Source organism: Pseudomonas sp. P5_B3 (genome assembly GCF_056400405.1).
The window spans coordinates 1-113,738 of the sequence record NZ_JBFULI010000004.1 but is presented as its reverse complement, the minus strand read 5'-3'; the positions used below and the strand labels follow the sequence as shown (position 1 = coordinate 113,738).

The window sequence follows — 113,738 nt, the reverse complement described above, 5'->3', positions numbered from 1 at the left end:
ATCAAGCGGACCGCTGAAAAGTCAAAAGCCCAATCCGGTGATTGGGCTTTTTTTCAGGGCGGCCATGGGGCTTAGCTCGCGGCGCTGTTGCGTTCGATCACACGGTCACCACCGCCTTCGGCGAGGGTTTGGCCTTGTGGGGTGCGATCCGAGCCGCCTTCAGCGAGGGTTTGACCTTGTGGCGTGCGATCGGAACCGTCGGCAGCCAGGGTTTGACCTTGTGGAGTACGATCCGAACCGTCTGCAGCCAAGGTCTGGCCTTGTGGGGTGCGTTCGGAACCATCGGCAGCCAGGGTCTGGCCTTGTGGGGTGCGTTCGGAACCATCGGCAGCCAGGGTCTGGCCTTGTGGAGTACGGTCCGAGCCATCCTGAGTGATCAGGCCTTTTTCTTTCAGGCGATCATTACCGCCTTCGGCGACGGTCTGGCTGAACACCGAGTGGTTCTGTTTCACTTGTGGCGTGGCCTGGTCAGCGGCTGGCAGGGCAAAAGCAGTGCTGGCCAGCATCGAGAGGGTAAGGCTAAGCAGTAGTTGGCGTTTCATGATTGTTTTGCTCCTCGGGAGGGCGAATAAGTGGGTACGAGAGCAATGCTACTCTCGATAAGTCGATATGAAAGTTCATAAACGCAATGGTAATAATCAACGGAATTGATTGTTTGCTGCAGAGGCTCTAGGCCGGGCGTCTCCGGCAAGTTGTTTTGCACCGATGTGGGTATTTTCGACCCACCTTTGGCATGCAAAAGTGCAGGGCCGGTAACGCCGAATGACTGATGGGTCAGTATTGGACTGGGCGAAATCGGCGAAATCGGTCTATCGATTAAACCTGCCGGTTTTTTTTCAGTCGTAGACTTCATGGCGTGCCGCTTGCGGCTCACCGTTTTACATGTGCGTCGCAGTCGGGACGCTCAGTCGTATCAGGAGCCCTGTGCAATGACGCGCACTCAAAAAACGTTTGTCTGGACCCTTTCCACTTTCCTTGCCTTGTTGATGGTGCTGGTGTTGGTCATCGTGTTCTTCGACTGGAACCGGATCAAACCGCCGCTCAACGCCAAAGTTTCCGAAGAGCTGCACCGCGCTTTTGCCATCAATGGCAATCTTTCGGTGGTATGGCGGCCCGAACCCGATGAAAGCGGCTGGCGCGCCTGGGTGCCGTGGCCCCATGTAGTGGCCGAGGACCTCAGCCTGGGCAACCCGGACTGGTCGAAGCAACCGCAGATGGTCACCCTCAAGCGGGTAGAACTGCGTATTTCGCCCCTGGCGTTGCTGGYGCAGCGGGTGGTGATCCCGCGTATCGACCTCACCGAGCCGAATGCCGAGCTGCAACGCCTGGCTGACGGGCGCGCCAACTGGATCTTCAAATTCGACCCCAAAGACCCGAACGCCGAGCCTTCCAGCTGGGTGGTGGATATCGGCGCGATCGGCTTCGACAAGGGCCACGTGACCCTCGACGACCAGAACCTGAAGACTCAACTCGATGTGATGATCGATCCTTTGGGCAAGCCGGTTCCGTTCAGCGATATCGTCGGCGACAAAGCGGCGAAAGCGGCGCAGGAAAAGGGCTCGTCACCCCAGGATTATGCGTTTGCCCTCAAGGTCAACGGCCAGTACCACGGCCAGATACTCGCGGGCCAGGGCAAGATTGGCGGGCTGTTGGCGCTGCAGGACGCGGCACGGCCGTTTCCGCTTCAGGCACAGGTGAAGATCGCCGACTCCAGCGTCGAATTGGCCGGCACCCTGACCGACCCACTCAATCTCGGCGCCCTGGACCTGCGCCTGAAACTGGCCGGCACCAGCTTGGGCAACCTCTACCCGCTGACCGGCGTGACCCTGCCGGACACGCCACCCTATGCCACCGACGGCCACCTGATTGCCAGGTTGCACGAGGCCGGTGGCGCGGTGTTCCGCTACGAAGAATTCAACGGCAAGATCGGCGAAAGCGACATCCATGGCAATCTGACTTATGTGGCCAGCCAGCCACGGCCAAAACTCAGCGGTTCGTTGTTGTCCAATCAATTGCTGTTCGCTGACCTGGCGCCGCTGATTGGTGCAGACTCCAATGCCAAACAGAAGGCCCGTGGCGGTGACAGCAAACAACCGGCGGACAAAGTGCTGCCAGTCGAAGAGTTCAAGACTGATCGCTGGCGCGACATGGACGCCGATGTCGAGTTCACCGGCAAGCGCATCGTGCACAGCGAAAAACTGCCGTTCAACGACCTCTATACCCATTTGCTACTCACCGATGGCGTGCTCAGCCTCGAGCCGCTGCGCTTCGGCGTGGCCGGCGGCAAGCTGGATGCGCAGATCCGCCTGAACGGCCACACCGATCCACTGGAGGGCCAGGCCAGGCTCACGGCGCGGGGGTTCAAGCTCAAGCAGTTGTTCCCTGGCTTTGAGCCGATGAAAACCAGTTTTGGCGAACTCAACGGCGATGCTGATATCAGCGGGCGCGGCAATTCGGTGGCCAAGCTGCTGGGCAGTGCCAATGGCAGCCTGAAAATGCTGATCAACGATGGCGCCATCAGTCGCGAATTGATGGAGCTGGCGGGCCTGAATGTCGGCAACTATGTGGTCGGCAAGATCTTTGGCGACAAGGAAGTGAAGATCAACTGCGCAGCCGCCGACTTCGGCATCCAGTCCGGCCTGGCGAGTACCCGCTTGTTTGTATTCGACACCGAGAACGCCATCGTCTACATCGACGGTACCGCGAACATGGCGACCGAACAACTGGACCTGACCATCACCCCGGAATCCAAGGGTTGGCGCCTGATTTCATTGCGTTCGCCGCTGTATGTGCGCGGCAAATTCATCAAGCCCGATGCCGGGGTCAAGGCCGTGCCGTTGATGCTGCGCGGGGCCGGGATGGTGGCGCTGGGCGTGATCGCCGCACCGGCGGCAGGTTTACTGGCGCTGGTGGCGCCGAGCGGCGGTGAAGCGAACCAGTGCGCGCCGTTGCTGGAGCAGATGAAGGCGGGCAAGGCGCCGAAGACGGTAAAAGGGACAAACTAGTGTTCGCTTCGGCAATTTATATGGATTGTTATTAGTGTTGTAGGAGTTGCACTATTGGAAGGTGTTTGTTCAGGTTTTCGGGTCTTGTTTGTGTTTGCGAAAATGAACTAGGAGAACTTGGTAATAAAGTGTCATGCTCCGGTTGTAGATGTTATAGAGGGGATTGGGTAGCTTGGCGTTGTCAGTCAAGTGGCTGATTTCGAACTTGATAGCTAATTTACAATATGGAAGTTGATATGAGTATTCTATTGCCAAGTGTTGAAGAGAGTCAGTTGTTTTTTGAAAAATCGCAGATAGCACCTCTTGCCCAAACACCGCGTATTCGCGGTTTTTCCGCAATGAAAAAAGAAGGTGTCGATCAGCAGGATCTGCTGTTGGGTAACGAAACGCCTGCTGTGATCGGGTTTTCCGATAACCTTGATGAAGATAAAAAGCAGGCGGCGGCGGACAGTATTCATTTCGCCGAGCGTTATGCCACTACCTACTCGGACATCAAGGCGGCGCCCGTCGAATGGCACGCGAAATATAGTGAGGCCATGCGGCATTGTGGTTGGACACTGACCAGTAGCAAGTACAAGGACCATGTCAACAAACAGGTCAATGTCACAATGGACTCCATTGTCCTGGATATTATTACAGCGGTTGCCGGCAGGAATGCGCCTGCCATGTTGAAGTTGTTGCAAGGCGCTTTCGATAAAATCCAGTCGGAAGAATCGCTGGTAACTTTGTTTGATAACAATAGCAATAAAGGAAAAAATGCAGAGTTTCGGATTGTTCCGTGCCTGCAATCGGCAAAGGGCACCGCGATAACGGCGTACTTGGCTGTTGACTGTGAACTTGACACGCAGGAAGGTGGTGCCTGGTTCTGGAAGTGGAAACTGTCCAACTTGAAAATGAAAAAAGTGGCGACCATGGCGGAACTCGATATGCGTACGCACGAACGCAACCGAGAGCTCATCTATGAGGTACTTGATATGAGCTCTGAAGAATTCTTCCGTGGTGTCAAGCTTAAGTAAGGCTGTTGAGCCGGGTTGCTCAGGAAGCAACCCGCTTTGGCTATTGACTTGCGGAGTGATTGAAATGATCAAGGATGATGTTTGTCTGGTGGCGGGTAATTTGCTTTTGGTTGCCGATGGATTTTCGCAACAGTTACGCGAAGATCTGGTTAACTCCGTGCTTTTCTCTCAGTTGTATGCAAATTCGAAAGCTGGGAAGTTGGCGGGTGCTGAAAGCTGGTATGCGGAATGTGCCACTGCGATGGAAAAAGCTAAATGGCAACGTAGTGTCTATCAAAGCAAAGGTATTGAACCAAAAAATAATGAAAAGTTCGTAATGAAGGACTCTGTTGTAAGCCAGATGCTTTCTATTTTTGGCACGAATCAGGCCGAGAAGTTTAAGCAATTGATAAACTGTGTTGAGCATTTTTTCGTTGGTGATAAAATTAGCCTGGCGTTGCGAGAATATACCGTGGCCACTGTAAAGACACCGGATGACTCCGATTTTTCGACTGTTGCCCTGCAGATGGGGATTTTAGGGGTAGGCCCTGTTCTTTATTCAGTATTTGTCTGCTTCAGCACCACCGAAGATGTTGAAGTCGATTTTTTGAATCAGTGTTTTTCCGGCGAGCATATCGTGGGTGAAATCAGTTTCGATTTTGCGAAGCAACTGCTGGATCAGGCGAGTTTTGAAAGAAGTCGAATGCGAGAAAAAATAATCGACCAACTCCCTGACTCAAGAGACAAACTGGTTCTTGAACTCTGCCCAGGACGCATTGGTTGATCGAATTGGATCTATACGACGGTTCAAGGGGGCGTGGGCTTTACCCGGTTTTGTAGCCAATACCCAAGACGCGGACTCAGCGCAAGGCATGGCCCGAAATCCGCGCCTCCTCCTCTAGCCATGCAAAAAACGCCCGGACCGGTGGATGACGTTCGCGTCCTGGCACGCACAGCGCGCTGTAGCCGGCGCCATCGACCTGGATTTCCCCCCGGTACGGCAACAACAGACCACTGGCCACGCTTTCCGACACCAGAATATTGCTTGCCAACACCAGACCTTGCCCGGCAATCGCTGCTTGCAGGGCGTAGTGCTCTTCGTCGTATTCGCGCACCGCTGGCCGGCCGCTCAGCCAGGTTTCGCCTGAGCGAGCGCACCAGGCTTCCCAGCCGTGGGCATAAAGCTTTGAGTTGTGCCAGCGCACGCTGATCAGCGTCGGGGCACGACTCAACGCCAGGGCCACTTGTTCGGGCGAGCCGTAGACACCGAAGGACTCATCGAACAGGCACTGGCCGTACAGGTTGGGGTAATCATCAAGGCTATAGCGCAGCACCAGATCGACACTGGCGTCCTGATGCAGATCGATGACTTCGCAGTGGGTATCGAGGCGCACATTGATGTTCGGGTGCCGAGCGTAGAAGCGTCCCAACCGCGGCACCAGCCACAGGGCAGCGAAGGCGGCGGTGGTGGAGACCGTCAGGCTGGCGCCACTGCGTTGCGGGCGCAGGGTATCGACACTTTGCGCCACTTCCAGAAAAGCCCCGTGCAGACTCTGGAACAGCCGTTTACCGCATTCGGTCAGGCGCACCTGGCGTGGCAGGCGCTCGAACAGCGGCACACCAAGCCAGGTCTCCAGAGAGCGGATCTGATGGGACACCGCCGTCGGGGTGACTGACAGTTCTTCGGCGGCAGCCTTGAAGCTCAACAGGCGTGAGGCGGATTCGAAGGCGCGCAGGGCGGTCAAGGGCAGCGAGGCAAACATTGAAATCTCCACAGATGAAATAAACTCATCCTGACTGATTTTTGCTCATTTGAAGATGGACAGCTGCGAGCTTCAAGCTGCAAGCAACAAGCCGTTTGATTCTAGTCCGGAGGAAGTACAGATGAGTAAAATTCTTGCGATACACGCCAGTCCACGGGGTGACCGTTCCCATTCGCGTCGCCTGGCTGAAAGTTTTCTCAGCGCCTGGCAAGTTCGCCACCCGCTGGCTCAGGTCACTCGTCGCGAAGTCGGCCGGGCGATGATCCCGGCGGTCAACGAAGCGTTCGTTGCGGCGGCGTTTTACCCGGAACCCGAAACGCGGCCGCTGTCGATGCAGGCGGATCTGGCGCTCAGCGATCAACTGGTCAACGAGTTGTTCGATCACGACCTGCTGCTGATCTCTACGCCGATGTACAACTTCAACGTGCCCAGCGGCCTCAAGGCCTGGGTCGATCAGATTGTGCGGCTGGGCCTGACATTCGATCACACGCTGGACAATGGCATCGCCCAATACACGCCGCTGTTGCAGGGCAAGAAAGCGCTGATCGTCACCAGTCGCGGCGGTTTCGGTTTCGGCCCGGGTGGCGAGCTTGAAGCGCTTAACCACGCTGATCCATGGCTGCGCACGGCGTTGGGTTTCATCGGCATCAACGACGTCACGGTGGTGGCGGCCGAGGGCGAGGAATCCGCCGAACGCACCTTCGCGGTGTCAGTGGCCGAGGCCGAGCAGCGCTTGCTGGCGCTGGCCGGGGAGTTCTAGATGGCCTGGCTGTTTCTGCTGGTCGCCGCCGGGTTCGAAGTCACCTTCGCCATGGGCATGAAGTACGCCGAGGGCTTCACCCGGCCCTGGCCTTCGCTGATCACGGTGGTGGCGGCTGTGGGCGGGATCTACTTCCTGACCCTGGCCATGCGCGAGTTGCCGGTGAGCATCGCGTACCCGATCTGGACGGCCATAGGTTCGCTGGGCACGGTGTTTCTCGGTTTCGCGCTGCTGGGCGAAAGCCTGACCGTGATCAAGCTGGTCTCGGTCGGGCTGATCGTGGCGGGCGTGGTGGGGTTGAAGTAGGGCGGATGACATAGACTTGTCATCTTCGCTGGCGATGCTTGGTGGATGTCTTTCATCCCGCCTTGCGTCACCGCCCGACCACCAGGATGTCCGCCCATGTCGCAAGGTTCTGCCCCGCGCTACCCGTTGGTGTTGGTCCCGGGAATGCTCGGGTTCATCCGCCTGGTGCTTTATCCCTACTGGTACGGGATCGTCGAGGCGTTGCGCCGGGGTGGTGCGGTGGTGTTCGCGGTGCAGGTCTCGCCGCTTAATTCGAACGAAGTGCGCGGCGAGCAATTGCTGGTACGGATCGAGGACATTTTGCGGGAAACCGGGGCCGACAAGGTCAACCTGATCGGTCATAGCCAGGGTTCGCTGACTGCCCGTTATGCGGCGGCCAAGCGTCCGGACCTGATCGCCTCGGTCACTTCGGTGGCGGGGCCGAATCACGGTTCGGAGCTCGCCGATTACCTGCACAAGCATTATCCCCATGACAGCGTCCGTGGTCGTCTGCTGTGCTTTTTACTGAGGATGGTCGGCGCGCTGATGGCTGTGCTGGATACCGGTTACCGCGGGCCGAAGCTGCCGGTGGACATCCATGCGTCCCATCACTCCCTCACCAGTGCTGGCGTCACGCTGTTCAACCAGCATTATCCACAGGGCTTGCCCGAAACCTGGGGCGGTCACGGGCCGGAAGAGGTCAACGGCGTGCGCTATTACTCCTGGTCCGGCACCTTGCAGCCGGGTATTACCGATCGCGGGCGCAATCTGCTGGATGGCACCAACCGCAGTTGCCGGTTGTTCGCCAAAACCTTCATCCGCGAAGCCGGGCATTGCGACGGCATGGTCGGGCGCTACAGCTCGCACCTGGGGACGGTGATTGGCGATGAGTATCCGCTGGATCACTTCGATATCGTCAACCAGTCGCTGGGGCTGGTGGGCAAGGGGGCCGAACCGATCCGGTTGTTTGTCGAGCATGCGGCGCGGCTGAATGCGGCAGGGCTTTAGTCCGCGTTATCGTTCATCGCGGGCAAGCCACGCTCCCACAGTGATTTGTGTTGCTCACAAAAACTGTGTGCAAGCTTGCTCGCGAAGACGCCGGATCAGGCAACGCCGACCTTACGACCCAACACCGTCGTCCAACGCTCGGAAACAATCACCCCACCCAAGGTCAGCACCCCGCCCACCAGGTGATACATCGCCAGTTGCTCATGCAGCACCACCGCCGCAATCAAGGCGGTAATCAGCGGCAGCAAATTGAAAAACTGCGTGGTCCGGCTCGGCCCCAGACGCACCACGGCCTGCATCCATGCCAGCGGCGCGACCATCGAAGCCAGCAGACAGGCGTACAGCACCAGCGGAATGTTCTGCAGGGTCGGGCCGACTTTCGATGAGGCGAGGAACAGCGGAAACAGCACCAACACGGCCACCAGCACCTGCAAATACAGGAGCACCAGTGGCGGCAGCTTCAGCTGCCATTTTTTCAGCAGGGTGCTGTAGACCGCGTAGGCCAGGGTGGCGATCAGCATCATCGCGTCGCCCAGGTTGACCCCGTGTTCCAGCAACGCGCCAAGGCTGCCGGACGACACCACCACCAGGACACCGGCGAATGACAGTACCGCACCGGCCAGGGCACCCATGGTCAGGCGCTGGCCGAGGCTGATGATCGCCATGGCGAGCGACATCAGCGGCATCAGCGACAGGATGATGCCCATGTTGGTGGCCGAGGTCAGGCTCGCGGCGAAGTACGCCAGGCTTTGATAAACGGCCATGCCCAGTACACCGAGGACAAAGATCTTGCCCAGTTTCGGACGGATGAGTGGCCAATGGGCGAGCACCGGTTTGAGCATGAAGGGCGTGAACAGCAACCCGGCCAGCAGCCAGCGGTAGAAACCGATCTCGGCGGGGTAGATCGCCCCGGCAGACATTTTGGTGATCACGGTGTTGCCGGCCCAGATAAAAATGGCCAGCAGGGGATAAGCGTATTGCATCGGGAAAAACCAGAACGTTAATGAGGGGCAATTATCCACTTGTCTGGATGCAAGCCTATACTTCGATCCAGACAACCGGCCCCTGATGACGGACAGCATGAGCAGTAAACACATCGACCTGCTGGATTTCAGCGAACTGCCGTCGGCGGTGTACTTCCGCTACGCCGATTTCGACGCCCACGAATACGCCGCGCCCCACCGACATCCCTGGGGGACACTGGAATACGCCGCCCACGGCGTGCTGCACATGGACGTCGAGGGCAGCCGCTTCATGTCTCCTCCGCAATACGCGGTGTGGGTGCCGCCGCAGATCGAGCACAGTTTCTACAGCCACCAACCGGTCAACTACCGCGCGGTGTGCCTGGCACCCAAGGTCTGCGTCGACCTGCCGTCGCGAGCCTGCACCCTGGCCATCAGTGACATCCTCAAGTCGATCCTCAAGGACTTCGCCGCCCGCGACGTGAAAATCCCCGAGCAGGCCGCCGATCAGCGTCTGGCCCAGGTATTGGTGGACCAACTGCAACAGGCCCCGGTGCACGAGTGCTACCTGCCCTATGCCAGCAGTCCCGGGTTACTCGGAATTCTCGAAGCGTTGCAGGCCGAGCCTGGGGATAACCGGCMCCTGTCGGAATGGGCCGCACGCATCCATGTCAGCGAGCGCACCCTGGCGCGGCAGTTCGTGCGGGAACTGGGCATGAGTTTCGGCGAGTGGCGCCAGCGCCTGCGTTTTCTGGCGGCGATCGAAGCGCTGGATAGCCCGCGCAGCATTCAGGAGATCGCCTTCGACATGGGCTACAGCACCGGCTCGGCGTTTATCGCGATGTTCCAGCGTCAGGCCGGGTGCACGCCGGAGCAGTATCGACGCAGCCACCTGGAGAACAGGAAGGTGTAACAGGGGTTGTCTACACTCCAGTACAAGGCCGCGCCCCTCGGCGTGGCGACCAGGAGAAAACTCCATGAAGATGATGCGTGTCCCTTTGTTGATGATCGGTTTGCTGCTCTGTTCCCAAGGCTTCGCCGCCACAGCCCAACAGGAAAAGATGACTACCTGCAACGCCGACGCCACGGCCAAAAGCCTCAAGGGCGACGAGCGCAAAGCCTTCATGAGCACCTGCCTGAAGGCGACTCCGGCGGCAAACGATGCCGGTAAGGCCTTGACCCCACAACAAGAGAAGATGAAGACCTGCAACGCCGACGCCGCCACCAAAGCCCTCAAGGGTGACGAGCGCAAGGCGTTCATGAGTGATTGCCTGAAGAAAAAATAAACCTGGAAGCTTGTGGTGAATGTGCCGACCCCATCGCGAGCAAGCTCGCTCCCACATTTGTCCGGTGTACTCAGTTCCACTGTGGGAGCGAGCTTGCTCCGGGCGGCGCTCCGACGATGGGGCCGCAGAAGACGCTGCAAAAAATCCTGAACCACCACTAAGGTCGATCTACACAATCCTAGTGCTCGCACCGGATCGCTGGCAGACTGCCAATCCTTTTTACGCCGTTCGTTTTTGAGGCTGTATGCCAACGTTTTCTCAGCGTCAAGTTTTGCTGGTCATCAGCTGGGTCATCATTTTTGGCGGACTGCTGCTGGTCATCCCGCTGCGATTGCTGCCCAGCCTGCTCGCCGGGTTGCTGGTGTTCGAGCTGGTCAACATGCTCACCCCGCAACTGCAACGGTTGATCGAAGGCCGGCGCGCGCGCTGGCTGGCGGTGGCGTTGCTGGGGACTCTGATTGTCAGCGTGCTGACGCTGATCTTCGCCGGTGCCATCAGCTTCCTGCTGCACGAAGCAGAGAACCCTGGCGCTTCCCTCGACAAGTTCATGGGTGTAGTCGACCGCGCACGCGGGCAACTGCCGCCGTTCATCGACGCTTACCTGCCAGCCAGTGCCGCGGAGTTTCGTGTGGCGATTGGCGAGTGGGTGAGCAAGCACCTCAGTGATTTGCAACTGGTGGGCAAGGATGCAGCGCACATGTTCGTGACGCTGCTGATCGGCATGGTGCTCGGCGCGATCATCGCCTTGCAGCGCGTTCCGGACCTGACCAAGCGCAAACCATTGGCCGCCGCACTGTTCGAACGTCTGCACCTGTTGGTCCAGGCGTTTCGCAACATCGTGTTCGCCCAGATCAAGATCTCCTTGCTCAACACCGTCTTCACCGGGATTTTCCTGGCGGTGATCCTGCCGCTGTTCGGCATCAAGCTGCCGCTGACCAAAACCCTGATCGTGCTGACGTTCCTGCTCGGCCTGCTGCCGGTGATCGGCAACCTGATGTCGAACACCCTGATCACCATCGTCGGCCTGTCGCTGTCGATCTGGGTTGCCGTGGCGGCGCTGGGTTATCTGATTTTTATCCACAAGCTCGAATACTTCCTCAACGCACGCATTGTCGGCGGGCAGATCAGTGCCAAGTCGTGGGAGTTGCTGCTGGCGATGCTGGTGTTCGAGGCCGCGTTCGGCCTGCCGGGGGTGGTGGCGGGGCCGATTTACTACGCGTATCTGAAGAGTGAGTTGAAGCAGGTGGGGATGGTTTGATCCGAAAGATGTATTGCCTGATCTGACGCTATCGCTGGCAAGCCAGCTCCCACAAGGACAGCGCATGACCTGTGGGAGCGTGGCTTGCCCGCGATGCAGGCGCCGCGGTCTTCCTGATCAGTCCATCGAGCCGTAACGCTTGGCCGCCTCGATCGCCAGACCGCTACCGATACTGCCAAAAATGTTGCCTTCCACATGCCGCGCATTCGGCAACATCGCCGAAACACTGTTGCGCAGCGCCGGAATCCCGCTCGAACCACCGGTGAAGAACACCGTATCGACCTGATCGACCCGCACATCTGCGTCTGCCAGCAGTTGGGTGACGCTGGCTCGCACCCGCTCCAGCAGGCTGTCGATGGCCGACTCGAACAGTGCACGGCTCAAGTCCACGCTCAGGCCCGCTTCAATGCGATCCAGTGGCACGTGACGGTTGTCGGAGTGGGTCAGCTGGATCTTGGTTTCTTCCACTTCCATGGCCAGCCAGTGTCCGGCGCGTTGCTCGATCAGCTTGAACAGGCGGTCGATACCGCCGGTGTCCTCGATGTCGTAGCGCATGCTGCCCAGGGCCAGTTGCGACTTCTGCGAGTACACCGAGTTGATGGTGTGCCAGGTCGCCAGGTTCATGTGGTGGCTGGTGGGCATGTAGGCGCCGCTCTTCATGCGGCTGCCGTAGCCGAACAGCGGCATCAGGCCTTGCAGGCTGAGCTGTTTGTCGAAGTCGGTTCCGCCGATGTGCACACCGCCGGTGGCGAGGATGTCCTCGTGACGGTTGTCCACACCCCGACGCTCCGGCGACAGGCGCACCAGGGAGAAGTCGGAGGTACCACCGCCGATGTCGACGATCAGCACCAGCTCTTCTTTCTCGATGGTCGACTCGTAGTCGAACGCTGCGGCAATCGGCTCGTACTGGAACGAGACTTCCTTGAAGCCGATCTTGCGCGCCACGTCTACCAGGGTGTCTTCGGCTTCTTTGTCGGCCATCGGGTCATCGTCGACAAAAAACACCGGCCGCCCCAGTACCACTTCTTCGAATTCCCGACCGGCGGCCGCTTCGGCGCGGCTCTTGAGCTGGCCGATGAACAGCCCGAGCAGGTCCTTGAACGGCATCGCCGTGCCCAGGACGCTGGTGTCGTGCTTGATCAGCTTGGAACCCAGCAGGCTCTTGAGCGAGCGCATCAGGCGGCCTTCGTAGCCTTCCAGGTACTCGTGCAGCGCCAGCCGGCCGTACACCGGGCGACGTTCCTCGATATTGAAGAAGACCACCGACGGCAGGGTGATCTTGTCGTCCTCCAGCGCGATCAGCGTTTCCACGCCGGGGCGTAGCCAGCCGACAGTGGAGTTGGACGTGCCGAAGTCGATACCCAAGGCACGGGCTGGAGATGCGTTGTTCATGTCTTTCAGGTTCCGGTTAAAAAACGGCCGCGCAGTGTATGTCAGAGCGCGCCAGATTCGAAGGCCGGTTATCTGCTAATTCTTCGCAGACAATGCCTTGAAAGATGGGGCATCCCCCCCAAACTACCCTGCATCAACCGGACAGCCGCGGGAATGCTCGCAAGAAGCCCCGCCTGCTGCCGATAAACTTCTGCTGCGCCGCCCGGTCACAAATTTGAGATCGGTCAAACCAATGGCTGCAAACAAGCGCATGCTGTGGCCTGTGGCGCGATTCTGATAACGGATGGTGATTCCTTCGATGGACTTCAAAGACTATTACAAGATTCTCGGTGTGGAGCCGACCGCAGACGACAAGGCGATCAAGGCCGCCTATCGCAAGCTGGCGCGCAAATACCACCCCGACGTCAGCAAGGAAAAGGACGCCGAGGCCAAGTTCAAGGACGCCTCGGAAGCCTATGAAGCGCTGAAAAGCGCCGATAAACGCGCCGAATACGATGAATTGCGCCGCTATGGCCAGCACGGCCAGCCATTCCAGGGGCCACCGGGCTGGCAGAGCCGTGGCGGTTTCGGTGGTGGCGGCCAGGACACGGGCGACTTTTCGGACTTTTTCAGTTCGATATTCGGCAATCGTGGGCCAGGCTTTGGTGGTGGACAGTCGCGTCGCAGCACCGGACGCCGAGGGCAAGACGTGGAAATGGAGCTTGGAGTTTTTCTCGAAGAAACACTGTCGACCGAGTCGAAGAAGGTCACCTTCCAGGTACCGCAGTACAACGCGGCCGGGCAGCATGTGAGCAACACCAGCAAAAGCCTGAACGTGAAGATCCCCGCCGGCGTGACCGACGGCGAGCGCATTCGCCTCAAGGGGCAGGGCGCTCCGGGCGTGGGTGGCGGGGCCAATGGCGACCTGTACCTGACGATCCGTTTTGCCCCGCACCCGAAATTCGACGTCGAAGGCGAGAACCTGATCATCACCTTGCCATTGGCTCCGTGGGAGCTGGCGCTGGGGGCTGAAGTCGCCGTGCCGACCCTGACCGGCAAGATCAACCTCAAGGTCCCGGCGGGCAGCCAGAACGGCCAGCGCATGCGCGCCAAGGGCCATGGCCTGATGAACAAGGCCGGTGAGCGCGGTTACCTGTTCGTACAACTGAAGGCTGTCATGCCGAAGAAGTCCGACGATGACATCAAGGCCCTGTGGCAGGAACTGGCGAAAAAAGCCGCGTTCGATCCGAGAGAACACTTCTGAACCCAGACATGGAGTAGCCCGTCATGAGCAGCCCCCTGATCGTTCAACTGGACCTGGCAGAATTCTGTGAGGCGGCCGATCTGTCGGACGTCCATGTGATCGAAATCGTCGAACACGGCATCCTCGAACCTCAGGGCAAGCAGCCCAAGGACTGGCGTTTCAATGATTATGAGTTGGCACTGGCCAAGCGCGCCGCCAAGTTGCGGCGCGACCTGGAGCTGGAGTGGGAGGGGGTTGCCCTGGCGCTGGATTTGCTTGAAGAGGTCCAGCAGCTAAGGGCGGAGAATCGGATGTTGAAGCAAAGGTTGGGGCGGTTGGTGGTGGAGTAACTCCATTGGGGAGTTCCGGTCTGAACTATTTTCTCACCTTTCTATTCTCTTCCAGTGGGGAGTTCAAACGGAGTCTGATTAGACCATTATTTGGATCCGTTGCAGGGCTTGTATTACTGCCCTGATCAGCAGCAGCTCCTGGGCGATTCAAGCTGATTCGCACGTTACCGTCTTTAGCATGCACAAGGGTCGTGCTATTTGATGGGCGTATTTCCGAACGGTTGCTTTGGAGCCCTGAGGCGTAATGTTGTTGAGAGAATTCATCATAAGACATCAACCCCTCAGGCACGGGCGGCTGAGGAGAGCGAGTCCGTAGTCGCGACTCGAAAGGCAAAATTCCGAAGATGGGCTCACCAGTGCCCGAGTCCCGTAGAGGTGTCACAGCTTCAGCGCTTTGCCTATTCATCCATTCATCGACCGTTAAGGGGCGTAAGGTCTGATCGGATGGTGCAGACGCAGTGGCTGAGACCTCTGAATGCGCTCGAGCCCTTGTGGTTACTGGGGTTTTGGGAGGTACTAGCTGAGCAACGCTCGACGTACTGGGGGCTTTGCTTACAGCCTTGCTCTTTTTTAAAAAGCTAAAAAGATTCTTAGGCATATGCCCCGTCGGATCCGAAAAATTTACCGGATCCCCCACGCAATACATATACGCATTCAACCCACCCTTCCCAAACGGACTCCAACTGTCCGGACTATGAAAACGCATCAATATCGGGTTGTAAGCACGGTAGCCGTTACCCAGTAAATACCAGCCCAAGTGCGCCTCGCGCAATGCACCGTTAAACCCCAGGTTCGTCTCTACATCTTGCTGCGCGGACTGCTGGCCGTAGGCGGAATAAGCGATGGAATTAGGCTTACCCCCCGCGACTTCGGCGAGTATCGAGTTTTTGTTGTCGGTAGCCAGCAGGACAGTGCACGACTGTTGTAAGGGCGCGGGATTATCAGCAGGTAACTGAGGCATGGCGGAGCCTTCCTTGGTGAGAGCGTTGATAGTGATCAGCGCCCCCAGTCTGATCCTGCTGCAGAGTGTTGGGAACTAGCAGAACTGATAGTCAGGTGCCTCCCTGGCGCTGGATCTGCCGGGAGAGGCCCGGCAACTGCTGGCCGAGAACCGAGCGTTCGAGCAACCACGGTTAGTAGAATAATCCTGCCTGCATTGATCCCTTGTAGGAGCTGCCGCAGGTGCTGATGAAGCGGTATTACTGCGAATAAGGTGTTATTTAATTATTTCTTCATACCGTTAATTGAATGGTTATGGCCGCTTGTTCAGGTATTGTCCGGTGGATTTTCGATTTGTTATTCCAGATCGACAATGAGTACATTGAAAGTTCAATCGATTGCATACGGATGTGCGATATGTCTGATTCTCTGATGGAAAAAACCACGCTTGATGTACCCGCTGATTTTGAAAAGGGTCGTCACTTCGACTTCAWAAAAAGCACTATTCCCGAGTGCCTTGTTCAGGCCTCGCCGCTACGGCGCAAGGTGCTCAAAGACACCAAGCCCACTGTTCCACTCTGGTATGAAAATAGTTCGACGGATCAGCGCAGTGCCCTGAAAGCGTTGATGGAAATTGACTGTCATGCGCAGAACAACTGGGACAAGACACTTGCCGCCGTGGACAGTGTCACCACCTTTGCCAAGCCTTTATTGACCACTGCTTTGGCCGAAGCGGATATTGACCTGGATGTCGAGAAAACCTGGGTGCGACTCTATTACCCGGTAGATTATGAATTTTTTGGTATTGCGACGGGTGTGAGCACCGGCGATGTACGCAGTAGAACCTTTTCATTGCTGCAGGCGGCGTTGCACAATTTCGAAACGTTCGAGGCTGAGGAAGGCTACTTCGACAAAGACTCTTCGTTCATTACCGGGCCCGATACGCAGGGACGCTTCGACGTTATTGATTCCACACTGAAAATTCAGCAGTTTGTAGCGATATGTCGCGAGCTCGATATCGGCGGTCAGTACCAAAAATTCATAAACAAGTTTCTTTACGAGGGTGGAGCTGCGCATGAGCAGGCGTTGAGCCTGGCTTTCATTGACAGCAAAAAATCAGCCATGAAGGCCGCCGCCTATGCAGCCCTGCTCAAAGGTGATATCGAACTTGCGCATCACGAGTTGATAGTCGCACTGATCAATGAACAGGATGTCGTAAAGGATAAAGACAGCCGACGCCCCATCAGCTACAGCCCGCTTAGTCTGATGGGTTACGAAATAGCCGAATGCGCAGTGTTCTTTCCCACCCACGCCAACCGTTACGATGGCAGCTATGTCATTGCCTACATTCCGGACGATCCAGAGCACTCGATAAAAAAATACGCCTCATTCGCTGACTTCGAAGAGCAACTGACCCATCAACTGATGTACCGGCCTCCGGGAAGTCGAATCGATAGTGCGAAGGACGCGCTCACCGACTATCAACGCTTCTTCAGCCGGTTCATCAGCGAAAAGGACCGGGGCCATTTTTTTCTTCGTTTTACCGAGAAAGTGTTGGACGCGCCGTCCGGCACGTACTGGAAAGACCAGGTACGTGGTTATCTGAAGTATGTAAGCCCTGCTTCAAGACTGGTCGGCCCCGTAGCGGATCGGCACTGGCGACGAGACCCGGTGGAGAATATCGATTTGCATGCCAAGCTATCTCTGAATTTTCAGTGGGTCGGCATGGCTGGCATCTGGACCGAGATGTTTCGTCAGAAACGTCGGCATCTGCGAGAGGATGCGCAGGTCCTCGCCGTTTCCACCGCCACCGAGGATGCCATCACCCGTGAACGTCGGCTCGCCAATTACTTGAATATCGGCCTGTCTATCGTCGGTATCGCCGCGTTCTTTGTGCCGCCGGTAGGCGCAGCCATGCTGTTGATCACTGCGGATCAGTTGTTGTTCGAGACGATCGAGGGCGCGCGCGAGTTGAGCCAGGGCGACAAGGAGGCGGGCTGGGCACATATCACCGATGTGCTGGAAAACCTGGCGACGATGGCGGCACTGGCGCCGGTTTTTCACTACACGGTTTCGCCTTTCATCGAAGGCTTGAAGTCGGTCACCTTGCCCAGTGGCAAGACGCGGTTGTGGAAGCCAGATCTCAAACCCTACGAGCGAAATGTGAAGTTGCCAGCAAACGCCAGGCTCGACGAGTCGGGGCTGCATCGGCATGCCGGTGAGGATATTTTGCCGCTGGAGGGCAAACATTACGCATTGAAAAAGCAAGCTGGCACCGTGGAATACCGGATCCAGCATCCGACACGTACGGATGCCTACCAACCGGAACTGAACCATAATGGCAACGGGGCGTGGAATCATGAGGTGGAGGCACCGCTGGAGTGGTCGAAACAAACTTTGTTACGGCGTCTGGGACACTCGGTTGACTCCTTCACCGAAAACGAGCGCGAAAACCTGCTCAAGGTCAGCGGCACACAAGAAGAGATGCTGCGCAGGATGCATGTCGAGTCTGAGCCGCCGCCGCCGCTGCTGGCCGACACCATCACGCGGTTTCAAGCCTATTCCGATGCCGGCGAAGTGGGGGCCCAGATTCGTAGCGGGCAGCTCCAGAGTGACCTTTGCGGTTATGCTGCTTCCTTGATGGTCGAGCTGCCAGGGTGGCCTCGTACCAAAGCGATAGAGGCGTTCGAAAGCGCTGATTTGAGCGGTAAGTCCGTTCAGTATGGTGATAGCGCCGCACCGGCTTCGGACGTGATCACGGTCAGCCGAGCCGAGCTGATGGCGGGCCAATTGCCGGAGCGTGTGCTGTCCCTCCTCAGCGAGGAGCAAACCAGGCATCTGGTCGGCCAGCATGTCGCGCCGGATCAGCAGGCCCAGACGTTGAAAGCGCTTCTGGCCGACCATGCGGATAAGGCCAGAGCGCGGATATTCCAGAGTTTGTCCAAGGAACGCGAGGAACTGGGAAATCCGCGGACTCAGTTGGTCCAGCGCAGCTTTTCCTCGTTATCGACCAGGCTCGCAAAGGACCTGTTGAAGGATGCAACGCCCGACGAGCTGCGTCAGATGAAAACCGCCCGGCGTCTGCCGTTGCGATTGGCGCAAAAAGCTCGTCTGGCGCAGCAAGAGGTGCGCTTGTCACGCGCTTATGAGGGGCTTTTCCTGGGGACGCTGGCTGCACCGGACACTGAAAGCCTGGTCCTGCATACACTCAAAAAACTACTGGCCGAGTCAGGCAATTTACGCATCGAAGTGCGGGAGGGCTCTTTCACCGGAGCGATACGAGCCAGCATCGGCCCCGAAGATGCCCTTGAGCGCAAAGTGCTCGTTCGTACCGGGGATGGGCAGTACGAAGCACGCGACGCCAGCGATAATCATTTACACGGAAGGGATGACCTGTATGCCGCCCTTCAGCATGCCTTGCCGGATGCTCAACGCAGATCCCTGAGTTTGCCTCACGTGAATCAGGGCGCGGATCTCGAGGCACTGATCCAGCAACATGCACTGGCGCGTGATGAACTGCGCTCGGTCCTGAACATGCAGGCGCAACGTCAACCGTTCTTGAAGCCGCTGACGCTGTTGCCCGACGGTCGGCGCGGCTACCCGTTGAGCGGTCGCGGGGGTTATCACGGAATCGCCGACGAGCCGTTGTTGCGGCAGCGGGTCAGATCCCTTTATCCAGGATTTTCCGACGAACAGGTTGGCGGAGTACTGGGGCCAGTGGCCGAAGCGGCCGAGGCGCGTGTCAGCGCCCTGGAAGCCGAGTTCAATCAACTCAACAGCACGCTGCAACGCTGGATGAATTCTCCCACATTGCACAACCGCTTCGGCCCGCTGGGGGTGGCGGAATGGCAATCGCGTAACGCGCTCTACAAGGCGATCAGGCAATGCTGGCAAAGGACGGGGCCGGCAGGCATCGACGCCCCGGGCATCATCGGTGCGCAGTCTCTTGATCTGAATGGCATCTCGATGGGCCGGCACCTGGCGAGCTTTCCGGAACTGACCGCCAATTTTGATCACGTCACCAGCTTGAGCATGTGCAGTACCAATATGCTCAGTAGCCAGGGAGCATTTCTCGAGAAATTCCCTGGGCTGCGCTCACTCAACCTGAGCGATAACCTGTTAAACCGGTTACCGCCGGCCATTGGTGATCTGCGTCATTTGACCCAACTGGGGCTGGAGAACAATCAAATCGTGCTGACCGAACAGGCGGTTGCGCGATTGAGAGGATTGACTCAATTGGAGGTTCTGCAGTTGGCAAACAATCCATTGGGTCGCGTGCCTGACATCAGCCTGATGTCAAGACTGGCGGTCCTCAATCTTGAGCGGACCGGCATTGATCAATGGCCCATTGGACTGTTCGGCAAATCCCGTCCACGTCAAATCTATCTGAATCTGAGGTACAACCGATTGACCCATATTCCAGACATTGCACCAGGGTCGTTCCGTGCGGAGTTGCTGGGCCGAACCATCGTCAGTCGTGAACCTGAGTGGGTGTCTCCGAGCGTTCTGGAGAAGCTGAAACACTATCTGGAATCTGTCGGCATGGACCCGCAACGTCCTTATCCACCTCGAGGGTTGCTGGACAGCCTTAAGTGGGCGCAGGGCATGCCCGATTCATTGTTCAGGGAAAGGTTGATCATCTGGGATGAACTCGAAGATGAGATGGGCTCCGAAAAGTTCTTTGATGTCATACGACGGCTGACGCAATCGGCTGACTTCAATACGGCGGAGACGTCCTATCGCAGCGAACTGACAGCCAAGGTCTGGCGAATGCTGGAGGCGATGCACAATGATCCGGAACTGCGCGAGACGGCATTCTCCGAGTCGGTGGTAGTCACCGAATGTTCTGATGGGGCAACCCAATTGTTCAATGCACTGGGGGTCAAGGTGCTGGTCAAGGAGGCTTACGCGCTGGAAAACCCGGCCCTTATCGAGGCGGAACTGGTGGAGTTGGCCAGGGGCAAGTCTCGACTGGATGAACTGGGCGCTATTGCGCGCCGGCGAATTGCCGCACGTTACGAGAGCGGAGAGCGATTCAGACGTGTCGATGCCAATGGCGACGTTACCGGTACGATCGACGAAGTGGAGGTGCAGCTCGCCTATATGACGGAGCTGGCGGAAAAACTGGATCTGCCATGGCAATCGCGTGGCATGTTATTCCGGGCCATTAGCGGGGTGACGTCCGAGATGATAGAGGCCGCTCGTCTGCACGTACTGGGGCTTGAACAGGGTGACCTGCTCGAGGAAACCATTCTCCAACAGACTTTCTGGGACGACTATCTGGAAAACACTTATCGTGATGATATCGCCAGAAAAAAGCTCGAACTGCGCAACGAAGATGAGATGGTCCAGTTCACCGCGATCAAGGAACTGAAGAAAACCTGGACGAGTCAAGCTATCGAGCGTGCCAAGCTGCGAAGGACGGAGATACCGTTCACCGTGCAGGCTGATAGTTGATCGATGGTTTGACCAGCCCCGAATGCGATGTCGCCTTCGGGGCTTCTTTTTGAGCGACCGTCAGAACAGGAAATAACGCTGTGCCATGGGCAAGGTGTCGGCCGGTTCGCACCACAACAATACGCCGTCGGCTTTCACCTGATAGGTCTGCGGGTCGACGTCGATAGTCGGCAGGTAGTCGTTATGAATCAGGTCGGTTTTCTGCACGTCCCGACAACCTTTGACCACGGCGATTTTCTTCTTCAGGCCCAAGGCTTCCGGCAAGCCTGCCTCCTGCGCCGCCTGGCTGATAAAGGTCAGGCTGGTAGCATGCAAGGAGCCGCCGTAGCTGGCGAACATCGGACGGTAATGCACCGGTTGTGGCGTGGGAATTGACGCGTTTGCATCGCCCATCAGGCTGGCCGCAATGGCACCGCCCTTGAGAATCAGCGTCGGCTTCACACCGAAAAATGCCGGGCGCCACAGTACCAGGTCCGCCCATTTACCGACTTCCACCGAACCCACTTCATGGCTGATGCCATGGGTGATCGCCGGGTTGATGGTGTATTTGGCGATGTAGCGTTTGGCGCGGAAGTTGTCGTTGCCTGCACCGTCGCCCGGCAGCGCGCCGCGCTGTTTTTTCATCTTGTCGGCGGTCTGCCAGGTGCGGGTGATGACTTCGCCGACGCGGCCCATGGCCTGGCTGTCGGAGCTGATCATCGAGAACGCGCCGAGGTCGTGGAGGATGTCTTCGGCGGCAATTGTCTCGCGGCGGATGCGGCTTTCGGCGAAGGCCACGTCTTCGGCAATGCTGGGGTCGAGGTGATGACAGACCATCAGCATGTCGAGGTGTTCGTCGATGGTGTTGCGGGTGAACGGCCGGGTCGGGTTGGTGGAACTCGGCAGTACATTGGCAAAACCGCAGGCCTTGATGATGTCCGGCGCATGACCGCCACCGGCACCTTCGGTGTGGTAGGTGTGGATGGTACGGCCCTTGAAAGCGGCGAGGGTGGTTTCGACGAAACCGGATTCGTTCAGGGTGTCGGTGTGAATGGCGACCTGCACGTCGTACTGGTCGGCCACGTTCAGGCAATTGTCGATGCTCGCCGGCGTGGTGCCCCAGTCTTCGTGGAGCTTGAGGCCGATGGCGCCGGCCTTGACCTGTTCGATCAAGGGTTCGGGCAGGCTGGCGTTGCCTTTGCCGGTGAGACCAATGTTCATTGGAAAGGCGTCGGCGGCCTGGAGCATGCGCGCCAGATGCCACGGCCCGGAAGTGCAAGTGGTGGCATTGGTGCCGGTGGCGGGACCGGTGCCGCCACCGATCATGGTGGTCACGCCGCTCATCAGCGCTTCTTCGATCTGCTGCGGGCAGATGAAGTGGATGTGCGTGTCGATGCCGCCGGCGGTGAGGATCATGCCTTCGCCGGCGATCACTTCGGTGCTGGCACCGATGGCGATGGTCACGTTCGGCTGCACATCCGGATTGCCCGCCTTGCCGATACCAGCGATGCGTCCGTCCTTGAGGCCGACGTCGGCCTTGACGATGCCCCAGTGATCGATGATCAGCGCGTTGGTGATCAGGGTATCGACGACCTCGGCGGCCAGCAACTGGCTCTGACCCTGGCCGTCGCGGATGACTTTGCCGCCACCGAACTTCACTTCTTCGCCGTAGGTGGTGAAGTCCTGTTCCACTTCGATCCACAGCTCGGTATCGGCCAGACGGACCTTGTCACCGACGGTGGGGCCGAACATGTCGGCGTAGGCTTGACGGGAAATCTTCATTCGTTCGCCTTGGAATTCAATTGATTTTGAGATCGCTCGCATTACTCGCTATCGCGAGCAGGCTCGCTCCTACATTTGATCGCGGTCTCATGTAGGAGCGAGCCTGCTCGCGAAGGGGGCTGAGCGGACACCGAATTACTTACAGGTCACCCATGATCCTGCCGGCAAAGCCGAACACCCGGCGATGCCCGGCCAGGTCGACCAGCTCGACCTCGCGGCTCTGCCCCGGTTCGAAGCGCACCGCGGTGCCTGCAGGAATATTCAGGCGCATGCCGCGACTGGCGGCGCGGTCGAAGGTCAGGGCGTCGTTGGTTTCGAGAAAATGGTAATGCGAGCCGACCTGGATCGGCCGATCACCACTGTTGGCCACTTTCAGACTGATCGTGCGCCGGCMGGCGTTGAGTTCGATGTCGCCGGGCTGGATCTGGTATTCACCGGGAATCATCAATGGGCTCCTTGGAGAATCTTGTAGTAGAGGGCGGTCGGCTTGTAGCGGCCGCTCGGGTCGCAGGCGTAGTCGGGAATTTCGCCGGCGCGGGTGTAGCCGAGCGATTTGTAGAAGTCTTCAGCGGGTGAACCGGCCTCGGTGTCGAGGTAAAGCATGCCGCGCTTATGCTGCAGGGCGGCGGCCTCCAGAGCGCTCATCAGTTGCTGGCCCAGACCGCGACGCCGGGCGTGTTCGCGCACCAACAACTTCTGCACTTCGGCACGGTTCAGGCCGTTGGCCTTCTGGCACAGACCCAGCTGCACACTGGCCTGCACCTGCTCGTCCTTGACCACCACCCACAGCAACACACTGCCCTTGTTCAGGTTGTCCTGGACCTCATCGAAATACGCGTGGGCCTGGGTAGCATTGAGGTCAGCCATGAAGCCGACACTGGCGCCATAGCCGACGGCATCGAGCAGCAGGTCGATCAGGCCCTGGCGGTAATGCGCAAAGCTTTCAACGTTGACGCGTCGCAGTTGGGCGGGGTTCATGGGCGATCACTCCTTGTTGGCTGCGGGTGGTTGCGCGCCGGGATTGAGGGTCAATTGCATGAAAGTCAGGTCCAGCCAGCGACCGAACTTGGTGCCGACCTGCGGCATTTGCCCGGTGGTGATAAAACCGATGCGCTCATGCAGGCGGATGGAGGCGGCGTTACCGCTTTCGATGGCGGCGACCATCACGTGCTTGCCGCAGCCTTTGGCGCGCTCGATCAGCGCTTGCATCAGTTGTGGGCCGAGGCCGTTGCCGCGCTGGTCGCTGCGTACATAGACCGAGTGCTCGACGGTGTGGCGGAAACCGTCGAAGGGTCGCCAGTCGCCGAACGAGGCGTAGCCGAGCACCGAGTTGTCGGCATCGACAATCACCAGAATCGGATAAGCCTGGGATTGCCGGGCGCTGAACCAGGCCTGGCGATTGCCGAGGTCGACCGCCTGCTCGTTCCAGATCGCCGTAGTGTTGAGCACCGCGTCGTTGTAGATGTCGCGGAGGGCTGGCAGGTCGGCATGCACGGCATCGCGGATGTGGTAAGTCATGGCGCGGCCTCAGGCGATGGGTTGGTGGACGGTGACCAGTTTGGTGCCGTCGGGGAAGGTGGCCTCGACCTGGATTTCCGGGATCATTTCCGGGATGCCTTCCATCACTTGTTCGCGGGTCAGCAGGGTGGTGCCCAAGTGCATCAGATCGGCCACGGTCTGCCCGTCGCGGGCGCCTTCGAGCAATGCGGCGGAAATGTAGGCCATGGCTTCCGGGTAATTGAGTTTCACGCCGCGAGCCAAACGCCGCTCGGCCACCAGGCCGGCGGTGAAGATCAGCAGCTTGTCTTTTTCGCGTGGGGTCAGGTCCATCGTTGAGAGTCCATATTCGGCAGTTGAAAAGGTCTTGAATTTGTCAGGCCGACCCCCTCTAGGAGCTGGCTTGTCGGGTCGCCGCATCGCAGCGAAGGCGTACTTGCCGACGCCAAAAGCTTCGCTGGCAAGCCAGCTCCTACAGGAATCGGTGTCAGGTGTTCCATATTCGGGGTGGCACGGCCTCGCGACCGAGCAACGCCGGCCTGAGCAATCGCCACAATTCAATCAACCACCCCCGCGCCAACAGCGCCTCACTGGCCAGGCATCGGGCAACCAGCAACCCCGGCAATTGGGTCAAATCCCCGCGCACATCGTTGGGCAGCGAACGGCAGGTCTCCAGCAGTTCGCTGTCGATCTCACCCGTCACCAACAAGGTCGCAAATACCGGTCGCCCATCCAGCCCGATGGGCGAATCCAGCAAACCGTCCGCCCCGACAATGCGCTGGCGTTCATGCCAGAGCAACTGGCCGTCGCGGCGGATATCCAGATGTGCCTGGAAGTGCCCAAGGTCGAAGCGCTCGCCGCTGGCCGGCCGGCCCAGCGCCACGACGTCCCAATAGAACAGCCGTGCATCGTCTTCAAGGTCGATGCAGGTGCTGAGTTCAGCCTGGGCCGCGCTGAAAATGATCGTCTCCTGGGGCAGCCATTCCAGTGTCGCACCGGCTGCCACCTTCAACTTCAGCTGCTGATAGGCGGGGCCGGCGGCGCGATACCACTTGGCCGCGCCGGGGCTGGTGATCTGTGCCCAGGCATCGCGCTCGACGCGGGCTGAAATATCCAGCCGGTCACCGCCGGCAATCCCGCCTGGCGGATGGACGATGATGTGTTGGCAGACTTCAGGCCCTTCGGCATACAGATGTTTCTGTACCCGCAGCGGACCCAAGTGGCGGCGCTGGACCGGACGTGTGCTATCGCCGAAGCGGGCGTAACCCAGCTCCAGCTCGGCGTACCAGCTCGGGGTGAACAGCGTTGTTTGGGCAGGTAAATTCATGATTTTTAATTATCGTCAGGACGCTACAGATTAGATCGTAACCAGACCGCGCACACCTTCGGCTTCCATATTTCCCCCGCGACCTTGCTGCACGATTTCGCCTCGGGACATCACCAGGTACTGGTCAGCCAGTTCGGCGGCGAAATCGTAGAACTGCTCCACCAGCAGAATCGCCATGTCGCCCCTGGCTGCGAGTTTTTTGATCACGGCAGCGATCTCCTTGATTACCGACGGCTGGATGCCTTCGGTAGGCTCGTCGAGGATCAGCAGACGAGGGCGGCTGGCCAGCGCCCGGCCAATGGCCAGTTGCTGTTGCTGGCCACCGGACAGGTCGCCGCCGCGCCGTTGCTTCATTTGCAGCAGCACCGGGAACAGTTCGTAGATGAAGGCAGGGACTTCCCTGGCTTCGCTGCCGGGAAAGCGCGACAGCCCCATCAGCAGGTTTTCTTCCACGGTCAGGCGGCCGAAGATTTCCCGGCCCTGTGGTACGTAAGCGATGCCGGCATGCACACGCTGGTGCGGCTTGAACGCAGTGATCGGTTTACCTTCCCAGTTCACCGCGCCTTCCTTGGCCGGCAGCAAACCCATCAGGCATTTGAGCAGGGTGGTCTTGCCTACGCCGTTACGCCCGAGCAGGCAGGTGACTTCGCCGACCTTCACGTCAAATGTCAGGCCGCGCAGGATGTGGCTTCCGCCGTAGTACTGGTGCAGCTTGTCGACTTGCAGCATGTTCGAATTCCTTCTGTTTTACACAGAACCCTGTGGGAGCRGGCTTGCCCGCGATGAGGGCGGCACATCCAATATTTTTGTTGTCTGACACACTGTCATCGCGGGCAAGCCYGCTCCCACAGGTTATGTATTTGCAGGTCTAACGACCGAGATACACCTCGATCACCCGCTCGTTGTCCTGCACCTGCTCCAGCGATCCCTCTGCCAACACGCTGCCTTGGTGCAACACGGTGACGTGGTCGGCAATCGAACCGACGAAGCCCATATCGTGTTCGACTACCATCAGCGAGTGCTTGCCGGCCAGGCTCTTGAACAGCTCGGCGGTGAACTCGGTTTCAGCGTCGGTCATGCCCGCCACCGGTTCGTCGAGCAACAGCAATTGCGGGTCCTGCATCAACAACATGCCGATCTCCAGGAATTGCTTCTGGCCGTGGGACAACAGGCCCGCCGGGCGATTGACCGAGGAGGTCAGGCGAATGGTCTCCAGCACTTCGGCGATGCGGTCTTTCTGCTCGCCGTTCAAGCGCGCCCCCAGGCTGGCCCAAACGGATTTGTCGGTTTTCTGCGCCAGTTCCAGGTTCTCGAACACCGTCAGGGCTTCGAACACCGTCGGCTTCTGGAACTTGCGGCCGATACCAGCCTGGGCGATCTGCACTTCGCTCATTTGCGTCAGGTCCAGGGTTTCGCCGTACCAGGCCTTGCCCTGGCTGGGGCGGGTCTTGCCGGTGATCACGTCCATCAGCGTGGTCTTGCCCGCGCCGTTGGGGCCGATGATGCAGCGCAGTTCGCCGACCCCGATGTACAGGTTCAGATTGTTCAGCGCGCGGAAGCCGTCGAAACTGACGCTGATGTCTTCCAGGGTCAGGATGGTGCCGTGACGGGTGTTGAGGCCGGGGCCGACACGCTGGCCGAGGCCGATGGCATCGCGGCTGCTGCCGGCGTCCTTGTTGGGCTCCACAGGAAAAAACGCCGGTTCGAGCATGAATTCAGCGGTTGCAGTGATTCTCATTGCTCACCTCTTTTCTTCAACAGACCGATCACGCCCTTGGGCAGGTACAGGGTCACGACGATGAACAACGCGCCAAGGAAGAACAGCCAGTACTCGGGGAACGCCACGGTGAACCAGCTCTTCATGCCGTTGACTACACCGGCGCCGAGCAACGGACCGATCAACGTGCCGCGCCCGCCGAGGGCTACCCAGACTGCCGCTTCGATGGAGTTGGTCGGCGACATCTCACTCGGGTTGATGATCCCCACTTGCGGCACGTACAACGCACCGGCCAGACCACACAACACCGCGCTCAACACCCACACGAACAACTTGAATCCGCGTGGGTCGTAGCCGCAGAACATCAGGCGGTTTTCCGCATCGCGCAGCGCGGTCAGCACCCGTCCGAACTTGCTTTGCGCCAGGCGCCAGCCGATGTACAGGCTCGCCACCAGCAACAGCACCGTGGCGAAAAACAGTACGGCGCGGGTACCTGGTTCGGTGATGCCAAAGCCAAGAATGGTGCGGAAGTTGGTGAAGCCGTTGTTACCGCCGAAGCCGGTTTCGTTGCGGAAAAACAGCAGCATCCCGGCGAAGGTCAGGGCCTGGGTCATGATCGAGAAATACACGCCCTTGATCCGTGAGCGGAAGGCGAAGAAACCGAACACCAACGCCAGAAACCCCGGCGCCAATACCACCAGGCACAGGGTCCAGAGGAAACTGCTGGTGCCGGTCCAGAACCACGGCATTTCGGTCCACGACAGGAACGTCATGAACGCCGGCAAGCCATCACCCGAGGCCTGGCGCATCAGGTACATGCCCATGGCATAACCACCGAGGGCGAAGAACAGGCCGTGGCCGAGGGACAGCAGGCCGGCGTAGCCCCAGACCAGATCGAGCGCCAGTGCGACGATGGCGTAGCAAAGAATCTTGCCCACCAGCGTCAGCGTATAGGCTGAAACATGCAGTGTGCTGTCGACCGGTAACAACGACAGTAGCGGTAGCGCCAACAGCAGAACGAGGATCACTGCACCGACGGCAATCGAGACTTTAGGGCCGGCTTTTTTGGTCGCGGTAACGAGCAGGGGCTGGTTCATCAGTCGATCACCCGTCCTTTGAGTGCGAAGAGACCTTGCGGACGTTTCTGGATGAACAGAATGATCAACGCGAGGATGAGAATCTTGCCGAGCACGGCACCGATCTGCGGTTCGAGAATCTTGTTGGCGATCCCCAGGCCGAACGCCGCCAGCACGCTACCGGCCAACTGACCGACACCGCCGAGCACCACCACCAGGAACGAGTCGATGATGTAGCTCTGGCCGAGGTCCGGGCCGACGTTGCCGATCTGGCTCAGGGCCACGCCACCGAGGCCGGCGATGCCCGAGCCGAGGCCGAAGGCGAGCATGTCCACGCGCCCGGTGGGTACGCCGCAGCAGGCGGCCATGTTGCGGTTCTGGGTGACTGCCCGCACGTTGAGACCCAGGCGCGTCTTGTTCAGCAGCAACCACGTCAGCACCACCACAAACAGCGCAAAGGCAATGATGACAATGCGGTTGTACGGCAGCACCAGGTTCGGCAGCACTTGAATGCCGCCCGACAGCCAGGCCGGGTTGGCCACTTCGACGTTCTGCGCACCGAACACCAGGCGAACCAGTTGAATCAGCATGAGGCTGATGCCCCAGGTGGCGAGGAGGGTTTCCAGCGGACGGCCGTAGAGGTGGCGAATCACCGTGCGCTCCAGTGCCATGCCGATGGCCGCGGTGACGAAAAACGCCACGGGCAGCGCGATCAGCGGATAGAACTCGATGGCCTGCGGGGCGAAGCGCTGGAACATCAGTTGCACCACATAGGTCGAGTAGGCGCCGAGCATCAGCATCTCGCCGTGGGCCATGTTGATCACGCCGAGCAGGCCGAAAGTGATCGCAAGTCCCAGGGCGGCGAGCAGCAGAATCGAGCCAAGCGACATACCGCTGAATGCCTGGCCGAGCATCTCGCCGACCAGCAGTTTGCGTTTGACTTGAGCGAGGCTGGTTTCAGCGGCGGTATGCACATTCGCGTCGGTTTCAACGCCCGGCTCCAGCAGGTTTTCGAGGCGTGTGCGGGCCAGCGGGTCGCCGGTTTCGCCGAGCAGACGCACAGCGGCGAGGCGCACGGCCGGGTCGGCATCCACCAGTTGCAGGTTGGCCAGGGCGAGGCCCAATGCTGCGTAAACGCCTTCGTCTTGTTCGCCAGCGAGTTGCTGATCAAGGAATTTCAACTGCGCCGGTTTGGCGCTTTTCTGCAATTGCTGCGCGGCGGCCAGACGGAGTTTGGCGTCGGCGGCGAGCAACTGGTGACTGGCCAGGGCCGTATCGATCAGACCCCGCAGGCGGTTGTTCAGGCGCAGGGTTTTCGGTTGGCCGTCGAGGGTCAACTCGCCTTGTTGCAGGGCGTTGATCAACTCGATACGGGCAGGATCGGGCTGCGCGGCCCAGGTTTCCAGCAACTTGGCCTGCTGCACGGGATTGGCGGCGACGAAGTCTTCGGCGTCACCGGCGTGGGTGGCCATCGGCAACAGCATTGCAATGGTCAAGATGAAGCGATAAAGGGCGGTGGGCATAAATAGTCGCCTTGACGCGGACATTGTGGGAGCGAGCTTGCTCGCGATAGTGGTCGTACAGTCACAGTGATGTTGAATGTACCGCCGTCATCGCGAGCAAGCTCGCTCCCACAGGGATTTGTGTCGGCCTCAGGCTTCGTGCCTGGCGCCGACACCCAGTGGCTCAGTTGCTCTTCACCGCATACTCCGGCTTCTTGTCGTTGCCCGGGATGAATGGGCTCCACGGCTGGGCGCGGATCGGCCCTTCGGTCTGCCACACCACGTTGAACTGACCGTCAGACTGGATCTCGCCGATCATCACCGGCTTGTGCAGGTGGTGGTTGGTCTTGTCCATGGTCAGGGTGTAACCGGACGGCGCGGCAAAGGTCTGGCCGGCCAAGGCTTCGCGGACTTTGTCGACGTCGGTGGACTTGGCTTTTTCCGCCGCTTGCGCCCACATGTGGATGCCGACATAAGTGGCCTCCATCGGGTCGTTGGTCACCGCCTTGTCGGCGCCCGGCAGGTTGTGTTTCTTCGCGTAGGCTTTCCAGTCATCGACGAACTTCTTGTTCACCGGGTTCTCGACCGATTCGAAGTAGTTCCACGCCGCCAGGTTACCCACCAGTGGCTTGGTGTCGATGCCGCGCAGTTCTTCTTCGCCGACCGAAAACGCCACGACCGGAACGTCGGTGGCTTTCAGGCCCTGGTTGGCCAGTTCTTTATAGAACGGCACGTTGGAGTCGCCGTTGACGGTGGAGATAACCGCTGTCTTGCCGCCCGCCGAGAATTTTTTGATGTTGGCGACGATGGTCTGGTAATCGCTATGACCGAACGGGGTGTAGACCTCTTCGATGTCTTTGTCGGCCACGCCCTTGGAGTGCAGGAACGAACGCAGGATCTTGTTGGTGGTGCGCGGGTAGACGTAGTCGGTGCCGAGCAGGAAGTAGCGCTTGGCGCTGCCGCCTTCCTCGCTCATCAGGTATTCAACGGCAGGGATCGCTTGCTGGTTCGGCGCGGCGCCGGTGTAGAACACGTTCGGCGACATTTCTTCGCCTTCATATTGCACCGGGTAGAACAGCAAGCCGTTGAGTTCTTCGAACACTGGCAGTACCGATTTGCGCGACACGGAAGTCCAGCAACCGAACACCACCGCTACCTTGTCCTGAGTCAGCAACTGCCGGCCCTTTTCGGCAAATAGCGGCCAGTTCGATGCTGGGTCGACGACTACCGGTTCCAGCATCTTGCCGTTCACGCCGCCCTTGGCGTTGATTTCATCGATGGTCATCAACGCCATGTCTTTAAGCGAGGTTTCGGAGATCGCCATGGTGCCGGACAACGAATGCAGAATACCGACCTTGATGGTCTCGGCGGCCTGGACAGTCCAGGTCATGCCCATCGCGGCGATGCTTGCCGAGAGTGTGAAAGCCTTGATCAAACTGCGACGCTTCATTGTGCGATCTCCATGAACTTATGAGTTTTCTTGGTTGGCAGATGCGGACTACTGAAGGTGTGTTTTGCAAGGGCTGTGCCCGGTCGGCAAAAGGCAGGGAAATGTCGTTTTAGAGCGATTGAAGGGTTTGGTGGCGCACCATGAAGGATCGTGTCTGGCGCGTTGGTGCGAAGAGGTGCGCCAGATTGGGGCGGGTAGCATCGATCAATTGTGGGAGCGAGCCTGCTCGCGATGGCGGTATTTCAGTTAATGCCGATGTTGTCTGACCCAGCGCTATCGCGAGCAGGCTCGCTCCCACAGGATTCAACAATGGGTATCAGCTTTGTGAACGACGAATGTCAGCTTTTAATGCAGGTTTCAAAACCATGTCCGCCACCTTCGTACTCCGGGCCGTAGTAGTACTTGGTGAATGAAGTTTTCCCGTCAGGGGTTGTAGCAATTTTCGCAATCCCGACGCCGTAATCCTTGAGTGACGGATCCGTATGGGCAAAGTAAATCGCCAGAGAACTCAAATTGGCGGCAGCAAATCCGTCATACCGGGAGTTGTCGAGCAACGTTAGCGTAAAGCCGTAGGCACCGTGTTCGCCGGTACTTTGTTCGATATTGAGCTTCATGTCGACAACACCTTCAAATGCACCGATATGGCTGTCCATTCCGGTACATTGATACCGGCCACTGTAGTCAACGCCAGTAAAGGGGGGCTGCACTGCCCATGCGGGGGCTGAAACAAGTGCGATGGATGCGATGAGCTTCTTGAACATGTTTACCTCTTTTCGCTCTTGTAGGAGTTGTGGCGATTGATTTGTAGGAATAATCGTCGTTGAAGTACGCGAGCGTTTTACAGTTGAACTCGCGAGAGCGGAGTATGAACATGATGGTGAACTTGTTAAGCGTTAACTCAATACGAGGTTTTTCCAGGCGTAAATGCAATTTTGAAACTTTTTAATTAAAGATGACGTTAACGACGTCGCATCAAGCCGATGAAGAACAACCCGCCAATCGCCGCAGTGGCAACGCCGATGGGCAAGTCTTCGGGGGCGATCAGTGTCCGGGCGGCGACGTCGACCCAGACCAGAAACACGCTGCCGAGCAATACGCACACCGGCAGCAATCTTCGGTGTTCAGCGCCGACCAGACGCCGCGCAATGTGCGGCACCATCAGCCCGACAAAACCGATCGAGCCGCTGATCGACACCAGCACCCCGGTCATCAATGAGGCAATCAAAAACACCCGCAGGCGCACGGTGCGAGCATTCAGGCCCAGGGTCACCGCCGTCTGTTCGCCGGCCATCAGCGCATTCAGCGGTCGCGCCATGCCCAGCAGCAAAATCAGCCCGAGCAACACACAGGCTGTCGGCACCGCCAGCAGCTCCCAGCGTGCCAACCCGAGCCCGCCGAGCATCCAGAACATCACCGCCGAACTGGCACGATGGTCGCCCAGGAACAGCAGCAAATTGGCAATCGCCATCATCACGAACGACACCGCCACACCGCATAACAACAAACGATCACTGTCGAGGCGACCGTGGCGGCTGGCGATCATCAGCACCACCAGCATGCTCAGCAATGCACCAATGAACGCGGCGATGGGCAAGGTCAACAGGCCAACGATCTCACCGACATGCAGCACCACGATCACCGCGCCCAAGGTCGCGCCGGACGTGACGCCGAGTAAATGCGGGTCAGCCAACGGGTTGCGCGTGACCGCTTGCAGCACCGCGCCGATCAATGCCAGCCCGGCGCCCACTAGCGCGCCGAGCAGCATGCGCGGGACGCGGATCAGCCAGACGATATGTTCCTGTCCGGGGCTCCAGTCCGGCACACCGAAACCGAACAGCTTGTGCAACAGGATGCGCCACACCACATCCTGCGGCACCCGCGCCGGGCCGAAACCCAGGGACACCACGCACGACACCAGCAACAGCGCACCAAGGGCGATCAGCAACAGAGCGTAGCGACGGTTGATCATTCGCCGTGGAAACCCTTGGCCAGGGTGGCGACCGCCAGCACGTTATCGATCCCCGGCGTGGCCTGCACGTAAGGGATGACGATGAAGCGCTGGTGCTTGATCGCATCCACCGATTGCAGGGCCTTGTTGCCCAGCAGGAATTGAATCTTCTGTTCGGCGGTGATTTCGCTGTAGTCGACGATCACGATCACCTGTGGATTGTGATCGACCACGCTCTCCCAGTTGACCCGGGTCCAGCTCGCGTCGACATCTTCCAGAATATTGCGTCCGCCAGCGGCGTCGATCAGCGCTTGCGGCATGCCCAGTCGCCCTGAGGTCATGGCCCGGTCTTCGCCGCTGTCGTACAGGAAAACCCGCGGTTTCTCTGCGGGCAGGTCTTTGCGTATATCCACCACTTGCGCCTGCATGCTGGCGATCAGGGCATTGGCGCGGTCCTGCACGTCGAAGATTCTGCCGAGGTTGCGCAGGTCGTTGTAGGTGTCTTCGAGGCTGGCCGGTGGGCGCTTCATTACGAAGGCGCAGGATTCGCTCAGCTCATACACATTGATGCCCAGCGGTTGCAGGGTTTGTGGCGTGAGGTCGCCGCCGATACGCATGCCGTAGTCCCAGCCGGCGAAGAAGAAATCGACGTTGGCATTGAGCAGGGTTTCCACCGACGGGTACTTGGCCGCCAGCTCCGGCAGGCCTTCGAGAGTGCCCTGCATCTCCGGCGTCACGGCCTTCCAGCCACTGATACCGCTGTAACCGGCCATCCGTGGCTTGAGGCCGAGGGCGAGCATCATCTGGGTCATGTTGATGTCGTGGCTGAGGGCGTGTTGCGGCGCCTGCCTGAAGGTCACCTCGCGGTTGCAGCTTTTGATTGTCAGCGGGTAACGGGTGGCTTCGGCCAACGCCTGGACGCTGCCCAGCAGCATCACGAGAGAGAGGCCGCAGCGCAGCAGGGAACGCAAAGTCATGGTTGGGTTATCCAGGTGATTCGTGGGTAGCCGTGCAGTGGATGCTCATCGATCAGGGCTTCGACGCCGAACACATTGCGCAGCAGCGCAGCCGTCAGGACTTCTTTCGGTGTGCCGCTGGCGACGATACGACCATGGTTGATCACGTACAGCCGATCACAAAAAGCCGCCGCCAGATTGAGGTCGTGGATGCTCGCCAGGGTGCCGATGTTCAAGCGCTTGACCAACCTTAAAAGCTCAAGCTGATAATGCGGGTCGAGGTGGTTGGTCGGCTCGTCGAGGATCAGCAACTGTGGTTGCTGGGCCAGGGCGCGGGCGAGGATGACCCGCTGTTTTTCACCACCGGAGAGGGTGGCGAAGCCGTGGTTTTCGAAGCCATTGAGACCGACGGACTCCAGGGCCTTATTGATGAGGTTCGAGTCTTCAAGCGTGTCGCCATCGAACAAACCTTTGTGTGGCGTGCGACCCATGGCGACCACTTCCTCGACGGTCAGTCCGAAGGCGTCAGGGAACTCCTGCAACACCACGGCGATGCGTTGTGCGCACCAGCGCGAGGATTGCTTCCAGACATTCTGATGATCGAGCCTGACCTCGCCGTGCTCCGGTTTGCTGAAGCGCCAGGCACACCGCAACAGGCTGGTCTTGCCACTGCCGTTGGGGCCGATCAGCCCGACGAACTCACCGGCGGCCACGTGTAGCGAGGCGTCACGCAGCTGGAACTGGTGGTGGCAATGGCCGTGACCCAGTGGGGACCAGGTGAGGTTTGTGAGGTTCAGCGAGGTCATGCAGTGGCTCTTGAGGTGATGCCAAGGGCCCCATCGCGAGCAAGCYCGCTCCCACAGGTTTTACGCAATCCCTGTGGGAGCGRGCTTGCTCGCGATGGGGCTGAGATGATTCGCGGGGAGTTTACAGTGCCTTTCGCCCCGCGCATCTCGCCTGTTTCAAGATGAAGATGAGGCCGATTCAGTTTGCCGGGTGAAACGCGACAGCAGCACACGATCCAGCACCCACACCACCACCAGCGACGCGCCCACCAACGGGAAGGCCACCGCCAGGGCGAACATGATCACCGTCGCAGTTTTCCATTTCGGCAGGTCGTGACGAAGTGGCGGCACGCCGAGTTTTCCTTGGGGGCGACGCTTCCACCAGATCACCACGCCACTGACCGCGCTGAGCAAAATCATCAGGCAGATCAGCAACACGATGATCTGGTTGAACGTGCCGAACATCTTGCCTTCGTGCAGCATCACGCCGATTTCCGTGGCGCGGGCGACGGTACCGTACTGCTCGAAACGTACATCGGCCAGGACCTTGCCGGTGTACTGATCGATGTGCAGGGTGGCGTCATTGCGTGGGTCGTCGGCGAACACGGCGATGGTGAACACGCCAGTCGCGGTGGTCGGCAGGGTGATGCTGTAACCCGCTTCGACCTTGCGCTCTCTGGCGATGTTTTGTACGTCCTGCAGGCGTATGGTCGGCGATGCCGGACCGGCCGCTGCGCCGTCGTGGGCCATGTGCTCGGCATGATCGCCGGACATTGGCATCGGCGTATTTTCCATGGCCCACGGCACGGTCTGGCGGGTGGCGGTGTTGAGGCTGCGCGCCTCGACATCGGACTTCGGTACGTCATCCCACATGGCCGCCGGGAACACGTTCCACACTTCAGCGTACTGCTTGCCCCAGAAGCCGGTCCAGGTCATGCCGCTGAGCAGCATCACCAGCAGCAGGGACGCGCCCCAGAACCCGGTGACCGCGTGCAGGTCACGCCACAAGATTCGACCGCGACTGTTCAGGCGCGGCCACAAGATGCCTGCTGCCTGACCGCGCGGCCACCACAGGAAAATCCCGGACACCACCAGCACCACGCCCCAACCGGCGGCCAGTTCGATCAGCCGATCGCCAACGGTGCCGATCATCAGCTCGCCGTGAATCGACCGGGCAATGGCTTGCAGGTTCTTCTTGGCGTCTTGCTCGCCGAGGATGTCGCCGTGGTATGGATCGACAAAAACGTTCAGTTCGTTGCCGCCATTGAGGACGACAAACTGGGCGCTGCGCTCGGCATTGACCGGTGGCAGGTATTGCTTGACGGTCCCTTGCGGGTACGCCGCTTTCACCCGGTTGAGCAGGTCGTCGGCCGGGACGGTGTGATGACCGGCCGGGACATTGAGCAGGCTGCTGTACATCAGTGAATCGAGTTGCGGTTTGAACAGGTAAATAGTACCGGTCAAGGCCAGCATCACCATGAACGGCGCAACGAACAATCCGGCATAGAAATGCCAGCGCCACGCCAGGTTGTAGAAATTCACTTTGGGCTGTTTCATCACGTGTGCTCCGCTTGGCTGGATCTTTTAGTTGTTTGTTTTTGCGGTTGCTGCGCAACCGATCGCGAGCAGGCTCGCTCCCACAAAAGAGCGGCCTGCCTGGGCTGTTCTCAGAAGCTCATGTCCACCTTGGTCCAGAGCGTGCGCCCCGGTTCCTTGATGGCTTGCGGGTCATTGGCCGGGTAGCCGAAACCGGCATTACCGGCCAGGTTCAAGTGCTCGGCGTAAGCCTTGCCGAACAGGTTGTCGACGCCGCTGCTGACCTTCCAGTTGCTGTTGATCCGATAGGCACCGTTGAGAGAGAACACGCCGAACCCCGGCGTCTTGCCGAAGTCCTTGCCGACCACGTTGCCCTTGTTCTGGTCGATACGGTTTTGCGCGGCGACCACTCTCCACAGTGCGCCGGCGCTCCAGTTATCTTCGCTGTAGGTCAGGCCGAAACGGGCATCCAGCGGCGGCATCTGCGGCAATGCACTGCCATTGCTGCTGTTCTTGCCCCAGGCATAGGCCAGGGTCGCGTCGGCGTTCCAGTTCTCGGTGAAGTTGTAGGCGGCGCCCAGTTCACCGCCCATGATTCGCGCGTCGATGTTTTCGGCTTGCGAGGTCGTACCCATCATTGTCGGGGTGTAGTTGAACAGGATGTAATCGCGCACCTGCCCGACGTAAGCCGAGGCCCATGCTTCGAGGTCTTCGGTCTTGTATTGCAGGCCGAAATCGAGCTGGGTGGTTTTTTCCGGTTTGATCGAATCGAAAGCATTGACCGAACCGGCGGGGCCGGACTTGGGTGAAAACAGCTCCCAGTAATCCGGGAATCGCTGGGTGTGACCGAGGCCGGCATACAAGGTGGTCGGGCTGTCGGCCAGGTCGTGCTCGTAGCGGATGAAACCGCTGGGCAGGGTGTCGGCGCGGGTATCGTCGGCGGTCGGATTCGGGCGGGTCATCGTGCCCGAGCCGATGGTCTTCCGATAATCCTTGGCCGAGGCGCGGTCCAGGCGTGCGCCGCTGATCAGGCGGTCACGGTCGGCGGCGTACCAGGTCATTTCACCGAACACACCGTAGTTATGGAAGTCGGCATCCTTGGTGTACGGCAGGTCCTTGTAGGCGTCGACACCCATGGCGCTGCGCTGGCGATGTTCGTTGGTCTGCGCGTCGATGCCGCTGATCAGTTGCACATCGGCCCAGCGCCAGGTGGCCTTGACCCGGGCGCCGAGGGTGCGGCGGTCGACGTTGGAGGCCATGGGCCCGGCCATCATCCCGCTGCCGGACGGCGTGCGCAGGGTGTAGTTGTCCATCACGTGGTCGGCGTAGTTGTAGTAGACCTGCGCCTCGATATTATCCAGTACGTCGCCGATGTTGGACTGCTCGAAGCGCAGGCCGAGGCTCTCGCGCAGGAACTGCGAACCGTCCATGCCGCGCCCGGCGTACCGGGCTTCACCATCGCCACGGCCGGCGGTCAGCTCCAGCAAGGTGTCGGCATTCGGCGTCCAGCCGACGGCCACGTCGCCGTTCCATTTTTCATAGCGCGACGGCACGGTGTCGTTGTTGCCATCCTGGTAGTCGTCGGAGTGCGCGGTGTTGCCGATGACCCGCACGTAACCCGACTGGCCACCGGCGGCAGCGTCCACCAGTTTGTCGAAGCGACCGTAGGAGCCAGCCAGTACGCTGGCGTTGACCCGTGTGCCGAGTTCGCCGAAGTGCTCCGGCTCGCGGTCGAACAGGATGGTCCCGGCCGAAGAACCCGGTCCCCACAGCACGGTTTGCGGGCCTTTGATCACGGTGAGCTTGTCGTAGGTTTCCGGCGAAATGTAGGAAGTTGGAGCGTCCATCCGGCCAGGGCAGGCGCCGAGCATCATGCCGCCGTTGGTGAGAATGTTCAGCCGCGAGCCGAACATGCCGCGCAGCACCGGATCACCATTGGTGCCGCCATTGCGCACCATGGCGAAGCCGGGGATGGTTTTCAGGTAATCGGCACCGTCGCTGGCCGGCACCGGTTGGCGCGGGTCCTTGGGGTTGGTGACGATGGTCAAAGGTGAACTGGGGGCAACGGCGGTAATCACTGTCGGGCTCAGTTCTTCACTGTGACCGGCATGCTCATCGGCAAGCGCAGAAGGCGCCAGCAAGGCACCGCACAGGATCGCGGTGGCGTGCCTGAAACGAACGGCGGATTCGTTCAGGGCATAAGAGGTTTGGGCAGGACTCAAGCACGGGACAGCAGAAAACCTGGACATGACAATTTCCATCGAACAGTCGTAAACGACACGGCCGGCAGCCTGCACAATCCCTGTGGGAATGAGCGTGGCTGTCTTGCGGACCGTGTGAAATCAGAAGTGAGTGATTACGCGACGACGGGCGGGGCGCGGGGGCGGGCGCCGGGGAAGAAGGTTTGCCGGGCATGGCCCAGACGTGGGGAGGGGGGGGTGAAGGTGTTGACGGGCGGGATGACGAAGTTGGCGAAAGACACGCCACCGGTCAGCGCCGGGCAATTGAACAGCAGGCTGCAATAGCCGCACTTTTCCCACAGCACATGGTGCCCCGGGGCAGGCGGGCAATGCTCGGCGGTGGCTTGCGTGGCATGGTCGGCATGCTCCATCGCCGACATGTCCATGCTCATACCTACAGGCATGGTCATCGACATGGCGCGCGAATCCATCGGCATCGACTGAGAGATCAGCGGGCCGATAAAGATCATCAGCATGGCGAACAGGCTGATCCAGCTGCCGCGTGTCAGGCTCAATGCCTGATCGCGTGACCTGGATGACCTGGCGCTAAGCGGGCGCATGGGCGTTTTCAGTTCAGGTGATTACGGCTTGTGCACGTGCGCTTGCATGGCGTCCGGCGCCTGCTTCTGCACCGCAACTTCGACCGTCACGTCACCGGACTTCTCGAAGTGCAACGTCATGGGGAAACGCTTGCCGTCAACCAGCAGGCTGCGGTCCTTGAGGTCCAGCAACATCACGTGATAGGCCATCGGCGCGAAAGTAACCTCGCCTCCGGCGGGCACTTCCACGCTCGGTACGTGCTGCATTTTCATCATGTCGCCTTGCATCACGTGCTCATGCAATTGCGCTTCGCCGGCAATGGGGGTGTCGACGCTGAGCAGGCGGTCGGCGGTCTTGCCTTCGTTGTTGATCACGAAATACGCCGCAACGGTCGGCGCATTGGGTGGCAACTCCTGGGACCACGGATGCGCGATTTCCAGTTCGCCGACTTTGTATTCGTGGGCATTGGCAAAGCAGGCAGGCAGCAGCAACGCGGCCAGAACGATGAGTTTGTTCAACATGACAGTTCTCCGGAACGATTTAAAACGCAGTCAATTGCGAGAAAAAATCACACCAGAGGGGACGCGCGGGGGTTGAGGCTCGGCCATTGCTGGCGCGGTGACGGGCTTTCGAGGGAGGTGGCAGGCACGCTTCGGTTGGACTCGAAGCGGGCGAAATACAGCTGTGGCGAATGCCCCGGCAACGCCACCAATGGCGCAGAACCGGAGCAGCACCAGCAATGCTGCATGTTGGAATGATCGTCGCTTTGCGGGGCTTTCTGTTCAAGGTCCCCGATGGAAATCGCCACCATCCTGGTGCCGCTGGAACTGCAGAAACTGCCCCACAACAACTGTTCGGCAGGTGACTTCGTCGTTTGCGCCATCGCTCCGGACATCGGCATGGCGAGCATGTTGAACAGCACTGCGAAGCAGGCTATCCAGGCAATTGCGAGCCGTTGTCGGGACATGGGACAAATCCGTTTGGGTAGGTGATCAGGCGCGGGCTATTTAGCCTGATCAGGGCCGATAAGTAAAAAGGCGGCGTGCGGTTTGGTGTCGCAGCGTAATCAGACAGCGATGGCATGCAAGCGCAGACCCAAGGCTTTCATAACTTTCATGATAGTCGCGAATTCCGGATTGCCACTACTGCTCAGCGCTTTGTAAAGACTCTCGCGCCCCAGACCGGCATCACGGGCGATTTGTGTCATGCCCTTTGCTCGGGCGATATCGTTGAGCGCTGCACGTATCAGCACGCCGTCTCCGGCATCTTCTTCAAAGCAGGCATCCAGATAAGCCGCCATTTCCTCCGGAGTTTTGAGAAACTCGACGGCATCAAAACGGGTAAATTGTTCGGCCATGATTTACTCCTCATTACCGATATTGTGTGCCATTTGAATAGCACGTTTGATATCTCGTTTTTGAGTCGACTTGTCACCCCCGATCAACAGCAAGTAAATCACCTCATCTCTGCGAGTGAAGTACATCCTGTAGCCCGGGCCGTAGTGAACGCGCATCTCATAAACCGCAGCACCTACAGGTTCACAATCACCAAAATTTCCATACTCGGCTGCCCGGAGTCTGGCAATTATTCGAGCTTTGCCGATGGTGTCCCTCAGCGAGTTGAGCCAGTCAGCAAATACTTGGGATCGCTCAAATTCGATCATGTTGAATCGTATTCCTTGGGATACAGAGTGGCAAGCGGCACTTTCTTTTGGGCGAGACCATTCATCCCTGTGGATGTTGGGTGCGCTTGATTGGTTCAGGGGGAGGCGAACTATAGGATTGAGGCCGTAGAGTCGATAGCCAGTTTCGTCTGAGAATACTGCCAGCGGAATCGCAAGGTTCAGCAGGTCTAAGGAATAGTCCTACACTGGTAGGGCATCCAGCATATCTGCCACCGAGCCAAATTCCCGTTCCACACTTGGCAATTCGGGGCGCTTCAAGACAATCACCGGCACCCCACACTCACGTGCGACTTCCAGCTTCGGCTCGGTGGCCGTGCTGCCGCTGTTCTTGCTGATCAGCACGTCGATGTTTCGCCGTTCGAACAACTCACGTTCATCGTCGATCAGGAATGGCCCACGTGCGCCGATCACTTCACAGCGCTCGTTGCCCGGATACAGGTCCAGTGCGCGCAGGGTCCAGAATTGCTCCGCAGGAATTTCATCCAGGTGTTGCAGAGGTTCGCGACCGAGGGTGAACAGCGGTCGGCGGAAGGGCTTCAGGGCTTCGATCAGTTCGGCCCAATCGCTGACTTCCCGCCAGTCATCCCCCGCCTGGGCTTCCCAGGCCGGACGCCGTAGCGCCCAGCAGGGAATGCCGCTCAAGCGCGCGGCGGTCGCGGCGTTCTGGCTGATTTGGGCCGCGTAGGGGTGAGTGGCATCGAGCAGCAGATCGATGCCTTCATCGCTAATGAATTGCGCCAGGCCCTCGGCACCGCCAAAGCCACCGACACGAACCTGGCATTGCAGGTCCGTTGGCACCCGACCGACACCGGCCAGGCTGTAGATGTGCAGCGGTCCCAGCGTGCGGGCAATGGCCATGGCTTCAGTCACGCCGCCGAGCAACAGGATGCGCTTCATTGAAAGGCCCCTGCATGGCCAACAATCCCGCCCTGGCGATCGATGGCAAAGACTTCCACCTGAACCTGCGCCGGCACCACGCTGCGGGCAAAGTCCAAGGCGTGCCGGCAGACTGCATCACCCAGGGCGACCCCGGCTGCGGCGGCCATGGCCAGTGCCTGCTGGCTGGTGTTGGCTTCGCGGATGCTCTGCTGCAACGCCGCATCGGCGCCGACCTGTGCCGCCCATAGCGCCAGTTGCGGCAGGTCGATGCTCGAATGGCGACTGTGCAAATCCATGTGCCCGGCCGCCAGCTTGCTGATCTTGCCGAATCCACCGCACAGGCTGAGTTTTTCCACCGGTACTTTGCGCAGGTGCTTGAGCACGGCGCCAACGAAGTCGCCCATTTCGATCAGGGCGATTTCCGGCAGGTTGTAGACCCGGCGCATGGTGTCTTCGCTGGCGTTGCCGGTGCAGGCGGCGATGTGCAGGTAACCGTTGGTTTTCGCCACGTCGATGCCCTGGTGGATCGAGGCGATGTAGGCCGCACAGGAAAACGGTCGGACGATGCCGCTGGTTCCGAGTATCGACAAGCCGCCAAGAATGCCCAGGCGCGGGTTCATGGTTTTCAATGCCAGCGCCTCGCCGTTCTCGACATTGACCGTGACCTCGAAGCCGCCGCTGTAGCCGAGTTCGTCGGCCAGCCGGGCCAGGTGTTCGCTGATCATTTTGCGCGGCACCGGGTTGATCGCGGGCTCGCCGACACCCAGCACCAGCCCGGGTCGGGTCACTGTGCCGACGCCGCGACCGGCCTTGAAGCGAGTCCCGGGTTCGCTATTCAGGCGCACCTGGGAGTAGAGCAGGGCACCATGGGTCACGTCCGGATCATCACCGGCGTCTTTGAGGGTTCCCGCTTCGGCGCCGTCCTCGGTGAGGCGGCAGAACTCCAGGCGCATCTGCACCTGTTTGCCCTTGGGCAACACGATTTCCACCGCATCGGCCGATGTGCCATCCAGCAGCAGACGCGCGGCGGCGAGGCTGGTGGCCGTGGCGCAACTGCCGGTGGTCAGGCCGCTGCGCAGTGGTGCGGGTTGTTCGGCGGTTTCGTCACGCATCGAAGGGTTTCGTCACGTCCAGCAAAGTAATCGGCAAGGCCTGGCGCCAGGTGTCAAAGTCGCCCAGCGGTTGTGCTTGTGCGATATGAATGCGTGTCAGCTCCCCACCGTGTTGCTCGCGCCAGGCCATCAGGGTCATTTCACTTTGCAGGGTGACAGCGTTGGCGACCAACCGGCCCCCGGGTTTGAGTTCGGCCCAGCACGTATCGAGTACGCCTTCGCGGGTGACTCCGCCGCCGATGAAAATCGCATCCGGTCGCTCCAGCCCGGCCAAGGCCAGCGGCGCACTGCCGCGAACCAGATGCAGGCCGGGAACGCCGAGGGCATCGCGGTTGTGTTCGATCAACGTTTGTCGGCCCGCATCCGCCTCGATGGCCAGTGCGCGGCAACTGGGGTGAGCGCGCATCCATTCGATGCCGATCGAGCCACTGCCGGCGCCGACGTCCCACAACAGTTCGCCAGGGACCGGGCTCAGGCGCGCGAGGGTGATGGCGCGCACATCGCGTTTGGTCAATTGGCCGTCGTGCCGGAAGGCCGAGTCGGGCAGGCCGGCCAGTCGCGACAGGCGCAGCGTGTTCGGCTCGGCGACGCACTCGATGGCGATCAGGTTCAGGTCGGCGATCCGCGGATCGTTCCAGTCGCTGGCGATACCGTCGATACGCCGCTCGGTTTCACCGCCCAGGTGTTCCAGCACGGTGAGACGGCTAGGGCCGAAGCCACGTTCGCGCAACAGGGCCGCGATGGCTGCGGGGCTGCGGCCGTCGTTGCTCAATACCAGCAAGCGCACGCCGCTGGACAGGTGGGCGTTGAGTGCGGCGACAGGCCGGGCCACCACCGAAAGGGTGACCACTTCCTGCAAGGGCCAACCCATTCGTGCTGCGGCCAGTGAGCAGGAGGACGGCGCGGGAAGCGTCAGCATCTCGGCTGCGGGGAGTTGCCGGGCGAGGCTGGCGCCGACGCCGAAGAACATCGGGTCGCCACTGGCCAGGACGCAGACGGGTTCGCCACGGCGCGACAGTAGCGACTCCAGGCAGAAGGGGGTCGGCCACGGCTGGCGCTCGCCGCGTATGCACGGCGGGAGCAAATCCAGATGCCGCTGGCCGCCGAAGATTTTCGAGGCGCGCAACAGCGCATGCCGGGCATTCTTGCCCAGGCCCTTGAAACCGTCTTCGCCGATGCCTACTACCGTCAGCCAGGGTGTCATGCCATTCCTCAATCACGCGTTAAACGTTGTTGGGCGGCATGATAGCGCGGGTTCCTTGAGCTGACTGCCTTCTCTTCCCGACCGGAGTCTTTTCATGCAGCGAAGTAAAGCAGGCATAATACCGCGCACTTTCGCCGTGAATCGCCTCGCCACCTGAACGGGTCCGCCTTGAACCAACGTCCGCTGTCCACTGCCTTACGCCCCTCGGCTTGCCCGGGGTTGCTGCGTATCGTGCCGGCACTGGATGGCGGCATCTGCCGGATCAAGTTGAACGGTGGTTCGATCAGCAGCGACCAGGCCGAGGCCGTAGCGTCTGCGGCCGAGCGTTACGCCAGCGGGGCGATCGAGGCGACCAACCGGGCCAATCTGCAGATCCGCGGCATCGGCAACGAGCAATCGGCGTTGATCGACAGCCTGTTGGCCGCCGATCTGGGGCCGCGCACGGCGGCTGGCGACGATGTACGCAACCTGATGCTCAGCCCCGGCGCCGGGATCGATCGGCGCATGCTGTTCGACACTCGCCCGCTGGCCGGGCAGATCCTTGCCACACTGCAAAGCCAGGAAGCGTTCCACGACCTCAGTGCCAAGTTCGCCGTGCAACTCGATGGTGGCGAAGACCTGACGATGCTCGAACATCCCCATGACCTGTGGCTCTCGGCGTTTGAGCAATACGGTGAGCGACGGTTCGCGTTCGGTCTGGCGGGATGCCCGACGGACAGCCCCGCCGGTTCGGTTGCACTCGATGACGGGCACGCGCTGGTGGTCGCGGTTCTTGAGTTGTTCCTGGAACTGGCGCGCCCCGAGCAGACGCGTATGCGTCATTTGCTGGCCGAATACTCGGTCGAGTTCGTACTGCTTCGGCTGGCTGAGCGAGTATTGATGCAAGCGGTTGTCGGTTGGCAGCGGGTTTCGGGCTCCAGTGATGTGCACATCGGCGCACATCCCCAGGCCGAGCCCGGTGTTGTCTATGTGGGGGCTGTCCCGCCGCTGGGTCGGCTCGATCCGACGATGCTGCGAGGTGTGGCGCAACTGGCACGCGAGTTCGGTGATTCCAGTCTGCGCTTCACACCTTGGCAAAGCCTGCTGCTGCCCAATGTCCGCGTGAACAACGCCGCCGAGGTCATTCGGCAATTGCAATGTCTGGGCTTGCAGTGCGAAGCCGATCAGCCATTGTCCCGGTTGATCGCCTGCACCGGTTCCATCGGTTGCGCCAAGGGGTTGGCCGAGACCAAGGGTGATGCCCTGAAATTGGCCGAAGTGCTGCAGCGTCACGGACAAGCACCGAACGTACATTTGAGCGGTTGCCCGCGTTCCTGCGCCGCCGCGCATACGGCGCCCGTCACTTTGCTGGCCGTGGCCCCCGGTCACTACGATCTCTATTTACGCGATGCAGCGCAGCCGGGTTTCGGCGCGCTGCACGCACGCAACCTTACTATTGAAGCGGTCGCGGCCTTGCTCGACGCCCGCTCACGGAGCCCCCTTGATGCTTGATTACATCCGCGACGGTCAGGAGATCTATCGCAACTCCTTCGCGATCATTCGCGCCGAGGCCAACCTCGACCGCATCCCGGCCGATCTGGAGAAACTCGCGGTGCGTGTGATCCACGCCTGCGGCATGGTCGAGGCCATCGACGGTTTGCAGTTTTCCGAAGGTGCGGGCAAGGCGGGGCGCGATGCGCTGGCGGCCGGTGCGCCGATCCTGTGCGATGCGCGGATGGTCTCCGAGGGCGTGACCCGCGCACGCTTGCCGGCGAACAACCAGGTGATCTGCACCCTGCGCGATGACAGTGTTCCAGCACTGGCTCGCGAGCTGGGCAACACCCGCTCCGCCGCCGCGCTGGAACTGTGGCGCCCGCATCTGGAAGGCAGTGTGGTGGTCATCGGCAATGCGCCGACGGCGCTGTTTTACTTGCTGGAAATGCTCGACGCCGGTGCGCCGAAACCGGCGTTGATCCTCGGTTTTCCGGTGGGTTTCGTCGGCGCAGCCGAATCCAAGGCAGCACTGGCGGCTGACAGCCGTGGCGTGCCTTTTGTCATCATGCAGGGTCGCCTGGGCGGTAGCGCCATGGCCGCCGCCGCTGTCAATGCCCTCGCCACGGAGATCGAATGATGCAGCAACCTGGACGTTTGATCGGCCTCGGCGTCGGCCCCGGTGATCCGGAACTGATCACCATCAAGGCCCTGCGTTTGCTGCGCGAATCCCCGGTGGTGGCGTACTTCGTCGCCAAGGGCAAGAAGGGCAATGCCTTCGGCATCATCGAAGCACACCTGCAAGACGCACAGAATTTGTTGCCACTGGTGTACCCGGTGACCACCGAAGCCTTGCCGGCACCGTTGTCCTATGAACAAGTGATCAGCGACTTCTACGATGACGCTGCGCAAGAACTGGCCGAGCATCTCGACGCGGGCCGTGATGTGGCGGTGATCTGCGAAGGCGATCCGTTTTTCTACGGCTCCTACATGTACCTGCACGACCGGCTCGCCGAGCGCTATCAGGCTGAGGTCGTGCCCGGTGTGTGTTCGATGCTTGGTGGCGCCTCGGTGCTCGGTRCACCGCTGGTATATCGCAATCAGAGTCTGTCGGTGTTGTCCGGTGTGCTGCCGCACGACGAACTCAAGCGTCGCCTGGCCGATGCCGATGCGGCGGTGATCATGAAACTGGGGCGCAACTTTCCCAAGGTCCGCCAGGTGCTGGAAGAGCTCGGCCTGGCCGAACGTGCGCTGTACGTCGAACGCGCGACCATGGCCAATCAGAAGATCGTGCCGCTGGATCAGGTCGAGCCGATGTCCTCGCCGTATTTCTCGTTGATCATCGTTCCCGGCGAAAGGTGGCAAGGCTGATGACCCGTCCAGTTCCGGCGATTGTCATTCTCGGCAATGGCAGCCTCGCTACCGCGCGCAGCATTCAACAGGTGTACCCCGAAGCCCTGATCCATGGTCTGGCCGAACGGGTCGAAGGCGCGGACCGGGTCTATCACGAATTCGGTGCGACCCTGCGCGAGCTCTATCAACAGGGCACGCCGATCATTGCCCTGTGCGCGGCCGGGATCGTGATCCGCACGCTGGCGCCCTTGTTGCTGGAAAAGGGCGCCGAGCCACCAGTATTGGCGGTGGCTGAAGACGGCAGCGCCGTAGTGCCGCTGCTGGGCGGTCTCGGCGGGGTGAATGTGATGGCGCGGGAGATTGCCACCGCACTTGAAGTCGCTGCGGCGATCACCACCAGCGGCGAGTTGCGTTTCGGCACCTGCCTGCTCAACCCGCCCAGCGGTTATGCCCTTGGTGATCTGGAACTGGGCAAGCGTTTTGTCTCCGATCTGCTGGCCGGCGAAACGGTGCGCATTGAGGGTGAAGCCCCATGGCTGGCGCAGGCGCAGTTGCCCGAAGATGCTCAGGCCCGACTGGCGGTGCATGTCGGTCATGCCGAACGGGCACCCGCGGCCAACGAATTGTTGATCTACCCGCGCAATGTGATGGTCGCTGTGGATGCTGGTCTGGTGAACGTCGCAGTGGCGGTTCGCGAGGCATTGCATCAGGCAAAAATCGCTGTGCAGTCGCTGGCCTGCCTGTTAGCCGCCGACACCGAAATGGCCAGTCCCGGGCTGCGGGAAGCGGCGCTTGAATTGGGCGTGCCGCTGCGTTTTGCCAGCGTCGAGGGTGATCTCGGTGAGCGCCTGCGCTTGGCTATCGGCGAGCCCGTCACCCTCCATGGCGACGATACGCTGGCTATTGCGGTGACCGGTCAGCCGCTGGATCCGTTGCAGATTGGCCGGCCTCGCGGACGCCTGGCTGTGATCGGTCTGGGGCCAGGTGCCGCGGAACTGATGGTACCGGCAGTGAAGGCTGAACTGGCCCGTGCCAACGATGTATTGGGCTACGAAACTTACGTGCGCATGGCCGGGCCGTTTCGCGCCGATCAGGTGCTGCATTGCACTGACAACCGCGAAGAGATGCAACGCGCCCGTCACGCCTTTGAACTGGCGGCCCAGGGGCGTTCGGTGGTGGTGGTTTCTTCAGGGGATCCGGGGGTTTTCGCCATGGCTGCGGCTGTGCTGGAGGCGCTGCACGAATCCACCGACGTCCATTGGCACAATGTCGAACTCGAGATTTTGCCGGGGGTTTCCGCCTCGCTGGCGACAGCCGCCCAGGCCGGTGCACCGCTGGGGCATGATTTCTGTGTGCTGTCGCTGTCGGATAACCTCAAGCCCTGGGCAATCATCGAAAAACGCCTGGACCTGGCCGCTCAAGCCGATCTGGCCCTGGCCTTCTACAACCCGATCTCACGTTCACGGCCGTGGCAATTGGGCCAGGCGCTGGACATCGTCGCTCGGCACCGCGTGCCTGAGACTCCTGTGGTGTTGGGCCGGGACATCGGGCGTCCGGGGCAAGCGCTGCGCGTCACTACTCTTGGCCAATTGACTCCCGACCAGGTCGATATGCGCACGATGGTCTTGATCGGCTCATCCCTGACCTGTGTTTTTCCGCGGGTCGGCGGCGGTGATTGGGTTTACACGCCACGCTGGTACCCAAGCAAGCCAGTCACCTGAGTGAAAGCGGCTTTGCTCAAAGGTCGCTGATGTTCAAGGCAACAACTAACGATAGGGCCTGCGATTGACGAAAGTTGTCGCGGGCCTTTTTATTTTCTAATAGTTCCTGAAATAAGTTCTGAGTGTTTTTACTTTGACCGATTCAACTCCGCGCTTTAGTTTTCAGCTGGTCGCATGAGGCGGCTTATTGATTAAATGGAGATTTAAATGGTCGATATAAATGATTACTCAGTGGCTCAAGTCGCATTTGATGATGCCATGCAGGATAAGTATTTCGAAGGCATTGCGGCAGAACTGAAAAACGTCGCGCCACGGGCGCGGACCAAGCGTTCCACCTCGATCCTGGGCGCAGCACCGAGTGATTCGTCGGCGCAAGGTGTGGGGGATTCGGTAGTAGGGCCCTCGCTGGTGGTGTTCGACCAGGCACTTTCTGAGGACGACAGGCAGGATGCGCTGGACTGCCAGCAGTTTGCCGAAGCGCAGGTCCGGAGCCTGCCCAAGGAAGCCAGCAACGAAGAACGCTACCTGAAGTACAATGAGGCATTGTTGGCGGTGGGCTGGGTGACGGGAGGCTTCACCTACAAGAAATACGTCAGCAAACAGCTCACCATCACGATGAATGAAGCGATTTTGCAAGTGCTTGAGACCGTTATCTCCGGTGGAGCAAGCAGCGTCCTGAACCTGGTGGCGTCGGGTTTCAGCAAATTGAGGGGCGATAAGGACGCGTTGAAAATTGTCGATGTCGGCAGCAGGAAAAACGATGTCGTCAGCTTCAAGGCTGTTCCTTGCATTGCGACGCCAGGCGGCGGCATGTCCATGTTGTTGGGCGGTCTTGACTTGGTGGACAAGGAATACAACGGCGACTTTTTATTCGTGACTTACAAGACTCAGGGGTTGCAAATTTTCCAGGGGGCCGGTGTGCGCAAGTTTAATCGACGTGCATTCGAGCGAAAGAAAAACATGGTGTATGCCTATAACGACCAATTTGCCGATGGCCTTTTCAAACAATTGACAGATCAATAAGGCGGGCGGGCTTTGATCGATGTAATCGATTAAAGCACTGGCTGTATGGGGTAAATATGCTTGAGTCTGTTAATGCTGTCGTAGTGGGTGGTTGTCTGCTGTCCTTTACCCCGCGGGTAAATTTGCAAGACCAGGAGGATATACAGGACTGCCTGTTGTACGCGGAACTGGCGGCCAACGAGAAATACCCGGGCCGAGTGTCGAGGAAGGCCTGGTTCGATTATTTTCAAGGGCGATTGCTCAAGGCGGGATACAGGCTCAAGGCCATCATTCCGGCTGATCCGATCCGGGTCACCAGTGTCCATCAATTGCTCAGCGTCAGTTACAGCGTGATGGGCCGCTTGGGCGTGGAGCGCTTGGGCCAGCTCCTCGAGAGCACCTATAAGGCTTTGCGGCTGGATGAGTTTGCCTGGGATTTCTTTCGCGGCAATGTTGCCAATGGCGGCTCGGGTATCCTCAAGTGCGCGCCTTGTGAGCGGCTCGCCTCGGGTGAAGTGGTCGTCTGCCTGCTTGGCTTGCGCTACAGCGCGGCCGTGATTGAAAGCGACTTTTTCCTGTGGAGCGAGTTCGATCGAGAGCTGGCGATCATTCCCGGTGGCGGGGTGTTTGTGTTCGACCGACGGGTCTTTGAAAACTACCGTAGACGGGTCCACGAGAAAATCGAAGCTTATTCAAACAAGGTGTTCGTGCGCAAACTCCAGCCCTGACTCAAAGGCTTCGCACGCAATCAAAGACAAGGCCCTGTGATTAATGCACAGGGCTTTGTTTTCAGGTTTTGGACAAGCTGTCGCTTCAAGGCACCAGGTAGCCCTTGACCCCGGTGAAGATGATCTGTGCCGCCAGTGCACACACGAACAACCCCATCAACCGGCTGACAATCTGCAAGCCCTGATCGCCGAGTATGCGTTCGATGCGGCTGGACAGATAAAGCACTACCCCCACGGTGAAGCTGGCCAAGGCAATACTGACAATCGCGGTGAGCTTGTCGTCCCAGTGCGGCTGGCTCACACCCATCACCAGCAAGGCACCGATGGTGCCGGGGCCGACGGTCAGCGGAATGGTCAGCGGGACAATGGTCACATCCTGCTGCACGTTGTCGGTCTGTACCGCCGATTTGCCTTGCGCCATGCCCAGCGCCGAGATGAACAGGACGCTGCCTGCGCCGATGCGGAATGCGTCCACGGTAATGCCAAACACACTGAAAATCACTCGGCCGAACAAGTACAGCAGAACACTGGAGACCAGGGTAGCGACCGCTACTTTCCAGGCCAGCCGACGCTGTTCCTTGCGCGAATAACCACGGGTCAGGCTGATGAAGCAGGACAACACGAAGAATGGGCTGTAGAGCACCAGCATCTTCAGGTAAACGCTGAACAACACATGGAGCATGGTGCCGGGCTCACTGGCGAGGGAAGTCGAGGGGGAGTCTATCAGGGGTTGCGCCGTCTGTCGGCTCAGGACGGTTGGGTCGTTGCGCGATTGTGCTGGTCACGCTGGGCGACCCAGTGTTCGATCAGCTCGCGCAACTGTGACAGTTCGACCGGTTTGGCCATGTGTCCGTCCATGCCGGCCTGTCGCGCACGCTCTTTGTGTTCGGCAAGGATATGGGCGGTCAACGCCACCACAGGGGTACGGACCCGCTGGTTGCCGACTTCCCAGGCACGCAACTGCTGGGTGGCCGAGAAGCCGTCGAGGATTGGCATTTCGCAGTCCATCAGCACCAGGTCGTAACGCTGGGCTTTCATCGCTTGCAAGGCTTCTTCGCCGTTGCAGGCTGTATCCGGTTGCAGGTTGAGCTTGCTCAGCATGCCGCGGATCACCTTGGTCGAGATGCTGTTGTCTTCGGCCACCAGAATGCGGAAGTCGCAGGGGACCTTGACCGGCAGGACCTGGCCGCTTGGCACGGGCTGCGTAGCGACGAGACCTTTGTTGCGTTGGGTCAGTTCGTCGGCCAGGGTGGTCTTGAGGGTGTAGCCGGCTACCGGTTTGGCGAGGATGCGCTTGATCCCGGAGTTGCGCGCGATGATCTTGCTCGGTGCGTTGCTGATGCCGGTGAGCATGATCAGCAGGATGTCATGGTTCAGGCTCGGGTCTTCCTTGATCTTGGCCGCCAGTTGCATGCCGGTCATGCCGGGCATGTTCTGGTCCAGCAGGACCACATCGAAGTAATCACGCAAATGAGCCTTGGTGCGCAGCAGTGCAAGCGCTTCCTTGCCGGAAGGCGCGGCGCTGACGTTCAGGCCCCAGGCACTGCATTGCTGCACCAGCACCTTGCGACAGGTGTCATTGTCGTCCACCACCAATACCCGCGCACCTTGCAGCGGACCGTCGAGGTCGGAGGTCGGGTGTTCGAGGTGATCCGGGTCCAGCGGCAGGGTCAGCCACAGGGTGCTGCCCTGGTTGCTGCCTATCTTGATCCCGAACTCCCCTTGCATCAAGCGGATCAACTGACGAGCAATCACCAGCCCCAGGTTGCCGCCCAGGTGGGTGGCCGAAAGGAAATGCCGGCTGTGCAGTTCGGCGTGCATCAGGGCGTCGCGTTCTTCGGCGTCCATGGGCTCGCCGCTGTCCTGCACGGCAATACGCAGGCGCGGTTTGTTGTTGCGCTCGTCGAGCGCCACGACGATCAGGATTTCGCCTTCATCGGTTTTTTTCAGGGCGTTTTCCAGCAGGCTCAACAGGGTCTGGCGCAAGCGTGTCGGGTCGCCGCTGATCACCCGCGGCACTTGCGGCTGGATGAAGCTGATCAACTCGACGTTTTGCTGCTCGGCCTTGGCGCGGAAGATGCTCAGGCAGTCTTCGATCAGCGCGTTGAGGTCGAACTGCACATCGTCCAGCTCGATCTGCCCGGACTCGAGTTTTGAGATGTCGAGAATTTCGTTGATCAGTGTCAGCAGCTCGTTGCCGGCGCTGTGGATCGTCTGCACATAGTCGCGTTGCTTGACCGAAAGCGGCGTGCCCAGCAGCAGCTCGGTCATGCCGAGGACGCCGTTCATCGGGGTGCGGATATCATGGCTGATCTTCGCCAGGAACTCGGTCTTGGCGTTGATCTCGGCGTTGCTGGCCGCCAGGTCGCGGCTGATGCTGAAACGGTCTTCGGTGATGCGGCGCTGGCGCTCGCTCAATGCAATGCTCATCAGCAGGCCGCTGATGCAGATGAACACCAGCAAGGTGGTGAGCRGGCCATGGGGTTCGATCAGGGTCAGCCCCAACAGGGCAGGCAGGATGATCAGTGTCCCGAGGTTGAACACCACCATGGCCACCACGAAGAGGCGAGCCGGGCGATAACCTTTTTGCCAGTGATGGGCGCTGATGAACAGCATGGTCAGGCCTGCCAGGGCTACCAGGCCGTAGGTAATGAAGTTCAGCGGCAAGGTATTGACGAACAGCAGCACCAAGCCGCAGGCGGTGATGAGCAGGATCTCGCCGAGCAGCAACCGGTTCAGCGGGTGCGGCCCGAGCGGGGAGAAGAAGCGATAGGCAAGCATCAGGCCGCAGGGCGCAGTCATTAACAATGCCAGGTAAGCCCCCGGCGTTTGCAGTGCATGCCAGTCCGGCAGCCAGGGACCGGCGAGGTTCAGCAACAGCAGCAGGCTGAGCATCAACAACCCTTCGCACGTCGCCAACCAGAGGGCGCTGTGCGAGCGGGTGTAGGCGTAGCGGATGAGATTGTGCAGGATCAGCATGGCGATGCAACCGAACAGCAGGCCATAGATCAGCGTCTGGTTCTGGTTGGCAGCCGCGAGGATCGCCGATTGCAGGGTGATATAGGGGCGTAACTGGTGGTCGGAGGCCAGTCGCAGGTAAACGTCGAGGGGGGTGTCGCTTTGCGGCAGGGCCAGCATGAAGTCGCTGCTGGGCAGTGGTCGCTCGGATTGCGGCTGTTCGTTGCCCGTGCTGGATTGATCGATCAGCTTGTCGCCGTCCAGCACGTACATGTTGAACTGGCGCAGGTCAGGCGCGAACACTCGCAGCAATTGCTCGTGGTTACCCGGCGCAAGCCTGAATCGCAACCATAACGCGCCATCGGGCTCGGCCGCGGTAATGCGGTCGAGTTCGATAGGGCTGAATTGATTGGTATAGCGTGCGGAACGGATGTCGCTCAGTTGCAGGGCGCCCTGTTCGTCGAGCAATACCGCCCAGCCACTGCCTTGCGCGGCCTGGGCCGGTAGCATGCAGAGCAAGGTCAGCAAAGTGACGGTCAAGCTTATGGCAATCCTGAGCCAGCGCACGGCGAAATCCCTTCGTTAGGTTGATGCCAGAATATAACGATGCGCGGTGCCGGAATAGCCAGGCAATGAACCGTGTTCATTGCCTGGCGCGGTGTTTACCTTATTCCTGATTCTCGCCGCGCTCGCGGGCAATGGCGCGGTAGCCAATGTCCTTGCGATAGAAACAGCCTTCCCAGTCAATCGTAGCCGCCAACTTGTAGGCCTGCTGCTGCGCAGCGTCGACGCTGGCCCCCATGGCTGTGGCGCACAACACACGACCACCGGCCGTCACCACCTGACTATCCATGAGTGCAGTACCGGCGTGGAAAATCTTGCCTTCCAGTGCGGCGGCTGCATCCAGCCCCTTGATGGCTGCGCCTTTGGCGTAGTCACCAGGATAGCCGCCAGCGGCCAGGACGATGCCGACGCTCGGACGTGGATCCCATTGCGCTTCTACTTTATCCAGCGCCTGCGCCAGGGCGGCTTCGACCAGCAGCACCAGGCTCGACTGCAGACGCAGCATCACCGGTTGGGTCTCAGGGTCGCCGAAACGGCAGTTGAATTCGATGACTTTTGGGTTACCAGCCTTGTCGATCATCAGGCCGGCGTACAGGAAGCCAGTGTAGACATTGCCTTCTTCGGCCATGCCGCGCACGGTCGGCCAGATCACCAGGTCCATGACGCGCTTGTGCACGTCGGCGGTGACCACGGGTGCCGGGGAGTAAGCACCCATGCCGCCGGTGTTTGGACCGGTGTCGCCGTCACCGACGCGTTTGTGGTCCTGGCTGGTGGCCATCGGCAGCACGTTCTTGCCGTCGACCATGACGATGAAGCTGGCTTCTTCGCCGTCCAGGAATTCTTCGATGACCACGCGCGAACCCGCATCGCCAAAGGCATTGCCCGCCAGCATGTCGCGCACGGCGTCTTCGGCTTCAGGCAGGGTCATGGCGACGATCACGCCTTTGCCGGCGGCCAGGCCGTCGGCCTTGATCACGATCGGAGCGCCTTTTTCACGCAGGTAGGCCAGGGCTGGCTCGATTTCGGTGAAGTTCTGGTAGTCGGCAGTCGGGATCTTGTGGCGAGCCAGGAAGTCCTTGGTGAAGGCTTTCGAACCTTCCAGCTGTGCAGCGCCGGCGGTCGGACCGAAGCAATCGAGGCCGCGGCTGCGGAACAGATCCACAACACCGGCAACCAGCGGCACTTCAGGGCCAACGATGGTCAGCGAAACGTTTTTCTCGGCAAAGTCTGCCAGTTGCTCAAGCGCCAGTACGTCAATGGCGACGTTCTCGCACTTGGCTTCGATGGCGGTACCGGCGTTGCCCGGAGCCACGAACACCTTCTGCACGCGCGGATCCTGAGCCACTTTCCAGGCCAGGGCGTGTTCACGGCCACCGCTGCCAATGATCAAAACATTCATTTCAAAAACCTCGGATGACGCAAATTCTGTTGAGCACCGCAAAGATGCTTTACCTGTGGGAGCGAGCTTGCTCGCGATGACGGCGGCAAATCCAGCATCAATGTGTCTGAACGGACGCTATCGCGAGCAAGCTCGCTCCCACAGTTGATCGGTGTATCAGTGACGGAAGTGGCGCATGCCGGTGAAAACCATCGCGATGCCGGCTTCGTCGGCAGCAGCAATCACTTCGGCATCACGCATCGAGCCGCCTGGTTGGATCACGGCAGTCACGCCCGCCTTGGCCGCATTGTCCAGACCGTCGCGGAACGGGAAGAATGCGTCGGAAGCCATCACCGAACCGGCTACCTGCAAGCCAGCATGTTCCGCCTTGATGGCAGCAATGCGCGCGGAGTTTACGCGGCTCATCTGGCCGGCGCCGACACCGATGGTCTGTCGGTTCTTGGCGTAGACGATGGCGTTGGACTTCACGTACTTGGCGACTTTCCAGGCAAAGATCAGGTCATGGATTTCCTGCTCGCTCGGTGCGCGTTTGGTGACCACTTTCAGGTCGTTGGCGCCGATCATGCCGATGTCGCGGCTCTGTACCAGCAGGCCACCATTGACGCGCTTGTAGTCCCATGCGGCGGCGCGGTCAGTCGACCACTCGCCGCAGGCCAGCAGGCGTACGTTGGCTTTGGCGGCAACGATGGCGCGGGCTTCTTCGCTGACGCTTGGGGCAATGATCACTTCGACGAACTGACGCTCGACGATGGCCTTGGCGGTTTCGGCATCCAGTTCGCGGTTGAAGGCGATGATGCCGCCGAACGCGGATTCGGTGTCGGTGGCGTAGGCCAGGTCGTAGGCCTTGCGGATGCCGCCTTCGGCATCAGGACTGACAGCCACGCCGCACGGGTTGGCGTGCTTGACGATCACGCAAGCCGGCTTGACGAAGCTCTTCACGCATTCCAGCGCGGCGTCGGTGTCGGCCACGTTGTTGTACGACAGTTCCTTGCCTTGCAGTTGGGTCGCGGTGGCGATACCGACTTCGGCAGGCTTGGCCTCCACGTAGAACGCCGCGCTCTGGTGCGGGTTCTCGCCGTAGCGCATTTCCTGGGCCTTGATGAACTGGCTGTTGAAGGTGCGCGGGAATTCGCTGCGACCTTCGGTGCTCAGGGTCTCGGCAGCCTGGTTTACGGTGCCCATGTAGTTGGCGATCATGCCGTCATAGGCCGCGGTGTGTTCGAAGGCCTTGAGCATCAGGTCGAAACGCTGAGCGTAGGTCAGGCCACCGGCCTTGAGGTTTTCCAGGACACTGGCGTAATCGCTGGCGTTGACCACGATGGCCACGTCTTTGTGGTTCTTGGCTGCCGAGCGGACCATGGTCGGGCCGCCGATGTCGATATTCTCGATGGCGGTCGGCAGGTCGCAGCCAGGCTTGTTGATGGTGGCTTCGAACGGGTACAGGTTGACCGCTACCAGGTCGATCGGCTTGATGCCGTGCTCGTTCATGATGGCGTCGTCGATGCCGCGACGACCGAGGATCCCGCCGTGGATTTTCGGGTGCAGGGTCTTCACCCGGCCGTCCATCATTTCCGCAAAACCTGTGTAATCCGCGACTTCCACTGCGGCAACGCCGTTGTCCTGCAGCAGCTTGAACGTCCCGCCGGTGGAGAGGATCTCGACGCCCAGGGCTTCAAGCTCCTTGGCGAATTCGAGGATCCCGGTCTTGTCGGAAACGCTGATCAAGGCGCGGCGGATCGGCAGGCGGGTGGTCTGGTCGGTCATCTCAATTTCCATCAAAAGCAAAGGAAGTCAGCAAAAAAGGCGACCGGTTTACGCGGGCGCCTTTCTGGTTTGATTGAATGCTTACAGCAAGTCGTACTGCTTGAGTTTCTTGCGCAGCGTGCCCCGGTTCAGTCCGAGCATCTCGCTGGCCTTGGTCTGGTTGCCCTTGACGTAATTCATCACGCACTCGAGCAGGGGAGCCTCGACTTCGGAGAGCACCAGGTTGTACACATCCGTGACGGCAGCGCCCTCAAGGTGGGCGAAATAATTGTGCAGCGCCTTCTCGACACTCCCGCGAAGGGTCTGGCCTTCTTCGCTCGGCGTATTGAGGTGCTGTTTCAAATTTACGTTGTCGCTCACGGGTGTTGTTCCACTCACTAAAGTCTCGGTCATCATCGTCATGCGGCCACCCACTCTCCGTCCCCTGTCAGGCTCTTGTAACGCTCGGCGAAAAACGCCCGAACGTTGGCGCATTGTGTATCCGTACCATCCAAACGATTGAAGTGGGCGCGAAACTCCCTGGCGCCCGGCAGGGTTGCGAGATACCAGCCCACATGCTTTCGAGCAATGCGCACACCCATGACATMGCCATAGAAGGCGTGCAGGGCGGCCAGATGCTCTAGCAGAATGCGTTCCACCTCGATCAGTTCCAGCGCCGGGAGCTTCTCGCCGGTACGCAGGAAATGGTCGATCTCGCGAAAAATCCATGGCCGCCCCTGGGCAGCCCGACCAATCAACAAACCATCGGCACCGGTCGCGTCGAGCACGTACCGGGCTTTTTCCGGCGAATCGATATCGCCATTGGCGAAGACCGGAATCGACACCGCCTGCTTGATCGCGGCAATGGTGTCGTACTCGGCTTCACCGGTGTACAGGTCGGCACGGGTGCGGCCATGCACCGCCAGCGCCGTAATGCCTGCCTGTTCGGCGATCTTCGCCACCGTCAGGCCGTTCTTGTTGTCCCGGTCCCAACCGGTCCGGATCTTCAGGGTAACCGGCACATCGACCGCAGCCACGACGGCCTGCAGGATCTCGGTTACCAGGGATTCATCCTTCAACAGTGCGGAACCGGCAGCCTTGTTGCAGACTTTTTTTGCCGGACAGCCCATGTTGATATCAATAATCTGCGCGCCCATTTCAACGTTGGCACGGGCGGCGTCCGCCAGCATCTGCGCGTCCCCACCGGCGATCTGTACCGAGCGTGGCTCGGGATCACCTTCGTGGATCATGCGCATGCGCGACTTTCGGGTGTTCCACAAGCTCATGTCGCTGGTGACCATTTCCGAGACGACCAGTCCCGCGCCCAAGCGCTTGCACAGCTGACGAAAGGGCTGGTCGGTGACGCCCGCCATGGGGGCGAGGATCAAGCTGTTGTGTAATGTGTATGGGCCGATGCGTACCGCCGACATAGGACTTCCCTGTTGTGGGGCCGGATCATGAGAGTTCGAAAAAGGGTTGGCATGATACCCGCTCTCGATGACTGGATAAAGGCTGAATTGAACAAAATCTGAACAGTTATTCTGTTATTACCCATGGTTTGGTTGGCCAGGGGGAGTCAGAGCGCCAATGTCAATCCGGGTGCAAAGAAGCGTTTCACTCCGGAGAGTGGAAGCTCAGACTGTAGTTCACGGCCTTGGCGCCGGGGTCGAGAATGTCCAGGGCGATGTGGATCGGCGTTTGCGGGGGCATTTCCGCCATGCCTTCGAGGTCGCCATTGAGGTACTCGCCGGGTTTGAAGCGGCGACTGGCGATCAGGTGGCCATTGAGGTCGGCGAAGCGCAGTTCCAACAGCGGGAAGGGCTGGGAGAAGGGCGCGCGGTTATAGATGATCGCATCGACCACCAGGGCGCCATTGAACTCGGGATGGCTGCGCACCACCAGGTTGCTGCTCTTGATTTTCGCGATGTCGACCTTGGAAGGCACGGTGCAGCCGATTTGCGGGCACAGTTGCTGGAACCACGGGCGATACTGATCCTGTCGCGCCAGTTCGTCGAAATGGTAGGCGATGTACTGGCCGGCGAGGGCGCCAGCAGCAATCAGCACCAGCAGCAACCATAACAACCGTCGGCCCCAGGGCGAGCGGCGTTTTTGCCAGTCCAGTTGCAGTGGGTCGTCGGTCAGGTCTTGCAGCACTTCGGCACGCACGCCCGGCTCGCTACGTTCGCGTCGCTTGCGCAGCGGTTCGATCGAGGGCAGGTTGTCGTCGGTTTCGTTCTCGTCGGCGGCTGACAGGCGTTCGTGGTTCAGCGGCGCATCGAGAGGGTCGTTCAGGCGCAGCTGGGGTGGTTGCGGCTCGTCGTCGAGATCAACCGGTTCCAGGGACAGCGAAGGTTCGGTGCGCGAGGTTTTGCCCGGTTCGATCGTCGGCTCTGGCGTTTCAAGGCTGTCGAGCGGTTCGTCGAGAAGCGCACGGTCGGCCGCCGACTCACTGAACAGGCTGTCGGACCACGGCTCCTCGTCATCCTGCCCGGAGCTGTCGCGGCGGGCGCTCAGCGAGTCGTCGCGATGGCGGCCGAGCTCGGTGGCCGGCTGGATTTCTCGCTGTTCGAGCCGGGCGAGTTCTTCGTCGAGGTCGAGACTGTCCAGATCCAGCTCGGTGGCGCTCCACTGCTTTTGGCTAATGGCGCGCGGCGGCGATGCTTCGAGGGGCTGCGCAGGCTGCTCAGGCGGAAGCGGCTGCGTTGCCGGTGGTTCCTTGCCGGCCTGCTCAAGCAGCTGCCTGGCGGCATTGAACACCTGCAGGCAGGAGCCGCAGCGAACCACGCCACGCGCCACGCTCAACTGAGCATGGCTGACGCGGAAGCTGGTTTGGCAATGCGGGCACTGGGTGACGAAGCTATCGGTCATGCGGCTTTCCGGATTATGCAGACGGCCATTCTAGCGCCGACGGCCAGTGATGCGTACCCAGCCATCGCGATTGGCGATCGGATCCAGATCGAAGTCCCTGGCGTAGGCGGCAGCGACTTCATCGCCCTGTTCGGCGAGGATGCCCGACAGCGCCAGGCGACCGCCGGACTTGACCAGGCCGGACAACTGCGGTGCCAGGGACACTAGCGGGCCGGCGAGAATGTTGGCCACCAGCACATCGGCCTGAACCTGCGGCAAGTCTTCGGGCAAATACAGCGGGAAGAGCTCGTCAGCAATATGGTTGCGCCCGGCATTGTCGCGGGAAGCTTCCAGCGCCTGCACGTCGATGTCGGTGCCGACCGCGTTCTTGGCGCCCAGCAGCAGGGCGGCAATCGCCAGGATCCCCGAGCCGCAACCGAAGTCCAGGACGTTGCAGTCCTTCAGGTCCTGACCGTCGAGCCATTCCAGGCACAGTGCGGTGGTCGGGTGGGTGCCGGTACCGAATGCCAGGCCCGGGTCCAGCAGCAGATTCACTGCGTCAGGCTCTGGCGCGGCGTGCCAGCTCGGCACGATCCACAGGCGCTGGCCGAACCGCATTGGCTGGAAACCGTCCATCCAGCTGCGTTCCCAGTCCTGGTCTTCGATCACTTCGCTGTGGTGTTCAGGTAACGGGCTGCCGGTCAGCAACTCCAGATGGGCCAGTACCGGGCCGGGCTCGGTGCCACCTTCGAACAGGGCCAGCAGGTGCGTGTGCGACCACAGCGGCGTGGTATTGAGTTCCGGCTCGAAGATCGGCTGATCTTCGGCGTCCATGAAGGTCACCGACACGGCGCCCACTTCAAGGAAAGCGTCTTCATAGGTTTCGGCTTGTTCTGGGCTGATGGCGAGACGTACTTGCAGCCAAGGCATGGCGGGCACCTTTGAAAAATATTGATTGCAGCCTAGCGGGCTGCGAGAAGCGCGCAAGTTTACGCGAGAGTGCGGGTTTTGTGGGAGTGGGTTGACCTGGGGTTGTCGCCCCCCCCCGGTTAACCCCGGAACTCTGTGGGAGCGAGCTTGCTCGCGATGAGGTCGGTACATCCAGCATGGATGTTGACTGATACACCACTATCGCGAGCAAGCTCGCTCCCATAGGGAATGTGCGAAACCTTTAGATACAACAAAGCCGCCCGAAGGCGGCTTTGTTGATCGGGTCGAAGCTTAGTGCTTCTCGCCAGCCAGCTTGTGCTCGAGGTAGTGAATGTTCACGCCCCCTTTGCAGAAGCCTTCATCGCGGGTCAGGTCGCGGTGCAGCGGGATGTTGGTCTTGATCCCGTCGACCACGATTTCGTCCAGCGCATTGCGCATGCGCGCCATGGCTTCGTCACGGGTTGCGCCGTAGGTGATCAGCTTGCCGATCAACGAGTCGTAGTTCGGCGGAACGGCATAACCACTGTACAGGTGCGAGTCGACACGAACGCCGTTGCCGCCTGGAGCGTGGAAATGCTTGACCGTGCCCGGGCTCGGCATGAAGGTTTTCGGGTCTTCGGCGTTGATCCGGCATTCCAGCGCGTGACCGCGGATGACCACGTCATCCTGGGTGAACGACAGCTTGTTGCCGGCGGCGATGCTGAGCATCTCCTTGACGATGTCGATGCCGGTGACCATTTCCGAAACCGGGTGCTCTACCTGGACACGAGTGTTCATCTCGATGAAGTAGAAGCGACCGTTTTCGTACAGGAACTCGAAAGTGCCTGCGCCACGGTAGCCGATATCGATGCAGGCCCTGACGCAGCGTGCGAGGACTTCCTCACGTGCGTTCTCGTCGATGCCCGGTGCCGGCGCTTCTTCAAGCACCTTCTGGTGACGACGTTGCAGCGAGCAGTCGCGGTCGCCCAGATGGATAGCGTGGCCCTGGCCATCGGAAAGTACCTGGACTTCCACGTGACGTGGATTGGTCAGGAATTTTTCCAGATAGACCATCGGGTTGCCGAACGCCGCGCCTGCTTCGGAGCGGGTCAGTTTCGCCGAGGAAATCAGGTCTTCTTCTTTGTGCACAACGCGCATGCCGCGACCACCGCCGCCGCCAGCGGCCTTGATGATCACCGGGTAACCGACTTCGCGACCGATGCGCAGAGCGGTTTCTTCATCTTCCGGCAGCGGGCCGTCAGAACCCGGAACGGTCGGTACGCCGGCAGCGATCATGGCGTGCTTGGCCGATACCTTGTCGCCCATCAGGCGAATGGTTTCGGCTTTCGGGCCAATGAACGCGAAGCCGGATTTCTCGACCTGTTCGGCGAAGTCGGCGTTTTCCGCAAGGAAACCGTAGCCTGGGTGAATGGCGGTGGCGCCAGTCACTTCGGCCGCGGCGATGATTGCCGGAATGTGCAGGTAGGAGTGGGCGGCCGATGCCGGACCGATGCAGACGGATTCGTCTGCCAGGCCCAGGTGCATCAGTTCCTTGTCAGCCTTGGAGTAAACGGCGACGGTCTTGATGCCCATTTCTTTGCAGGCGCGCAGGATCCGCAGGGCGATCTCACCGCGGTTGGCGATCAGAACTTTTTCCAACTTCGCAGTCATCAAAGGCTCTCCGCGGTTCAAACGATGGTGAACAGCGGTTGGTCGTACTCAACCGGCTGGCCGTCTTCGACGAGGATGGATTCGATCACACCGCTGGTTTCAGCTTCGATGTGGTTCATCATCTTCATGGCTTCAACGATGCACAGGGTGTCGCCTTTCTTCACGGTCTGGCCGACTTCCACGAAGGATGGCGAGGATGGCGAAGACTTGCGATAGAACGTACCGACCATCGGCGAACGGGCAACGGCGCCGTTCAATGCTGGAGCGGCGGCGGCAGCAGGTGCAGCAGCGGCAGCCGGAGCAGCGGCAGCGACAGGCGCGGCAGCCGGAGCATGCATTGGAGCCGGCGCGTAGTACTGCTGAGCCGGGGTCTTGCTATGACGGCTGATGCGTACGGACTCTTCGCCTTCCTTGATCTCGAGCTCGTCGATGCCGGACTCTTCCAGCAATTCGATCAGTTTCTTAACTTTACGGATATCCATGAATCATCAACTCCCAAGGGTCGGTCAGGGGCGGTTAACTTGTTGTTCAAGCTGTTCCAGGGCGGCCTCCAGGGCCAGTCGATAACCGCTGGCGCCAAGGCCGCAGATCACTCCCACCGCTACGTCGGAGAAGTAAGAGTGATGGCGGAAAGGTTCGCGTTTGTGCACGTTAGACAAATGCACTTCGATGAATGGGATGCTCACCGCCAGCAGCGCGTCACGTAATGCGACACTTGTATGTGTAAAAGCTGCTGGGTTGATCAGAATGAAGTCCACGCCTTCGCTGCGGGCAGCGTGAATGCGGTCGATCAATTCGTACTCGGCATTGCTTTGCAGGTGCAGCAAATGGTGACCGGCTTCGCGGGCACGGCGTTCCAGGTCCTGGTTGATCTGCGCCAGCGTCGTGGCGCCGTAGGTGCCCGGTTCACGGGTGCCGAGCAAGTTCAGGTTGGGTCCGTGCAGAACGAGTAACGTCGCCATCGGCGGTTCCTATGTTATCTGTGAGCAATTGTCAGAACCCGGCGACTATGCCGCAAAGCCTTTGTGACTGTCCAGTTCTCTGCAATAGCCAGCACGATGACCGATGTTTGCGCGAAGTATATGACTGCTTGATTAAATTTGGTCATTCGCCCTGGCAACACGTTCGGCGAAGTCTTTGGCATTGATCTCGCCGATCACCCGCACATCGGTGCGTTCGACGCCGTCCTTGCCGAAAAACATCAGGGCCGGTGGGCCGAACAATTGATAACGGTCGAGCAGGCTGCGTTGCTCGGCGTTGCTGGCGGTGATGTCGAAGCGGATCAGCCGGTAACCCTTGAGGCGTTCGATGACGACTGGGTCGTCCAGCACCTCATGCTCGATGACTTTGCAGCTGATGCACCAGTCGGCGTACCAGTCGAGCAGCAGCGGCGTGCCGGATGATCGTGCGTCGGCGAGTGCGCGGTCCAGATCGGCCGGCGTGCTGACGGTTTGCCAGGCGCTGGAGTTTTGCACAGGTCCGCTGTTGTCAACGATACGAGGCTGGCCAATCGGGTTGAGCGGGTCGGTCTGGCCGCTGAAGGCTCCGTACCAGCAGGCCAGCGCGTAAAACAGCAAGAACATGCCGAGCAATTGGCCCAGACGCTCGCGCGGTGGTTTATAGACGAACTCCAGCGCCCCCAGGAACAAGCCCACGCCGCCGGCCAGCAAACCGATCAGCAGCAAGGTGATCTCACCCGGCAGGACGCGGCTGAGCAGCCCGACGGCCAACCCGAGCAACAACACGCCTATCGCGTTTTTCACGTAGACCAGCCACGGGCCGCTTTTCGGCAGCCAGGCTGCGCCACCGGTGGCTACCAGCAACAGCGGAGCGCCCATGCCGAGTCCGAGCGTGAACAGTTTCAGGCCGCCGCCCAGGGCATCGCCACTGGCGCTGATGTACAGCAGCGCACCGGCCAGTGGCGCCGAAACACAGGGTGAAACCAGCAAGCTGGAGACCACGCCCAACACCGCGGCGCCCCACAGTGACCCGCCTTCGGTGCGGCCGGCGATACGGTCCAGGCGGCTGCTGATGGCGTGCGGCAACTTGAGTTCGAAGACGCCGAACATCGCCAACGCGAACAGCGCAAAGAACATCGCGAACGGCACCAGCACCCAGGCCGATTGCAGCCGCGCCTGCAGATTTAGCTGGGCACCGAACAGGCCCATCAGCGCACCGAGCAGGGCAAAGCAGGCGGCCATCGGCAGCACATAGGCCAATGAAAGATTGAAACCGCGCCAGCCACCGACCTGGCCGCGTAGCACCACGCCGGACAGGATCGGCAGCATGGGCAGCACGCATGGCGTGAACGTCAGGCCCAGGCCGGCCAGGAAAAACAATGCCAGTTCGCGCCAGCTCCATGGATAAACCGTCGCCGGAGCGCCGCTGCCGTCGATGCTCAGGCGCTCGGTTTCCGGCGGATAGCACAGGCCTTTGTCGGCGCAACCCTGATAGGTCACGGCCAGGGTGAAGGCGCGTTGATCGGTGCGCGGTAGCTCGACGTCGAGAATGCCGTGGTAGACCTCGACGTCGCCGAAGTATTGATCATGCTTTTTCTGGCCGTCGGGCAGTTTCGCCGCGCCGAGGACGACGTCGGCCGGATCGGCGCGAAATTGAAAGCGGTGTCGGTAGAGGTAATAACCTTCGGTGGCGACGAACCGTAGCTTGATCGATTGCGGCGTGCTGTCCACCAGACTCAGCTGGAACGCTTCGCGCACCGGCAGGAAGTCGGCGCTGTTGTTGATCGAGCCCAGGGTCGAACTGGGTCGGTTCTCCAGCAAGCCAGTGGCGCTGGCCGGCAGGGCGAACACTAAAAACAGCAGGCAAAGCAAACGGCGCATGACAATCTCGCGTATCGGAATTGGGGGGATGATAGCGGACGGCGGCGTGGTATGCAGGAGGGGAGTCTGAGGTGTTTGTTCTGACGCCATCGTCGGAACGCCGCCCGGACCAAGCTCGCTCCCACAGGGGATTTGCGTCGTGCACAAATCAAATGTGGGAGTGAGCTTGCTCACGATGGCGGTCTGTCAGACGCGAAAGGCTTGAACGGCGGTATGCAGTCGCCCACCCAGCACCAGCAAATTCTCTCCTTGCTCACGTCCTTCGCCAATGCGCAGCAAGTTATCCCCACCCAACTGGTGAATTCGCTCGCTGTGGTCACGGATCTCACTGACAGCACCGCTCTGCTGGGCGGTGACATCGGCGATGCGTATCGCCGTGTCGGAAATGGTCTGGATCGCCCCGACGATTTTATCCAGCGCGCCATCGGCGGCCTGGGCCTGGTTGGCCGTGGCTTCGGCGTGTTCGACCTGGGCGCGCATGCCATCCACCGATTGCCGTGCGGCGGTTTGCAGCCCTGCGATCAGCGCCTGGATTTCTGCCGTGGCCCCGGCGGTACGTTGCGCCAGTGAGCGCACCTCTTCGGCCACCACGGCAAAGCCTCGGCCCATTTCCCCGGCCCGGGCCGCCTCGATGGCGGCGTTCAAGGCCAGCAGGTTGGTCTGGTCGGCAATCGAGCGGATCACCGTCAACACGCCGCCGATGGTGGCCGATTCTTCGGCCAGGTGTTCGATCATTTGTGCATTGCCTTGCACTTCATCCACCAACGCATGCAGGCCGGTGAGGCTCAGGCCGATGACTTTCTGTCCATGCTCCACGGCCAGGCCGGCGTGGCGGCTGGCGTCGGCGGCCTGGCTGGCATCGCCGGCGACTTGTTGAATGGTCGCCTCCAGTTCGCTGAGGGAGTCGCGGATCAGTGCTGTGTCGCCGGCCTGATGCTCGGCGCCGCTGTGCAGGTCGTTGCTCAGGTCGGCCAGGGTGCGGCTGCTACCGGCCACCTGTTCGGCGTTGCGACGAATGGTCCCCACCAGATCCACCAGATAGGCGCGCAAGCGGTTGAGCGAGGCTTCAATGTCATGCAATTCGCGGTTGGTGTTGCCCAGTTGAATGTCGCGGCTGAAGTCGCCTTCGGCCCAGGTCGACAGGGCTGGGGCGAGGTTGGTCAGGGTCCGGGCCAGTTTGCGCTGCAGGGTGTCGATCAGCAGCGCGATCAACAGAATCAAACCGATCATCACACCTTGCATCAGCCGCACTTCGCCCTGGATCTGCCCGTGCTGGGCGCGCACCACCGGTTCCAGCCCGGCAATGGCCTGTTGCACGTCGGCGATTTTCACGTGAGTCGCGGCGCTGAGGTCGGCGCGTTTCTGGATTTGATCGCGAGTGCGCGTGAGCTCGGCCGGGTAGCGGGTGAGCAGGCTGTTCAGTTCGCGCTTGAGGCCGACGCCAGCATCTTCGGCGACGGTTTTTTCCTTGTTCTCAAGGCCCATCATCGAGGCGAAATCATCGGTGTTCGACTCGTTGCTGGTAGTCACGCCCAGCAAGGGCAGGGCGTCCAGTTTTTCGGCCTGGGTACGGATGTTGGCGACTTCGCGCTCAACATCGACGGCCAGTTCACTGCGGCCGCTGCTGACCAGTTTGTCCCGGGCCAGCGACAATTTGCCCAAGTGCTGCGACGCGGTAAGCAGCGGCGTCAGGTAGGCTGCGTTGCCGCTGGCGTACTGGCTGAGCTGATCGAGACTGGCACCCAGTTCGCGCTCGGCCTGCAGCAGCAAGGCCTGCGGATCGCCGGCCAGTTTGCCGGCGGCCAGCAGGTCGGTTTTGCTGAATTCTTCAAGGGTCGACAGGCTGGGGCGCAACGTCTCGGCCAAGGCCGGTGGCAATTCGCCGAGTTCTTTTTGCAGGCTGTCGATGCCTTGGGCGGCACTGCTCAGGCGCAGTGCATCGCCGCTGCCAAGGTAGTCCTCGACGCTGCGGGCCACTTCATTCTGAAATTGCTGCGACAAGCCCAGGTAGCGCTCCATTAATAGATACGGACGCTCAAGGGCTTTTTGCGACCACCACAGCGTAGCGCCGAGGGCCACGCACACGGCCACCAGAAGGAGGGTATTGAGATTGGTCAGCAGCTTCAGGCGCATTACGGACTACCAACGACAGAAATGGTAAGTGCCTGAAGTTATTGCGTTTCTGTTACAGGGTTATGACCGTATCGGTCGATTCCGATAAAAAAGTGGCACTTTGCTTTGATGTGCGTGCGGCCTGTACGCGATTGCGTCCGCCGTGTTTGGCGTGATACAGCGCTTCGTCAGCCTGGCTGGCCATTATCAGGCTGTCGGAGCTTTCGCAAAGCTCAACCACTCCGGCGCTGAAGGTGCACCACAGATCCTCGGGTTGAGCGGGGTAGTGAATCTCGGCAAAACGCTGGCGGATTTCATCGAGCACGTTGTAGGCCGCTTCGATATCGGTGTCCGGCATAACGATGGCGAACTCTTCGCCACCGTAGCGGCCGATGAAGTCGCTTTTGCGCAGGCGTTGCTTGAGAAACAGCGCCAGGCTCTTGATCACCCGGTCGCCCATGGGGTGGCCGTGGCTGTCGTTGACCCGTTTGAAGTGATCGATGTCGAGCATGGCAAAGCTCAGCGGCTTGCTTTCGCGGCGGGCGCGGAACGAGCAGTCTTCGAGCAATTGCAGGATATGCGTGTGGTTGTACAGGCCGGTGAGACTGTCGCGGACCATTCGTGCCTTGAGGTTGCGTGCCCGTGCCGCGCGATTACGCACGGTGGTGATCAGGTGCCGGGGCTTGATCGGTTTGGTCAGGAAGTCATCGCCGCCTTCGCTCATGGCGTCGAGCTGTTTGTCCAGGTCGTCTTCTGCCGACAGGTAAATGATCGGCACACTGACGTAACGGTCGTTATGGCGGATCACCTTGGCCAGTTCCGTGCCGGTGCAGGCTGGCATGTACATGTCGAGGATGATCAGGTCCGGCTGGAAATCCGCCAGTTCGGCCATGGCCTGGATCGGCTCGATCAACGTCCGGGTGACGATTCCTGCACTGTTGAGCAGGCGCTCGGTGTGCAGGGCCTGGGCGCGGGAGTCGTCGATGATCAGCACTTTATATGGTTCGTACTGGGCAACGCAGGTCAGGACTTCGATCTTCTCCAGCAGGCTCGACGCTTCGAGGGTGCCGGTGAGAAACTCCTGGCCACCGGCGCGCACGGCGGCGAGTCGGGTCGGGGTGTCGGTTTCGTGCAGGCTGAAGAACAGCAGCGGCAAGCGGTGGTCCAGGCCTTCCTGGGCTTCGGCGGCCAGTTTCAGGCCGACGCCGGGGCCGCTGAAATCCACGTCCATGACCATCGCCGCCGGCAAGCGCTCGACCATCGATGAGCGAAACGTGTCTACGCTGTCCAGGGACTGGGCGCTGAGCCCGAAGAATTCCAGTTGTTTGGCCAGGCGCTCGGCGCGGCCGTGATCCTGCAGCATCACATAGACGGGCTTGCGCAGCGGTGGCAGGAAGGTCTGATCGAGTTGGTCGCCGTGGCGCAGGCCGGTACGTGACAGGCGCTGCATCAAGCGATTGAGGTCGGTGATCAGGCCGCTGCTCAGGCGTCCGCGATTGGCGTCGACCGCCTCCAGGGACTGACCGATGTGGCGTGCCAATTGCGTGTGTTCCGGTTGTTCGAAACGCTCGGCGAAACGCAGCAGGCGCAGATTGGCCTCGCTCAATTCCGAAAGGTCGGCGGTGGACCACTCACTGCGTTGCAGGCGCTGCCATATCTCAAGAATCTGACGAGCCTGATGAATTACCCGCTGGGCAAAATGGTGCTTGAGGCGCTCGCGGCTGGGGTCTTCTGGCTCGGTCATATCCTGACTACTAGTTAGGGTGCACGCTGAGGTCGACTGGTGGCTCTATGCTAGCACCACTTTTCCATTACATGAGTGCTGTACGTCAATAATCTGCAATGTGGCTTCATTCAATTTGTGACCGATCGGTCTGACTCTGGGCTGTTTAGTCGCCGTGTGCGCAGGCGAAGTGCCGTGAATCAGGGCGCTTGACGGGCGCAGGGCGGCAATTGGCGGGTAACAGACCATTGGCCATTTACGGCTGTCTGAGCGGTGTGGATCGGCCAGTTTTTATTGGCCTCAGGGGGCAGGGATTCCCTTGGGGCGTGTCATCCAAACCATTAGGAGGATTTCGACGGCAACACAGTCATCTGGTGGGCGGGAACTCTTTTCATCCGCAAGACCGGTAATTTTCCGCATCGGTGCGATGGCGGGTGCCGGGCCAAGGCACGTTGTTGTATGGTTGTGGTCGAACCGTTGACCTCAAGAGCTTGAAAGGATATCGCTATGCTGGACTGGAAGAACCGCACAGGCAGTGCGCCTGAACGTGCCGCTGAACCGAAGTCGGAGACCCGCAGTTATCTGGGCGGTCTGCTGTTCAGCCGGGCGCTGGCCACTTTGCTGGGCATCTACCTGTTGGTGGCGAGTGTCCTGGGCTGGTACTGGAGCCAGGAGCCGGCGCTGTTCCCGGTCCAGCAGACCGCTCAACTGGCGGCCGAGAAAGAAGGCAAGCAGATGGTCGTTGGCTACACCACAGTGGAAACCCTGAAGACCGTCGCCGGCACCTTGCTGACCAAGCCGGGCGGCTATATTTCCAACGACCGATTCCCGCCAGGCCTGTGGATGGACAACATGCCGAGCTGGGAATACGGCGTGCTGGTGCAGGTCCGCGACCTGAGCCGGGCAATGCGTAAAGACTTCGCCCGTTCGCAGTCGCAGTCCGCCGAAGACGCCGACCTGGCCAAGGCCGAGCCGCGTTTCAACTTCGACAACAAGAGCTGGGTGCTGCCGTCCAGCGAGTCCGAATATCAGGAAGGCATCAACTCCCTGAGCCGCTATCAGGCGCGCCTGTCCGATCCGAACCAGAAGAGCGCGCTGTTCTATGCCCGCGCCGATAACCTGAACAACTGGCTGGGTGATGTCGGCACCCGTCTGGGTTCGCTGTCGCAACGACTGTCGGCCAGTGTGGGCCGGGTCAAGCTCAACACCGCGTTGAAAACCGAGGTGGTGGCACCGGGCGTCGCGCCGCAGGTCGACGAAGAAATCGTTGAAACCCCATGGCTGCAGATCGACAACGTGTTCTACGAAGCCCGCGGCCAGGCCTGGGCGTTGTCGCATTTGCTGCGCGCCATCGAAGTCGACTTCGCCGATGTGCTGGCCAAGAAGAACGCCACCGTCAGCGTGCGCCAGATCATTCGTGAACTGGAGGCGTCGCAGGAGCCGGTATGGAGCCCGATGATCCTCAACGGCAGCGGCTTCGGCGTACTGGCCAACCACTCGCTGGTCATGGCCAATTACATTTCCCGGGCCAACGCCGCGGTGATCGATTTGCGTCAATTGCTCAATCAGGGCTGAGTCATGGTCGATAACGCCAGAGAAGCCGCGCACCGCGCGGCGTCCGATGCCGAACAGATCGCCTGGGTCGACGAACAGGACAACCTGCTCGGCGCCCTGGTCCGTTCCGACTTGCGCGAGCGCGGGCTGATCGGGCGCGGCACCTACATCATGTTGTTCAATTCCGCTGGCGAGTTGTGCGTGCATCGCCGCACCCTGAGCAAGGCGATCTATCCCGGTTACTGGGACGTTGCGGCGGGCGGCATGGTGCTCGCCAGTGAAACCTACGCCGAGTCGGCGGCCCGGGAGCTGGAGGAAGAATTGGGCGTGAGTGGCGTGGAACTGACCGCCCATGACCACTTTTTCTTCGAGGACACCGGCAATCGCCTGTGGTGTTCGGCGTTCTCGGCGGTGTGGGATGGTCCGTTGATCCTGCAACCGGAAGAGGTGCTCGAAGCGCGCTTTATCCCCATTGATCAGGTCATGCTGGAAATCGGGCAAAAGCCTTATTGCCCGGACTCTCTGGCTGCGTTGAAGCGCTATTTGCGCTCACGCCGGAACGACGTCGCAAAACAGCTATAAATTGGCGCCGATTGGCTCTTAGCAATCGGCGTTTTTGCCGTTACACTGCGCGACCTTTTCAAACTGAACCGGTATTGCTTGTTGTTGTAGGAGCGAGCTTGCTCACGATGGACGTCAACGATAACGCAGGCATCCAGAATGAACGCATCGTCTTTGAGTTCATCGCGAGCGAGCTCGCTCCTACAGTGAAGTGAATGTTGTACCGATTCAGTAGCGCTGCCCCTGCCTGAGTGGGGCTTCGCGGTCGATAGCACTTCCCAAGTGCTGCGACCAGTCTTTGTCCTCCGAAGAGGATTGCCGGTGGCCAAAAAAGCCGCATCCTTCGCCGCCTTGGGCGGCCTGGTATTTTCCACCGACGCAGGTCGTCATTGCCCGGAATGCAGTAAACCGGTGGACGCCTGCATCTGCAAACAGACCGTTATCCCTGCCGGCGACGGCATCGCACGCGTGCGTCGCGAAAGCAAGGGCCGTGGCGGCAAGACGGTGACCACCATCACCGGCGTGCCATTGGCTGAAGACGCGCTCAAGGAACTGGCCACGACGTTGAAGAAACGTTGCGGTACCGGTGGGGCGTTGAAAGACGGTGTCATCGAAATCCAGGGCGATCATGTCGAGCTACTCTTGGCAGAACTGATCAAGCTCGGTTTCAAAGCGAAGAAGTCCGGCGGCTAGCAGCCTCTGTGAAAACCACCCTCGGTTTGATCCGGTCCTGATGGCATTCAGGCCTGGCGTCAGCCACATGGTTTTCACAGAGCCTGTTCATGACCGGTTTCTAAACTCGTTGCGGTCGGCGGGGTCTATTGCCTCGTTGACGAACCGTCATTTTCATTCTTTAGACTGCGCCGGCCTGAACCCAGGCGACGCACTATGACTTCTTTATAGGGGACTTCGATGTCCGTACGACGCACACGCAAAGACGATGGCAGCCAATGGACAGTTGCGGACAGCCGCAGTGTTTACGGGATTCGCCATTGGGGGGCCGGGTATTTCGCGATCAATGACGCCGGTCGCGTCGAAGTTCGTCCGAACGGTCCGAGCAGCTCGCCTATCGACCTGTTCGAGCAAGTCGACCAGCTGCGCAAAAGCGGCCTGTCCTTGCCGTTGCTGGTCCGTTTCCCGGACATTCTGCAAGACCGCGTGCGTCAGCTGACCGGCGCGTTCGACGCCAACATCGAGCGCCTGGAATACCAGAGCAAGTACACCGCGCTGTACCCGATCAAGGTGAACCAGCAGGAAGCGGTGATCGAGAACATCATCGCCACCCAGAACGTTTCCATCGGCCTGGAAGCCGGGTCCAAACCCGAACTGCTGGCGGTGCTGGCACTGGCGCCGAAGGGCGGCACCATCGTCTGCAACGGTTACAAGGACCGCGAGTTCATCCGTCTGGCGCTGATGGGCCAGAAGCTCGGCCACAACGTGTTCATCGTGATCGAGAAAGAATCCGAAGTTGGTCTGGTGATCGAAGAAGCGGCCTCGCTCAAGGTCAAGCCTCAGGTCGGCCTGCGCGTGCGCCTCTCGTCCCTGGCCTCGAGCAAGTGGGCGGACACCGGCGGCGAGAAATCCAAGTTCGGCCTGTCGGCCGCGCAACTGCTGTCGGTGGTCGAGCGTTTCCGCGCGGCCGGCCTGGACCAGGGCATTCGCCTGCTGCACTTCCACATGGGCTCGCAGATTGCCAACCTCGCGGACTACCAGCACGGCTTCAAGGAAGCGATCCGTTACTACGGCGAGTTGCGCAACCTTGGCCTGCCGGTGGACCACATCGACGTCGGCGGTGGCTTGGGCGTGGACTACGACGGCACGCACTCGCGTAACGCCAGTTCGATCAACTACGACATGGACGATTACGCCGGCGTCGTGGTCGGGATGCTCAAGGAATTCTGCGACGCGCAGAGCCTGCCGCACCCGAACATCTTCTCCGAAAGCGGCCGCTCCCTGACCGCCCACCACGCCATGCTGGTGGTGCAGGTGACCGACGTCGAGAAACACAACGACGATGTGCCGAAGATCGATAACAAGGAAGAGCTGCCGGAAACCGTTCAGTGGCTGGTTGACCTGCTAGGCCCGACCGACATCGAAATGGTCACCGAGACCTACTGGCGCGCCACGCACTACATGAGCGACGTGGCCACTCAATACGCCGATGGCAAGCTGACCCTGGCGCAAAAAGCCCTGGCCGAGCAATGCTACTTCGCCGTTTGCCGCCGCCTGCACAACTCGTTGAAGGCCCGTCAGCGTTCCCACCGTCAGGTGCTCGACGAACTCAACGACAAGCTGGCCGACAAGTACATCTGCAACTTCTCGGTGTTCCAGAGCCTGCCGGACACCTGGGCTATTGGCCAGGTCCTGCCGATCCTGCCGCTGCACCGTCTCGACGAAGAGCCGCTGCGCCGTGCAGTGCTGCAAGACCTGACCTGCGATTCCGACGGCAAGATCAAGCAGTACGTCGACGAGCAGAGCATCGAGACCAGCTTGCCGGTGCACGGTCTGAACGAAGGTGAAGACTATCTGCTGGGGATTTTCCTGGTGGGTGCCTACCAGGAAATTCTCGGCGACATGCACAACCTGTTCGGTGACACCGACTCGGTGAACATCTACCAGAACGCCGACGGCAGCGTGTACCACGCCGGTATCGAAACCCACGACACCATCGAAGACATGCTGCGTTACGTGCACTTGTCGCCGGAAGAGCTGATGACCCACTACCGCGACAAGTGCGCCAGTGCCCGCATCAGCGCCACCGAGCGCACGCAGTTCCTCGATGCCTTGCGTCTGGGGCTGACCCGTTCGTCTTACCTGTCGTCCTGAGGTAAGCGTCACGCTTATCAGGTTGTCTGAAAATTTTCCGTTTGCTGCGGAAATTTCAGATGACCTGGTGGGCCGATTCTTTTTTTTCAAGCGAAACTGCCCACGTCCTTGGCAATCCATGCCATTTGGTCTTCTTTTCGCGTAGGTCATTTCCTAAGTTGTACTTCGGCACTCTACTCGGCCATGTCTCTCAGCGAGAATCCCCGGCCGCCCCTCCTGTAGAGAAACGCCGATGTTCAATCCAGTCAGCGAACCGTCATTTCGTCTGGATGTAGCAGGTCTGCCCGACTCCTTTGAGGTCCTGGCCTTTACCGGTAAAGAGGCCATCAGCGAGCCGTTCGTGTTCGACCTGGAACTGCTGATCGATGACCCGGTGCTTGACCTTGCCAGTTTGCTGTACCGCCCGGCCTCGTTGCATTTCGGACCAGACGGAAGCCACGTGCATGGACAATTGCATGAACTCGTCCAGCGTGATCATGCCTCGGGACCCCGGCTCTGCCAGGTGCGTCTGGGGCCAAAACTGGCTTGCCTGGCCCAGCGCTTCAGCCAACGAATTTTCAGCGCCCTTTCAGTGCCGCAAATCCTCGACCGGGTGCTCAAGGAGCACGGTATTACCGGCAAAGATCGACGCCTGGCGCTGAGCTGCGAATACCCGCCCCGGGATTTCTGCACGCAATATCGAGAGTCGGATCTGCAGTTTCTCCAGCGACTGTGCGCCCAGGAACGACTTCACTACCACTTCGAACACCGGGCCCGCGGGCACTGTGTGGTGTTTGGGGATGATCATCGGCATTTTCCAACCGGCGAACCTGCGGTATTGCGCAGCGAGGGCGATCGGCCGGCGGTGCGGCAGTTCGAACGTCTGCACTGTGGTGGGACAGCGGTGCAGAGTGCCGAATGCCGGACAGACCTGGCGACCTTGCGCAGCGGTCGGCTGATGCCGCTGTCCGGTCATCCGGTTGCCGAATGCAATCGCCTCTGGTTGCTGACCCACGTTGAGCATTGGGGCAGTCAGGATACGGCGAGGCCTTACCACAATCAGGCCCGTGCTCTGCAGTGGCCGACACCCTTCGCGCCGCCCTGTGTGACGGTCAAACCACAAATGCATAGCCTGCAACGGGCGTGGGTCGTCGAGGTCGATGAACCAGGCCCCGACCCGGCAAGGCCGGTACCGGTGCAGTTCGACTGGCTTTATCAGGGCGAAGGGGCTGCGCCCAGCCATTGCTGGTTACCCCTGGCCAGGCAACTGCAGGCATCGACGTTCTTGCCATTGCGGGAAGGGACTGAGCTGGTCGTGGGTTTTGTCGAGGGCGATCCCGATCAACCGCAGATAACCGGGCTGCTGCATGCGCCGGCAAAGGTCGAAGTGACGGACGCTGACACCCCCCAGCCCGGCTGCACCCATGATGAGGGCCTGGAGCAATGGTTGCGGTCGGGGGAGCCATTGCTGGTGTTGTGCCTGCTGCCCGGCGGTGGCAGCTTCAACCATTGCGCACAGGCGTTGTGTACCTGTCGTCTGGCGACGCAGCTTGGCCAGAGCTCTGGAGCATGATCGCCACACGCAAGCCCGAGGCACCCCCGCAGTGGCTGTTGCTGGATGTACCGGGCACGCCGCAGGCGGGTGTCACACTTCGGCAGATGTTTGCGCAAGCCCGGTGGTCAGGGTTGTTCGAAGGTACGGAGTGGCATGCGCTGCATGAGCAGGGACCGGTCCTGGTCGATCTGCGTACCTGCCCGGCACTGGCCGACTTATGCATCGTCGACGGACAACGCTGGCCCGGATTGCTGATGGTCAGCGAGGCCAGCGCTGCGTCGTTGCTGACGCATTTGCAGCGCATGCTCACGGTCACGCTTGGCCTGCACCGGGCCCTTTTGAGCTACTACAACCCGATCACGGCGAGCTATTTCTTCGATGCCTGCGATGCCGTTGAGCTGAGTCGCTGGCTCGGGCCCATCAACCAGTTGCGCTGGTTCGGTGGCAGCTGGGCCGACCGCGCGACGGGATGTGAGGGCTGGCAGCGCTTGTCCAACCCGGGGCTGGCGGTCAGTCCGTTGGCAGTCGAGGAGAACCTCAGTGCCGGGCAACAGGAAAAACTGCAAACCTGCCTGCTCGAGCAGCAGGCCTGGCGCTGGAACCAATCCACCGGTGCCGATTTCTCCCGCCTGAGGGCCCATGTGCAAGAAGGGGTGGCGCTGGGTTTCAGCGAGCGCCCGGTGCTTGATGGCTGGATATGGCTGCGCTTGCAGTATCCCGACGCCGTGCCCGTGCAGCCGCTGCCGGGGCGGACTCAACAGGAGCGCCTCGATAGCCTGCGTCACTTGTGGCAGAGCGATCCACCCTGGTCATGAGGTTGCCCCGTTCAGTGAGTGCTGCCGGCGAACCAGCCATCGTGACGGCGCAGACGCCAGGCAATCACGCCAAGGGTCAGACTGCGCAGGAGCATGAACAACAAAAAGGTTATCCACAGGCCATGGTTGCCCCCGCCTTGCAGTGCCCAGCCGATAGGCAGCACCAGCGCCACGGTCAGCAGCATGCCGTTGCGCATTTCCCTGGCGCGGGTGGCGCCGATGAACAGGCCGTCGAGCAGGTAACTCCAGACGGCAATCAGCGGTAGTACGGCGAGGTAGGGCAAGTAGATGAACGCGGTGTCGCGTACGCTCTGAATGTTGGTCTGCATCTCGATGAATAGATGCCCGGCGCACAGAAACAGCGCAGCAAAGCCCAGGCTTGCCAGCAACGACCAGCCGCCGGCCACCACCAATGAGCGGCGCAGGGCATCGCGATTGCGGGCGCCAAGCGCATGCCCGCACAGGGCTTCCACGGCGTGGGCCAGGCCATCGAGGGCATGGGCGGTCAGCAGCAAGCCATTGAGCAGCAGGGCATTGGCCGCGACCGTGGCGTCGCCCAACCGCGCACCTTGCACCGTGATCAGGAAAAACACCGATTGCAGCGCCAGGCTACGGATGAAGATGTCGCGGTTGACCGCCAGCAATGGCCGCCAACTCTGCCACAGCGCCAATGCCGCCCAGGCGATATGCCCGGGGTAGGCGCGCAGGGCTTTGCGGGTCATCAGCAAACCGATCAGTGCCCCTGTCCACTCGGCAATCACCGAGGCCCGGGCGGCACCGACCACGCCCCACTCCAGGCCGAGGACGAACCACAGGTTCAGGGCAATGTTGACCAGGTTGGTGCTCAGCAAAATCGCCAGCGGCGCCCGGGCATTCTGGGTGCCGAGAAACCAGCCGACCAAGGCATAGCTGGCCAGCGCTGCGGGGAGTCCGAACAGACGGGTGTGGAAAAACTCGCGGGTCAGCTGATCGAGCTCAGCCGACGGTTGCATGAAGTGCAACGCCACCCCGCTCAATGGTACGCCCACCGCACCCAGGACCACGGCCAGGCCGATGGCGAGCAACAGGCCTTGCAACAGAATCTGCCGCAAGGCCGCACCATCCCCGCGCCCCGCCGCCTGGGCGGCGAACCCGGTGGAGCCCATGCGCAGAAAGCCCATGGCCCAGGCAAGGAAGGTGTACAGACTGGCCCCGACCGCGACGGCGCCGAGTTGATGGGCGTGGGGCAGGTGACCGATGACGGTGCTGTCGACCAGTGCCACCAGCGGTACTGAAATGTTCGAAAGAATCATCGGCGCGGCGAGTGCCCAGACCCGGCGATGGGTAGGGCGGTCGCGCCAGTCGGCGGTCAGGTTGGACATGCAGGCTCCTTGGGAGCAGGCATTGTAGCGGCACATTCCGGATATGCCGCGCTCCAATGTAGGAGCTGGCAAGCCGGCTCCTATAGGAATTGATGGTGTCAGTGGATGATCCAGCTGAGCAACCAAAGCCCCAACATCAACCAGATGATCCCCATGATGAACGACGCATTGAGAAAGGCGCGGATCGCCGACCACAGCAGTATCAGCCCGAGGATCAAGGTCACGATGCTGATGACCGAGGTATCCATGCCCAGCGCCTGGGACAGGCCTTCGACAAAATTACTGCTGGCGTTGCTCAACAGATTGAACAGCCCACTGAGGCCATCAATGATGAAGCGGATGATCGAGCCGAGTACCTGGCCGAGCCATTCGGAAAATCCTTCTACCTGCATGGAGTGAACGTCCTGATTAAAGAGAATTGAGTCTTGGGCTGTCGATCATGCTGCCGAGTTCCCACAAGCATAGAGGGTTGCGCAGGTGAGCATGCAACTTCTGCCCCTTGCCTTCACCTGTGATCCCCCCGAAGCTATACGCCTTCAGGAGAGCCCGATGAACCTTGTTGAACTGACCGAACGCCTGCACGCCATCCGTGACCGCAATGACTGGCGACAATTTCACAGCCCGAAAAACCTGGCCATGGCCGCGAGCGTGGAAATGTCCGAGCTGGTGGAGATTTTCCAGTGGCTTACCGAAGACCAGTCACGCCAGTTGCCGGCGGACAAACTCGCCCACGCCGGGCAGGAAGTCGGTGACATTGTGCTTTATCTGTTGCTGTTGTGCAGTGAGCTGGGCCTGGACATGGATGCCGTGGTGCGCAGCAAGCTGGCGGACAGCGAACGGAGGTTCAGCTGATGAGCGACCGTCATTTCGATCAACTGGCGACCCGTTTCGCCGAAAAAATCTACGGCGGTGCCAAAGGTGCGATCCGTCTGGCGGTGTTGCAGGCCGATCTGGCCGAAACCTTGCCCGACCGTCCGCTGCGCGTTCTGGACATCGGTGCCGGCCTTGGTCACATGTCGTTGTGGCTGGCCCAGCGCGGCCATCAGGTGACCCTCGCCGAGCCTGCCGAACCGATGCTCGAAGGCGCCCGCCAGCGTTTTGCCGAAGCCGGGCAGAGCGCCACATTCATTCAGGCACCCTGGCAGGAACTGCTCGGGCAGCTCACCGAACCCTACGATCTGGTGCTGTGCCACGCCGTGCTGGAATGGCTGGCCGAACCCCACGCCATCCTGCCGGTGCTGCATCAACTGACCAAGGCGGATGGCTGGCTGTCCCTGGCGTTCTACAACCGCGACGCGCTGATTTATCGCAACTTGCTCAAGGGCCATTTCCGCAAGATGCGCAAGAACGACATGGCCGGCGAAAAGCAGAGCCTGACCCCGCAGCAGCCCCTTGATCCGCGCGAGCTGGCGACGCAACTTGAAGGCCTGTGGAAGGTCGAAATACAGAGTGGCGTGCGAGTTTTTCACGATTACATGCCGGTGGAATTCCAGGCCCGTGCCGAACTGGTGGACCTGCTCGAAATGGAACTGGCCCACCGTCGCCATCCAAGCTTTGCCGGACTTGGGCGTTACTTGCACTGGATCTGTCGGCCTGTCTGATCGGAGCACGAAATGAAAAATCATTCAGGTGTACTGGTGTTCTGCCTGGGGCTGGCTGCCTGTCAGGGCAGCAACCCCTATGTGGCCACTTCCAACCCTTTGCCACCGGCGCCACCCCAGGCCGCCAATACTTTTGACCGCAGCGCTTACCCGGCAGCGCCGCGTGACTATGGACGTTATCGCAGTTGGGCCTGGCTCAACGGCCATCTGCCACCGGGCACTGCGTGGGCGGACTCGGCGCAGGTCGCCGAAGCGGTCAGCAATGCGCTGGATCAGCGGGGTTTGCGTCCGCTGCATGACAATCGTCCGGCGGACCTGTTTGTCAGCGCCGACCTGCGGATGGAAACCCGCCTGCGTCAGGTTCGGGACGACTATTACGGCGGCGGTTATGGCGGCTACAACGGCTACGGTCCTGGATATGGCGGATACGCCACCGTGCCGATCATCCGTACCTATCAGGAACAGGTCGTGGTCGTGCAGGTGGACATGTTTGACGCCAAAAGTGGTCAACCGATTTGGAGCTCCAGCGCTGAAACCGGCAACCGGGGCCGCGAAAGCGAGCGCGCCGATGCGATACGGGAGGCTGTGGAAAAGGCGATGTCGGCGTATCCTCCTAGTTAGCTTCTTGTAGATAAGAAGCATTCCACAGGATCATGTCTTCAACCGGAGAATCATCATGTTCCGCCGTTTAGTTTTACTGGTAGTGGCCGCGCTGCTCAGTGCCTGCGCCGCCAACCAGGTCAATCATGACTTCGACGCCAGCCGCGACTTTGCTGCCTATCGCAGCTGGACCTGGAAAGAACCCGCCCTGCAATACCGTCCCGATGATCCACGGATCAAGAGCGACCTGACCGAACAGCGCGTCCGTCAGGCGGTTGCCGATCAACTGGATCAGCGCGGTCTGCGTCCGGCCGCCGCGGGTGCCAAGGGCGATTTGAATGTGCAGGCCTACCTGATTGTCGAAGAGCGGCAGCAACAGGTGACCACCAATTACGGCGGCGGCTGGGGTTACCCGTGGCATGGCTACTACGGCGCACCGATGTACAACGAAACCCGCAATGTCAGCTACAAAGTGGCGACCATCCAGATCGACCTGCTCGATGGCAAGGACGGCAAACTGGTGTGGCGCGGCAGTGACGAGCAGATGCTCAGCCGCACGCCGAACCCGACGGATCGTCGCGATGCCATCTGGCAAACGGTCACGCGGATATTGGCCAACTATCCACCGCACGCGTCCTAGAATCAGCCGGCCTCTCAACCCCTGTGCTCCCACAGGGGTTTTTTTGGATGGTGTACATATCCATTGCTGCGGTAACGGCGGCTTCCTTCTCTCGATGTGTTCGGCTGCGCCGAACGGCGCTGCGCGCCCACCCCCGGATGAACGCCTCCACTCAGCCTGCCGAGGGGGCGGGTGGATCAAGATCAAGAGCTGCAGGCGAGCTAACGCTCGGCCTGATGAGTGGTGAAGAGCAGTGGTGTACGCCGCTCTGCCTTTGCTCTTCTGTAGGAGCGAGCCTGCTCGCGATGGCGGCCTGACAGCCGATCGAAATCTTTCGGATGTACTGAGTACCTGTGGGAGCGGGCTTGCTCGCGAAGACGGCCTGACAGCCGACCAATTTCTTTCGAATGTACCCAGCCCAACTGTGGGAGCGAGCTTGCTCGCGATGGCGGCCTGTCAGCCGACCAATCCTGTGTAGTTTTCCTCAAGTCCCGAGGAAACCTCCGACATGTTTTTCAGGTTGTCCGTCGGAAGTGCGATCTCTAGCCTTTGTCAGTCGCTGCAAATTCAGTGATCGGGTTTGGTCGCCCGGGTTTAGAATGGCGCACAGTGCCGCGCGAGCGGCATTTTTGTGCTTGCTTAATGGCGAGCTGTGCGTGGGAGGGCCTAGGCCCTGCCGGGTTTCCATTCCCTGGTCGACCAACCTGCGTACGGTTCGCCACCCTTCTGCTTGGTCGCAGTGATGGCGAACTCCAAATCCAAGAATGGAGCTTCACCATGATCAAACCCACCCCAAATCCCCCCGAAACCGACGACGTTTCCCCATACCATTCCCCCCACTCAAACAAACTCCACGAAGCCGCCGACCGCGCCCTCGATCACTACCTCAATCCACCTAAGCAGCCTGCCATTCACAAGCCCAGCACGATGTTCGTCATTGCCTCGGACATCGACACCGAAACCCTGCTGGCCCACGCCTGTGAATCACTGGCGTCGGCGAGTGTGATGGCGAGTGATTTCGCGGGGTTTCTGGAAGGCTCGCAGCGCAATACGATGCTGGGGATTGCGCATGTGATCATGCTGGGTGAGCTGGCGGTGAACCGGGCGCTGGACAATCTCGATCCGCAAGACTGACCACGCAGCTTTTGTGGCGAGGGAGCAAGCTCCCTCGCCACAGACATCGGCCTTGTCAGGCAACCGGCCGCCACTGCCCGACCATATGCTCCAGATCCCCGGCGCCCACCAACTGCAAATCCCCGCTCGGCCCTGGCGCACTGGCCAGCAACGTCACTTCACTGGGCAACCGTACCGGCTTCTTGAACTGCACCGCGATCTCGACATTTGCCGTCGGCAGGTGCCCGGCCAGCGCAGCCAGTGTGCGTGCCTTGTTCCACAGGCCATGGGCGATGGCGGTCGGGAAACCGAAGAGCCGGGCGCTGGCCGCGCTCAGGTGGATCGGGTTGTAGTCGCCGGACACCTTGGCGTATTGCCTGCCGATGTCCGGGGGCGCTTTCCAGTGCTCGATTTCGCTCAAGTCCAGGCTGGATGTCAGAGGTTCTTCGAGCGGTTCGCCCTCGAGTTTGACACCGCGACAGAGCATCCGGCTTTCTGCTTCCCACAACGGCCCCAACTGATCGTCGAGGCTGGTCAGCAGATCGAACGTCGCGCCTTTGGCGTGGGGTTGCAGGTTCTGCACTTGCACGCTGACGCACACCCGATTCACCCCGCCCATGGGGCGCAGTACACGAATGCGGTTGCTCAGGTGAATCAGGCCTAGCAGCGGAAACGGGAAGTTCCTTGCCGTGAGCAATTGCATCTGCAAGGCGAACCCGAGGATATGCGGATAGGTCGGCGGCAGCAGGCCGCTGTCGGCGAAACCACAGACCTTGCGATAAGCCGCCAGGCGCTTGGGATCGACTTCTACCCAGCAACGCAAACCCGAATCCGGCAGGCGGGTGCCAGTGATTTTTCGCCGTGTCGCCGCTCGTGCGTATGACCCCGGCAGGCTCGGTTCGCGATTGAGTGTGTGCCAGTCGGTGATCATGTCTAAGCCCCCAGAGCGCTTTGCCCACACACGCGCAACGCTTGCCCGGTGAACGCGCCGGTGCCCGGTTGCGCGAGCCAGGCCACGGCTTCGGCGACGTCTTGTGGCAAGCCGCCCTGGCCAAGCGAACTCATGCGCCGTCCGGCTTCGCGCAGGCCGAAGGGAATGTGCGCGGTCATTTGCGTTTCGATGAAGCCCGGCGCCACGGCGTTGATGCTGATGCCGCGTTCGGTGAGCAGCGGCGCCCACGCCTGCGCCAGGCCAATGAGCCCGGCCTTGCTCGCCGCGTAATTGGTTTGCCCGCGATTGCCGGCGATGCCACTGATGGACGCCAGCAGAATCACCCGGCCGTTGTCGTGCAGGGTGCCGCTGTCGAGCAGGGCTTTGGTCAGCACTTGCGGTGCATTGAGGTTGACCGCCAGAACGGCGTCCCAGTATTCCGGGGTCATGTTGGCCAGGGTTTTATCCCGAGTGATGCCGGCGTTGTGCACCACGATGTCGAGGCCGTCGGGCAACTGTTCGATCAACTGCGTGGCAGCGTCTTCGGCGCAGATGTCGAGGGTGATGCTGTGCCCGCCGAGGCGGGCGGCGAGGGCTTCGAGATCGGTTTTGGCCGGCGGCACGTCGAGCAGGATGACGTCGGCACCATCACGGGCAAGGGTTTCGGCGATGGCGGCACCAATGCCCCGCGCCGCGCCGGTGACCAGCGCCTTGCGCCCGGCGAGCGGGCGTGTCCAGTCGGTGACTGGCGTCGCGCACGGATTCAAGCGAATGACCTGCCCGGACACGAAGGCGCTTTTCGGCGAGAGGAAAAACCGCAGCGGGCCTTCCAGTTGTGTCTCGGCACCTTCGCCGACATGGATCAATTGCAGGGTGCCGCCGTTGCGCATCTCCTTGGCCAGTGAACGGCTGAAACCTTCCAGGGCACGCTGCGCACTGGCGGCGAACGGGTCGCGCAAGGTTTGTGGATCGCGTCCGAGAATCACCAGGTGCGCGCAGTGATCGAGGTTCCTCATCAGCGGCTGGAAAAACTCGCGCAGTTGCTTGAGCTGATCGGTGTGCAGCAGATCACTGGCGTCGAACACCACAGCCTTGAGTTTCGGTCCATGGTCGGGAATCCAGGCCGTGGCCATCGAAGGCTCGGTGCCGTAGCTGTAGATCGCGTCGGTCAGGCGGTTGGCGAAGGCGCTGACGTGTTCCGTCAACGGCCCACCGCCGATCAGCAACGCACCTTCCACGGGTCGAAGTCGGCCTGCTTGCCAGCGCTCCAGTCTGGTCGGCGCCGGCAGCCCCAGAGCGCCGACCAGACGATGGCCGATGGACGAATTGGCGAAGTCGATATAGCGGTCAGACATGGAACGCGCTCCAGCAGCTGGGGTTCAAAGTGTGGATCACGAACGGCGATCAGTCATTCGATCCACGAGATAAGGCCTACGCTTGGTTACATTGTAGGAGCGAGCCTGCTCGCGATGGCGRYMWGTCAGTCGCCATCAATGTAGCTGACAGGCCGCCATCGCGAGCAGGCTCGCTCCTACAGGGGCGGTTTTCGATTTGAATCATTCACCAGGAGCTTTTCATGACCCAACTGCGCCGCGTGGCGATCATCGGTGGTAACCGGATTCCCTTCGCCCGCTCCAACGGCCCCTACGCCACCGCCAGTAACCAGGTGATGCTCACCGTCGCCCTCGAAGGTCTGATCGAACGTTACAACCTGCACGGCCAGCGCATCGGCGAAGTGGTCGCCGGGGCCGTGCTCAAGTTGTCGCGGGACATGAACCTCACACGCGAGTGCGTACTCGGTTCGCGGCTTTCGCCCACCACCCCGGCCTATGACATCCAGCAGGCGTGCGGTACTGGGCTGGAGGCAGCGTTGCTGGTGGCGAACAAGATTGCCCTGGGCCAGATCGACTGCGGCATTGCCGGTGGTGTGGACACCACCTCGGATGCGCCGATCAGCGTCAGCGAGGGCCTGCGCAAAATCCTCCTGCAAGCCAACCGCGCGAAAACCACCGGCGACAAACTGAAAACCTTCCTGCAATTGCGCCCCAGACATCTGATCCCCGAATTCCCGCGCAACGGCGAGCCGCGCACCGGGTTGTCCATGGGCCAGCATTGCGAACTGATGGCCCAGACCTGGAACATCCCGCGCGAAGCACAGGATCAACTGGCGCTCGAGAGCCATCAGAAACTGGCCGCGTCCTTCGCCGAAGGCTGGCACAACGACCTGATGACACCGTTCCTGGGCCTGACCCGCGACAACAACCTGCGCCCGGACTCCACGCTGGAAAAGCTCGCCGCGCTCAAGCCAGCCTACGAGAAAAGCGCAAGGGGCACCCTGACCGCAGGCAACTCCACACCACTGACCGATGGTGCGTCACTGGTGCTATTGGGCAGTGAGGAATGGGCCAAGGAGCGCGGGTTACCGATTCTTGCCTACTGGCGCGACGGCGAGGCGGCTGCGGTGGATTTCGTCAACGGCGCCGAAGGCTTGTTGATGGCGCCGGTCTACGCCGTACCGCGCTTGCTGGCGCGCAATGGTCTGACCTTGCAGGATTTCGACTACTACGAAATTCACGAAGCCTTCGCCGCGCAAGTGCTGTGCACGTTGAAGGCCTGGGAAGATCCGCAATATTGCAAAACCCGTCTCGGCCTCGATGCGCCGTTGGGCTCGATTGACCGCCGCCGACTCAACGTCAAAGGCAGTTCACTGGCGGCGGGGCACCCGTTTGCCGCCACCGGCGGGCGCATCGTCGCCAACCTGGCGAAGTTGCTGGATGCGGCGGGCAAGGGGCGGGGGCTGATTTCGATTTGCGCTGCGGGTGGGCAGGGGGTGACCGCCATTATCGAACGTTGAACACAAAAAAATGTGGAGGCGCTCCCACAGGTTTTTTGCCTGGCTCAGATTATGTGAACGACACTGAAACCTTGTGGGAGCGAGCTTGCTCGCGATGGGGCCATCAGCTTCAACATCTATGTTGACTGATATGCCGCCATCGCGAGCAGGCTCGCTCCTACAGGGTTTAGTGGTGATTTTGCGAATCAGGTACGGAACCTGCGCACCAACCCGTCCAGCTCACTGGACAACCCGGCCAGGCTCTGGGAATCCAGGCGCGCCGAGTTGGCCAACTCTGCCACCAGTTGCGCATCGCCATGGATCTGGCTGATGTGCCGATTGATGTCTTCGGCCACTTGATGCTGTTGTTCCGCCGCCGTGGCGATCTGGGTGTTCATGTCGCGGATCACGTCCACCGACTCGCGGATCTGCCCGAAGCTGTTGCGCGCCTCGCCGATGCGCGTCACCGATTGCTGGGACACTTCCAGGCTGGCGTGCATCTGCTGGGTCACCTGGCTGGTGCGTTTGGCCAGGTTGCCCAGCAGCCCGTCGATTTCCGCCGTGGAGTCGGCCGTGCGCTTGGCCAGGGCCCGCACTTCATCGGCCACCACGGCAAAACCGCGACCTTGTTCACCGGCCCGGGCCGCTTCGATTGCGGCGTTCAGCGCCAGCAGGTTGGTCTGTTCGGCGATCGAACGGATGGTCCCCAGGATCGACTGAATGTCGTTGCTGTCACGTTCGAGTTGTTGCATCGACTGGGCCGATTGTTCGATTTCCTGGCTCAGGCGATCGACACTGTTCACCGCCGCATCGATCTGTTGCTGACCTTCACGTGCCTGGCGCTGGCCACTGTCGGCGGATTCCGCTGCCTGGCTGCAAGAACGTGCGACTTCGTTGGCGGTGGCGACCATTTCGTGGAACGCCGTGGAGACCATGTCCACCGCTTCACGCTGGCGTCCGGCGGCTTCGGCCATGTCGCTGGAGACCTGGGTCGAACTCTTGGACGTGGCGAGGATCTTGCCTGCCGCACCGCCGATGTTCTGGATCAGGTTGCGAATGGCGGCCAGGAACTGGTTGAACCAGTTGGCCAGTTGCGCGGTTTCATCGTTGCCACGGATTTGCAGGTTCTGGGTCAGGTCGCCTTCGCCCTGGGCGATGCCTTCCAGGCCGCTGGCCACGCTGCGGATCGGGCGTACGATGAGGCTGGCAAAACTGGCGCCGACGATGGCGAAGATGACGGCCAGAACGGCGGCGATGATGGCGATCAACCAGGTCAGCTGGGTCGCGGAGCTCATCACGTCGTTCTGTTTGATCAGGCCGATGAAGGTCCAGCCCAGTTGCTCTGACGGCCAGACGTTGGCCATGTAGCGCTCACCGTTGAGCTCCACTTCCACCAGGCCCTTGCCGGCCTTGGCCAGTTGCGCGTAGCCGTCGCCAAGGCTATTCAGCGGTTTGAAGTTGTGTTCCGGTTGTTTCGGATCCACCAGCACCATTCCGGTGTTTTCCAGCAGCATCAGGTAGCCGGTTTCACCGAGCTTGATCTGTTTGACGATCTCGGTGAGCTGCTTGAGTGTAACGTCGATGCTGACCACGCCGCCGTTGGTGCCCAATTTGTTGTCGATGGTGCGCACGGTGCTGACGTAGGTCGCGTCATCCTGGGCCCAGTAATAGGCCTCGGTACGGAACGGCTTGCCCGGTTTGGCCTGGGCGGCCTTGTACCAGGGGCGCTGGCGCGGGTCGTAATTGTTCAACTTCGGATCATCCGGCCACGACACGTAGCCGCCCGCCGCCGTGCCGAGGATGGCGTAGGCGTAGGCCGGGTGGCTGTTGCCCAGGTCCTGGAGCAGGGTGAAGACTTTTTTGTCCGCCTCGCCCTGGGGGACGCTCTCGGCGTTGGCGGCCATGTAAGTCTTGAGGCTGTCGTCGGAGTTTCGGATCAGCGGTTGTTTGGCCAGGTAATCGACGTTCTGGCTGATGCCGTCAAAGAACAATTGCATGGCGTTGCTGACCTGACGAATCTCGCGGGCACTGCCGTCGATGAATTCGTCCCTGGCATCACTGCGCAGGTTCAGCACAACGAGGGTGGCGACCAGCACCACGGGCAGGCAGGCGATGATTGCAAACGCCCAGGTCAACTTCTGTTTGATGTTCATCCGCGCTCCAGATTTTCTTGTAGGCCCACGCAGTGCAGATGACTCGCGGTTTATTGGCAGCCGTAAACGTTCTTGGTCAACCCGGGTCCTTGAGTGCGGCATCGCTTTTGTTGTGGCAGCGATTGTCGGACAAATCACTTTTGTCACTAAGGACTTCGGCTGTTATTGGAGGAAATTGAGGCCTGCCGGGAAAAATCCTACGGAAGGTATGAAGGTGGTGTCAGTTTCTGTCGCAATTGCCCTCAATGCCCTTGCACAACAATTGACGCAGGCTCGGCTATGATCTGGAGCGACCCGTGACGGTCGTCGGTTTTCCTGATGAAATCGGCACATTGTGTGCTTGTGCAATACTCATAAGTCGGTAACCCCTCCCCCCCGTGGGTGGATTGCCGTATAACGAATGACTTTCGCGTGTTTGGTAATAAAGGACCCACAATAAAAGCTGATGAAGACTCCAAAACGCATTGAACCCCTGATCGAGGACGGTCTGGTCGACGAGGTGCTGCGCCCACTCATGAGTGGTAAAGAAGCAGCTGTTTATGTGGTGCGCTGCGGCAACCAGTTACGTTGCGCGAAAGTCTACAAGGAGGCGAATAAACGCAGTTTCCGTCAGGCGGCCGAATACCAGGAAGGCCGCAAGGTGCGCAACAGCCGTCAGGCCCGGGCAATGGCCAAAGGATCCAAGTTTGGCCGCAAGGAAACCGAAGACGCCTGGCAGAACGCCGAAGTGGCGGCGCTGTTCCGCCTGGCCAATGCCGGTGTGCGGGTGCCCAAGCCGTTCGACTTCCTCGAAGGCGTACTGCTCATGGAGCTGGTGGCCGACGAGTACGGTGATGCCGCGCCGCGTCTGAACGATGTGGTGCTGGAGCCGGATCAGGCCCGCGAATATCACGCGTTTCTGATTTCCCAGATCGTGCTGATGCTGTGTACCGGCCTGGTGCATGGCGACCTGTCCGAGTTCAACGTGCTGCTGACGCCGACCGGCCCGGTGATCATCGACCTGCCGCAAGCGGTGGATGCGGCGGGCAACAACCACGCGTTCAGCATGCTGGAGCGGGATGTGGGCAACATGGCGTCCTACTTCGGTCGCTTTGCGCCGGAGTTGAAGAAGACCAAGTACGCCAAGGAAATGTGGGCCTTGTACGAGGCCGGCACCTTGCACCCGGCCAGTGTCCTGACCGGCGAGTTCGCCGACACGGAAGAGCTGGCTGACGTGGGCGGAATCATGCGCGAAATCGAGGCCGCGCGCCTGGATGAAGAGCGCAAGCAGGCCGTACGCGCGGCGGACGATGCTCCGCCGGGCAAGACCGAAGAACCGCCTCCACCGTGGATGCAGTGATCGGCTAAAGAAAAACCCGGCTTCGGCCGGGTTTTTTGTGCGTGCAGATTCAATGTGACAAACACAATACCTGTGGGAGCAAGCTCGCTCCCACAGGGTTTTGCGGTGTCCTGCTATCACGATGGGGGCGCAGTGTTGCAACACCCCGACTCCAGATTCTTCAGAATCGGACAATCCGGCCGATGATCGCCCTGGCAGTGCTCAACCAGGTCCTGCAAGGTGTCGCGCAACTGGCCGAGTTCACGGATCTTCTGGTTCAACTCATCGATGTGCTGGCGGGCCAACGCTTTCACATCGGCGCTGGCGCGCTGGCGGTCTTGCCAGAGGGTCAGCAACTTGCCGACTTCTTCCAGGGAAAACCCCAGGTCCCGCGAGCGTTTGATGAACGCCAGCGTGTGCAGGTCGTCATCGCCGTACACCCGATAACCGCTGTCGGTGCGATGGGCCGCCTTGAGCAGGCCGATGGATTCGTAATAACGGATCATCTTTGCGCTCAGGCCGCTGTGGCGGGCCGCTTGGCCGATGTTCATCGGTTGTCCTCCAGGTCCTTGGGGTTCCAGGTTTTCAACAGTAGCGCATTGCTCACCACGCTGACGCTCGACAATGCCATGGCCGCACCGGCCAACACCGGGTTGAGGAGGCCGAATGCCGCCAATGGAATGCCGATCAGGTTATAGACGAACGCCCAGAACAGGTTCTGGCGAATCTTGGCGTAGGTCTTGCGGCTAATCTCCAATGCGGCCGGCACCATTCGCGGATCGCCGCGCATCAGGGTGATGCCGGCCGCGTGCATGGCGACGTCGGTGCCGCCACCCATGGCGATGCCGATGTCGGCGGCGGCGAGTGCCGGGGCGTCGTTGATACCGTCGCCGACCATCGCCACCACACCGGTTTCTTTCAATGCCGCAACCGTAGCCGCCTTGTCTGCCGGCAGCACTTCGGCATGCACATCGTGGATGCCCAGCGCCTCGGCCACCACATTGGCGCTGCCGCGATTGTCGCCGGTCAGCAGATGGCTACTGATGTTCCGTGCGCTCAGTTGTTGTACTGCCTGCAGCGCGCCGGGCTTGAGGGTGTCACCGAAGGCGAACAGGCCCAACACGTGAGGTTCTGGGGATTGTTCGATCAGCCAGGACAAGGTCCGGCCTTCTTTTTCCCACGCGGTCGCCGAGTCGGCCAACGGTCCGGCGCTCAAGCTGCTGTCTTCCAGCAGGCGACGATTGCCCAGCGCCAGGCGACGCCCTTCGAGGCTGCCGGCGATGCCGCGCCCGGTCAGGGACTGGCTGTCGCTGACATCGGCCACCTTCAATCCACGCTCGGTACAGGCATCCAGAACGGCCTTGGCCAACGGATGCTCACTGCCGCGTTGCAGGGCGCCGGCCAGTTCCAGCAGGCTCGCCTCATCACCATTGACGGCACTCAGATGAGCGATGCGCGGGGCACCGGAGGTCAGGGTGCCGGTCTTGTCGAACACCACTGCGCTGACTTCATGGGCACGCTCCAGTGCTTCGGCGTCCTTGATCAGAATCCCGTAGCGTGCCGCCACGCCGGTGCCGGCCATGATCGCCGTCGGTGTGGCCAGGCCCAGTGCGCAAGGGCAGGCGATCACCAGCACTGCCACGGCGTTGATCAGCGCGGTTTCCATCGGCGCGCCGTACAGCCACCAGCCGATCAGGGTGGCCAAGGCAATCAGCAGCACGGTGGGCACGAACACCTGGCTGACTTTATCCACCAGTTTCTGGATCGGCGCTTTTGCGGCCTGGGCGTCTTCCACCAAGCGGATGATCCGAGCCAGCACGGTTTCCGCACCGAGGGCCTGGGTACGCACCAGCAACCGGCCTTCGCCATTGATCGCGCCACCGGTGACTTTGTCGCCGGGCTGCTTGGGCACCGGCAGGCTCTCGCCGCTGATCAGCGCTTCGTCGGCATGGCTCTGGCCTTCAACCACTACGCCGTCCACCGGGAAACGTTCGCCGGGTTTGACCATCACCAGGTCATCGAGGCGCAGGGCGCTGATGGCGACGTCTTGCTCGTGGCCATCGATCACCCGAATCGCCCGTTCCGGGCGCAAGGCTTCGAGGGCACGGATGGCGCTGGCGGTCTGGCGCTTGGCGCGGCTTTCCAGGTACTTGCCCAGCAGCACCAGGGCGATCACCACCGCCGAGGCTTCGAAATACAGGTGCGGCATGCGCCCGGCAGCGGTGGCCCATTCGTACAGGCTCAAGCCATACCCGGCGCTGGTGCCCAGGGCGACCAGCAGGTCCATGTTGCCGGCCCCGGCGCGCACGGCTTTCCACGCGGCGACGTAAAACCGTGCGCCGAAGATGAATTGCACCGGCGTGGCCAAGGCGAACTGCGCCCAAGCCGGGAGCATCCAGTGCACGCCGAAGGGCTGTAGCAGCATCGGCAATACCAGCGGCAAGGCGAGGGCGATGGCGATGATCAAGGCCTGGCGTTCGCGATGCAGGCGCTGTTGCTGATTGTCGGTTGGCGGGTGTTCGGCTTCCCAGACGCTGGCGCTGTAGCCAGCCTTGGTCACTGCGGCGATCAAGGATTGCGGATCGATCTGGCCGAGCAGTTCAAGGTGGGCGCGTTCGTTGGCCAGGTTGACGCTGACGCTTTTCACTCCGGCAACCTTGCCCAGCGCACGCTCGACCCGACCGACGCAGGACGCACAGGTCATACCGTCGATGCTCAGTTCCAGGCTGTGCTGCGGCACGCTGTAGCCGGCCTTGGCCACGGCATCCATCAAGGCAGGCAAGCTGTCGCTGGGTGCCTGCACCCGCGCCTGTTCAGTGGCAAGGTTGACGCTGACGGCACTGGCGCCAATGACTTTGCTCAAGGCGCGCTCGACACGCCCGGCGCAACTGGCGCAGGTCATACCGGCAATCGGCAGGTCGAACGTGGTGGATTCGGACATCGGTCGCACTCCCTGTAGTAGATGACCACAGGATCAACCTTGCCATGTTGGCAAGGTCAAGTGCCAATCTTAAACGTGCCGCTGATCCCCTGTGGGAGCGAGCTTGCTCGCGATAGCGGAGTATCAGTCAACAGAGTTGTTGAATGTAACGGCCTAATCGCGAGCAAGCTCGCTCCCACAAGGTGTGTGTGTCAGTAACCGAGACCGGCGCGCTTGAGGTACATCCCTTCCTGTGTCATCGCGATCCGGTACTTGAGCACATCCCCGGCCTTGAGCTGGATGTCCTGCGAACCCGGGGCGAGCATGCCCGGATTGCAACCCGGCACCTGGCCCGGCAGCAGCTTAAGGCGCAGCGAGACGATGCCCGGCGGCAGGTTGAACGAGGTGCTCTGCTCCTGAAACAGCCGTGCCGCCAATTGATCCTGGATGTACACACCGATTTCGCAACTGGTCGCGACTTCCAGGCGCTCGCGGGAAATGATCAGCACGCCATAATCCTGACCGGCAGCATTGACCGAAGGCACGGCGGCGAAAAGGCTGAGAAAGCCAAACAGGCTGAAAACCGACCAGCGCATGGCTGAATCTCCTGAGTTCGAGTCATTGATGGACGCAGCTTGGCCGAGCCCGGCAACGATTGCCAGCCCGGCAGCTAACTGCAGAACTTGACCTTGCCATGGTGGCAAGCTCGAAACTGGGCTCAACCCTCGGAAAAGGAATCATCCCATGCAAGTGTTCAGCGTTGAAGGCATGTCTTGTGGTCACTGCGTCAAGGCCATCACCCAAGCGGTCCAGGCCAAAGACCCGGCGGCCAGTGTGCGGGTCGATCTGGCGGCCAGGGAGGTCGGTGTCGAAAGTGCGCTGACCGCCGAGCAGGTGATCGAGGTGATCAGCGAAGAGGGTTACGGCGTCAAACTGGCCTGAATTTGATAGTTAGCGAGCTACTGGAATGTTCAAGGCGTCCATGCGCGGCTAGACTGTCGGGCTGCCGACTTCTGCCCCACTGGATGCCTGATGAACTTGCGTACCATTCTGATACTTGGCGCCTTGAGCGCTTTCGGTCCGCTGGCGATCGACTTCTATCTGCCAGCCTTCCCGGCCATGGCCCTGGCTTTCGGGACGGACGAAAATCACGTTCAGATGACGTTGGCGGCGTACTTCCTCGGCTTGTCCATCGGTCAGTTGGCCTATGGTCCGGTGGCGGATCGTTTCGGGCGACGCATTCCGTTGCTCACCGGTGTCGGCCTGTTCACCGTTGCCTCCGTGGCGTGCGCCTATGCGCCGAATCTGGAATGGCTGATCGGCGCGCGTTTCGTCCAGGCGTTGGGCGGCTGCGCGGGGATGGTGATTTCCCGGGCGGTGGTCAGCGACAAGTGTGATGCGGTGGGTTCGGCGAAAGTCTTTTCGCAGTTGATGCTGGTGATGGGGCTGGCGCCGATCCTCGCGCCATTGCTGGGTGGGTTGCTGGTCAACACGACAGGCTGGCAGTCGATCTTCCTGGCCTTGACCGTTTTCAGTGCGCTGGCGGGGCTGGCGGTTGCGACGGGATTGCCGGAAAGCTTGCCGGCCCACATACCGCGTCAGCCGCTATCGGGTGCGCTGCGTCAGTACGGTCGGTTGCTAGCCGACCCGGTGTTCCTCGGCCATGCCTTGACCGGGGGTATCGCCATCGCCGGGATGTTTGCCTACATCGCCGGTTCACCCTTTATCATCATCAAGCTCTACGGCGTTCCGGCCGAGCATTTTGGCTGGCTGTTCGGCACCAATGCGGCGGGCTTCATTCTGGTGGCACAGGTTAATGCGCGGTTGCTGGCCAAACGTGGTCCGGCCTTCTTGCTGGTGCGCGCGGTGTGGGTTTATCTGGCGGCCGGTTTGACCCTGCTCGCTGTCAGCTCTCTGCACCCGGCACACCTGTGGCCGCTGCTGATTCCATTGTTCATCTGTATCGCCAGCCTCGGTTGCATCAGTCCCAACGCAGCGGCCTGTGCGATGAGCGGGCAGGGTGGACGGGCCGGCAGCGCGTCGGCGCTGCTCGGTTGCCTGCAATTCAGCGTGGCTGCCGGTGCCTCTGCGCTGGTGGGCGTGCTGCACGACGGCAGCGCCGTGCCGATGGCGATGGTCATCAGCCTGTGTGGAATTCTGGTGGTGGGCGCGGCATTGCTCACCCGGCGTTTGCAAAATGCCCGGGCGCTGGCGCAAGCCCAGGTTTGAGACCGGAGTCAGCCGGCCGCACGCTGCGGGTGGAGGACGGGAATCTGGTGAGGGGCCTGGATGCGGGCTTCAAGAGTACGCGTGAAAGCGCGAGCTTCTGCTTCGCTGCGGAACGTCACAGCATGTTGATCCAAGCGAACTTGCCACTGGGACTTTGCCAGTTCTTTTATCAGGATCTTCATAGCCGAACTCCTCTTGTAAAAGATGTCTTGTAAAAGATGTCTCGTAAAAGACGTTACGCAAAAGACTGCCTCGCAGGAGATTCGATTGTAGTCCCGAATTCGAGCACCATTGTGACAAGGATCAACTGTCGGACTGACGGTTTGTAACTAAAAAAAACACGACTTTCGAGGGTGCCCGCAGGGATTGTCGGCGACCGGAACTACCCGGTCGCCGACGGAAAACATGAAATCAGCGATGGTTTTTTTCAGCGCCTCAGAACCCTTCCAGCACAATCTTGCCCTTGGCTTTGCCGCTCTCCAGCAGGGCATGGGCACGGCGCAAATTGGCCGCATTGATCGTGCCGAAGTGTTCGCCCACCGTGGTTTTCAGGGTCCCGGCATCGATCAGCCAGGCGACGCGATTGAGCAGGTTGTGCTGCTCGATCATGTCCGCGGTTTCAAACAGCGAACGGGTGTACATGAACTCCCAGTGCAGTGACAGGCTCTTGCGCTTGAGCTTGGTCACGTCCAGGGCCTTGGGGTCATCGATCAGCGCCAGCTTGCCCTGGGGCGCCAATGCCTCGACCAGTTGGTCCAGGTGCTGGTCGGTCTGGGTCAGGCTGGCGACGTGGGTGACCTGATCCACGCCGGCACGCTTGAGTGCTTCGCTCAGTGGCTGGCTATGGTCGATCACCAGATCGGCACCCAGTTCCTTCACCCAGCTTTGGGTCTGCGCACGCGAAGCGCTGCCGATGACTTTCAGGGCCGTCAGTTGGTGAGCGAGCTGCGTAAGAATCGAACCCACGCCACCCGCCGCGCCGACGATCAACAGGCTCTGGCCTTCATCGGTTTTGCCTTCGCGTACTTGCAGGCGTTCGAACAACAGTTCCCACGCCGTGATCGCGGTGAGCGGCAGGGCAGCGGCTTCGGCGAACCCGAGTGTCCTCGGCATGCGGCCGACGATGCGCTCGTCCACCACATGCAACTCGCTGTTGCCACCCGCACGCGCGATGGAGCCGGCGTAAAACACCTTGTCGCCAGCCTGGAACAGCGTCACCTCACTGCCCACCGCCTTGACCACGCCGGCCACATCCCAACCCAACACTTTGGCCGCGCCATCTTCGGGCTGGACGTTCTGGCGCACCTTGGTGTCCACCGGGTTGACCGAGATGGCTTTGACTTCCACCAGCAAGTCGCGGGGGCCGGCAACCGGCTCCGGCAGCTCGATGTCTTGCAGAGCCTTGTCGTCACTGATCGGCAACGAGGCGTAATAGGCAATGGCTTTCATGGGCGACTCCTGAACACTAATAAAGAAGCGATGCGATGGGGGAGATGATTGGCTATTTCTCCTGAAGATAAAACCGGCTAAAAGAGCAGTCTCTTTCAATATTTTTTTGATAATAGGTGCTTTTTAATGCTGCGTTTCGATGACTTGCAGTTGTTTGTCCGGGCGGCGGACCTGGGCAGTCTGTCCGCCGCCGCACGGGGCATGGACATGTCGGCGGCGGTGGCCAGCGCAGCGCTCAAACGCATAGAACAACAGCTCGGCGCCCGCTTGTTGGCCCGTTCGACCCGCAGCCTGCGCTTGACCGCCGAAGGCGAGGGCTTTCTCGAATACGCTCGCGCGGCCCTGAGCAATCTAGACGAGGGCCGGCGATTGCTGGCCAGTGGTCAGGACCAGGTCAGCGGGGTTCTGCAACTGTCGGCGCCATCGGACTTTGGCCGCAACCTGCTGCTGCCCTGGCTCGACGAGTTTCAACGCGAGCATCCGAAACTGACTGTGCGCCTGCTGCTGGGGGATCGCATCGCCGACCTGTTTCGCCAACCGGTAGACATTGCCCTGCGCTACGGTGAACCGGAGGATTCCAGCCTGGTGGCGTTGCCCATCGCCCCGCAGAACCGCCGGGTGTTGTGCGCAGCTCCCGGCTATCTGGCTCGTCATGGCGAGCCACGGCATCTTGAGCAACTGGCACAGCACAATTGCCTGTTGTACATGCTCGGCAGCCGGGTCCACGACCACTGGAGTTTTCACGACGGCAAACGCGAAGTCAGCCTGACCGTCAGCGGCGATCGTTTCAGTGACGATGCCGATGTCGTTCGCCTTTGGGCCGTGGCGGGCGCCGGGATCGCGTACAAGTCCTGGCTGGATGTCGCCGCCGATGTACTGGCCGGTCGCTTGAAGGTGCTGATGCCGGAGCTGCTCTGTGAGCGCGCACCGCTGAATCTGTTGTGCGCCCATCGCGCGCAATTGAGTAAGCCGGTGAACCTCTTGCGTGAAATGCTTGCCAGCCGATGTGAACTTTTGAGCAGTCAATTTCCAGGTTTTTCGGATATCGATCATTAGTCGCACGAAAAAAGAGAAATTTCTCTCAGGAACTATCAGCACCTACGCGGGGCGGAGGACAGGATCCCGCGACCAACCCGCATATACTAGCGCCCTCATCATGTAGGTAGCGTCGATCCCCCATTGGCGGGTCCACGTTCGAGTCGGTCCGGCTGCACGGTCATCCTTCTGGCCTTCGCAGTGTCGGCCAGGCAGCGCAAATGAGTGAGCAAGGCGTCGCCGGGTTTATGACAGTCTCCACGGATTGGCTGACGACACATTACTGGTCAAGATGTTTCTGGGCAGTAAACGAAACGATTCAACAGGGAGTGAATACATGGAACATGCACCTTGCATCAGCCAGATCGCCACATTGCTGGCTGACCCAAAGCGCAGCGCAATGATGTGGGCCTTGATCGACGGTTCGGCGCGAGCAACCGAAGAGTTGGCATTACTGGCCGGCCTGTCACCGTCTTCGGCCAGTGCACACCTGGGGCGTTTGTCCGCAGGAGGTCTGTTGAGGGTTGAAAACCGCGGTCGCAAACGCTTCTTCCGCCTGGCCGCGCCCGAGGTCGGGGCGGCAATCGAGGCACTGGCCAGCGCGACATTTGCCAGCGCACCCCAGAATATTCCGGACGTATTCAAGCGCAATTCGTCTCTGGCCAAACCCCGGGCGGTGCGTTCGCCATTGCTGAGTGCCCGACTGTGCGACGATCACTTGGGGGGCACCCTGTCCGCCGATCTGTATCAGCGACTGCTGGAGGCAGGCTGGATCGAACAGATTGATCAGGGGGTCACGGTCACGCTCAAGGGCGCGACTGGGTTGGCGGCACGGGGAGTGTTCATCCAGGCGCTGGCCCATCACAACGGCAGGGTTGCCTGCGCATGCCCTGACTGGAGCGAAAGACGCCCGCACATGGGTGGCTCGCTGGGCGCGGCATTGTTGCAGCTGTTCATGCAGTCGGGGTGGCTGAGCCTGCCCAACGATTCCCGAACCTTGCAGGTGACGGCCGCCGGCCAACGCGAGATCCATCGCTTTGCCGGGGAAGCCGAGTTGGAATTGGCGCTTTAAAACCTTGCTCCCAATCTGCAGGAGCTGGCTTGCCAGCGAAGCCGTTGCCACATTCAACATTGTTGGTGAATGGGAGGGCGCCTTCGCTGGCAAGCCAGCTCCTGCAGTTGGATTTGCGGTGCTGCCTAGGGTTTCACCAACCGCGCATCGAGGCTGTTCTGCGCCAGGCGTTTGGCCTGATCCTGGGTCATGCCCAGGTGGGTGTGCAGCGCATGGAAGTTCTCGGTGACATAACCGCCGAAGTACGCCGGGTCATCGGAGTTCACGGTCACTTTTACACCGCGCTCCAGCATGTCGAGAATGTTGTGCTGTGACATGTGATCGAATACGCAAAGCTTGGTGTTCGACAACGGGCATACGGTCAGCGGGATCTGCTCGTCGATGATTCGCTGCATCAGGCGCTCGTCTTCGATGGCGCGCACGCCATGGTCGATGCGCTGGATTTTCAGCAGGTCGATGGCTTCCCAGATGTACTCGGGCGGGCCTTCTTCACCGGCGTGGGCGACGGTCAGGAAGCCTTCGTCACGGGCACGGTCGAACACGCGCTGGAACTTGCTCGGCGGGTGACCCATCTCGGAACTGTCCAGGCCCACGGCGACGAACGCATCGCGGAACGGCAGCGCCTGGTCGAGGGTTTTCTGCGCTTGGTCTTCGCTCAGATGGCGCAGGAAGCTCAGGATCAAACCACTGGTGATACCCAGTTGCTGCTCGCCATCCTTGAGCGCGGCGGCGATACCGTTGAGCACCACTTCGAACGGGATGCCACGGTCGGTATGGGTCTGCGGGTCGAAGAACGGTTCGGTGTGAATCACGTTCTGCTCTTTACAGCGCAGCAGGTATGCCCAGGTCAGGTCATAGAAATCCTGGGATGTGCGCAGCACATCGGCACCCCGGTAATACAGGTCGAGGAACTCCTGCAGGTTGTTGAAGGCATACGCCTTGCGCAAGGTTTCGACGTCGTTCCATGGCAGGGCAATCTTGTTGCGCTCGGCCAGGGCGAACAACAGTTCGGGTTCCAGCGAGCCTTCCAGGTGCAGGTGCAATTCTGCCTTGGGCAGGGCGTTCAGCCAGTCATACATGATTCTTTTCTCATCAGGTGCAATAGTCGCCATTCTACAGAGGGTTGCCGGAACAATTGGTAAAACCTGACCAGGCGGTTCATCACACCGCTTTCAGTTCCCGTCGATAAGCGTAGGTATCGGCGAAGCGCGAGAGCAGGAACTCGGCGCAGGTGGTGGCCGGGTATTTCGCCGGGTGTTGTTCATCCTGACAACCGGGCAGGCATTCGATGCGGGTATCCGGGTGCGGCTCGGCGAAAAACGGCATCGAATAACGATCCACGCCGAGCGGGCTGATCACCCGGTGCGGCGTCGACAGGTAGCGGTCGTTGCTCCAGCGCGCCATCATGTCGCCGAGGTTGACCACGAACGTACCTTCGATGGGCGGTGCGTCGATCCATTCGCCTTGGACATTACGTACCTGCAAGCCACCGGTGGCGTCCTGATAGAGCAGGGTAATGCAACCGTAGTCGGTGTGTGCGCCGGCACCTTGTTGCTCTTCGGCGCTGGCGGTGTGGCGCGGCGGGTAATGGATCATCCGTAGCACGCTGACCGGGTCATTGAAGCGTGTGTCGAAGAAATCGCGCTCAATCCCCAGCGCCAGGGTCATCGCCCGCAACAGCGTTTGTGCGAGAGCTTGCATGTCGACGTAGTGCTGCTCCGTCAGCGCTTCCCAGCCGGGCATGGACGGATGGCGATTGGGACCGCGCAAGGGTTTTTCCGCCAGTACGTCAGGGTGCCCGGCCGGCAGGTGCAGGCCCATGTCGAAGGTTTCTTTGAGGTCGCCGGGTTTGCTTGGGTCCAATTGCTCGGTGGCGATGGCGCCGTAGCCGCGGTGGTGACGGGTCTGGGTGATGTCGATCTGGAGTTTTTCGGCGGTGGGTTGGGCGAAGAAGCGCTTGGCATGGTCGAGCAGGGCGTCGATGCGCGTTGCTGAAATCGGATGACCCTTGATGTAGAAGAAACCCCACTCGCGGCAGGCGCGGTCGATTTGCCCGGCCACCGCTGGCCAGGCGGATGGGTCGTCGCAGTAGAGCGGGGCGATGTCGATGATGGGGAGGCTGTTCACGCGCAGTCCTTTAAAACAGTGAAATCCATTGTGGGAGCGAGCTTGCTCGCGATGACGGCTGCACATTCAACATTGATGTCGGCTGCTCTACTGCTATCGCGAGCAAGCTCGCTCCCACAGGGACGGTGTTTCGGTATCGGGAAACTACTTCGGCATCTCAGCCTTCATACCTTCCACGTAGTAATTCATCGACGCCAGTTCCGCCGTGGTCGCGCTCGTGCCCGCCGGGATTTTTTCGACTCCGGCCTGATCCTTGATTGGCCCGGTGAACAGTTGCAGCGCACCGCTCTTGATGTCGGCGATGATCTGCTCGGCTTCGCTCTTCACCATCGCCGGCACCAGGTCGCTGATCGGCAGTTCAACCGTGCCTTCCTTCAACCCACCCCAATAGTCCCGGGATTTCCAGTCATGGTCGATCACACTTTGGGTTGCCTGAACGTAGTGTGGGCCCCAGTCATTGACGATGGAGGTCAGCACCGCTTTCGGCCCGAAGTGCGCCATGTCCGAAGCGTAGCCCACGGCATACACGCCGCGACGTTCGGCGGCCTGGATCGGCGCCGGGCTGTCGGTGTGCTGGAACACCACGTCCACACCCTGGTCGATCAGCGCGTTGGCGGCATCCGCTTCCTTGCCCGGATCGAACCATGAGTTGACCCACACCACCTTGATCTCGGTGCCGGGGTTGTACTTGTTCAGGGCCAACTGGATGGCATTGATGTCGCGGATCACTTCCGGGATCGGGAACGAGGCGACGTAGCCGACCTTCTTGGTCTTGGTCATTTTCGCCGCGAGGAAGCCGCCGACGTAGCGGCCCTCGTAAGTGCGCGCCAGGTAAGTGCCGAGGTTTTTGTCCTGCTTGTAGCCGGTGGCGTGTTCGAAGGTCACCATGGGAAACTGTTTGGCGACTTTCACGGTCGGGTTCATGTAGCCGAAGGAGGTGGTGAAGATCAGGTCGTATTTGTCCTTGGCCATGTTGCGGATCACCCGCTCGGCGTCGGCGCCTTCAGCGACGTTTTCCACGTAGTTGGTGGTGATCTGCGAGCCGAATTTTTCCGCGAGTTCCTTGCGCCCTTGTTCATGCTGATACGTCCAGCCGTGGTCGCCGATCGGGCCGATGTAGACGAAGCCGACTTTCAGCGGTTCGTTGGCACTGACGGTCAGACCAGCGCTCAGGCCGATGGCCGCCGCAACGGCGCAAAGCAGCTTCTTCAACGGACGGTTGTGCATGAATTGGAACTCCATTTTGTTGTGAGGTTGGCTGGGCTCTCGGGCTTGCACAGGGCAATGCAAATTGCTGACCAACAAGACAACAAAACGTGAATCCGCGGTGATGTCATCGCGAGCTGGCTCGCGACAGGTCCTTGAAGTCCGATAACAGTGCATGTCCTTGCACGGCTGCCATCCACTGGTGCGCCAATCCAGATGGCCTTGACCCTCCACAACACCAATGTGGGAGCGAGCTTGCTCCCACAGTTTTAATCGGTGTTGTATCAGGTCCCTGCAATCAACTGCCGCGCCGCCTGGCTGTGATCGGCAATCAACCCCTTCAGATCCAGCCCTTCGACCTGCCCATCGATCACCCGCCACTTGCCGCCGACCATCACCCGGTCCGCGCGATCGGCGCCGCACAGCAGCAGTGCCGAGACCGGATCATGGCTGCCGGAGAAGCGCAGTTCATCGAGTTTGAACATCGCCAGGTCAGCCTGCTTGCCCACCGCCAACTCGCCGATATCGGTACGGCCCAGCAGGCTCGCCGAACCCTTGGTCGCCCAACCCAACACGCGCTCCGGGGTGATCTTCTCGGCGCCGTAGCGCAGGCGCTGGATGTACAGGGCCTGACGTGCTTCGAGCATCATGTTCGAGGCATCGTTGGACGCCGAGCCGTCCACGCCCAAACCCAGCAAGGCACCGGCATCGGTCAACTCGATGCTCGGGCAGATGCCTGAGGCCAGGCGCATGTTCGAACTCGGGCAATGGCAAATACCGGTACCGGCGCCGCCGAGGCGGGCGATTTCGTCCGGGTTGAAATGGATGCCATGGGCCAGCCAGGTACGCGGGCCGAGCCAGCCGACACTGTCCAGATAGTCCACGGTGCGCAGGCCGAAGCGTTGCAGGCAGAAGTCTTCTTCGTCGAGGGTTTCTGCCAGGTGGGTGTGCAGRCGCACGTCGAGTTTGTTCGCCAGTTCGGCACTGGCCGACATGATTTCCGGGGTCACCGAGAACGGCGAGCACGGTGCCAGGGCAATCTGGATTTGCGCGCCGTCACCACGTTCGTGGTACTCGGCGATCAGGCGCTGGCTGTCGGCGAGGATCACTTCGCCTTCCTGTACGGTCTGTTGCGGCGGCAGGCCACCGTCCTTTTCACCGAGGCTCATGGAACCGCGGGTCAGCATGGCGCGCATGCCCAGTTCGCGAACGCTCTCGACTTGCACGTCGATCGCGTTTTCCAGACCTTCCGGGAACAGGTAGTGATGGTCGGCCGCGGTGGTGCAACCGGACAGCAGCAATTCAGCCAACGCGACCTTGGTGGCGAGGGCGAGCTTTTCCGGGGTCAGGCGTGCCCAGACCGGGTACAGGGTTTTCAGCCATGGGAACAGCGGCTGATTGACCACCGGCGCCCAGGCGCGGGTCAGGGTTTGATAGAAGTGGTGATGGGTGTTGATCAGGCCCGGCAGGATCACATGCTCGCGGGCATCGAACACTTCATTGCACGGGGCGGACGGTTGTTGACCAGCACCGAGTACTTCGACGATCAAACCGTCTTGCAGCACCAGGCCGCCACGGGCATCGAGACCGTTGGAGGTGAAAATGGCGAGGGGATTTTTTAACCAGGTACGGGTCGCTGGCATGTTGGCCGGCTCCTCTGAAAGTTGGGTTCAGGGTTGCCAGCTCAGTGTTGCCCTGTCTGCTGATCCAGGTTCGCCGGGGAGGCGAGGTGCGCAGTGTCGATCAAAACGCCGTTATGGGCAAGCCCGGCCCGACAGGACAACAACAATCCCTGTGGGAGCGAGCTTGCTCGCGATAGCGGTTTACCAGACACAGATGTTGTTGACTGACACTCCGCWATCGCGAGCAAGCTCGCTCCCACAGGTTATGGGGTGTTACCAGGGAATGGTTTCACCCCGGTAATTGATGAAGTGATGCCCGCCCTTGCCGACATACGCATTCACCTGATCTACCAGGCCACGGGTGCTGGTTTCCACGTCGATGTCAGCGCCTTCACCGCCCATATCGGTTTTCACCCAGCCCGGGTGCAGCGACAGCACGGTGAGACTGGTTTCGCCCAACTGAGTGACGAAGCTGTTGGTCATGGAGTTCAGCGCCGCCTTGCTGGCCTTGTACAACGCCAGCTCCGGTGCGTCGGGCATGGTCACGCTGCCCAGCACCGAGCTCATGAAGGCCAGCACGCCGGTGTCCGGGCGAATCCGGTCGACAAAACGCTGGGCCAGGTTGATCGGCGCCACGGCGTTGGTGAAGAACAGTTGACCGACTTCGGCCATTGTCGCGCCGCCGTTCGGCGTCTGGACATCCGGCCCCTTGACCCCGGCATTGACGAACAACAGGTCAAACACATCACCCTTGAGTTGTTGGCTCAGGGCGGACACCGCCTGCTGATCGTCCATGTCGAGCTTTTCGATCTGCACATCGCCCAAGGCCTGCAAGGCTTCGGCTTTTTGCGGATCGCGCACGGTGGCGGTGACTTGCCAGCCATCGGCCAGCAGGGTTTTCACCAGCCCGAGGCCAAGCCCCCGGGAGGCGCCGATGATGAGTGCAGTTTTTGCCTTGGACATGAGTGGCTTCCTTGAAAATTCAGAGTCGTGGATTCAATGGACACTGTTGCCCCAGCCGTTGTTGCAACTCGTCGCGCAGCGCGCCGAGTTCGGCCATGCGGGCTTCGATCAGTTTGAGTTTGTCTTGCAGCAATTGCGTGACGGCACTGTCGGGATCGGGTGACTGCCAGATTGCAGCGACGCTGTTGCCGATCGCGCCGAGGGGGCTTGACCCTGGAGCATACTCCAGGCTTTAGCCTTGTTGCTCCCTGAATTGATGGAGCAATGTCGATGTGGACTACAACGCAATATCGCCGGTTGGTGCAAGGTAGTGCCTGGTATGACTTGATCGTGATGCTCGCGTTTGTCACGCCGTGGAGTTTTGCAGCGTTGCATGGGGTTTTGATGGGCGTGAGTCAGGCGTTGAGTTTGCCCGGTGAGCTGCCACCGTTCGAACCGGCGCACATGTTGATGGCGAATCTGCTGGGGTCGATTGTCTGCGTATGGTCGGTGCTGCGGATTCGTGATCCGCAGCAGGTTTATGGGCGGTATGACGCCGTGGGCAGATTCCTGTTCTCGGCCTGGCAGGCCTATGCCCTGATCCATGGCGTGAGTTCGATTCTGGTGGTTTTTCTGGTGTTTGAATTGGCGTGGGGCGTGGCTCAGGTGTTGCCAGTGCGGACGCCATCGCGAGCAAGCTCGCTCCCACAGGTACTGCATTATCCTTGTGGGAGCGAGCTTGCTCGCGATGAGGCCAGATCAGGCAACCCTTAATGCCCAGCCTGCCACGGCTGCCCCAACGACACCGGCGCATATAACCGTGTGCGCAGCGCATCCCGTGACAGCAGCACCAGCACCACAATGGTCGCGACATACGGCAGCATCGCCAGCAGACTGGACGCAATTGCCAGCCCCAACCCCTGCGCCACCAGGTGCAGGATGCTGGCGAGCCCGAACAGGTAGGCGCCGAGCAGCAGGCGCCACACCCGCCAACTGGCGAACACCACCAGCGCCAGGGCAATCCAGCCGCGCCCGGCGCTCATGTTCTCCGCCCACATCGGCGTGTACGCCAGGGACAGATAAGCCCCGGCCAACCCTGCCATTGCGCCGCCGAACAACACCGCCAACGTGCGTACAACCAAAACCGGCAAGCCCATGGCGCTGGCAGCGTCGGGATTTTCGCCGACCGCTTGAATGATCAGCCCGATGCGGCTTTTCAGAATCACCCAGGCCACCAGTGCGAACAACGCGAACGACAGATACACCAACAGGTCCTGGGCAAACAGCATCCGCCCGATCAGTGGGATCTCACTSAAATACGGAATCGCCATCGGCTCAAACCCCGCCAGCGGCTTGCCGACCCAAGCCGCACCGACGAAGGTCGACAGACCCACGCCGAAAATCGTCAGGGCCAGACCGGTGGCCACCTGATTGGCGTTGAACACCAGCGCCACCAGCGCAAACAACGACGACAACAACATCCCGGCGAGCATCGCCAACGACACACCGAGCCACAGGTTGCCGGAATTGAACGCGACGATGAAACCGATCACCGCGCCAAACAGCATCATGCCTTCCTGGCCCAGGTTGAGGACGCCGCTTTTCTCGCAGATCAGTTCCCCCAGCGCCACCAGCAGCAACGGCGTACCGCAGCGGACCATGGCGTAGAAAATATTGCTCAGCAGATCGATATCCATCACAGCGCTCCTGCTTGTACGGCGGTGGCTTGGGCGCGGCGGGTCCAGCGCAGGTTCAAGCGCGGTCGGTAGAGAATCAGCACATCGCTGGCCAGCAGGAAAAACAGCATCATGCCCTGGAACAATTGGGTGATCGCTTGCGGCAGGTTCAGGCTCATTTGTGCGCTTTCGCCGCCGATGTACAGCAGCGCCATCAATAGGCTGGAAAACAGGATGCCGACAGGATTCAGGCGGCCGAGAAACGCCACGGTAATCGCCGCGTAGCCGTAGCCCGGCGAGACCTGCGGCACCAACTGGCCGATGGGGCCGGTGACTTCGCACACCCCGGCAAGCCCTGCCAGGCCGCCGCTGATCAACAGCGCAAGCCAGATCAGGCGCTTCTCGCGAAAGCCGACAAAACCGGCGGCACGTTTGTCCAGCCCGAGCACTTTGATCTGGAAACCGACAAAGCTTTTCTGCAACAACACCCAAACCGCCACTAGCGCGAGCAGGGCGAAATACACTCCGGCATGCACCCGGCCATCCTCCATCAACAGCGGCAAGCGGCTGGCGTCACCGAACATCGCTGACTCGGGGAAATTGAATCCCGCGGGGTCTTTCAATGGGCCGTGAACGCAGAACAGCAACAGGTTCAGTGCGATGTAGTTGAGCATGATGCTGGTCAGGATCTCATTAGCGTTGAAGCGTGTACGCAACCACGCCGTCAGGCCGGCCCACGCGGCACCCGCCAGGGAGCCCGTGAGCAGGATCAGCACCAGTGCCCAGCGGCTTTGTATATCAATGATGTTCACTGCCAGTGCACTGCCGGCCAACGCACCGAGCAGCAGTTGACCTTCGGCGCCGATGTTCCAGATGCGCGCCTGATAGGCGACGGCCAGGCCTAATGCGCACAGCAGAATCGGCAGGGCTTTGACCAGCAATTCGGAGACACCATACAGGTCGCTGACCGGCGCGATCAGCAGTGTGTGCAAGGTCAACAGCGGGTCGTGCCCGAGTGCGATAAACAACAACGATCCACAGCCCAGGGTCAGTGCAGCCGCCAGCAATGGCGAGCACCACAGCATCAGGCGCGATTGCTGGCCACGGGGTTCAAGGGAAAGCAGCATGTGACACTCCGTTAGCGCGTGGCGGATGCGAGTGATTGAGGGGTGTCGAACTGGCCGGCCATCCAGCCGCCGACATCGCTCAGGCGCGTATCGACAGTGGCGTGGAGCGCGGACAGTCGACCGCCGCACAAGGCACCGAGGCGGTCGCTGATCTGGAACAATTCGTCGAGGTCTTCGGAGATCACCAGGATCGCCGCGCCGGCATCGCGCAAGGCAATCAGTGCGCGGTGAATGGTGGCGGCCGCGCCGACGTCCACCCCCCAGGTCGGGTGCGCGGCGACCAGCAGTCTGGGTTGCTGAAGGATTTCCCGGCCGAGGATGAATTTCTGCAAATTGCCGCCGGACAGGCTGCGGGCCGGAGTCTGGCTATCGGGCGTCTTCACACCGAAGCGACGGATGATTTCCTCGGCCAGCGCTTCGACTTTGCCGCGCAGAATCAGACCGTGACTCACCAATCCTTGCTGAAAAGCGCTCAGCAGCGCGTTATCCGCCAGGCTCAACTCTGGCACCGCACCATGTCCCAGGCGTTCGGCAGGGACGAATGCCAGGCCAAGTTGGCGGCGTGCATCGGGGCGCAAATGGGCGACGGGCTCCTTGCCAAAACGGATCGTCGAGCTGACGTTGCGAGGCAGTAGCTCTTCGCCACTGAGCAAGGCCAGCAACTCATCCTGGCCATTGCCGGCGACACCGGCGATGCCGACAATTTCACCACGGCGCACTTCAAGGTCGATGTTGGCAAGCGAGCAGCCAAACGGGTCCGGGTTGTGCCAGGACAAGCCACGGACATCAAGGAACGCATCACCTCCGGTAACCTTCGGATAGTCTGCGATCAACTCCGCCGCTTCACCGACCATCAACCGCGCCAACTGCTGATCCGAACACTTGGCCGGCAGGCAATGCCCGGCCACCCGTCCGCCGCGCAGTACCGTCGCGCTATGGCACAACGCGCGGACTTCCCCGAGCTTGTGGCTGATGAACAAAATGCTGCAGCCCTCAGCGGCGAGCCGGCGCAGGGTGACGAACAGTTCGTCAGCTTCCTGCGGAGTCAGCACTGAGGTCGGTTCATCGAGAATCAGCAGACGGATGTCCTGCATCRGGCAGCGAATGATTTCCACCCTTTGCCGTTCACCGATCGACAGACTGTGGACAAGTCGCTCCGGTTCCAGCGTCATGCCGTAGCGGCGGGACACTTCGCGAATCTTCGGCTCAAGCTGTCTGGGTGTGCCTGCCGCCGCGCCCATGGCCAGGGCAATGTTCTGCGCCACGCTCAGGGTTTCGAACAGCGAAAAATKCTGGAACACCATGCCGATTCCCAGACCGCGCGCCTGGGCCGGGTTGCGCAGGCTCACCCGCTGACCTTGCCAGATCACCTCGCCCGAATCGGCGTGGGTGACACCGTAGATGATCTTCATCAGCGTGCTTTTGCCCGCGCCGTTTTCACCGAGCAGGGCATGGATCTCGCCAGGGGCARTGGTCAGGTCGATGGCGTCGTTGGCCAGGCAACCGGGATAGCGTTTGCTGATTCTGCGCAGTTGCAGGCGCGGAACCGGATCGAGGATTAGAGCGTGATTGGGCATGACAGGCTCGGTGCTATTGGACTTGTGCCTGTGGATAAAGCAATTTTCTGGCCATCTGGTCAGGAAAATGTCGAAGTCCAGCGAGCAGAGGCGTTGAGTACGCGGCTTTCATATGTGCCACGCAGAGTCCGGCACCACATGGGGGCAATGGTGCAAATCAAGCCCCGATTTTGCTCGTGCGGTTTTGCTCAAAAAATGAGCAACCGACCACACGCCATACCGTGCAGGGCGTCGAGACGGCCATGAACGGGTTATCCACAGATTGCTCCACAGTATTTGTGCGCAAGCTCAAAGCATGGGTATAAGCACTGAGTGGCTTTCTTCTAAAGGCGATAAACCGTTGTAACTGGCTGTTTTTATTTGAATTTGATGTGCTTGATGGCAAATAGGACGAAAATTGAGCAAAGTCCGCAAAGCCGTATGACACAAGGGTTACAGCCGTATGTGCTCAGGTTATCCACAGCCGGGTGCACAGCAGATGTGGGCAAATATGGAATAAGTGAAAAAGCAGCGTGCCCCAAAAGATTGCAGCTTGTGCTGAAGCTTTTTAGCGCTGCTGCAACAAAATACGTCCACGACTCAAATCGGCCAGTTGTGACTGGAGGATGTCGATTTGCGCATCACCCACGGCCAACTGTAACTCGACACCATTGGCGGTGAAGGTTTCATCCACAACCAACCCGCCTGCCTCAGCCACCCGTAGCTTGACCAGGGTCAATTCGGCAAATCCGCAAGCGCAACGCAGCTGCACCCGGCTGATCAGCTCGATCTTCGGTGCCGCTTGCAGGCATTTGTTTGCACCACCGCCATAGGCCCGGGCGAGCCCACCGGTGCCCAGCTGGATGCCGCCATACCAGCGAATCACCAGCACCACGACCTGATCGCAATCCTGCGCTTCGATCGCCGCCAGAATCGGCCGGCCGGCCGTACCGCCGGGCTCGCCATCATCAGTGCTGCGATACTGATCGCCGAGTTTCCACGCCCAGCAGTTGTGCGAGGCATTCAAGTCACTGTGCTGTTCAATGAACGCCTGGGCCTYGGCCGGGGTGGAGACTGGYGCGGCGAAGGTAATGAAGCGGCTCTTGCGAATCTCTTCGCGGTATTCGCAAAAACCGCTGAGGGTAAATGGCATACGTACCTGAATGGCTACTTAGATGGCAGGTTTCAGGCCGCAGCCCTTGAGAATGATGCGGATCAGGTTGTCCCCGGCGTCTTCCATGTCCTGTTTGGTCAACCTGGTGCGCCCGGTGACGCGGCAGATCTGCGTGGCAAAGTCGGCGTAATGCTGGGTGCTGCCCCACAACAGGAAGATCAGATGCACCGGGTCGACCGGGTCCATTTTACCGGCGTCGATCCAGGCCTGGAACACGCCCGCACGGCCCTGAAACCAGGTGCGATAATCCTGGTTGAAATACTCGGTCAGGCATTCACCGCCGCTGATGACTTCCATGGCGAAAATCCGCGAGGCTTGTGGCTGGCGTCGGGAGAACTCCATTTTCGCACGGATGTAACGGGTCAATGCTTCGCTCGGATCGTCTTCGGCGGTGAGGGTGTTGAAGGTACTGTCCCACAACTCGATGATGTTGCTCAGCACCGCCACGTACAAACCGAGCTTGTTGGTGAAGTAGTAATGCAGGTTTGCCTTGGGCAACCCGGCATTCTGGGCGATGGTGTTCATGCTCGTGCCTTTGTACCCGTGACGGGCGAACTCGTCTTCGGCGGCTTTGATGATGGTCTCTTCGTTTTTCTGACGAATGCGGCTGAGGGGTTTTGCGCCGTGGGCTGGGACTTCAAAGGTCATAGGCACTTCCGAGAAGATGAGTGGGTGCAACCTGTGCGTTGATAGCGTACCCGCAGGCTACAGACAAGTATTTGGGGCAAAACCAATCTACTGTGGGAGCGACGGTGCGGCGCTCCCACAGGACTTCTTCAATTATGCAATTCAACGCGTCGCCGCAAGACTCTCGAGAAAACTCTCCAACACCAGATGGGGTCGACGCCCCTTACGTGTGACCGACGCCAGGCTCAGGTCATAGAAGCGCGTTTTCGCTTTCAACGCGCGCAATCGACCTTGCTGCACCCAAAGACTCGCGTAGTGATCCGGCAGGTAACCGATATAGCGTCCGGTCAGGATCAGGAACGCCATGCCTTCACGGTCCGAGGCGCTGGCGGTGCAATTGAGCGCCTGGTAGTGGGCCTGGATCTCTGCCGGCAAACGGAAGGTGGGTGCAATGGCGTCCTGACTGTTCAGGCGTTCGTCGTCCAGTTGTTTGTCGTCGGCATAAAACAATGGGTGGCCGACTGCGCAGTACAACAGCGACCGCTCGCTATACAGCGGTTGATACTCCAGCCCCGATAGTGCGCTGGCCTGCGGTACCACGCCGACGTGCAGGCGACCGTCGAGCACGCCTTGTTCGACTTCATTGGGCGCGATCATGCGGATCTGGATCTGCACGTCCGGGCCGCGTTCTTTCAATTGTGCGAGGGCATGGGTGATGCGCATGTGGGGCAGGGTGACCAGGTTGTCCGTCAAACCAATGATCAATTCGCCGCGCAAGTGCTGGTGCAGGCCGTTGACCTCGGTACGGAAGCTTTCCAGTGCACTTAGCAGTTGCAACGCCGATTGATAGACCTCKCGGCCTTCTTCTGTCAGGGAAAACCCGGCACGTCCACGTTGGCACAGACGCAGGCCGAGACGTTGCTCCAGATCGCTCATCTGCTGGCTGATCGCCGAGCGCCCGATGCCCAGTACGGTTTCCGCCGCGGAGAAGCCGCCGCATTCCACCACGCTGCGAAAGATCCTCAGCAGGCGAATATCAAAGTCGCTGACCTGGGCCAGCGGATCGGGACGGCGAGTGCTCATGCGGGTTACTCAAAAGTTTAGTAATGGGCTGACTGAACATTAGAAGAGTTGCATTTCACCGACTTTATCTCCGTGGCAATTTAGCTGCAACAACGGTTTTCAATCCTTACGCCGCTTATTGCCTTGCGAGGTTTCGCCCATGAACCAGCCTGAAAACGCCCCGACTTCCCTGGCCAGCCAGCTCAAGCTCGATGCTCACTGGATGCCTTACACCGCCAACCGTAACTTTCTGCGCGACCCACGCTTGATCGTTGGCGCCGAAGGCAGCTGGCTGATCGACGACAAGGGCCGCAAGGTATACGACTCGCTGTCCGGTCTGTGGACCTGTGGCGCCGGGCACACCCGCAAGGAAATCCAGGAAGCGGTCGCCAAGCAGCTGGGTACCCTCGATTACTCGCCGGGCTTCCAGTACGGCCATCCGCTGTCCTTCCAGTTGGCTGAGAAAATCACCGACCTGACCCCGGGCAACCTGAACCACGTGTTCTTCACCGACTCGGGCTCCGAGTGTGCTGACACCGCCGTGAAGATGGTGCGTGCTTACTGGCGTCTGAAAGGCCAGTCGACCAAGACCAAAATGATCGGCCGTGCCCGTGGCTACCACGGTGTGAACATCGCCGGCACCAGCCTCGGTGGCGTGAATGGCAACCGCAAGCTGTTCGGTCAGGCGATGATGGACGTCGACCACCTGCCGCACACTTTGCTGGCAAGCAACGCTTACTCCCGTGGCATGCCGGAGCAGGGCGGTATCGCCCTGGCTGACGAACTGCTGAAACTGATCGAACTGCACGATGCATCGAACATCGCTGCTGTGTTCGTCGAGCCATTGGCCGGTTCCGCTGGCGTACTGGTTCCACCACAGGGTTACCTTAAGCGTTTGCGTGAAATCTGCGACCAGCACAACATCCTGCTGGTGTTCGACGAAGTGATCACCGGTTTCGGTCGTACCGGCACCATGTTCGGCGCCACCACCTTCGGTGTGACCCCGGACCTGATGTGCATCGCCAAGCAAGTCACCAACGGTGCAATCCCGATGGGTGCGGTGATTGCCAGCTCCGAGATCTACCAGACCTTCATGAATCAGCCGACGCCTGAATACGCGGTTGAATTCCCCCACGGCTACACCTATTCCGCGCACCCGGTGGCTTGCGCCGCGGGTCTTGCCGCACTCGACCTGCTGCAAAAGGAAAACCTGGTGCAGAGCGTGGCCGAAGTCGCGCCGCATTTCGAAAATGCGCTGCATGGCCTGAAAGGCACCAAGAACATCATCGACATCCGCAACTACGGCCTGGCCGGCGCGATCCAGATCGCAGCGCGTGACGGCGACGCCATCGTGCGTCCGTTCGAAGCCGGCATGGCGCTGTGGAAAGCCGGGTTCTACGTGCGCTTCGGCGGCGACACCCTGCAGTTCGGCCCAACCTTCAACAGCAAGCCGCAGGACCTGGATCGTCTGTTCGACGCGGTCGGCGAAGTGCTGAGCAAGATTGACTGATTTCTCCTTCTATATACCTACAAACAACAGGCGCTCCGAAGCGAGCGCCTGTGGACAACTTTTCAGGAGCTTCCATGAGCGTTATTCCGCATTTGATCAATGGCGAACTGGTGACCGAGAACGGTCGCGCGGTTGATGTGTTCAACCCGTCTACCGGCCAGGCTATTCACAAGTTGCCGCTGGCGACCCGCGAAACCATCCAGAGCGCCATCGACGCGGCCAAGGCTGCATTCCCGGCCTGGCGCAATACGCCGCCGGCCAAGCGTGCCCAAGTGATGTTCCGCTTCAAGCAACTGCTGGAGCAAAACGAGGCGCGTATTGCTCAACTGATCAGCGAAGAACACGGCAAGACTCTGGAAGATGCGGCCGGTGAACTGAAGCGCGGTATCGAGAACGTGGAGTTTGCCTGTGCGGCTCCGGAAATCCTCAAAGGTGAATACAGCCGCAACGTCGGACCGAACATCGATGCCTGGTCGGACTTCCAACCACTGGGCGTGGTTGCCGGTATCACTCCGTTCAACTTCCCGGCCATGGTGCCGTTGTGGATGTACCCGCTGGCGATCGTCTGCGGCAACTGCTTTATCCTCAAGCCGTCCGAGCGTGATCCGAGCTCGACGCTGTTGATCGCCCAGTTGCTGCTGGAGGCTGGTCTGCCTAAAGGCGTACTGAGCGTGGTGCATGGTGACAAGACCGCGGTGGATGCATTGATCGAAGCGCCGGAAGTCAAAGCGCTGAGCTTCGTTGGTTCGACGCCGATTGCCGAATACATCTATTCCGAAGGCACCAAGCGCGGCAAACGCGTTCAGGCCCTGGGCGGTGCGAAGAACCATGCCGTGCTGATGCCGGATGCAGACCTGGACAACGCCGTCAGCGCACTGATGGGCGCGGCTTACGGTTCTTGCGGCGAGCGTTGCATGGCGATCTCCGTGGCCGTGTGTGTCGGTGACCAGGTCGCAGATGCTCTAGTGGCCAAACTGGTTCCGCAAATCCAGGCGCTGAAAATCGGTGCCGGCACTTCCTGCGGTCTGGACATGGGGCCTCTGGTGACTGGCCAGGCGCGCGACAAGGTCAGCGGTTATGTAGAAGACGGCGTAGCCGCCGGCGCGACGCTGGTAGTGGACGGCCGTGGCCTGACCGTGGCTGGCCACGAGGAAGGCTTCTTCCTGGGTGGCTGCCTGTTCGACAACGTCACGCCAGAAATGCGTATCTATAAAGAAGAGATCTTCGGGCCGGTGCTGTGCGTCGTTCGGGTCAACAGCCTGGAAGAAGCCATGCAACTGATCAACGATCACGAATATGGCAACGGCACCTGCATCTTCACCCGTGACGGCGAAGCGGCGCGGTTGTTCTGCGACGAGATCGAAGTCGGCATGGTCGGTGTCAACGTACCGCTGCCGGTGCCGGTGGCTTATCACAGCTTTGGCGGCTGGAAGCGTTCGCTGTTCGGCGACCTGCACGCCTATGGCCCGGATGGCGTGCGTTTCTATACCCGCCGCAAGGCCATCACCCAGCGCTGGCCGCAGCGTGCGAGCCATGAAGCTTCGCAGTTCGCCTTCCCTAGCTTGTAAGTAGAAGGGCGTAGAAGGCCGACCCTTGGGTCGGCCTTCGTGTTTTCGGGGGTTTTTAGCCTATATGACAGAATTGTGAAA

103 protein-coding genes and 2 pseudogenes are annotated in these 113,738 nt (G+C 60.4%); 38 read left to right on the top strand and 67 right to left on the bottom strand.

Annotated features, from left to right (window positions below):
• Positions 1 to 71 precede the first annotated feature (71 nt).
• Positions 72 to 542, bottom strand: a complete 471-nt coding sequence (locus AC1DRN_RS04380) for a hypothetical protein (protein ID WP_223462555.1) — start codon at positions 540 to 542, stop codon at positions 72 to 74.
• A 387-nt stretch (positions 543 to 929) separates the two neighbouring features.
• Between AC1DRN_RS04380 and AC1DRN_RS04375 the strand changes: the two genes are divergently transcribed.
• The 3 genes from AC1DRN_RS04375 to AC1DRN_RS04365 all read left to right on the top strand — a co-directional run bounded on the left by AC1DRN_RS04375 (position 930) and on the right by AC1DRN_RS04365 (position 4,784).
• On the top strand, positions 930 to 3,005 hold the full coding sequence (locus AC1DRN_RS04375) for an AsmA family protein (protein ID WP_477786639.1): 2,076 nt from the start codon (positions 930 to 932) through the stop codon (positions 3,003 to 3,005).
• A 236-nt stretch (positions 3,006 to 3,241) separates the two neighbouring features.
• Positions 3,242 to 4,021, top strand: coding sequence for a hypothetical protein (locus AC1DRN_RS04370; RefSeq protein WP_223462557.1), 780 nt, complete (start codon positions 3,242 to 3,244; stop codon positions 4,019 to 4,021).
• 64 nt (positions 4,022 to 4,085) lie between these two features.
• Positions 4,086 to 4,784, top strand: coding sequence for a hypothetical protein (locus tag AC1DRN_RS04365; RefSeq protein ID WP_223462558.1), 699 nt, complete (start codon positions 4,086 to 4,088; stop codon positions 4,782 to 4,784).
• A 76-nt stretch (positions 4,785 to 4,860) separates the two neighbouring features.
• Here the strand turns inward: AC1DRN_RS04365 and AC1DRN_RS04360 are convergent, their stop codons facing one another.
• The gene (locus AC1DRN_RS04360; RefSeq protein ID WP_223462559.1) at positions 4,861 to 5,775 is read right to left on the bottom strand and encodes a LysR substrate-binding domain-containing protein; all 915 of its coding nucleotides are present in this window, start codon (positions 5,773 to 5,775) and stop codon (positions 4,861 to 4,863) included.
• Between the two features lie 109 nt (positions 5,776 to 5,884).
• Here AC1DRN_RS04360 and AC1DRN_RS04355 point away from each other — a divergent pair, with 109 nt between their 5' ends.
• From AC1DRN_RS04355 to AC1DRN_RS04345, 3 genes are all read left to right on the top strand, one after another.
• A complete protein-coding gene (locus AC1DRN_RS04355; protein ID WP_223462560.1) occupies positions 5,885 to 6,523 on the top strand; it encodes an FMN-dependent NADH-azoreductase in 639 nt (212 codons plus the stop codon).
• Positions 6,524 to 6,829: a DMT family transporter gene (locus AC1DRN_RS04350; protein ID WP_223462561.1), complete on the top strand. Its 306-nt coding sequence runs from the start codon at positions 6,524 to 6,526 to the stop codon at positions 6,827 to 6,829. It begins immediately after the preceding gene.
• 96 nt (positions 6,830 to 6,925) lie between these two features.
• Entirely contained in the window at positions 6,926 to 7,816 is an 891-nt protein-coding gene (locus AC1DRN_RS04345) for an esterase/lipase family protein (RefSeq protein ID WP_223462562.1), read from the top strand.
• Positions 7,817 to 7,911: 95 nt separating this feature from the next.
• On the opposite strand, the gene AC1DRN_RS04340 is transcribed toward AC1DRN_RS04345, so the two are convergent.
• Positions 7,912 to 8,799: a DMT family transporter gene (locus AC1DRN_RS04340; protein ID WP_457266117.1), complete on the bottom strand. Its 888-nt coding sequence runs from the start codon at positions 8,797 to 8,799 to the stop codon at positions 7,912 to 7,914.
• A 97-nt stretch (positions 8,800 to 8,896) separates the two neighbouring features.
• On the opposite strand from AC1DRN_RS04340, the gene AC1DRN_RS04335 reads away from it, so the two are divergent.
• From AC1DRN_RS04335 to AC1DRN_RS04325, 3 genes are all read left to right on the top strand, one after another.
• Complete coding sequence (locus AC1DRN_RS04335; RefSeq protein WP_477786638.1) at positions 8,897 to 9,691, top strand: AraC family transcriptional regulator; 795 nt, start codon at positions 8,897 to 8,899, stop codon at positions 9,689 to 9,691.
• A 64-nt stretch (positions 9,692 to 9,755) separates the two neighbouring features.
• Positions 9,756 to 10,064: a PsiF family protein gene (locus AC1DRN_RS04330; RefSeq protein WP_223463634.1), complete on the top strand. Its 309-nt coding sequence runs from the start codon at positions 9,756 to 9,758 to the stop codon at positions 10,062 to 10,064.
• 244 nt (positions 10,065 to 10,308) lie between these two features.
• Positions 10,309 to 11,322 (top strand): AI-2E family transporter, encoded by a 1,014-nt coding sequence (locus AC1DRN_RS04325; protein ID WP_223463633.1) that lies wholly within the window; start codon positions 10,309 to 10,311, stop codon positions 11,320 to 11,322.
• Between the two features lie 117 nt (positions 11,323 to 11,439).
• On the opposite strand, the gene AC1DRN_RS04320 is transcribed toward AC1DRN_RS04325, so the two are convergent.
• The gene (locus AC1DRN_RS04320) at positions 11,440 to 12,714 is read right to left on the bottom strand and encodes an Hsp70 family protein (protein WP_223463632.1); all 1,275 of its coding nucleotides are present in this window, start codon (positions 12,712 to 12,714) and stop codon (positions 11,440 to 11,442) included.
• A gap of 298 nt (positions 12,715 to 13,012) precedes the next feature.
• On the opposite strand from AC1DRN_RS04320, the gene AC1DRN_RS04315 reads away from it, so the two are divergent.
• Positions 13,013 to 13,957, top strand: coding sequence for a DnaJ C-terminal domain-containing protein (locus AC1DRN_RS04315; RefSeq protein WP_223463631.1), 945 nt, complete (start codon positions 13,013 to 13,015; stop codon positions 13,955 to 13,957).
• A gap of 23 nt (positions 13,958 to 13,980) precedes the next feature.
• Complete coding sequence (locus AC1DRN_RS04310) at positions 13,981 to 14,286, top strand: chaperone modulator CbpM (RefSeq protein ID WP_223463630.1); 306 nt, start codon at positions 13,981 to 13,983, stop codon at positions 14,284 to 14,286.
• A gap of 25 nt (positions 14,287 to 14,311) precedes the next feature.
• Here the strand turns inward: AC1DRN_RS04310 and AC1DRN_RS04305 are convergent, their stop codons facing one another.
• Positions 14,312 to 15,247 carry an RHS repeat-associated core domain-containing protein gene (locus tag AC1DRN_RS04305; RefSeq protein ID WP_223463629.1) on the bottom strand — a complete coding sequence of 312 codons (936 nt, stop codon included), beginning with the start codon at positions 15,245 to 15,247 and terminating at the stop codon, positions 14,312 to 14,314.
• A gap of 395 nt (positions 15,248 to 15,642) precedes the next feature.
• Between AC1DRN_RS04305 and AC1DRN_RS04300 the strand changes: the two genes are divergently transcribed.
• Positions 15,643 to 20,682 carry an NEL-type E3 ubiquitin ligase domain-containing protein gene (locus AC1DRN_RS04300; RefSeq protein ID WP_477786637.1) on the top strand — a complete coding sequence of 1,680 codons (5,040 nt, stop codon included), beginning with the start codon at positions 15,643 to 15,645 and terminating at the stop codon, positions 20,680 to 20,682.
• A gap of 60 nt (positions 20,683 to 20,742) precedes the next feature.
• On the opposite strand, the gene ureC is transcribed toward AC1DRN_RS04300, so the two are convergent.
• The 25 genes from ureC to cbiE all read right to left on the bottom strand — a co-directional run bounded on the left by ureC (position 20,743) and on the right by cbiE (position 43,896).
• Entirely contained in the window at positions 20,743 to 22,443 is a 1,701-nt protein-coding gene (gene ureC / locus AC1DRN_RS04295; RefSeq protein ID WP_223463627.1) for an urease subunit alpha, read from the bottom strand.
• 139 nt (positions 22,444 to 22,582) lie between these two features.
• Positions 22,583 to 22,888 (bottom strand): urease subunit beta, encoded by a 306-nt coding sequence (locus tag AC1DRN_RS04290; RefSeq protein WP_477786636.1) that lies wholly within the window; start codon positions 22,886 to 22,888, stop codon positions 22,583 to 22,585.
• Entirely contained in the window at positions 22,888 to 23,421 is a 534-nt protein-coding gene (locus tag AC1DRN_RS04285) for a GNAT family N-acetyltransferase (RefSeq protein ID WP_223463625.1), read from the bottom strand. The genes AC1DRN_RS04290 and AC1DRN_RS04285 overlap by 1 nt, the downstream gene beginning before the upstream one ends.
• Positions 23,422 to 23,427: 6 nt before the next feature.
• Complete coding sequence (locus AC1DRN_RS04280; RefSeq protein WP_223463624.1) at positions 23,428 to 23,961, bottom strand: GNAT family N-acetyltransferase; 534 nt, start codon at positions 23,959 to 23,961, stop codon at positions 23,428 to 23,430.
• A gap of 9 nt (positions 23,962 to 23,970) precedes the next feature.
• Positions 23,971 to 24,273 carry an urease subunit gamma gene (locus tag AC1DRN_RS04275; protein ID WP_007999380.1) on the bottom strand — a complete coding sequence of 101 codons (303 nt, stop codon included), beginning with the start codon at positions 24,271 to 24,273 and terminating at the stop codon, positions 23,971 to 23,973.
• Positions 24,274 to 24,427: 154 nt separating this feature from the next.
• On the bottom strand, positions 24,428 to 25,267 hold the full coding sequence (locus AC1DRN_RS04270; protein ID WP_223463623.1) for an urease accessory protein UreD: 840 nt from the start codon (positions 25,265 to 25,267) through the stop codon (positions 24,428 to 24,430).
• Between the two features lie 30 nt (positions 25,268 to 25,297).
• Positions 25,298 to 25,996, bottom strand: coding sequence for an urea ABC transporter ATP-binding subunit UrtE (gene urtE / locus AC1DRN_RS04265; protein ID WP_223463622.1), 699 nt, complete (start codon positions 25,994 to 25,996; stop codon positions 25,298 to 25,300).
• Positions 25,997 to 26,135: 139 nt separating this feature from the next.
• Positions 26,136 to 27,005, bottom strand: coding sequence for an urea ABC transporter ATP-binding protein UrtD (gene urtD / locus AC1DRN_RS04260; protein WP_223463621.1), 870 nt, complete (start codon positions 27,003 to 27,005; stop codon positions 26,136 to 26,138).
• The gene (gene urtC, locus AC1DRN_RS04255; RefSeq protein ID WP_223463620.1) at positions 27,002 to 28,081 is read right to left on the bottom strand and encodes an urea ABC transporter permease subunit UrtC; all 1,080 of its coding nucleotides are present in this window, start codon (positions 28,079 to 28,081) and stop codon (positions 27,002 to 27,004) included. The genes urtD and urtC overlap by 4 nt, the downstream gene beginning before the upstream one ends.
• On the bottom strand, positions 28,081 to 29,583 hold the full coding sequence (gene urtB, locus AC1DRN_RS04250) for an urea ABC transporter permease subunit UrtB (RefSeq protein WP_223463619.1): 1,503 nt from the start codon (positions 29,581 to 29,583) through the stop codon (positions 28,081 to 28,083). The genes urtC and urtB overlap by 1 nt, the downstream gene beginning before the upstream one ends.
• 163 nt (positions 29,584 to 29,746) lie before the next feature.
• On the bottom strand, positions 29,747 to 31,012 hold the full coding sequence (urtA, locus tag AC1DRN_RS04245; protein ID WP_007996683.1) for an urea ABC transporter substrate-binding protein: 1,266 nt from the start codon (positions 31,010 to 31,012) through the stop codon (positions 29,747 to 29,749).
• Between the two features lie 338 nt (positions 31,013 to 31,350).
• The gene (locus tag AC1DRN_RS04240) at positions 31,351 to 31,773 is read right to left on the bottom strand and encodes a hypothetical protein (RefSeq protein ID WP_223463618.1); all 423 of its coding nucleotides are present in this window, start codon (positions 31,771 to 31,773) and stop codon (positions 31,351 to 31,353) included.
• 197 nt (positions 31,774 to 31,970) lie between these two features.
• On the bottom strand, positions 31,971 to 32,981 hold the full coding sequence (locus tag AC1DRN_RS04235; protein ID WP_223463617.1) for a FecCD family ABC transporter permease: 1,011 nt from the start codon (positions 32,979 to 32,981) through the stop codon (positions 31,971 to 31,973).
• Entirely contained in the window at positions 32,978 to 33,937 is a 960-nt protein-coding gene (locus AC1DRN_RS04230; RefSeq protein WP_223463616.1) for an ABC transporter substrate-binding protein, read from the bottom strand. The genes AC1DRN_RS04235 and AC1DRN_RS04230 overlap by 4 nt, the downstream gene beginning before the upstream one ends.
• Complete coding sequence (locus AC1DRN_RS04225; protein ID WP_223463615.1) at positions 33,934 to 34,722, bottom strand: ABC transporter ATP-binding protein; 789 nt, start codon at positions 34,720 to 34,722, stop codon at positions 33,934 to 33,936. The genes AC1DRN_RS04230 and AC1DRN_RS04225 overlap by 4 nt, the downstream gene beginning before the upstream one ends.
• Before the next feature lie 156 nt (positions 34,723 to 34,878).
• Entirely contained in the window at positions 34,879 to 36,258 is a 1,380-nt protein-coding gene (locus AC1DRN_RS04220) for a PepSY-associated TM helix domain-containing protein (protein WP_223463614.1), read from the bottom strand.
• A 110-nt stretch (positions 36,259 to 36,368) separates the two neighbouring features.
• Complete coding sequence (locus AC1DRN_RS04215; protein ID WP_223463613.1) at positions 36,369 to 38,486, bottom strand: TonB-dependent copper receptor; 2,118 nt, start codon at positions 38,484 to 38,486, stop codon at positions 36,369 to 36,371.
• Between the two features lie 107 nt (positions 38,487 to 38,593).
• The gene (locus AC1DRN_RS04210; protein WP_457266116.1) at positions 38,594 to 39,037 is read right to left on the bottom strand and encodes a DUF2946 domain-containing protein; all 444 of its coding nucleotides are present in this window, start codon (positions 39,035 to 39,037) and stop codon (positions 38,594 to 38,596) included.
• A 21-nt stretch (positions 39,038 to 39,058) separates the two neighbouring features.
• On the bottom strand, positions 39,059 to 39,538 hold the full coding sequence (locus AC1DRN_RS04205; RefSeq protein ID WP_223462753.1) for a copper chaperone PCu(A)C: 480 nt from the start codon (positions 39,536 to 39,538) through the stop codon (positions 39,059 to 39,061).
• A 47-nt stretch (positions 39,539 to 39,585) separates the two neighbouring features.
• Positions 39,586 to 39,984: a DUF2946 domain-containing protein gene (locus tag AC1DRN_RS04200; RefSeq protein ID WP_223462754.1), complete on the bottom strand. Its 399-nt coding sequence runs from the start codon at positions 39,982 to 39,984 to the stop codon at positions 39,586 to 39,588.
• Between the two features lie 99 nt (positions 39,985 to 40,083).
• Positions 40,084 to 40,374 carry an addiction module antidote protein gene (locus tag AC1DRN_RS04195; RefSeq protein WP_007994260.1) on the bottom strand — a complete coding sequence of 97 codons (291 nt, stop codon included), beginning with the start codon at positions 40,372 to 40,374 and terminating at the stop codon, positions 40,084 to 40,086.
• Between the two features lie 3 nt (positions 40,375 to 40,377).
• Positions 40,378 to 40,680, bottom strand: a complete 303-nt coding sequence (locus AC1DRN_RS04190; protein WP_223462755.1) for a type II toxin-antitoxin system RelE/ParE family toxin — start codon at positions 40,678 to 40,680, stop codon at positions 40,378 to 40,380.
• Positions 40,681 to 40,881: 201 nt separating this feature from the next.
• On the bottom strand, positions 40,882 to 41,598 hold the full coding sequence (locus AC1DRN_RS04185; RefSeq protein ID WP_223462756.1) for a cobalt-precorrin-6A reductase: 717 nt from the start codon (positions 41,596 to 41,598) through the stop codon (positions 40,882 to 40,884).
• The gene (locus AC1DRN_RS04180; RefSeq protein WP_223462757.1) at positions 41,595 to 42,692 is read right to left on the bottom strand and encodes a cobalt-precorrin-5B (C(1))-methyltransferase; all 1,098 of its coding nucleotides are present in this window, start codon (positions 42,690 to 42,692) and stop codon (positions 41,595 to 41,597) included. The genes AC1DRN_RS04185 and AC1DRN_RS04180 overlap by 4 nt, the downstream gene beginning before the upstream one ends.
• Positions 42,685 to 43,896: a precorrin-6y C5,15-methyltransferase (decarboxylating) subunit CbiE gene (cbiE, locus tag AC1DRN_RS04175; RefSeq protein ID WP_223462758.1), complete on the bottom strand. Its 1,212-nt coding sequence runs from the start codon at positions 43,894 to 43,896 to the stop codon at positions 42,685 to 42,687. The genes AC1DRN_RS04180 and cbiE overlap by 8 nt, the downstream gene beginning before the upstream one ends.
• Positions 43,897 to 44,064: 168 nt before the next feature.
• Between cbiE and cobG the strand changes: the two genes are divergently transcribed.
• The 6 genes from cobG to AC1DRN_RS04145 all read left to right on the top strand — a co-directional run bounded on the left by cobG (position 44,065) and on the right by AC1DRN_RS04145 (position 50,170).
• Complete coding sequence (gene cobG / locus AC1DRN_RS04170; RefSeq protein WP_223462759.1) at positions 44,065 to 45,387, top strand: precorrin-3B synthase; 1,323 nt, start codon at positions 44,065 to 44,067, stop codon at positions 45,385 to 45,387.
• A complete protein-coding gene (locus AC1DRN_RS04165; RefSeq protein ID WP_108218487.1) occupies positions 45,380 to 46,006 on the top strand; it encodes a precorrin-8X methylmutase in 627 nt (208 codons plus the stop codon). Before cobG ends, AC1DRN_RS04165 begins: the two co-directional genes overlap by 8 nt.
• Positions 46,006 to 46,737: a precorrin-2 C(20)-methyltransferase gene (locus AC1DRN_RS04160; RefSeq protein WP_477786643.1), complete on the top strand. Its 732-nt coding sequence runs from the start codon at positions 46,006 to 46,008 to the stop codon at positions 46,735 to 46,737. Before AC1DRN_RS04165 ends, AC1DRN_RS04160 begins: the two co-directional genes overlap by 1 nt.
• A complete protein-coding gene (gene cobJ, locus AC1DRN_RS04155; RefSeq protein ID WP_223462760.1) occupies positions 46,737 to 48,440 on the top strand; it encodes a precorrin-3B C(17)-methyltransferase in 1,704 nt (567 codons plus the stop codon). Before AC1DRN_RS04160 ends, cobJ begins: the two co-directional genes overlap by 1 nt.
• 207 nt (positions 48,441 to 48,647) lie before the next feature.
• On the top strand, positions 48,648 to 49,463 hold the full coding sequence (locus AC1DRN_RS04150) for a hypothetical protein (protein WP_223462761.1): 816 nt from the start codon (positions 48,648 to 48,650) through the stop codon (positions 49,461 to 49,463).
• 56 nt (positions 49,464 to 49,519) lie between these two features.
• On the top strand, positions 49,520 to 50,170 hold the full coding sequence (locus AC1DRN_RS04145) for a hypothetical protein (protein WP_223462762.1): 651 nt from the start codon (positions 49,520 to 49,522) through the stop codon (positions 50,168 to 50,170).
• 85 nt (positions 50,171 to 50,255) lie between these two features.
• Here the strand turns inward: AC1DRN_RS04145 and AC1DRN_RS04140 are convergent, their stop codons facing one another.
• The 14 genes from AC1DRN_RS04140 to gcbA all read right to left on the bottom strand — a co-directional run bounded on the left by AC1DRN_RS04140 (position 50,256) and on the right by gcbA (position 68,957).
• Positions 50,256 to 50,852, bottom strand: coding sequence for a MarC family protein (locus tag AC1DRN_RS04140; protein ID WP_111284385.1), 597 nt, complete (start codon positions 50,850 to 50,852; stop codon positions 50,256 to 50,258).
• 65 nt (positions 50,853 to 50,917) lie between these two features.
• The gene (locus AC1DRN_RS04135) at positions 50,918 to 53,695 is read right to left on the bottom strand and encodes a hybrid sensor histidine kinase/response regulator (RefSeq protein WP_477786635.1); all 2,778 of its coding nucleotides are present in this window, start codon (positions 53,693 to 53,695) and stop codon (positions 50,918 to 50,920) included.
• Positions 53,696 to 53,795: 100 nt separating this feature from the next.
• A complete protein-coding gene (gene purD / locus AC1DRN_RS04130; RefSeq protein WP_223462764.1) occupies positions 53,796 to 55,091 on the bottom strand; it encodes a phosphoribosylamine--glycine ligase in 1,296 nt (431 codons plus the stop codon).
• Positions 55,092 to 55,247: 156 nt separating this feature from the next.
• Positions 55,248 to 56,855 carry a bifunctional phosphoribosylaminoimidazolecarboxamide formyltransferase/IMP cyclohydrolase gene (gene purH, locus AC1DRN_RS04125; protein ID WP_223462765.1) on the bottom strand — a complete coding sequence of 536 codons (1,608 nt, stop codon included), beginning with the start codon at positions 56,853 to 56,855 and terminating at the stop codon, positions 55,248 to 55,250.
• A gap of 81 nt (positions 56,856 to 56,936) precedes the next feature.
• Positions 56,937 to 57,257, bottom strand: coding sequence for a DNA-binding transcriptional regulator Fis (gene fis / locus AC1DRN_RS04120; RefSeq protein WP_015093301.1), 321 nt, complete (start codon positions 57,255 to 57,257; stop codon positions 56,937 to 56,939).
• Complete coding sequence (gene dusB, locus AC1DRN_RS04115; RefSeq protein WP_477786634.1) at positions 57,254 to 58,264, bottom strand: tRNA dihydrouridine synthase DusB; 1,011 nt, start codon at positions 58,262 to 58,264, stop codon at positions 57,254 to 57,256. The genes fis and dusB overlap by 4 nt, the downstream gene beginning before the upstream one ends.
• Before the next feature lie 184 nt (positions 58,265 to 58,448).
• Entirely contained in the window at positions 58,449 to 59,702 is a 1,254-nt protein-coding gene (locus AC1DRN_RS04110; RefSeq protein WP_223462767.1) for a DUF3426 domain-containing protein, read from the bottom strand.
• A gap of 30 nt (positions 59,703 to 59,732) precedes the next feature.
• Positions 59,733 to 60,611 (bottom strand): 50S ribosomal protein L11 methyltransferase, encoded by an 879-nt coding sequence (prmA, locus tag AC1DRN_RS04105; RefSeq protein ID WP_223462768.1) that lies wholly within the window; start codon positions 60,609 to 60,611, stop codon positions 59,733 to 59,735.
• A 291-nt stretch (positions 60,612 to 60,902) separates the two neighbouring features.
• Positions 60,903 to 62,261 (bottom strand): acetyl-CoA carboxylase biotin carboxylase subunit, encoded by a 1,359-nt coding sequence (gene accC, locus AC1DRN_RS04100; protein ID WP_223462769.1) that lies wholly within the window; start codon positions 62,259 to 62,261, stop codon positions 60,903 to 60,905.
• 17 nt (positions 62,262 to 62,278) lie between these two features.
• Positions 62,279 to 62,743 (bottom strand): acetyl-CoA carboxylase biotin carboxyl carrier protein, encoded by a 465-nt coding sequence (accB, locus tag AC1DRN_RS04095; protein ID WP_223462770.1) that lies wholly within the window; start codon positions 62,741 to 62,743, stop codon positions 62,279 to 62,281.
• Positions 62,744 to 62,767: 24 nt separating this feature from the next.
• Positions 62,768 to 63,223 carry a type II 3-dehydroquinate dehydratase gene (gene aroQ / locus AC1DRN_RS04090; RefSeq protein WP_007971361.1) on the bottom strand — a complete coding sequence of 152 codons (456 nt, stop codon included), beginning with the start codon at positions 63,221 to 63,223 and terminating at the stop codon, positions 62,768 to 62,770.
• Positions 63,224 to 63,355: 132 nt separating this feature from the next.
• Positions 63,356 to 65,101, bottom strand: a complete 1,746-nt coding sequence (locus AC1DRN_RS04085) for a protein-disulfide reductase DsbD (protein WP_223462771.1) — start codon at positions 65,099 to 65,101, stop codon at positions 63,356 to 63,358.
• Positions 65,102 to 65,287: 186 nt separating this feature from the next.
• Positions 65,288 to 66,331 carry a methyl-accepting chemotaxis protein gene (locus AC1DRN_RS04080; protein ID WP_457266120.1) on the bottom strand — a complete coding sequence of 348 codons (1,044 nt, stop codon included), beginning with the start codon at positions 66,329 to 66,331 and terminating at the stop codon, positions 65,288 to 65,290.
• A 955-nt stretch (positions 66,332 to 67,286) separates the two neighbouring features.
• Positions 67,287 to 68,957: a diguanylate cyclase GcbA gene (gene gcbA / locus AC1DRN_RS04075; protein WP_223462773.1), complete on the bottom strand. Its 1,671-nt coding sequence runs from the start codon at positions 68,955 to 68,957 to the stop codon at positions 67,287 to 67,289.
• 486 nt (positions 68,958 to 69,443) lie between these two features.
• Between gcbA and AC1DRN_RS04070 the strand changes: the two genes are divergently transcribed.
• From AC1DRN_RS04070 to AC1DRN_RS04045, 6 genes are all read left to right on the top strand, one after another.
• A complete protein-coding gene (locus tag AC1DRN_RS04070) occupies positions 69,444 to 70,511 on the top strand; it encodes a DUF2333 family protein (RefSeq protein WP_108219840.1) in 1,068 nt (355 codons plus the stop codon).
• 3 nt (positions 70,512 to 70,514) lie between these two features.
• Positions 70,515 to 71,072 (top strand): NUDIX hydrolase, encoded by a 558-nt coding sequence (locus AC1DRN_RS04065; RefSeq protein WP_223462774.1) that lies wholly within the window; start codon positions 70,515 to 70,517, stop codon positions 71,070 to 71,072.
• Between the two features lie 300 nt (positions 71,073 to 71,372).
• Positions 71,373 to 71,744 (top strand): translation initiation factor Sui1, encoded by a 372-nt coding sequence (locus AC1DRN_RS04060; RefSeq protein WP_007991289.1) that lies wholly within the window; start codon positions 71,373 to 71,375, stop codon positions 71,742 to 71,744.
• Positions 71,745 to 71,963: 219 nt separating this feature from the next.
• A complete protein-coding gene (gene speA / locus AC1DRN_RS04055; protein WP_223462775.1) occupies positions 71,964 to 73,877 on the top strand; it encodes an arginine decarboxylase in 1,914 nt (637 codons plus the stop codon).
• A gap of 232 nt (positions 73,878 to 74,109) precedes the next feature.
• Complete coding sequence (locus tag AC1DRN_RS04050) at positions 74,110 to 75,429, top strand: contractile injection system protein, VgrG/Pvc8 family (protein ID WP_223462776.1); 1,320 nt, start codon at positions 74,110 to 74,112, stop codon at positions 75,427 to 75,429.
• Complete coding sequence (locus AC1DRN_RS04045) at positions 75,426 to 76,226, top strand: DUF4123 domain-containing protein (protein WP_223462777.1); 801 nt, start codon at positions 75,426 to 75,428, stop codon at positions 76,224 to 76,226. Before AC1DRN_RS04050 ends, AC1DRN_RS04045 begins: the two co-directional genes overlap by 4 nt.
• Positions 76,227 to 76,237: 11 nt before the next feature.
• Here AC1DRN_RS04045 and AC1DRN_RS04040 read toward each other — a convergent pair whose 3' ends face one another.
• The gene (locus AC1DRN_RS04040) at positions 76,238 to 77,587 is read right to left on the bottom strand and encodes an MATE family efflux transporter (protein WP_223462778.1); all 1,350 of its coding nucleotides are present in this window, start codon (positions 77,585 to 77,587) and stop codon (positions 76,238 to 76,240) included.
• A gap of 98 nt (positions 77,588 to 77,685) precedes the next feature.
• Positions 77,686 to 77,979: a hypothetical protein gene (locus AC1DRN_RS04035; protein ID WP_223462779.1), complete on the bottom strand. Its 294-nt coding sequence runs from the start codon at positions 77,977 to 77,979 to the stop codon at positions 77,686 to 77,688.
• A 157-nt stretch (positions 77,980 to 78,136) separates the two neighbouring features.
• On the opposite strand from AC1DRN_RS04035, the gene AC1DRN_RS04030 reads away from it, so the two are divergent.
• The 5 genes from AC1DRN_RS04030 (at position 78,137) to AC1DRN_RS04010 (ending at position 81,541) form a co-directional block, all read left to right on the top strand.
• A complete protein-coding gene (locus tag AC1DRN_RS04030; RefSeq protein ID WP_085727452.1) occupies positions 78,137 to 78,439 on the top strand; it encodes a MazG-like family protein in 303 nt (100 codons plus the stop codon).
• Complete coding sequence (locus AC1DRN_RS04025; RefSeq protein ID WP_108219847.1) at positions 78,439 to 79,188, top strand: methyltransferase domain-containing protein; 750 nt, start codon at positions 78,439 to 78,441, stop codon at positions 79,186 to 79,188. Before AC1DRN_RS04030 ends, AC1DRN_RS04025 begins: the two co-directional genes overlap by 1 nt.
• Positions 79,189 to 79,200: 12 nt before the next feature.
• On the top strand, positions 79,201 to 79,809 hold the full coding sequence (locus AC1DRN_RS04020) for a DUF4136 domain-containing protein (RefSeq protein ID WP_223462780.1): 609 nt from the start codon (positions 79,201 to 79,203) through the stop codon (positions 79,807 to 79,809).
• A gap of 55 nt (positions 79,810 to 79,864) precedes the next feature.
• Positions 79,865 to 80,428: a DUF4136 domain-containing protein gene (locus AC1DRN_RS04015; protein WP_223462781.1), complete on the top strand. Its 564-nt coding sequence runs from the start codon at positions 79,865 to 79,867 to the stop codon at positions 80,426 to 80,428.
• Between the two features lie 756 nt (positions 80,429 to 81,184).
• Positions 81,185 to 81,541: a DUF6124 family protein gene (locus AC1DRN_RS04010; protein ID WP_223462782.1), complete on the top strand. Its 357-nt coding sequence runs from the start codon at positions 81,185 to 81,187 to the stop codon at positions 81,539 to 81,541.
• 55 nt (positions 81,542 to 81,596) lie between these two features.
• Here the strand turns inward: AC1DRN_RS04010 and AC1DRN_RS04005 are convergent, their stop codons facing one another.
• Positions 81,597 to 82,451, bottom strand: a complete 855-nt coding sequence (locus AC1DRN_RS04005; protein WP_223462783.1) for a MaoC family dehydratase — start codon at positions 82,449 to 82,451, stop codon at positions 81,597 to 81,599.
• A 2-nt stretch (positions 82,452 to 82,453) separates the two neighbouring features.
• Complete coding sequence (locus AC1DRN_RS04000) at positions 82,454 to 83,806, bottom strand: 3-oxoacyl-ACP reductase (RefSeq protein ID WP_223462784.1); 1,353 nt, start codon at positions 83,804 to 83,806, stop codon at positions 82,454 to 82,456.
• A gap of 221 nt (positions 83,807 to 84,027) precedes the next feature.
• Here AC1DRN_RS04000 and AC1DRN_RS03995 point away from each other — a divergent pair, with 221 nt between their 5' ends.
• A complete protein-coding gene (locus AC1DRN_RS03995; protein ID WP_223462785.1) occupies positions 84,028 to 85,305 on the top strand; it encodes an acetyl-CoA C-acetyltransferase in 1,278 nt (425 codons plus the stop codon).
• 185 nt (positions 85,306 to 85,490) lie between these two features.
• Here the strand turns inward: AC1DRN_RS03995 and AC1DRN_RS03990 are convergent, their stop codons facing one another.
• Positions 85,491 to 86,219, bottom strand: a complete 729-nt coding sequence (locus tag AC1DRN_RS03990; protein ID WP_457266119.1) for a methyl-accepting chemotaxis protein — start codon at positions 86,217 to 86,219, stop codon at positions 85,491 to 85,493.
• Between the two features lie 129 nt (positions 86,220 to 86,348).
• Positions 86,349 to 87,437: pseudogene (locus tag AC1DRN_RS03985) on the bottom strand (cache domain-containing protein); the annotation flags it as partial.
• Between the two features lie 445 nt (positions 87,438 to 87,882).
• Here AC1DRN_RS03985 and AC1DRN_RS03980 point away from each other — a divergent pair.
• A complete protein-coding gene (locus AC1DRN_RS03980; protein WP_126049080.1) occupies positions 87,883 to 88,776 on the top strand; it encodes a PA4780 family RIO1-like protein kinase in 894 nt (297 codons plus the stop codon).
• Between the two features lie 116 nt (positions 88,777 to 88,892).
• Here AC1DRN_RS03980 and cueR read toward each other — a convergent pair whose 3' ends face one another.
• The 3 genes from cueR to AC1DRN_RS03965 all read right to left on the bottom strand — a co-directional run bounded on the left by cueR (position 88,893) and on the right by AC1DRN_RS03965 (position 92,271).
• The gene (gene cueR / locus AC1DRN_RS03975) at positions 88,893 to 89,306 is read right to left on the bottom strand and encodes a Cu(I)-responsive transcriptional regulator (RefSeq protein ID WP_223462787.1); all 414 of its coding nucleotides are present in this window, start codon (positions 89,304 to 89,306) and stop codon (positions 88,893 to 88,895) included.
• Complete coding sequence (locus AC1DRN_RS03970) at positions 89,303 to 91,696, bottom strand: heavy metal translocating P-type ATPase (RefSeq protein WP_223462788.1); 2,394 nt, start codon at positions 91,694 to 91,696, stop codon at positions 89,303 to 89,305. Before AC1DRN_RS03970 ends, cueR begins: the two co-directional genes overlap by 4 nt.
• 191 nt (positions 91,697 to 91,887) lie before the next feature.
• Positions 91,888 to 92,271, bottom strand: a complete 384-nt coding sequence (locus AC1DRN_RS03965) for a hypothetical protein (RefSeq protein WP_008050348.1) — start codon at positions 92,269 to 92,271, stop codon at positions 91,888 to 91,890.
• Between the two features lie 148 nt (positions 92,272 to 92,419).
• Between AC1DRN_RS03965 and AC1DRN_RS03960 the strand changes: the two genes are divergently transcribed.
• Entirely contained in the window at positions 92,420 to 92,617 is a 198-nt protein-coding gene (locus tag AC1DRN_RS03960) for a heavy-metal-associated domain-containing protein (RefSeq protein WP_223462789.1), read from the top strand.
• A 90-nt stretch (positions 92,618 to 92,707) separates the two neighbouring features.
• A complete protein-coding gene (locus AC1DRN_RS03955; protein WP_223462790.1) occupies positions 92,708 to 93,904 on the top strand; it encodes a multidrug effflux MFS transporter in 1,197 nt (398 codons plus the stop codon).
• 8 nt (positions 93,905 to 93,912) lie between these two features.
• Here the strand turns inward: AC1DRN_RS03955 and AC1DRN_RS03950 are convergent, their stop codons facing one another.
• Both AC1DRN_RS03950 and AC1DRN_RS03945 read right to left on the bottom strand, forming a co-directional pair.
• On the bottom strand, positions 93,913 to 94,086 hold the full coding sequence (locus tag AC1DRN_RS03950) for a hypothetical protein (protein ID WP_008021930.1): 174 nt from the start codon (positions 94,084 to 94,086) through the stop codon (positions 93,913 to 93,915).
• A 253-nt stretch (positions 94,087 to 94,339) separates the two neighbouring features.
• The gene (locus AC1DRN_RS03945) at positions 94,340 to 95,353 is read right to left on the bottom strand and encodes a zinc-binding alcohol dehydrogenase family protein (RefSeq protein ID WP_223462791.1); all 1,014 of its coding nucleotides are present in this window, start codon (positions 95,351 to 95,353) and stop codon (positions 94,340 to 94,342) included.
• A gap of 126 nt (positions 95,354 to 95,479) precedes the next feature.
• Here AC1DRN_RS03945 and AC1DRN_RS03940 point away from each other — a divergent pair, with 126 nt between their 5' ends.
• Together AC1DRN_RS03940 and AC1DRN_RS03935 are read left to right on the top strand one after the other, a co-directional pair.
• Positions 95,480 to 96,409 carry a LysR family transcriptional regulator gene (locus tag AC1DRN_RS03940; protein ID WP_223462792.1) on the top strand — a complete coding sequence of 310 codons (930 nt, stop codon included), beginning with the start codon at positions 95,480 to 95,482 and terminating at the stop codon, positions 96,407 to 96,409.
• 316 nt (positions 96,410 to 96,725) lie between these two features.
• Positions 96,726 to 97,460 carry an ArsR/SmtB family transcription factor gene (locus AC1DRN_RS03935; protein ID WP_477786633.1) on the top strand — a complete coding sequence of 245 codons (735 nt, stop codon included), beginning with the start codon at positions 96,726 to 96,728 and terminating at the stop codon, positions 97,458 to 97,460.
• 125 nt (positions 97,461 to 97,585) lie between these two features.
• Here AC1DRN_RS03935 and AC1DRN_RS03930 read toward each other — a convergent pair whose 3' ends face one another.
• From AC1DRN_RS03930 to AC1DRN_RS03905, 6 genes and pseudogenes are all read right to left on the bottom strand, one after another.
• Positions 97,586 to 98,539 carry an adenosine deaminase gene (locus tag AC1DRN_RS03930; RefSeq protein WP_223462794.1) on the bottom strand — a complete coding sequence of 318 codons (954 nt, stop codon included), beginning with the start codon at positions 98,537 to 98,539 and terminating at the stop codon, positions 97,586 to 97,588.
• Between the two features lie 82 nt (positions 98,540 to 98,621).
• Positions 98,622 to 99,587: an isopenicillin N synthase family dioxygenase gene (locus tag AC1DRN_RS03925; protein WP_223462795.1), complete on the bottom strand. Its 966-nt coding sequence runs from the start codon at positions 99,585 to 99,587 to the stop codon at positions 98,622 to 98,624.
• Between the two features lie 144 nt (positions 99,588 to 99,731).
• A complete protein-coding gene (locus tag AC1DRN_RS03920) occupies positions 99,732 to 100,814 on the bottom strand; it encodes a BMP family ABC transporter substrate-binding protein (RefSeq protein ID WP_223462796.1) in 1,083 nt (360 codons plus the stop codon).
• Positions 100,815 to 101,077: 263 nt separating this feature from the next.
• Positions 101,078 to 102,436 carry an 8-oxoguanine deaminase gene (locus AC1DRN_RS03915; protein ID WP_223462797.1) on the bottom strand — a complete coding sequence of 453 codons (1,359 nt, stop codon included), beginning with the start codon at positions 102,434 to 102,436 and terminating at the stop codon, positions 101,078 to 101,080.
• A 252-nt stretch (positions 102,437 to 102,688) separates the two neighbouring features.
• The gene (locus AC1DRN_RS03910) at positions 102,689 to 103,378 is read right to left on the bottom strand and encodes an SDR family oxidoreductase (protein WP_223462798.1); all 690 of its coding nucleotides are present in this window, start codon (positions 103,376 to 103,378) and stop codon (positions 102,689 to 102,691) included.
• Positions 103,379 to 103,397: 19 nt separating this feature from the next.
• A pseudogene (locus tag AC1DRN_RS03905) lies at positions 103,398 to 103,580 on the bottom strand (MerR family DNA-binding protein); the annotation flags it as partial.
• A gap of 68 nt (positions 103,581 to 103,648) precedes the next feature.
• On the opposite strand from AC1DRN_RS03905, the gene AC1DRN_RS03900 reads away from it, so the two are divergent.
• Positions 103,649 to 104,131, top strand: coding sequence for a hypothetical protein (locus AC1DRN_RS03900; RefSeq protein WP_223462799.1), 483 nt, complete (start codon positions 103,649 to 103,651; stop codon positions 104,129 to 104,131).
• Here the strand turns inward: AC1DRN_RS03900 and AC1DRN_RS03895 are convergent.
• The 6 genes from AC1DRN_RS03895 to AC1DRN_RS03870 all read right to left on the bottom strand — a co-directional run bounded on the left by AC1DRN_RS03895 (position 104,128) and on the right by AC1DRN_RS03870 (position 110,600).
• Entirely contained in the window at positions 104,128 to 105,054 is a 927-nt protein-coding gene (locus AC1DRN_RS03895) for an ABC transporter permease (RefSeq protein ID WP_477786632.1), read from the bottom strand. The two genes, AC1DRN_RS03900 and AC1DRN_RS03895, sit on opposite strands and share 4 nt — an antisense overlap.
• Entirely contained in the window at positions 105,054 to 106,160 is a 1,107-nt protein-coding gene (locus AC1DRN_RS03890; protein ID WP_223462801.1) for an ABC transporter permease, read from the bottom strand. Before AC1DRN_RS03890 ends, AC1DRN_RS03895 begins: the two co-directional genes overlap by 1 nt.
• Before the next feature lie 11 nt (positions 106,161 to 106,171).
• A complete protein-coding gene (locus AC1DRN_RS03885; RefSeq protein WP_477786631.1) occupies positions 106,172 to 107,737 on the bottom strand; it encodes an ABC transporter ATP-binding protein in 1,566 nt (521 codons plus the stop codon).
• A gap of 547 nt (positions 107,738 to 108,284) precedes the next feature.
• On the bottom strand, positions 108,285 to 108,869 hold the full coding sequence (locus AC1DRN_RS03880; protein ID WP_477786630.1) for an IMPACT family protein: 585 nt from the start codon (positions 108,867 to 108,869) through the stop codon (positions 108,285 to 108,287).
• 18 nt (positions 108,870 to 108,887) lie between these two features.
• Complete coding sequence (locus AC1DRN_RS03875; RefSeq protein WP_223462804.1) at positions 108,888 to 109,538, bottom strand: TetR/AcrR family transcriptional regulator; 651 nt, start codon at positions 109,536 to 109,538, stop codon at positions 108,888 to 108,890.
• A 141-nt stretch (positions 109,539 to 109,679) separates the two neighbouring features.
• Positions 109,680 to 110,600, bottom strand: coding sequence for a LysR family transcriptional regulator (locus AC1DRN_RS03870; RefSeq protein WP_223462805.1), 921 nt, complete (start codon positions 110,598 to 110,600; stop codon positions 109,680 to 109,682).
• Between the two features lie 139 nt (positions 110,601 to 110,739).
• On the opposite strand from AC1DRN_RS03870, the gene aptA reads away from it, so the two are divergent.
• Both aptA and AC1DRN_RS03860 read left to right on the top strand, forming a co-directional pair.
• Positions 110,740 to 112,089, top strand: coding sequence for an omega-aminotransferase AptA (gene aptA / locus AC1DRN_RS03865; RefSeq protein ID WP_223462806.1), 1,350 nt, complete (start codon positions 110,740 to 110,742; stop codon positions 112,087 to 112,089).
• 74 nt (positions 112,090 to 112,163) lie between these two features.
• Complete coding sequence (locus AC1DRN_RS03860) at positions 112,164 to 113,657, top strand: CoA-acylating methylmalonate-semialdehyde dehydrogenase (RefSeq protein ID WP_008021905.1); 1,494 nt, start codon at positions 112,164 to 112,166, stop codon at positions 113,655 to 113,657.
• Positions 113,658 to 113,738 lie beyond the last annotated feature (81 nt).

What these genes read in the sequence shown, in the direction of transcription:
- AC1DRN_RS04380 (WP_223462555.1), bottom strand. Translation starts at nt 542, where the DNA reads ATGAAACGCCAACTACTGCTTAGCCTTACCCTCTCGATGCTGGCCAGC.
- AC1DRN_RS04370 (WP_223462557.1), top strand. Translation starts at nt 3,242, where the DNA reads ATGAGTATTCTATTGCCAAGTGTTGAAGAGAGTCAGTTGTTTTTTGAA.
- AC1DRN_RS04365 (WP_223462558.1), top strand. Translation starts at nt 4,086, where the DNA reads ATGATCAAGGATGATGTTTGTCTGGTGGCGGGTAATTTGCTTTTGGTT.
- AC1DRN_RS04355 (WP_223462560.1), top strand. Translation starts at nt 5,885, where the DNA reads ATGAGTAAAATTCTTGCGATACACGCCAGTCCACGGGGTGACCGTTCC.
- AC1DRN_RS04350 (WP_223462561.1), top strand. Translation starts at nt 6,524, where the DNA reads ATGGCCTGGCTGTTTCTGCTGGTCGCCGCCGGGTTCGAAGTCACCTTC.
- AC1DRN_RS04345 (WP_223462562.1), top strand. Translation starts at nt 6,926, where the DNA reads ATGTCGCAAGGTTCTGCCCCGCGCTACCCGTTGGTGTTGGTCCCGGGA.
- AC1DRN_RS04340 (WP_457266117.1), bottom strand. Translation starts at nt 8,799, where the DNA reads ATGCAATACGCTTATCCCCTGCTGGCCATTTTTATCTGGGCCGGCAAC.
- AC1DRN_RS04330 (WP_223463634.1), top strand. Translation starts at nt 9,756, where the DNA reads ATGAAGATGATGCGTGTCCCTTTGTTGATGATCGGTTTGCTGCTCTGT.
- AC1DRN_RS04325 (WP_223463633.1), top strand. Translation starts at nt 10,309, where the DNA reads ATGCCAACGTTTTCTCAGCGTCAAGTTTTGCTGGTCATCAGCTGGGTC.
- AC1DRN_RS04320 (WP_223463632.1), bottom strand. Translation starts at nt 12,714, where the DNA reads ATGAACAACGCATCTCCAGCCCGTGCCTTGGGTATCGACTTCGGCACG.
- AC1DRN_RS04315 (WP_223463631.1), top strand. Translation starts at nt 13,013, where the DNA reads ATGGACTTCAAAGACTATTACAAGATTCTCGGTGTGGAGCCGACCGCA.
- AC1DRN_RS04310 (WP_223463630.1), top strand. Translation starts at nt 13,981, where the DNA reads ATGAGCAGCCCCCTGATCGTTCAACTGGACCTGGCAGAATTCTGTGAG.
- AC1DRN_RS04305 (WP_223463629.1), bottom strand. Translation starts at nt 15,247, where the DNA reads ATGCCTCAGTTACCTGCTGATAATCCCGCGCCCTTACAACAGTCGTGC.
- ureC (WP_223463627.1), bottom strand. Translation starts at nt 22,443, where the DNA reads ATGAAGATTTCCCGTCAAGCCTACGCCGACATGTTCGGCCCCACCGTC.
- AC1DRN_RS04285 (WP_223463625.1), bottom strand. Translation starts at nt 23,421, where the DNA reads ATGAACCCCGCCCAACTGCGACGCGTCAACGTTGAAAGCTTTGCGCAT.
- AC1DRN_RS04280 (WP_223463624.1), bottom strand. Translation starts at nt 23,961, where the DNA reads ATGACTTACCACATCCGCGATGCCGTGCATGCCGACCTGCCAGCCCTC.
- AC1DRN_RS04275 (WP_007999380.1), bottom strand. Translation starts at nt 24,273, where the DNA reads ATGGACCTGACCCCACGCGAAAAAGACAAGCTGCTGATCTTCACCGCC.
- AC1DRN_RS04270 (WP_223463623.1), bottom strand. Translation starts at nt 25,267, where the DNA reads ATGAATTTACCTGCCCAAACAACGCTGTTCACCCCGAGCTGGTACGCC.
- urtE (WP_223463622.1), bottom strand. Translation starts at nt 25,996, where the DNA reads ATGCTGCAAGTCGACAAGCTGCACCAGTACTACGGCGGAAGCCACATC.
- urtD (WP_223463621.1), bottom strand. Translation starts at nt 27,005, where the DNA reads ATGAGAATCACTGCAACCGCTGAATTCATGCTCGAACCGGCGTTTTTT.
- urtC (WP_223463620.1), bottom strand. Translation starts at nt 28,081, where the DNA reads ATGAACCAGCCCCTGCTCGTTACCGCGACCAAAAAAGCCGGCCCTAAA.
- urtB (WP_223463619.1), bottom strand. Translation starts at nt 29,583, where the DNA reads ATGCCCACCGCCCTTTATCGCTTCATCTTGACCATTGCAATGCTGTTG.
- urtA (WP_007996683.1), bottom strand. Translation starts at nt 31,012, where the DNA reads ATGAAGCGTCGCAGTTTGATCAAGGCTTTCACACTCTCGGCAAGCATC.
- AC1DRN_RS04240 (WP_223463618.1), bottom strand. Translation starts at nt 31,773, where the DNA reads ATGTTCAAGAAGCTCATCGCATCCATCGCACTTGTTTCAGCCCCCGCA.
- AC1DRN_RS04235 (WP_223463617.1), bottom strand. Translation starts at nt 32,981, where the DNA reads ATGATCAACCGTCGCTACGCTCTGTTGCTGATCGCCCTTGGTGCGCTG.
- AC1DRN_RS04230 (WP_223463616.1), bottom strand. Translation starts at nt 33,937, where the DNA reads ATGACTTTGCGTTCCCTGCTGCGCTGCGGCCTCTCTCTCGTGATGCTG.
- AC1DRN_RS04225 (WP_223463615.1), bottom strand. Translation starts at nt 34,722, where the DNA reads ATGACCTCGCTGAACCTCACAAACCTCACCTGGTCCCCACTGGGTCAC.
- AC1DRN_RS04220 (WP_223463614.1), bottom strand. Translation starts at nt 36,258, where the DNA reads ATGAAACAGCCCAAAGTGAATTTCTACAACCTGGCGTGGCGCTGGCAT.
- AC1DRN_RS04215 (WP_223463613.1), bottom strand. Translation starts at nt 38,486, where the DNA reads ATGTCCAGGTTTTCTGCTGTCCCGTGCTTGAGTCCTGCCCAAACCTCT.
- AC1DRN_RS04210 (WP_457266116.1), bottom strand. Translation starts at nt 39,037, where the DNA reads ATGCGCCCGCTTAGCGCCAGGTCATCCAGGTCACGCGATCAGGCATTG.
- AC1DRN_RS04205 (WP_223462753.1), bottom strand. Translation starts at nt 39,538, where the DNA reads ATGTTGAACAAACTCATCGTTCTGGCCGCGTTGCTGCTGCCTGCCTGC.
- AC1DRN_RS04200 (WP_223462754.1), bottom strand. Translation starts at nt 39,984, where the DNA reads ATGTCCCGACAACGGCTCGCAATTGCCTGGATAGCCTGCTTCGCAGTG.
- AC1DRN_RS04195 (WP_007994260.1), bottom strand. Translation starts at nt 40,374, where the DNA reads ATGGCCGAACAATTTACCCGTTTTGATGCCGTCGAGTTTCTCAAAACT.
- AC1DRN_RS04190 (WP_223462755.1), bottom strand. Translation starts at nt 40,680, where the DNA reads ATGATCGAATTTGAGCGATCCCAAGTATTTGCTGACTGGCTCAACTCG.
- AC1DRN_RS04185 (WP_223462756.1), bottom strand. Translation starts at nt 41,598, where the DNA reads ATGAAGCGCATCCTGTTGCTCGGCGGCGTGACTGAAGCCATGGCCATT.
- AC1DRN_RS04180 (WP_223462757.1), bottom strand. Translation starts at nt 42,692, where the DNA reads ATGCGTGACGAAACCGCCGAACAACCCGCACCACTGCGCAGCGGCCTG.
- cbiE (WP_223462758.1), bottom strand. Translation starts at nt 43,896, where the DNA reads ATGACACCCTGGCTGACGGTAGTAGGCATCGGCGAAGACGGTTTCAAG.
- AC1DRN_RS04165 (WP_108218487.1), top strand. Translation starts at nt 45,380, where the DNA reads ATGCTTGATTACATCCGCGACGGTCAGGAGATCTATCGCAACTCCTTC.
- cobJ (WP_223462760.1), top strand. Translation starts at nt 46,737, where the DNA reads ATGACCCGTCCAGTTCCGGCGATTGTCATTCTCGGCAATGGCAGCCTC.
- AC1DRN_RS04150 (WP_223462761.1), top strand. Translation starts at nt 48,648, where the DNA reads ATGGTCGATATAAATGATTACTCAGTGGCTCAAGTCGCATTTGATGAT.
- AC1DRN_RS04145 (WP_223462762.1), top strand. Translation starts at nt 49,520, where the DNA reads ATGCTTGAGTCTGTTAATGCTGTCGTAGTGGGTGGTTGTCTGCTGTCC.
- AC1DRN_RS04140 (WP_111284385.1), bottom strand. Translation starts at nt 50,852, where the DNA reads ATGCTCCATGTGTTGTTCAGCGTTTACCTGAAGATGCTGGTGCTCTAC.
- purD (WP_223462764.1), bottom strand. Translation starts at nt 55,091, where the DNA reads ATGAATGTTTTGATCATTGGCAGCGGTGGCCGTGAACACGCCCTGGCC.
- purH (WP_223462765.1), bottom strand. Translation starts at nt 56,855, where the DNA reads ATGACCGACCAGACCACCCGCCTGCCGATCCGCCGCGCCTTGATCAGC.
- fis (WP_015093301.1), bottom strand. Translation starts at nt 57,257, where the DNA reads ATGACGATGATGACCGAGACTTTAGTGAGTGGAACAACACCCGTGAGC.
- AC1DRN_RS04110 (WP_223462767.1), bottom strand. Translation starts at nt 59,702, where the DNA reads ATGACCGATAGCTTCGTCACCCAGTGCCCGCATTGCCAAACCAGCTTC.
- prmA (WP_223462768.1), bottom strand. Translation starts at nt 60,611, where the DNA reads ATGCCTTGGCTGCAAGTACGTCTCGCCATCAGCCCAGAACAAGCCGAA.
- accC (WP_223462769.1), bottom strand. Translation starts at nt 62,261, where the DNA reads ATGACTGCGAAGTTGGAAAAAGTTCTGATCGCCAACCGCGGTGAGATC.
- accB (WP_223462770.1), bottom strand. Translation starts at nt 62,743, where the DNA reads ATGGATATCCGTAAAGTTAAGAAACTGATCGAATTGCTGGAAGAGTCC.
- aroQ (WP_007971361.1), bottom strand. Translation starts at nt 63,223, where the DNA reads ATGGCGACGTTACTCGTTCTGCACGGACCCAACCTGAACTTGCTCGGC.
- AC1DRN_RS04085 (WP_223462771.1), bottom strand. Translation starts at nt 65,101, where the DNA reads ATGCGCCGTTTGCTTTGCCTGCTGTTTTTAGTGTTCGCCCTGCCGGCC.
- AC1DRN_RS04080 (WP_457266120.1), bottom strand. Translation starts at nt 66,331, where the DNA reads ATGATCGGTTTGATTCTGTTGATCGCGCTGCTGATCGACACCCTGCAG.
- gcbA (WP_223462773.1), bottom strand. Translation starts at nt 68,957, where the DNA reads ATGACCGAGCCAGAAGACCCCAGCCGCGAGCGCCTCAAGCACCATTTT.
- AC1DRN_RS04070 (WP_108219840.1), top strand. Translation starts at nt 69,444, where the DNA reads ATGCTGGACTGGAAGAACCGCACAGGCAGTGCGCCTGAACGTGCCGCT.
- AC1DRN_RS04065 (WP_223462774.1), top strand. Translation starts at nt 70,515, where the DNA reads ATGGTCGATAACGCCAGAGAAGCCGCGCACCGCGCGGCGTCCGATGCC.
- speA (WP_223462775.1), top strand. Translation starts at nt 71,964, where the DNA reads ATGTCCGTACGACGCACACGCAAAGACGATGGCAGCCAATGGACAGTT.
- AC1DRN_RS04050 (WP_223462776.1), top strand. Translation starts at nt 74,110, where the DNA reads ATGTTCAATCCAGTCAGCGAACCGTCATTTCGTCTGGATGTAGCAGGT.
- AC1DRN_RS04045 (WP_223462777.1), top strand. Translation starts at nt 75,426, where the DNA reads ATGATCGCCACACGCAAGCCCGAGGCACCCCCGCAGTGGCTGTTGCTG.
- AC1DRN_RS04040 (WP_223462778.1), bottom strand. Translation starts at nt 77,587, where the DNA reads ATGTCCAACCTGACCGCCGACTGGCGCGACCGCCCTACCCATCGCCGG.
- AC1DRN_RS04035 (WP_223462779.1), bottom strand. Translation starts at nt 77,979, where the DNA reads ATGCAGGTAGAAGGATTTTCCGAATGGCTCGGCCAGGTACTCGGCTCG.
- AC1DRN_RS04030 (WP_085727452.1), top strand. Translation starts at nt 78,137, where the DNA reads ATGAACCTTGTTGAACTGACCGAACGCCTGCACGCCATCCGTGACCGC.
- AC1DRN_RS04025 (WP_108219847.1), top strand. Translation starts at nt 78,439, where the DNA reads ATGAGCGACCGTCATTTCGATCAACTGGCGACCCGTTTCGCCGAAAAA.
- AC1DRN_RS04020 (WP_223462780.1), top strand. Translation starts at nt 79,201, where the DNA reads ATGAAAAATCATTCAGGTGTACTGGTGTTCTGCCTGGGGCTGGCTGCC.
- AC1DRN_RS04015 (WP_223462781.1), top strand. Translation starts at nt 79,865, where the DNA reads ATGTTCCGCCGTTTAGTTTTACTGGTAGTGGCCGCGCTGCTCAGTGCC.
- AC1DRN_RS04010 (WP_223462782.1), top strand. Translation starts at nt 81,185, where the DNA reads ATGATCAAACCCACCCCAAATCCCCCCGAAACCGACGACGTTTCCCCA.
- AC1DRN_RS04005 (WP_223462783.1), bottom strand. Translation starts at nt 82,451, where the DNA reads ATGATCACCGACTGGCACACACTCAATCGCGAACCGAGCCTGCCGGGG.
- AC1DRN_RS04000 (WP_223462784.1), bottom strand. Translation starts at nt 83,806, where the DNA reads ATGTCTGACCGCTATATCGACTTCGCCAATTCGTCCATCGGCCATCGT.
- AC1DRN_RS03995 (WP_223462785.1), top strand. Translation starts at nt 84,028, where the DNA reads ATGACCCAACTGCGCCGCGTGGCGATCATCGGTGGTAACCGGATTCCC.
- AC1DRN_RS03990 (WP_457266119.1), bottom strand. Translation starts at nt 86,219, where the DNA reads ATGGTCTCCACGGCGTTCCACGAAATGGTCGCCACCGCCAACGAAGTC.
- AC1DRN_RS03980 (WP_126049080.1), top strand. Translation starts at nt 87,883, where the DNA reads ATGAAGACTCCAAAACGCATTGAACCCCTGATCGAGGACGGTCTGGTC.
- cueR (WP_223462787.1), bottom strand. Translation starts at nt 89,306, where the DNA reads ATGAACATCGGCCAAGCGGCCCGCCACAGCGGCCTGAGCGCAAAGATG.
- AC1DRN_RS03970 (WP_223462788.1), bottom strand. Translation starts at nt 91,696, where the DNA reads ATGTCCGAATCCACCACGTTCGACCTGCCGATTGCCGGTATGACCTGC.
- AC1DRN_RS03965 (WP_008050348.1), bottom strand. Translation starts at nt 92,271, where the DNA reads ATGCGCTGGTCGGTTTTCAGCCTGTTTGGCTTTCTCAGCCTTTTCGCC.
- AC1DRN_RS03960 (WP_223462789.1), top strand. Translation starts at nt 92,420, where the DNA reads ATGCAAGTGTTCAGCGTTGAAGGCATGTCTTGTGGTCACTGCGTCAAG.
- AC1DRN_RS03955 (WP_223462790.1), top strand. Translation starts at nt 92,708, where the DNA reads ATGAACTTGCGTACCATTCTGATACTTGGCGCCTTGAGCGCTTTCGGT.
- AC1DRN_RS03950 (WP_008021930.1), bottom strand. Translation starts at nt 94,086, where the DNA reads ATGAAGATCCTGATAAAAGAACTGGCAAAGTCCCAGTGGCAAGTTCGC.
- AC1DRN_RS03945 (WP_223462791.1), bottom strand. Translation starts at nt 95,353, where the DNA reads ATGAAAGCCATTGCCTATTACGCCTCGTTGCCGATCAGTGACGACAAG.
- AC1DRN_RS03940 (WP_223462792.1), top strand. Translation starts at nt 95,480, where the DNA reads ATGCTGCGTTTCGATGACTTGCAGTTGTTTGTCCGGGCGGCGGACCTG.
- AC1DRN_RS03935 (WP_477786633.1), top strand. Translation starts at nt 96,726, where the DNA reads ATGGAACATGCACCTTGCATCAGCCAGATCGCCACATTGCTGGCTGAC.
- AC1DRN_RS03930 (WP_223462794.1), bottom strand. Translation starts at nt 98,539, where the DNA reads ATGTATGACTGGCTGAACGCCCTGCCCAAGGCAGAATTGCACCTGCAC.
- AC1DRN_RS03920 (WP_223462796.1), bottom strand. Translation starts at nt 100,814, where the DNA reads ATGCACAACCGTCCGTTGAAGAAGCTGCTTTGCGCCGTTGCGGCGGCC.
- AC1DRN_RS03910 (WP_223462798.1), bottom strand. Translation starts at nt 103,378, where the DNA reads ATGTCCAAGGCAAAAACTGCACTCATCATCGGCGCCTCCCGGGGGCTT.
- AC1DRN_RS03900 (WP_223462799.1), top strand. Translation starts at nt 103,649, where the DNA reads ATGTGGACTACAACGCAATATCGCCGGTTGGTGCAAGGTAGTGCCTGG.
- AC1DRN_RS03890 (WP_223462801.1), bottom strand. Translation starts at nt 106,160, where the DNA reads ATGCTGCTTTCCCTTGAACCCCGTGGCCAGCAATCGCGCCTGATGCTG.
- AC1DRN_RS03875 (WP_223462804.1), bottom strand. Translation starts at nt 109,538, where the DNA reads ATGACCTTTGAAGTCCCAGCCCACGGCGCAAAACCCCTCAGCCGCATT.
- aptA (WP_223462806.1), top strand. Translation starts at nt 110,740, where the DNA reads ATGAACCAGCCTGAAAACGCCCCGACTTCCCTGGCCAGCCAGCTCAAG.
- AC1DRN_RS03860 (WP_008021905.1), top strand. Translation starts at nt 112,164, where the DNA reads ATGAGCGTTATTCCGCATTTGATCAATGGCGAACTGGTGACCGAGAAC.